The organism is Gilliamella sp. Nev3-1, assembly GCF_001690435.1.
GTDB lineage: Bacteria > Pseudomonadota > Gammaproteobacteria > Enterobacterales > Orbaceae > Gilliamella > Gilliamella apicola_C.
Genome location: NZ_LZHN01000004.1, coordinates 1 through 115,343 on the forward strand (window position 1 = coordinate 1; position 115,343 = coordinate 115,343).

Genomic DNA, 115,343 nt, shown 5'->3' on the forward strand with positions numbered 1-115,343 from the left:
AAATTCTGGCCCATTATCGACCCGTATTTTTAATGGATACCCATGATATTCGGCCAGTTTATCTAAGTAACGGGTAATCCTTCCTGCTGGTAAGCTTACTGCAATATCAATACCTAACGCCTCACGATTAAAGTCATCGATGACATTGAATGTTCTAAAGCGACGTTGATTACGGCTACTGTCACTCATAAAATCCATTGACCAACAGTCACTTTGTTTATTGGGGACTAATAATCTTTCTGGGCATCGTGGAGGAATGCGTTTTTTACGCTTTACCCTGAGATTAAGCTTTAATTCACAATACACCCGATATACCCGTTTATGATTCCATTGATAGCCGAGCTTTCTGATACGATTAAAACATTTAGGAAAGCCCCAACGTAAATGCCGGTCTGTGATAGCATTCAACACCGAAACAATCGCCGAATCATCCTGTAACTTAGCTTGATAATAGTAAGCACAACGGCTTAAACCAACAATGGCACAACTCATTGCAATAGTAACCGAATGATTTTGTTGTAGTTGCTGTGCCCACATTTTACGTGCCTTGGTGGGCACTAAAGCTTTTTTATGATTTCTTCCTGAAGCTGGGATCTTAAGCTCAGTTCGGCAAACATCTGTTTAAGCTTGCGGTTTTCAGCCTCCAGCTCCTTTAAGCGTTTGATATCCGACGTTTCCATTCCGCTGTATTTTTCTCGCCATTTATAGAAAGTTGAATTACCCATGCCATATTTACGGCACAGTTCTTTAACGGGAATACCCGCTTCAGCTTCTTTTAAAATAGCGATGATTTGATGTTCAGTCATTTTTTTCATAATTAAATCCCCTTTACTTGTATCATAGAGAATTTTCTACTTTTTTGCTGTACTATTTTAGGGGATAGTTACATTAATGTTCTAATAATACTTTTCATAGAATTATATAAAACGTCTTAAATCAACTTAATGCTAATCATTTATTTATTACCATCATTGATAAAAATAATGTGTAGGCTCAATACGTTTGCCAATGGTTAAATTAATTGCCCCCTTGCAAATGTTTTATGGCTTCTTCTAGATTGCTACATTGGGGAAATAATACTGCAATTTTGGTAAAGTGTGTGCAATCCGTATCGTGGATATTTTTAGTTTGAGTTTTGTATGATAGTGATGAGTCTTATTTTATGGTATAGAGCTTTTTTGGCGATATCTCCGTTATGCTATCTTGCTAAAAACTTACTCCAAAACAGAAATAATAAAAAACTCGTTTAATTTAGATAACATGGTGAAAATAGCTTAATGACTTATAAATAATTATAATTGTTTTTATTTAAGATATTAGCATGATTTTTTGAAATCTTAGAATACTTTTATCTTTTTATTAATAGGTAATTGTTAGAAGGATAGATAATATGAAAAGGAAAATATTGAGTGTTACTCTAGCTATTATGGCTTGGTTTGGTGCAGTTTTTTTGTTAATGCCTATCAAATTGATTGCCCACAAAACATCAAGGCTAAAGAAGAAGTTGAAAACAGGCCTAATGGGTGGGAGGTTTCTGATGATATAAATAGTTTAACTATATCGTTTAGTAGCATGATTGTTTATCACGGTAAGCCTTCTAGAAAGGTCAGTTTAAAACCAGCAAAAGGATGGGTTGAAGGTAAGAAACATGAGTTAATATGGGAAGTCGATTTTAAAGCTGATGTTGAACCTTATTATGTTAGTTGCTCTTATAATGGCAGTAGAATTGAGCTAATAAAAAAAATTGATTTATCAATGAAAAGTTGTTGGGCTGATTATTTTGAAGATGAACAAGGAAAAAAAGGAACACTTACCTGTAGCACAAGTGAAGCAAAAGATTTGCATTAGTTGAAATATGGGATTTGTTGTTATATGTAATAGCTGACAACTTAAATCCCTTTTAGACTATTTATTGTGCTGTCACCACCAACGGTAAAAATGGTGTGTTGGGCCAATTCCGTTACCAATATTTAAATTATCAGCATGGCTAATGGCTCCTTGCAAATAATTTTTAGCCTGCATTACAGCTTCTACTAAATTATATTTGGGTAATAATGCGGCAATTGCTGCAGATAGTGTGCAACCTGTTCCGTGAGTATTTTTAGTTTGAATTCGTGGAGAAGTTATTCTTATTACATTATCTTGGGTTATCAAATAATCAGGGCTTTGACTACCTGACAAATGCCCGCCTTTCATTAAAACCGCTTTGCAACCCAATTTGAGTAATTCATCCCCTTGCTTTTGCATATCATCTTCGTTTTTGGCCTCACCACAATCAAGTAGTGCTGCTGCTTCAGGAATATTAGGAGTAACAATGGTTGCTAAGGGTAATAATAACTCACGAATAGCAGTTATGGCATCAGATTTGAGCAGGGGATGTCCTCCTTTAGCTATCATTACAGTATCTAAGACGATAGCAGGAATAGCATTTGTGATAAGAAGATGGTGAACTGCTATGACTATCTCTTTATTCATTAGCATTCCCATTTTTACACTATTAATTTGAATATCTTGATATAGCGTATTGAATTGAGCTGCAACAAATTCAGGGGTAATGGCTAATACCGCATCAACCCCTCGTGTGCTTTGTGCCGTTAATGCAGTGATAACTGACATGCCATAAGCCCCGAGTGCCGAAAAAGTTTTTAAATCGGCTTGAATTCCTGCGCCACCGCTGGGATCTGACCCAGCAATGGTTAATGCAATTGTTGTCATAATGTATGCCCTATTTAGCCTTCCTGATTTGAGTAATGAGCGATAACGTCGCTTGCTCAATATCTTGTTTACCACAAATAGCTGAAACCACAGCAACGCCGTCGATACCTGTTTGAATAACGTTAGTCACATTATTTTCATCAATACCGCCAATAGCTACAGCAGGACATTGCTTTAGTTCTATTAGTTCAATTAATTGTTCGGTTCCCAGTGCTACTGCTGCATCTTTTTTCGTTGCGGTTGGAAAGATAGGACCAATACCAATATAATCGACCTTATGCCATGGAACGCTATCAAGTTGACGTCGATTAGCGATCGAAAACCCTAACCATTTATCTCTACCAATTAATTGACGAGTAACATCAACAGGAAGATCACTTTGTCCAATATGTACACCATCGGCGTCAACCGCTAAAGCAATATCGACATGATCATTAATAAACAGTGGTACGGGTGTTTCATTCAGCGCTTCTTTCAATGCTAATGCGGCATAATACCAATCTTTACCGCTAAACTTATGTTCAGATCTTAACTGTACTGCAGTTGCCCCATTAGAAACAGCAATTTTTGTGGTATTTACCATGCCACTAATACCACCACATAATAATGGATCAAGGACTAAATAAAGAGTTAAATCTAATTGCTTTTTCATCTTGTTCCTTATTGATGCAATGAATTAAACAGAGATAGTTGATCTAGTAGTGATACCGCAAAGGTACCTAATCCTTGCTGTTTATTGGCAAGTTGACCTGCTTTTTTCATCATAAAACAAGCTGAGGCGGTAGCTGATAAAGGATCTGATGAATTGGCAATAAAAGCAGCTACCATAGCAGATAGTGCACAGCCTGTTCCTGTTACTTTTGTTAAAGCAATATCGCCACCAGTGATGCTATATAAGATGTTGCCATTAGTGATATAATCAATATCCCCCGTCATTGCAACAATCGTTTGATATTTTTGTGCAAGTGCTTTGGCTGCATGTACAGCAGATGTCGTTGAGTTTTGACCATCAGGTCCTTTCGATGATCCATTTTCACCATTTAGTACTAATATTTCTGATGCATTACCGCGTATGACTGTTGGCTTTAATGATAGTAATTGACATACAATTTCAGTTCGATAATTAAGCGCCCCCCCCACAGCGACAGGATCAAGCACCCATGGAGTTTGTGTTTGCAAAGCTTGGATTGTTGCTAACAACATACTTTTGGCTGTGCTACTGTGAATGGTGCCAATATTAATCAATAAACTATCCGCAATGGTGATAAATGACTCCACCTCTTGCTTGGCAATAACCATTGCTGGTGATGCACCAATAGCGAGTAACACATTTGCGGTAAAATTTTGCACCACATCATTTGTAATACAATGCACTAATGGGTTTTGTTGTTTTACATGATAGATAAAAGGAGTTGCTTGTACTAATTGAAATGGTTTGTTTTCTAACATATTTATTCCCTGTTATTTTAGAACTAAAATATTGGGAAGAATTTGCCAAATTAAAGCTAAGATGGCTTAGACTTCCCTACGCTGGCATAACCCAGATCAGGTTCAACGGGTAAAATCTCAGTTTTTTGTCAAAACAAAAAACACCCCGAGTCAAAATTTGTTCATCCATTATGAACTGACTATCAGTTTTTAACAAACTATTGTAATAACTTTTCAATATCTGTTATTGCCTTTCTGTCTGGCAAAAAGATGATTAGATGATCATTATCTTCTATCATCAAATCAGTATTAATAATAATCACATCTTCACCACGAACAACAGCTCCAATTGTTGCACCTGAAGGCAGTTTTAAGCCATTAATATTTTTGCCCACCAGTTTTGATGTATCATTATTGCCTTTGGCAACCACTTCGATAATTTCAGATTCGCCTTGCCTTAGCGAAACGACTTTAACCATACCAGTTTGTCTTACATGACTTAATAGTTCTGAAATGGTGGCATGTTGTGGCGATATTGCGATATCAATCACACTATCATTAATCAATTCAAGGTAGGCTTGGCGTTGAATTAGTACGATCACTTTTTTTGCGCCCATTCTTTTGGCAAGCATAGATGACATGATATTGGATTCATCGTCACCTGTGACTGCAATAAAAAGATCGGTAAGCTCAACTTGCTCTTGTGAAAGTAATTCTTGATCAGATGACTCACCATGCAACACTGTGGTATTAACCAGTTGCTCGGCAATGAGTTCGGCTCGCTCAGCATTGCGTTCAATTAACTTGACTTGGTAATCATTTTCCAAACGCTTTGCTAAAGCGACAGCAACACTACCACCACCACTAATAATGATTCGCTTATAAGGTTTTTCTAATCGTTGTAGTTCGCTGGTTACAGCTTTGATATTAACTGGTGGCGTAATAAAATACACCATATCTCCCGCTTCAACCAAGGTTGAGCCAAGCGGACGAATAAAGCGGTTTTTACGATAAATAGCAACCACTCGCGCTTCAACATGAGGTAAATGTTCTTTGAGCTCGGATAATTCACTGCCAACTAAAGCACCGCCATAATAAGCCGTTACCGCCACTAGACACACTCGGTTATCATAAAAAGAAGCAAATTGCAATGAGCCAGGGTATTGAACTAATTGACTTATATGATTGGTGATAAGATTTTCTGGGGCAATGATATGATCGATATTAATACAGTCTTTATTGAAAAAAGGATAATTTTCATCATTATATTCAGGCGCTCTAATGCGAGCCACTTTTTGTGGAATACTAAATAAGACATGACCAATTTGGCAGGCCATCATATTGACTTCATCAGAGTTAGTTACAGCAACAAGCATATCGGCCGATTCAGCGCCAGCACTTTCTAATACCTGAGGATAGGATGATTTTCCACAAATTACCTGTAAATCAAAACGCTCTTGTAGCGATTGCAATCTATCATGATCTTCATCCACCACAGTAATATCGTTTTGTTTTTCGGTAACAAGATATTCCGCAAGTGCACTACCTGTTTGTCCTGCACCAAGAATAATAATCTTCATAACTAGCCTATATATTTAGATGGCTTTAACCATTATCCATTTACTTAGTATATTAAAGCCATTGCATATCATTCATTTTTTAGTCGCAATCTGTTATTGATTTTGCAATTATACAAACCCGATTGCATCATAGACTTTTTTCAACGTTGGCTCGGCTTTTGAACGTGCTTTTTCAGCTCCATCTTGCATGATTGAAAATAGATAATGTTCATCGTCACGATACTCATGATATTTAGCTTGCAAGGTAGTTAACATATCAATGACTTGCGTTGCAACTTCTGTTTTGAGGTGACCATACATTTTACCTTCAAACTCTTTTTCAAGCTCGGCAATAGGCTTACCTGTCACACCAGTTAAAATATCAAGTAGATTTGAAACACCAACTTTATTTTTAACATCATAGCGTACTACTGGTGGCTCATCAGAATCAGTCATTGCACGTTTGATTTTCTTCTCAATATCTTTTGGATTTTCGAGTAAACCAATCACATTATTACGGTTTTCATCTGATTTGGACATTTTCTTAGTCGGCTCTTGCAATGACATAACGCGCGCACCAACCCTGGCAATGAACGGCTCGGGAACAGTAAAAATATCACCATAAAGCGCATTAAAACGCATAGCAATATCACGCGATAATTCAAGATGCTGTTTTTGATCATCACCAACAGGAACTAAGTTTGCTTGATAGAGTAAAATATCAGCAGCCATAAGTACAGGATAATCAAATAGCCCTGCATTGATATTCTCTGAATGGCGTGATGACTTATCTTTAAATTGCGTCATACGGCTAAGCTCACCAAAATAGGTGTAGCAATTTAAAGCCCAGCCTAACTCTGCATGTGCAGGCACATGCGATTGTACAAAAATAGTGCTTTTTTGCGGATCAATACCACAAGCTAAATAAAGGGCTAGTGTATCTAATGTGGCTTTACGTAATTTGTTTGGATCTTGACGTACGGTAATTGCATGCTGATTAACAATACAATAAACGCAATCATATTCGTTTTGCAAAGACACCCAATTTTTTAAAGCACCTAAGTAGTTGCCAAGTGTTAGTTCCCCTGATGGCTGAGCGCCACTAAATACAATCGGTTTACTCATAATTTCTTCCTAATTTATACTCATTATTTTTTTGCATCAGCTTTTGGCTGAGGTAGAATTGTTAATATATCTTTAAAATCGTCAAATAAAAAATCGGGATTACTAGTAGCAATTGAAACGCCATAGTTATAGCCATAGCTTAAGGCAACAGTTGGGCAGTTAGCATTTTGCGCAGCAGTGATATCGTTTTTCGAATCACCAACAAAAAGTAACTGATCGCTAAACAATCCAAATTTCGCCATTACTTGATACAAAGGAGCTGGGTGTGGTTTTAATTTGATCACATCGCCACCGCCAAGTACTAGCGAAAAGAACTCTTTTATGCCTAGTGACGCTAGTAATGCAGGTAAAAATTGGGCTGGCTTATTGGTCACTAATGCAAGTGGATAATGATTATCATAAAGCACTTTTAAAGTTTCTTTAACATTCGGAAACAGCCTAGTTTCGACATCAATAACTTTATCATAATGTTGGTTAAATAATATCTTGGCTTTGGCAAATTGTTCTTTTGATGGCTCAATAGTAATGGCTTTAAAAACGCGTTCTAGCATGATATCAATGCCATTACCAACGAAATTTTTGATCTGCTCATTGCTGATCGTTGGTAAATTCAACTCTGCCAACATATTTTGTGTAGCCAGTGCCAGTCCCGGCACACTATCAACCAATGTACCATCTAAATCAAATGCGATTGCTTGAATATCTTTTAGTTTATTCATGTATCACTCCTGCTAACTCTTTACGCATGGCATCAATGACGGTTTTATAATCAGGCTGGCTAAATATGGCGGAGCCAGCAACAAACATATCTGCACCTGCTTTAGCTATTTCAGCAATATTTTCTACTTTTACCCCACCGTCAATTTCTAAACGAATATTTAATCCTGATGCAATTATACGTTGTTTAACTTGGTGTAATTTTTTCAAGGTTGCGGGAATAAAAGATTGCCCCCCAAAGCCAGGATTAACGCTCATCAACAAAATAATATCAATTTTGTCCATGACATAATCTAAATAATCCAGCGGAGTGGCTGGATTTAATACAATACCTGCCGTGCAACCATGATCTTTAATTAATTGTAATGAGCGATCTAAATGAATCGTCGCTTCTGGATGAATAGAGATATTAGTAGCACCAGCTTTAGCAAATGAGGCTATTAGCTCTTCAACAGGGGATACCATCAAATGCACATCAATAGGTACGCTAATGCCATAATCTCGCAGTGCTTTACAAAACATCGCCCCCATTGTTAGATTAGGTACAAAATGGTTATCCATAACATCAAAATGGATAACATCGGCTCCGGCGTCAATGACCTTTTGCGCATCTTCACCAAGGCGCGCAAAATCAGCTGACAATATTGATGGAGCAATAATAAATTTTTTCATAACCTACCTCATGATAACCCATTTTATATTCAAGCCTGATTATGACTTTTTATAGAGAGCTAAAATCTCATCAATTTTTTTACGACCCTCACCTGCACAGCTAATTGAACGACGCATTTCTGCGCGATAAAGCTCGCTTGCTTTGCTATAAAGAGTCATTGTGTAATCAGTATAATGATTAGATACTAGCACGGGTATATTCTTTTTATATGCTATAGTTTCAGCCAATTTCGACAAGTTTTTATGTTCTTCAAATCCAAAAATATTTGAATAATAAGCTGTAAACCCTACTGATTGATTTGGGGGTATGTAGGGCGGATCACAATAAATAACCGAATTTCTTTCTGCCTTCTTCATGACCTCATGATAAGGTGCGCAAATAAATTTCGCTTTTTGTGCTTTTTCTGCAAAAAAATAAAGTTCTTTTTCAGGAAAATAAATGGTTTTATAACGCCCAAATGGCACATTAAATAATCCACTATTGTTATAACGACATAGGCCGTTATAACAATGTCGGTTTAAATAAACAAATAATAATGATCTAAAATATCGATCTTTACTATGATTAAATACATCTCTAAGCTGATAAAACGCATCAGGTTGATTATTTTGAGTAGTAAAAAGCAATCTGAGATCACGAATAAATTGATCTGGAGTTGATTGTAACAAGGTATATAGTGAAATTAAGTCTTGATTGATATCCGCTAAAATATAGTTTTCGTAGTTTGTATTTAAAAACACAGAACCAGCTCCGACAAAAGGCTCAATCAATAGATCGCCTTCTGGAAGATACCGTTTGATTGTGTCCACAAGCTCATACTTTCCTCCAGCCCATTTTAAAAAGGCTCGTTGCTTCTTCAACGGATACTCCTATTTGTCGTTGATTGGATAAATAAACGATATTACTTATTATTTTTCTATTTTTTCTTTATTAACAACCGCACCCGATTTAACCCATGGTTTATCTTTTAAGAGTGCTGATGGTAAAGATTTAATAGCTTTACGTGCTTCATTAGCTGATGAATAATCACCTTTTACTAAAATAAACCACGTTCCTGAACTATATTCAGTTTTATATATATGGTAATTAGTTATATTGTTTTGTTTAATAAATTTTTTCAACCCCTCAACTGATTTGGATGCACTTAGCTGAATAACATAATGATCATTACTTATTTTAATTTTTTTTCCTAAATCAGCTTTTTCTTCTTTACGATTAACTGTTTTCTTATCATGATCATTATTATTTTTCTTAGTATTAGTTGATTGTGAAATATTTATATTATTAGAAATACTAGCGTTAGTTCTTCTATTTTGTGTTGTAATAGTATTAGAGTGTCCCTTAACCTCAGAATTTAGATTATCTATTGAGCTTAAACTATCATCTGTATTATCAGAACTTTCAGTTTGAGATCCATTAACAACTGCGCCACTTTGCCCATTTGAAATCAAACTGTTAGTTTCTTCTGTTGTCGTAACATCATTAACGGTAGGTGATGTTAATGCTGTTACTTCATTTTTGCGAGAAGAGTAAAAAATAATCAAGCCAAGCAATAATAGAAAAATAATGGCTACCGAACCGAAGATAACTAATTTTTTCTTTGGAAAATTTTGAAGAAGGTTTAGCAACTTTAATGAAGGCGTAGAGTCCTTACTCGGTTGCTCTAAAATATAACGGTCATCTTTATCTACACGCATACTTACTCCTTAACCTATAAAAAGGTTTATTACTTCATTAATAGCTATTACATCCAAAATAAGTTGCTTAAATCTGTTCTATTTTATCAATAATATAACTGGCAACACCTTTGGCACTTTGTTCATCAGTTTTAATGGTAATATCGGCAATTTCTTTGTAAAGAGGTTCACGTTCACCTGCAAGTTCTTCATAAAGCTCACGAGGTGTGTTACCACCTTGCAGTAATGGACGGCGTTTATCTTTTTGTGTTCTTGCCATTTGCTTTTCAATGGTTGTTTCAAGATAAACAACAATTCCACGTGCTGACAATCGGTTGCGTGTCTCTTTTGATAAGACAGAACCACCACCAGTTGCCAGAACTACGCCTTGTTTTTCAGTCAATTCGTTAATGACTTTTTCTTCTCTGGCACGGAATCCCTCTTCTCCTTCTAGGTCAAAAATCCATGCAATATCGGCTCCAGTACGTTTCTCAATCTCTTGATCTGAGTCAAAAAAATCCATGCCTAACTGTTGCGCAATTTGTCGGCCTATTGTGCTTTTTCCTGCCCCCATAGGGCCAATTAGAAAGATATTTCGCTTTTCTGCCATTGTAGTTTCATCATCTATTAATTTTGGTTAAAATATACAACACAACATCAATTTTAGTTGATTAAAAATCATACAAAATTCAATTGTGTAACTTTTCCTTTGATCTCCGTCTAACGACAAAAATTTAGGTCGGTAATTATCTCAATAGATAGCACCTTTTGGCAATAGGTATTTATTAATAGTTTTAGCTAATACCAGCTTGATGCAAATCATGAATATTTAAAGCACCGACTAATTCACCCTCATTGTTAACGACTGGTGCAGCGGTAATATTGTGATCATTAAAGGATTTTAATGCTTCAACCGCTTTCCAATTATCAGGGATAAGGTATCCTGGGCTGGTCATAACATCCAAAATACTATCTTGTAATGTACCATTTTTCAATAATAACCGACGTAAATCGCCATCGGTAAATACTCCAATTATTTTATTATTATTCTGACAGATTGCAACTAAACCTACACCTGTTCGACTTAATTCTAGCATAGCATCAAGAACCGTTGCTGTTTGTGGAACTTTAGGTATTCGATCGCCTGTTCGCATCACATCTCTGACATGATTAAGTAATTTAGCACCTAAACTACCTGCTGGGTGGGAGCGAGCAAAATCTTCTTCTCTAAAGCCTCGAGCTCGCATTACAGCAATCGCTAGCGCATCACCCATCAATAATGTGTTGGTTGAACTTGATGTTGGCGCTAATCCCATTGGGCATGCTTCTTTTTCTATCGAGATATTTAAAATAGCTTGAGCTGATTTAGCCAATGGCGAATCAACTCCGCCCGTAATTGCAATTACGGGTACATTCATTGTAGCGAGGATCGGCAGAATAATATTAAATTCTTTTGCCCGTCCGGAATAAGAAATTAAAATAGCCACATCATTGGCTGTTACCATGCCTAAATCGCCATGCAATGCTTCCGAAGGATGCATAAAAAAAGCGGGGCTGCCCGTGCTTGCTAACGATGCAGCAATTTTTTTCCCAATATGTCCTGATTTCCCAATACCTGAAACAACAACCTTACCTTTGGTGGTTAAGATAAGTTGGCATGCATTAATAAAATCTTTGCCAAGCCGATTAGGTAACTTTTCCGCTTCTTGTAACTCTAGTTCAAGAACTTCTCGACCATATTGTAATAATTTATCCATTTTCAATTAGCCTGTCGAATAAAAAAATCAGTGTCCAGTGAATGTATAATCGGTAAATAAAAGTAATCGATTATAAAAGCTAAACTATTATCAGTTTAACAATTAACGATCGAATATTCAAAAAAAGAAAGTCTTTTTATCAAAACTTTTCAGGTAAACAGGTGCTTGAAAGTAAATATGAGTTCACAACATTAGAGTAACTTAAAGTCCGAAAGCAACTTTTACGCCTAATGTAGTTAAAATGGTACCTAATAATTTATCGAAAATAGTTTGAATTTTAAAATAACGCCGTTGTATTGTTTGATTTTGAAAAACAAACACCACAAAAGGCCACCAAAAAAAGGCTTCAATCCAAATGATAAATGCAATGATAAGTTTACCAATCGTTGATGATTCAGCATCAAGCATTTGCGTAAAAATTGCTAGAAAAAATAACGTTGCTTTAGGGTTAAGTAAATTACATAAAAAACCTTGCGTAAAAGCCAATTTTGTTGAAATTAGCTGCTTAATTGGTTGTTTGCCAACTAAGCAAGTGGTCGCATTAGAGGCAAATAATGCTTTAAAGCCAAGCCATATAAGGAAAGCGGCACTGGCATAGCATAGCGTGTTATAGAGCAATGGAATGGTGCCAATCAACACCGCAAGACCAGCAACGCAATAGCTCATATGAATCAAAATAGCAGTGATCACATCTAAACAAGTAAATAATGCTGTTTTTCGGCGATAATTTAAACTGTTTTTAACACTAAAAAGAAATCAGGTCCAGACGGAATCATCCCCAAAAAACAGGTCGAGCCAACTAAAAGCAATGTATCCAACTCCATTTTCGGTACCTATTTAAATACCTGTGCTGAATTATTGATCGTTGCGATATTGGCTTTATTTTTTTCAATAAACTGTTTTTTATCAAAATTAGGGGCAGATAAATAGTCAGTTAGAAATTTGCCATTACTTGCAACTTGTGCCCCATTTAAAATTAAACGAGGCAAATCAATTTGGTAAATGGTTTGATCGGGTGTTTTTTGTAGATCTTGTATACTTGCGTTAGTTAATAGATAAAGCTTGCGCTCTTTTTGTGAAAGGCGATTAATGGTTGGCGTGCCAGATCCCATCATTAAATGATCTGGGAAAATATAAAATACAGTGTTTTCTAATACCCCTTCATCTTTTAATTGTTGAATAAATAACCCTAAATTATGATCTAATGAAGCAGCAACAAAAGACATATTATCTGGTTTGGGTGAAATAATTGATTTCATTCTTTCGTCATCAAAACCATTTGGAGCATGAGTTGAAACGGTTGATACAAATAAGGCAAATGGTTGGTTATTTTGACGCATTTGCGTAATCTGTTTTTGCGCAACATCAAAAATATCTTTGTCATATAATCCAAATGGTGCTGTTGGGTATTGCCCAACGTAATTTTTTTCCGAAATGACTTGCATACCCAAAAGCTCAGCAGTATGCCCAATACCAGCAAAATCAGGACTAGGCATCACATAACGGGTTTGATACCCAGCTTGTTTTAGCACATCACCCAAACTAACTAAGTTTGTTTGGTTTGCACGCATTAATGGGGATGTTGTGTAACCGCCAATTAAAAATGGCATGCCGGTCATATAAGTATACATGGAAGCAGTCGTCCAAGTGCTTCCAGTGCTCATTGGCATATTGGCAAAAAAAGTATAATCTTGGCAAAGATGTCGTAAATTAGGTGTAATATCTTCAAAGTCGAGAAAACCTTGTTCAAACGATTCTAATGATAACACAATAATATTTTTACCTTGTTGGCTAACAAGCTGGTTTTTATTGATGTAATTAGTCATATTGAGTGATTGCAATGCTTGCTCAAATGGTTCGCGCGGAGCACTAGTAACCTGATATATTTCATATAACCGGCTTAATGGTCCATTGTGGTAACTAATTGAAAATATAGCGATAACAGCGAGTAATATGCGAGGCAATAATCGGTATTTTCCTTTACACCAATTAGCGAGTTTTAATAGTAAAAAAATGAAAGAAAAAAAGACTACAATGACCAGAACGGCTTGCAATTTAAAAATAAATAGCCCTTCTATAATATCATTTATATTTAAATTCACATAAAACTGATAATCAATAAATCCACCACTAAAGTAGATAGAAGTTAGCTCCATTACAATAAAAATCGTTAATAAAGTTACGTTTAAAAATTGCCATTTTTTCTTTTTAAAGAGCGAGGCAAAAACAATTGTGATAATAAAAAGAGGTAAAACAATGAATGTCGATAATGGCATAAGATTTGTTACTCAATTTCTCAAAAATCAATTTTGCTAAAGTATATACTCAATACATAAAAAAATAAAAATATCGCTTAATGCTGTTTAATTTATCACATTATCTTCATAGCCTAACTTGAAAAGTGCTAATGGCAAAAGCAGACTTTTCATATATCAAATGATAATTATTAGCATTTGATGTTGATAATTGAAACCGTTAGCAATAAGATATCGCCAATAATGTCAAATAATTAGGTATTACTATGTCGTGTTATGTACGAAAATTAGCTTTAATTCTATTATCATCGTTGATTCCTTTCGCGTTATGTTATGCCGATATTTCATTACCTAAGCCACAAATAAAAGATGGAATGAGCTTATTTGAAAGCTTAAAAAAACGTGCTTCAACATCTGGTGGCGGGTTTCCTACTGGTAAGATTTCTGATGAGGAACTTTCACAAGTGCTTTGGGCAGCAAGTGGGTTGAACCGAGGTAAAACAGGATGGACAGTACCAATGGTTAAAGGTAAGCCACCTTATGTACGAATTTATATTGCTGGTGAAAAAGGCACTTTTTTATATGAGTGGGAAGGTCATTATTTAAGAGAAATTAATAATAAAGATATTCGCGCCGACATTGGTTTGCAAAATTTTACTAAGCGAGCCGCCTATTCATTAATTTTTGTGTCAGATGCTAATGTATTGGCTGATATAAATCCCGAAGAAAGTACTCACTTTAATTATACTGCTGTTGGCGCAATGAGTCAGAATGCTTATTTAGCTGCGGCAGCATTGAAATTAAATGCTCGTTATATTCATTCCATCAAGTCAGATGCCATAATTCAAGTGTAAATACCCCAAACTTAGTACACAACTCACGTAGAAAATTAAGCTGCTTGTTTTAGTGTTTTGTATTCAATCGGTGTCATGTTATTTAATGCCTCATGCGGTCTTTCGGTATTATAAATCGTTAACCATTCTTCGGTTATTCTCCTTGCTTGAGCTAAGTTGTTAAAAAGATATAAATCGAGTACCTCAGTGCGATAGGTACGATTAAACCGTTCAATATAGCCATTTTGATAAGGGCTACCGGGCTGGATATAATCAATGGCTATATCATGTGATTTAGCCCAGTTTATAAAGGTTTTTCCTGTAAATTCTGGCCCATTATCGACCCGTATTTTTAATGGATACCCATGATATTCGGCCAGTTTATCTAAGTAACGGGTAACTCTCCCTGCCGGTAAGCTTACTGCAATATCAATACCTAATGCCTCACGATTAAAGTCATCGATGACATTGAATGTCCTAAAGCGACGTTGATTACAGCGACTACCACTCATAAAATCCATTGACCAACAGTCACTTTGTTTATTGGGGACTAATAATCTTTCTGAGCATCGTGGAGGAATGCGTTTTTTACGCTTTACCCTGAGATTAAGCTTTAATTCACAATACACCCGATATACCCGTTTATGATTCCATTGATAGCCGAGCTTTCTGATACGATTAAAACATTTAGGAAAACCCCAGCGTAAATGCCTATCTGTGATAGCATTCAATACCGAAACAATCGCCGAATCATCCTGTAACTTAGCTTGATAATAGTAAGCACAACGGCTTAAACCAACAATGGCACAACTCATTGCAATAGTAACCGAATGATTTTGTTGTAGTTGCTGTGCCCACATTTTACGTGCCTTGGTGGGCACTAAAGCTTTTTTATGATTTCTTCCTGAAGCTGGGATCTTAAGCTCAGTTCGGCAAACATCTGTTTAAGCTTGCGGTTTTCAGCCTCCAGCTCCTTTAAGCGTTTGATATCCGACGTTTCCATTCCGCTGTATTTTTCTCGCCATTTATAGAAAGTTGAATTACCCATGCCATATTTACGGCACACCCGCTTCAGCTTCTTTTAAAATAGCTACGATTTGATGTTCAGTCATTTTTTTCATCATTGAATCCTCTTTTACTTTTATCATAGAGAATTTTCTACTTTTTTGCTGTACTATTTTAGGGGATAGTTACATTATGACTAATTAAAAATAACGGGAAAAGCCTTAAACTGATCAGTTTCTCACTCACTTCCCGTTTAACTATCTTGTTATTTATCTAGACGACATTGATGGGATTACCTGCAATAAAAGCATTTAAATTGTTATTTAGCCCTTCAGTTAGCCTCTGAAAGGCTTCTGAACTCCTACAAGCCAGATGTGGCGTTAAAATAAAATTACCAAGTTCTTTTTGTAACAGAGGGTTTCCATTTATAGGTGGTTCTATTGTTAGTACGTCGAATCCTGCACCTGCTATGTCCCCACGCCGTAGAGAATCAGCCAAACTTTGTTCATTCACTAATCCACCTCGACCTATATTAATCAAAAATGCTGTTTTCTTCATCTGTATTAACTCATCATGATCAATTAGATTTAAAGTCGAATCATTTAATGGGCAATGCAAAGTTAATATGTCAGCTTGACATAGAGCATCTTCAAATTTGGTATAACCAGGACGACAATTAGTTGCATCTTTGCGCTCGCTAAACAATACATTCATACCAAATGCACAAGCTAGTTTTGCAACAGCTTGCCCTGTATCTCCTTTGCCAATAATAACGAGTGTTTTACCTAAAAGTTCGTTATAGGCTGGCCCAGGGAGTGAATAAAAAGGAGACTGCTGCCATTTGCCTACATCAACACTTTGATGGTATGCGATTAATTGGTGTGATAGAGTCAACATCATCATTACTGTATGTTCGGCAACGGACTGAGTACTGTAAGCTCTGACGTTAGTGACCGTAATACCAAGTTCTTTTGCTGCATCAATATCAATATGATTAAAACCTGTTGCTGCAACTGCGATCATCTTCAATTGAGGATTACTTTGCATATGCTCCCGTGTAACTTTTACTTTATTAGTAATAACAATATCACTCCCAGCTATGGCCTCGCTTACGTCACGATCTGCACACAACTCTTGATAGATGACTTCATTTGGAAAATCTAATGTTAAAAACAGCCCGGGTACTGTGATTCCATCTAAAATTATTATTTTATGCATTTTCGTGTCCTCCACACTGAACGGCTGAGTTAGGGAGTGGAGATGTTGTTTTTACACTTTGACGAGTGTATAACTGCTTTCGTCGGTTAAACAAATTACGATAGTCCTCCTCGATGAGAGGTACGAAATTGCGCAATAGTAAATAATCAATGCAGCATAATGCTGATACATCTGACATAGAAAACGTATCTTTTTCCACGCTGTAAACCCCATTCATATACCGCAAGCAAGACTCTATTCTTCTTTTATATTTGTTCATAACATTTGAATCGACTTTATCGTTAGGTCGTTTCAGCTCCCATGAGCACAATACAGCAGTATCGAGTGCAGCATTTGCGACCGTCATTAATAACTTGTCATTAAGTGTTTCAGATTTGCTCGATAGTTCAGTATTCGGCACCATTTTTAATAAAAACTCAACTATAAGTGATGAATCAAATAAGGTGGTTTCTCCACCAATAATAAGAACAGGGATCTTTCCGATTGGATTGATACCGACTACCTTACTAGCTGATTCCCATGGAGAGTCTAATTGAAAATCATATAGTAACTCCTGTTCCTGTAAAACTATTTCAACTTTTCGAACAAAAGGACTAGTTTTATTACCTATCAATTTGATATTCATAAACTACCTCCCTCACCATAAGCATTATATCTTTCTGCATTCGCTATTTTAATCGAATGAGCACACTTTTCACTCTGAGAAATAATGATATCCAGAGCGCTAGTAAACAAAAACTTCCCACTCACAATTTCGCCAATAGCAAAGAATTTCTTATTAGCTTCATTCTCTTGGTTAAGCACAAAGTGATTTTTGTCTACATTAATCCCCCCAAATTGATGTTCCGCAGCAATGCCTTTTTTTATCAATTTAGTTAGAAGAGGCGCATCAGCTTCTGCTATATTCCTAGGACTGCCTGTTGCATAAATAATAGTATCCGCTTGTTGGATCTGGTTGGGTGAGGTTATATTAAATCCACCATCAATATTCTCAGTAACATGAGCATTACCCGTTACAAAGTCAATTTTTCCTTCATTAAAATAATGAAGCAACTTTTGTGCATTTTCTTTGGGAATAGACACCCTCATTGAGATTGCTGCGGCAAGGAGGCTTGAGAAGAAAATATTTCGTTCCTCATCCTGTATAGCATCCCAAATCAATCCTAATAAGTGGTTAGTGTTATAGAGAATAGCCTGCCAACCACGAGGTCCCTCGGCTAGGGAAATCTCCCTTGACAGGAAATCACCTAGGTCATCGATGGGAGTTGGTGGAAAGACAATTTGTTCATCCTGATCATCATTTTCTTCTTTATATGCAGTTAGCTCTTTTTTAAACAAATCCAGCAAATCTAATAATGTTATTTTTCCTTTTAGACTAATCAATTCCTTCAAAGTTGATCTATTCAAAAATTTACACTCATAGCGCCCTTGCGTGCCCCTAACGCAAGGAAAGAAACCACTACGGGAATAGATAGTTATTTTTCCACAGTGTCCATTTTCTATGAGACCAATTACTGAATCAATTGCACTTAATCTCGAACCAATGATAGCAACACTGTCTGTTTTACAAACTTTAGTCACTAAATTACTAATTGGGTAAGGATCAGGAAATAGATTAGTCCCAAGTTTTTCATTATTAGAAACTTTTCTTTTCATTGTACCGCAGGCCAACACGACGTGCTGAACTGCAAATTGTTCACCACTTTCTGTTTCCAATATATACGCTTGACCCTCCACTTGCTCGTTAATGTCAATAACATGAGCATTTATTGGTATAACTTTTATTCCATTTTGCGAAGCCTGCTTTATACTCGACCACATGGATGATTTTAGGTATAAGCCAAATAGAGAACGAGGAACATAATCATTCTCAGTATATTTTTTTGGAAATTGATGTTCGAAACGAGAATAATTTTCTAAATACCAACGGAAAAAATCACCAGGCTTATCTCTAAAAACCGTAATATACCCAGCCTTAGTATTGAGTAGATTTGAATCTAGGTCTAACGTAGAATAAGCGTTGCCTGGGCCAAATGACATGTTTTTTTCAAATAAATAGATTGTGATTTTGTTGTTCAATGTCATTTTCGATAAATTATGAAGCAATGCAATCGCAGCGGCTCCGCCGCCTATAACGCCTATAGCAGTATCCATTAATAATTTTCCTTATTAAAAAATTTTATAAATTCTTTTATAAATTCATAGTTGTGATGTTTTCTGAAATCCGTATTGGAAACGCAATTAATTGCTGTACAGAATCAGGAGAAATGTTGGGTGCAATTTCAAATAAAGTCAGCCCACTATCATCTAAACGAAACACTGCTCGTTCAGTAATTATGATGATATCCTTACAGGTAGAGCTACAATGAACTGTAATTTGTTGCACAGACTGAACAAATTTTCTGAGGCCGCCTTCACTAACAATATTTAGTCCAACATCATCTATAATCTCTACTTCCAAACCTTTGGTTGTTAACGCCCCGCACAAAACAAGTTTTTTTGCTGACTGAGCAATATTAATAAATCCTCCAGCCCCCATCAGTGTTTCACCGAATTTACTGGCGTTCACTGCGCCACTGCCATCTATTTCAGCAAAACCTAGAAATGCCACATCAATTCCTCCTCCGTCATAAAAATTGAATAAAGAGGATTGTTCTATTACGGCTTGTGGGTTGCATGATGCTCCAAATGATAAGTTATAGAGGGGATTCCCCCCAATTACACCCGATTCAATAGTCAGCGTTGCATTGCTTTTTCGTTGTTCCAACATCGCTCCTATGAGCGCAGGTATTCCGATCCCTAAATTGATAACAGCTTTCTCCGAGGGAATTTCACGCAGAGCTCTTCTTGCAATAATTGATTTGTAGAGTGCCTTTTCAGTATTATCATCCTGTAATAGTGCATGACCATATGTCTGTGGATGGATTTCATCGGAATCACTGACAACAACATAATCGACTAAAAACCCTGGTATTTTGACTGACTGAGCATCGACTTTATCGACAATTATTTTTACTTGAACAATTACTGTTCCGCCACATTTTTTGACTGCTTGTGCTTGTGCTAAGGCATCATGATAAGCTGCCTCATCTATCATGGTTATATTTCCGTTTTGGTCACATTCGGTCCCCCTAAGCAAAGCATAATCAACGCTAATCGCTGGATAAAACAAGTAATCTTCACCCTCAAAATGTTTAATTTTGACCATAGATTTACCTGATGGCGAAATAAGTCCGCCTTCATATCTCGGATCAACAAAAGTATTCATGCCTACTTTGGATAAAATTCCTGGTGAACCAGATGCAACTTCCTTATAGAGGTTACTTATGATACCTTGAGGCCAATTATGTCCCTCAAGTAATCCTTTTTTCGCCATATTGACAAGCTTCGGACACAAGCCCCAATAGCCTCCAATGGCGGAAACGACCAATCCTTTATGCGCCCATTTATTAAGTCCTGCATCAGATCTATCCCCAGCCCCTGAAGCAAACAGTAGGCTAATATTTTTTGGTGACCCAGTATTCAAATAACGCCTTTCTATCGCTTCGGTTAGTGCATCAGGGTGCCCACAGCTACCAAATCCGCCAGGAATGATCGTTGCCCGATCCGAAAGCAGTTGGGCAGCCTCATCCGCTGTTATAAGTTTCATGCATGAGCCTCATAATCTGAATTTATGTTTTTCCCCTCGTCAACCCACCCCTCAGTTAACTGTTTCACTGGGATATATCTAGATGCAAGAATTGTGCATCCCCCCTTTGATGCCATGCTGTGGCAGGTGCCTGGTGCCCGAACGATAAAGTTTCCGGCAGTAAATACTTGTCCGTTTTCGATGTAATCCCCATTCAGAACTAGAACGGTTTCAAATCCCATATGAACATGGCCAGGTACATAAGCTCCTGGTTCATATCTTAAAAATGCTAAATCGGGACCATTAGGATTGGCAATCGTTTCATCGAAAATAACAGCAATATCTACTCCTTCTCTTAATCCTTTCTGATAGGGAACAAATTGGACGTCATCAGGTAACTTGATATCCTGTGGAAAACCAAAATTAATCACAAAATCTCTTTTTTCTGGGGGTGTTTTAAATTCCATATATAGACTCCTAATATTGTTAAAGTTTGCTTCTTGTTGATTGACTAATACCATTGAACCCCCAATTGATGCCATCATTATTGACCACAGATGTATAACAAATGGCATTATCTGGAATTGAAAATTCTGTTTTAAGGTATTCCCATGTCCCACTGAGCCATGAAGAGACCTCATTTTCAGTGTTGGTTCCCGCTGTAATGAATATGGTTAGCTGATAGACAGCTCCATCTACCAAACCATTCACACCAAACCATGAGCCATGATGAGGAAGAATATTAACCACCGTCACATCTTTATTTTTACGTAAGAACTGTGAAGTCAATTCAGTCAAATTCTTTGCAATTTGTTTTAGCTTTGATTGTTCAACATCAACAGATGTTGTTAGGGATAAGATAGGCATCTTTACATTTCCTTTGTGTTTATGGTTTTGTTTTTAAATAGAGGATATCCAAACCAATAGCAAGGCCAACTCGCTCCACTACCGATATTATTGACAACTAATGCAACGAGCACTAAAACCGTAGCGCCACTGAGTACTGGTGTGAATAGAAATGTATAATCATGGGTTCCAGACATGATTATCAAGATCGGATTTGCCCCGGCCGGCGCATGAACAACTCGAAGTATTTGCATCAATGCAATAGATATTCCGACAGCCAATGCGATGAATATCATCCCATCACCGAATAAATTGACGACCAAAAGTCCCACTAGAGCTGAGATAAAATGTCCACCAATAACACTTCTCGGTTGTGCTAGAGGAGCTTTGGGGAGGGCAAACAATAAAACACATGTTGCACCAAATGGAGCCATAATTGATAGCGTCCCCCCCCAATAGGTCACCATAAACAACATTAAAATACCCAAAGTGCCACCAATAAAACCACGCAGCACCGCGATAACACCAGGCCTAGGTTGTATTACGTCTCCACCTTTCATCTTTTTTAACATTTTCGCTCCTTATTTAATGAAGATTTGCACGAAATAGTTTACATTAACTATTTAAGTAAACGATATCGTTTATGTAAATTACATTAAAAAACAATGTCGGTCAAATTATATTTATAATTATCCATTATTGGGTTGTTATGATAGAATAAGAGACCTAAGTGGAAATGATTAAAAAGAATAAGAGCAATGAGAATGAATATATGAAACTAAAGCCTGAAATTATAGACATCATACTGGATTCCGCAGAATTATTATTCAATGAGCAAGGGTACTGCCCAGTTAGTTTGGAGTTAGTTGCTGAAAAAGCAGGTGTTTCGAAAAGAACGTTGTATAAATACTTCGGCGATAAAAATGGGCTAGTCAGTAAAGTATTACTAAGAAGAGATACTTTTTTTCAAGAATCGCTCACAGATGTGATTGCTGTATTCACTGAGAAAAAAGATAAAATAAATGCCATTATTTCATGGCATATTCGCTGGTTTCACGATGATAATTATCGGGGTTGCATGTTTGTTCGTGCTCAGGTTGAATATGGTAATAAAAGTGAGGAAATTTGCGCTATCGTAAGAATGCACAAACAGTGGATTCAGAATTCGATTCATCAGTGTTTGGGTGGGACTCAATCATGTGAAGCGGCGGCTTGTTTAATTATGTTGATATTGGAGGGTATGATTACATACACTACAATTTTTGGAGTTGAAGGAAGAGATTTTACGAATGAAAAAATGTATATATATGATATTATAGATAAAATTGATATTGAAAATGCTTAAATTCTTCGAAGGGTTAAAAGCAAACCATTTAGTTCAAAATTATCCATTTTAATAACAAGGTAGCTGTTAATACGATTAGTTAATGACTACTTTGTTGGTCTTGTCATTGAAATGTAAGGATACGTAAAAATGCATTTTATGGTACTGTTCGAACCATGTTATCTATAATTCTATAATGTATTTTTCATTATTCGTTTAGACTAAATCAACTTCAAAAATTGCATTTTTCCCTGCTCTAAATTTGTACTCAAACAATAGTCATGATGATTATTAGTATTTTCAGTACAAATTAGTACGAATATCTCTTTTTTTAATTGATTTATAACAATATATATATGAATTAGGATAAACAACTAGAAACCATGTGCATCATATCGTAATAAATATGGACTGTTATTCAAATCTTATTATGTTTCAAACAATATATATTGTTTGAAAATTGGATTATCATCAGAAGTGCGTTCACTTTCGTTTAATTTAAACGTCAGGCTTTCCTTAAACTCACCGATTTCAGCCTCTACACTTAATTCATTTGAGGACTCCTCAGGAACTAATTGTTTACCGATCTGGCTCCAATTTTTTCCTGTCTGTTTGCGTAATTCATCCGCTTCTTCGGTTGTATATTCATAACGCCGTTTTCTATCTTCAACCTTAGCTGTGCTGACTTCCTTGCCAAACACAAATTTTATTTTTAACTTATAATCGGGATAAACAAATAAACTTGTTATATGAACAGCATAACTATCCCCTAAAATAGTACAGCAAAAAAGTAGAAAATTCTCTATGATAAAAGTAAAAGAGGATTCAATTATGAAAAAAATGACTGAACATCAAATCGTAGCTATTTTAAAAGAAGCTGAAGCGGGTATTCCCGTTAAAGAACTGTGCCGTAAATATGGCATGGGTAATTCAACTTTCTATAAATGACGGGAAAAATAGGGCGGTATGGAAACTTCAGACATCAAACGTCTAAAAGAACTCAAGGCGGAAAACAGTAAGCTTAAACAGATGTTTGCCGAACTGAGCTTAAAATCCCAGCTTCAGGAAGAAATCATAAAAAAGCTTTAGTGCCCACCAAGGCACGTAAAACGTGGGCACAGCAACTACAACAAAATCATTCGGTTACTATTGTTATGAGTTGTGCCATTGTTGGTTTAAGCCGTTGTGCTTACTATTACCAACCTAAGTTGCAGGATGACTCCGTAATTATTTCGGTGTTGAATGCTATCACAGACCAGCATTTACGCTGGGGTTTTCCTAAGTGTTTTAGTTGAATATAAATGGAAAGGGAAAAATAAGCTAGAGATTATACAATATTTTGATGGTGGAGAGACTTATTACACATTTGTTAATCAAGAAAAGAGAACAAAATTAATAACCAAATTTTCGCCAGATTAAGAAATGATACAAAATGGTAGCTTGTATATTAATTCTACCGTGGTGATTTATAATAAACAGACTACTGTTTATCTAAAATATCAACAGAAAATCTATCAATATTGCACTTTATAAAGTCGCCACTTAGATAAGAAAAATCATAAAATAGATCATCTTGAAAAACTAAATTTGGTAATATTAATTTATTTTCAAATAAGTATCCGTTGATATGATGGGTAAACGTGTCTTGTTGTTGTTTAATGATAAAGCATTTATCTTTAGATAATTCTGGTTTTATTTTATTAATAAAACACAAGCCAAGCTCTAATAAGTAAATATTACCCGTGTTAAGCGCCCAAGGAGAAGAGTTAATAAAACAACAGAGTTGATACTGTCCAAAAGCGAAAGTAGCCTGCTCCTCAATATAGGGATCAAAGGCAATTAACTTTGCGTAATATTTCATTATTCCTCCCCTAATTGTTATACACGAACTAAGATAACTACGTTTACCAATGAGACTAGAACATAAAGCCATTTATCCTACCAATTTTAGCATCTCTTGTGAATATTATCATTTTGGCTGTGCTGCCTAACATTCAATATCATCGATGACTTCATCGTGAGATGTTAAACATTGGTATTGCTCTTAATTTACCAGAAGGAAGAGATTTAAAAATCCACATTAAAAAACTTCAATAAAATCAATATGTTTTCTGAACCATTTTTATTGTTTTACTTTAGCCTTAATCAACAATTGCTTGTGTTTAAAATCAATGCTTATGCCATTTTTACTAATAAAATCAAAATATAGCAATTTATCAGGCTTAAATTCAGTGGAAAAGAAATCTAACATAACAACTTCAATATTATCATGAACAACATTATTTACTTTAGAGGTAGCACTATTGAAAATCATTTTATAATTTTTGATAACATCAGACAGATCTATAACCAAACCCTTATCATTCAAAATGACCTTAGCACCCACTTGTTATCTAATTTAGCAACAACGTTTCCCCTTCAATGTTTACTGGTACTTTAACGCATCAAAAAGGGGAAAGATATTATTACGGCAATCCTTTCTGTCGCAATATCACACCCTAAACGGCATCTCATATCAAACCCCTATTTAACTATATCTACCTAGCTATCAACAGCTTGAATTTCAACTTGAATTAATGGGTAACGTGGCAAAAAACTGCGGTTCCCAGTATTGGGCGCTTAATCCTATTATCAATTAAATGCAACTTGCTTAAAGCCTGATATGGCCGTTGGCTGGCTATTTTTTGCAATTTTTTCAATACGACTAATGATTTGGATAAGTTTGTCGCTATAGTTAGGATCGGTTGCATAATGTGCTGCTTGCAACTCTTTAGCTGCTGTTCTGGCATCAGGAGCTTTAACTACTGCGCGGTAGCGAGGGTTTTTGGTTAATAAATTAAGGTAATCGGTGATTGCATGTTGTTTGCTATTATAGACTCTAAATTCATCTTGAATTTTTATCATATGGTTATCAATGAATTCTTGCGTTGTTAAACGCGTTGAACGCCCTTGCCATGATGGAGTTGCCTTTATACCAAAATAATTATAGCTTGATTGATTAGGTTCTGTCTTGATTTGTTTTTGCCCCCAGCCTGTTTCTAATGCAGCTTGTGCAATAATGATTTCATAAGGAATTCCCGACTGTTTAGCAGCCTGCTTGGCTGGCTCAAGCCATTCTTTCACAAATTGGGTAACATGATTTTCATTTGTATTATCACGCGTTGTTTTTGATACTTTTTCGTTATGCTGACTTTCAAGCATGTTGTTAGCACTACGATATAGCATTTGCCCTAATGCTTGAGGTGATATGTTAGATGGAGCCTGACTAAATAAAGATTGGGCTAATTGAAGATTTTGCGCAGTATTGTTTGTATTAGATTGTAAGTGATTATTAGATTGTAAGTTAGTATTAGAGTGCAAATTAGCATTAATTGATGATCTATTAGTTAACTGCTTAGTAAGCATATCAGATAAACCCAACCCTTTACCCGCAGCTTGTTGCGCAATTTGCTGATCAAACATTGCAGTAAATAGTTGTGAAGCAGATTGACTAAATAAACCGCTTTCAGGCACCGCTTTGCGCATACTTTGCATCATCATATTAATAAATAAGGACTCAAATTGCTCAGCAACTTGCTTAATACCTTGAGCAGAACCATTAGCAACATTGCGCTTTAGCTGGTTTAGCCCTGAAAAGTCATAAGCAAAGCGATTAAAAGGTTGTCCAATTTTATTATTCATAATGTCATTTCTTTTATAAATCGTTTTTTAGATAGTTTCCAATGAAGCATGCAAACAGCCCGCCGTCTTTAAGGCTTCAAGTATCGACATTAACTCAGTAGGATTAGCGCCTAATAAATTTAGCGAATTAATCACTCGGTTTAAATCAGTGCCCGATGCGATGTTATGTAATGCACCACCTTCTTGCTCAACACTGACTTGGTTATCAGGCGTAACCACTGTTGCACCGCCCGCTAAAGGTGTATTGGGTTGGCTGACTTTTAATTTACTATTTACAACAACAGATAAATTGCCATGTGCTACGGCGCAATTATCCAATTTAACCTTTTGATTCATGACCACAACACCTGTTCTTGTGTTGATGACCACTTTTGCTGAAATAGGGGTTGTGCCAATTTCAAGATCTTGTATTCGAGAAAGTAACTGCACTCGAGTTGTATTTTCTTTTGGCATCTGTAGTGCTATTGTTGTACCATCTAGTGCAACCGCAGTGTTTTTTTGTAACTTGTTAATGACATCAGCAATTTTTAAGGCACGGGTAAAATCAAATTGATTAAGATGTAAGTGGATAACATTTCGTTCATCTAAACGGGTTGCTAGTTCTCGTTCAATGGTTGCCCCATTAGGTATAGTTGCACCGGCCGTTTGATTAACACTGACACTACTTCCTTTACTACTTGCGCCCATTCCCCCCACAAAAAGATTGCCTTGCGCAATAGCATAGACTTGATTATCAGCCCCCTTTAATGGCGTCATGATCAATGTGCCACCACGTAAGCTTTTTGCATTACCAAGCGAAGATACCACCACATCGATTTGTTGCCCAACGCGTGAATAAGAAGGCAATTTTGCAGTCACCATAACTGCAGCAACATTTTTTAATTGCATATTGCTGCCTGTTGGCACAGTAATCCCTAATTGGGATAGCATATTAGTGATACTTTGGATAGTAAAAGGTGTTTGTGATGTTTGATCGCCTGTGCCATCAAGCCCAACAACAATCCCATAGCCAACTAAGGCGTTTTCTCTTACCCCTTCAATGGTGACCAAATCACGTATACGCTCAGCATGACCATTTGGTATAACCAATATCATCATCAAGGTAAAGCAGAAAAAAGGACGCAATTTTTTTATCATAATGAGACTCATTAAAATGGTGAAAGATTTAAGAATAATCGCTGTAACCAGCCCATTGTTTGCGCTTCATCAATGTAACCATTACCCACATATTCAATGCGTGCATCAGCAACTTGCGTTGAAATTACCGTATTATTGCCGCTGATGGTTCTTGGATTAACAACACCAGAAAAGCGTATGAATTCAGTGCCTTGATTAATTGCAATCTGTTTTTCACCAATCACTTTCAAGTTACCATTGATCATGACATCTTGAACGGTGACCGTGATTGTGCCACTAAAGGTATTTTTAGCATTAGCGCCACCAGATCCCTTAAAGTCATTGTCACCAGACATTTCGGTATTGGCTTTACCACGACCCACTAGCCCATCAAGAAATGTCGGTATGGTTTTTACCCCTAAATTCACCGAGCCATTTCGTCCAGCATTAACAGATGAGCTTTTGCTAGCGCTCACGTTTTCTTGTAAAACAATAGTTAACACATCGCCAATATTGCGCGGGCGACGATCTTCAAATATCGGCTGATAACCAAAGCTACTGGGCTGGCTAGCTTGATAAATTGAACCATTATTGTTCACAGTTTCTGGCATTTGTGGAACAATGCTCGTTTTACCCTCAACTAAGGCTTGTTTAGGTAATTGAGCACAGCTAAACAAAAAAAATGCAATTAAAATATAAAAATATCTCATTACGCTTATTATATTGTTAAATTTATAACTGATTTAAACGTTGCAACATTTGGTCTGATGTTGAAATCGCTTTACTGTTAATTTCGTAAGCGCGTTGAACTTGGATCATATTCACCAATTCTTCAGCAACATTGACATTAGATGTTTCGATATAACCTTGATATAGCAACCCTGCGCCGTTTAATCCTGGCGTATTTTCAGTGGGAGCACCTGAACTTTCCGTTTCTAAATAAAGGTTTTCGCCCATGCTTTCAAGCCCAGCATCATTAATAAAAGTATGTAATGTTAATTGACCAACTTGCACTTGTGTTGACTGATTAGCTAACGTCACATTAACCACACCATCACGTGCAACCGTCATTTTGATTGCATTGGATGGAATACTAATAGTTGGCTGAATTTCATATCCCGCAGCGGTTACCAATTGACCATTTTGGTTGACTTGAAATGCGCCGTTGCGTGTATAAGCTTGCGTTCCATCAGGTAATAGCACCTGAAAAAAACCTTGTCCATTAATTGCAATATCACTGCTGTTATCCGTTGCTTCTAAATTACCTTGGCTATGAACCCGCTCTGTTGCAACAGGACGAACACCTGTACCTATTTGCAAACCTGATGGTAGTGTTGTTTGTTCTGAAGACTGCGCACCGGGTTGACGAACAGTTTGGTATAATAAATCTTCAAATACAGCACGTTGCCGTTTAAAACCACTGGTACTCACATTGGCAAGATTATTGGAAATAATATCCATATTCATTTGTTGTGCGGTTAAGCCTGTTTTGGCAATCCACAATGATTTAATCATAGTTTTTCCTACTTAAATTATTAATAAAGCTAAGTTAACGATAAAATTTGGTTCGCTTTTTGTGCATTTTCATCCGCAGTAGTGATTTCTTTCATCTGCATTTCAAATTGGCGAGCGTGGCTAATTAAATCAACCATAGCAGTAACAGGATTAACATTACTTCCTTCTAATACGCCAGACATCAGCTTAGCTTGTGGGTTATCTGGCATCACCATACCGTTTTCATTACGCGCCTGTTCGGTTAATTGAAAAAAGCCATTATCACCACGCACTATTTGATAAGGTTCAATATGGACTTTTTTTATTTTACCGACTTGAGCTATGGTCGTTGGTTTATCTCCTGCCCCTAATGCTGAAAGTGTGCCATCACTGCTAATACTCACTTGAGATTTTTGTGGCACAGTCAATACACCACTATCACCAAGTAATGGGTAGCCTTGTATGTTAAGTGTACCATTTTCGTCAATTTCAATGGCACCATTGCGAGTGTACGCTTCGCTACCATCGGCTAATTGCACTGCCAACCAGTTATCTTCTGCCAAAGCAACATCGAGATTTCTACCTGTATAGTTAAATGCCCCCATTGTCGAGTCAAACGTTGGGGTTGTTGCAACCACCATGGTTCGGGTGGGCGTATCATTGCCGACAATAGGAACAGCTTTCATCGTCGTCAATTGTGCACGAAACCCTGTCGTAGAAACATTAGCTAGATTATTGGTAGTAATTGACTGCCGATTTAATGTCTGGCTTGCTGCCGACATGGCTGTATAAATAACACGATCCATAAATAGCCTTTATACTAACGCAAATTCACTAGCGTATTGAGAATTTGATCTTGCGTTTTAATTGTTTGCGAATTAGATTGGTAATTTCGCTGAGCTACAATCATATTCACTAATTCCTGACTCATATCAACATTTGACGATTCAAGCGCGCCACTGGCTAATGATCCAAAAGTGCCTGAATTTGCCACGCCTAATACTTCACCACCAGAATTAATGGTTGATCGCCAGTTATTGTTTCCTGCTGATTCAAGCCCGTTAACATTGGCAAAATCAGCCATCGCAATTTGACCTAATAACATTGTCTGTTGGTTAGAATACACACCATAAATAGAGCCATCATCATTAATGCTATAACCGACTAAATCACCCGGCGCATAACCATCAACCACAGGCGTTTTAATACTACCGAGTTCTTTACCCATATTTTGCTGAGAACTATTCGCTAATGATAAAGTAAAGGTGTTGTCAGCCGAGCCATTTAATCCATTAATATTAATGGTCATTTCAGGATCGCTAATTAATTTGCCTGAAGAATCAAACTCCATTTTACCTACTTTTTGTAAAGTGGCTTTAGGATCACTACTATCAAGACAGTGAACATCCCATTGGTTATCCGCAGTTTTAACATAAAAGAGCTGAACATTACGTTGATTACCAAGCGAATCATAAGTCGTAATGGTTGTGGAATAATTGAAAGTATCAGCATCAAGTGCATTGATTGGTTGTTTGGCTGGAACTTTACTATTAGAGTTTAAGTTGGTTTGTAAAGTAGCTTTTGTTGTCGCTGTAGCATTTAACATTTCCTGTGAAATTTTTAATGGAACAGGCGCTGCACCTTGTTGCACTTTGGGCGGTGTTCCTGTTGCAAGATATCCCGTTAACTGAAGACCATCAGCAGAAACAATATTTCGCTCAGCATCTAACTGAAATTGCCCATTACGGGTATAGAAAACTTGACCACTACTATCCACTAAACGAAAAAAACCATTACCCGAGATAGCAACATCTAAACTGTTGTTGGTTGTTGTTGTTGCTCCATCATTAAAATTTTGCATAACCGCAGCCACTTTTACCCCCATACCAACTTTTGAGCCAGCATAGATATCAGCAAAGGAAATACTGGCACTTTTAAAGCCTACCGTTGCAGAGTTAGCGATATTATTACCAATGACATCTAATTGTTTTGATGCGGCATTCATGCCACTTACCGCTTGAGAAAATCCCATTTGAAGTTTATCTCCTTTAAAGAATTTGACGTACTTCGTCAATACTAATTGAACCAAGTATTCCTAAATCAAGTAATACTTTATTATTAACTTTGCTATTAATAACACCGTATACCACTGAATAGGATAATGAAGTAGATGACACTTTTTGCCCGTCACAACTTGCGTTAACTGAAAAAGTATAACTACCATCTGGCGCTACCGTTCCATCTGAAAGCATACCATCCCAAGTAAAAGAACTTACACCTGCGGGAATTGCGCCTAAATCAACTTCTCGCACCACATTACCCTTGTCATCTTGAATCGTAATAACAACTGAGTCTGCATCACGAACTAACTCAAAACCAAAAGGTGTTGTAATGGTTTCTTTTCCTGCCTCTGAAGCTTCTTGCTCAGACGTTGCAACTAAAATTTTATTGCCAGGCACCATTACACCTTTACCAATCATGTTGCTAGCGTTAACCGATAAGCTATCATCGATCTGACCTGAAACCATCCCTAATGTTGTGTTAAGCCGTTCTATACCGGCTAAAGTATTAATCTGAGCAAGTTGTGATGTTAACTGGCTATTATCCATTGGATTGGTCGGATCTTGGTTTTTCATTTGTGCAATTAATAACGTTAAAAAATTATCTTGCAATTCTTTACTTGAATTACCATCAGATGTACTTTTTTGCGTCGTTTGTGGGCTTTTTACCCCTGGTGACTGTGAAACGAGTACATTAGATACGCCCATCGGTTACTCCTTATTATTGCCCTAATGTAAGGGTTTTTAGCATTAAACTTTTTGCCGTATTAATCACTTCTATATTGGCCTGATAACTACGTGAAGCCGAAATGGTATTAACCATTTCGGCAACAACATCAACATTCGGTTTTTGAATATAACCTTTTGCATCGGCCAAGGGGTGATGTGGTTCATACACTAGATTCATCGGTGAGGGATCTTCAATGACTTGCGACACTTTCACACCTGCAATTGGGTTGGTCTGACCTTTATCATCCACTTGAAAAATCACTTGTTTAGCTCGATAAGCTTCACCAGACGTGCTTGTAATACTGTCAGCATTGGCTAAATTACTGGCACTGACATTCATTCGTTGGGTTTGCGCCATTAATGCCGACCCTGAAATAGCAAAAATAGAAAAACTCATTACACTTATCCTTGTTGTAATACCGACATCACATTTTTAAATTGTTCACCTAAAAACGTTAAATTACTCTGATAGTGAATACTATTGTCAATAAACGCGGTACGCTCTTGATCCATTTCGACCGTATTACCATCAGCCGATGCTTGATAAGGAATACGATAAAGTACATTTTGATTAAGTGTGATTGGTGCTTTTACCTGAATATGGTGATTTGAGGTAATATTGAGCCCAACGGGATTAATATTACTCTGATTATTAATCGCTTTGCTTAACTCAGCATTAAAATCAATATCTTGAGCCTGATAGTTAGGTGTATCGCTATTAGCAATATTTGCCGCTAAAATATTTTGTCGCATTTCGCGTATATTCAATGCTTGTTGGTGAAAATTAACCCAGTTATCCAATTTATCAAACATAAAATCATCTCACTTTTTTTGATAATGAGGATTTTAAGCGAATAAAAAAAAAGTCATCGCGCAAATAACGGTAAAAATTGCCCTTATTTCAAGATTCACTTCACGCAATCATAAAGTACAATCAACTTATCACTAATTGAATGCCGATCAATATGATTAAGATTGCAAAACTAATACTAACTGTTGTTATGCTATGTAACTGGAATAGTGTTTTAGCTAGTTGTCTTGATAAACAAATTAACAATTTAATATCTCAGCAGTTTAACCATAAAGTAGAGGATATTTTAATTACTTACCTTACCCCTAAACCGCAATTGAGTTGCGATACCCCAATACTTTCATTATTGAATAAAAAAAAGCCATGGGGAAACATGACCATTTATGCTCAATGTGATAATAAGAAAAAATTTATGCGGATTAATGTGGCTGTCATAAGTAATTATGTTGTGGCTAAGCAAGCAATAAGTGCAGGAACTGTAATTAACGAAGATCATATACATATACAATCAGGCAGGCTAGATAAACTACCTGCTACAATCATTTTAAATAAAGCCGATATTCTTAATCATATTGCATTAAGAAATATTGATCACAATGAACCAATAAAAACAACCATGCTTCAAAAAAATTGGCTCGTAAAAGCTGGGCAACAAGTTAAAGTGATAATAAATGGCGATGGGTATGAAATAGCCACTAAGGGGAAAGCGCTAAGCAATGCAGTATTAAATGATAAAGTTAAAGTTAAAGTTAATTCTGACAATATTGTTGAAGGCACGTTAACTTATCAAGGAGTAATCATTTTCAATAAATAATATTAATGATTTTTTTATTATTGCCGATAATAACATTAAACCAGTCACTTAAATCGTAAATTTGATTAAAGGTATTTTATGAGTATAGATGTAACAAAATCCATCACAACCATATCAGGCATAGTTAGCCGTGATATAGTTAATGAGCAACAGAAAAATCATACTGCATCTGTACCATCAAAAATGAGTGCTAATGCAAGTACCACCGTGAGTATAACTCAAGACGCAATGCACCTTTTACACGCAACTGACAAAGACGTTGATGAAGAAAAAATCGAAAGAATAAAACAGGCAATTACTAACGGTACATTGGCTATTGATACGCATAAAATTGCCGATAAATTGATAAAACAATTACTAGAAGATATTTGAAAATAAGTCAGATTTACAAGGGATACCAAAATGTTAGCACTCAATGACATCCTAAATAAAATAACAGAAATGTTACAAACACTTTCAACAATTCTACAAACAGAGCAGCAACTATTAATTGAAAATAGTACAACCAATCAGTTAAATGATATTATCAATAAAAAAAATGAGTTACTCATTCAATTAAAGTTACTTGATGAAAAACGGATAAAATTAAATAAACAATTTAATATTCAACCGCCTTATATAGAGAACTCAGCAATCGCAACACATTGGCAATTAATTACTGATAAAACAAAATTGTTAGCCAATATAAATCGCGATAATGGATTAATTATCCAAAATCGTATGAATATAACCCAACAAACGATTAATTATCTTAAAGGCCTAAATAGCCCTGCTATTTATACTAATAATGGTTATCAACAAACCGATGTTATCTTATCTAAGCGAGCCAAAGTTTGAGAAAATTGATCTTTGTCGATGGTAAACGAGATAAATACCCCCAAAAATGCCCTCTTATTAAGCCAATAACCTATTAGCGATTAGTTCATACTGTTAGCATGGTAAACGTTAATTAAACTATGAAGTTTCATTTAATTCATCATGGCTGACGATAATGATCTAGATAAAAGCGAACATCCCACCGATAGCAAAATAAAAAAGGCTAGGGAAAAAGGACAGATCCCTCGATCTCGTGAATTAACTTCGTTATTAATCTTGTTAATCGGTACGATATTATTTTGGTTGATGGGCTCATATTTAGTTAACCAGTTAATCGCAATCATAAAAACGGCAATGAAGTTTTCGTACAAAGTCAAAGATGAGAAGTTAATCATCTCCAATTTAGTTAACTCATTCACCCATGGTTTTTTGTCAATTGCGCCAATTTTTTTGGGTTTAGTGATTATTGCTCTCTTTGCACCACTTTGTGTGGGGGGATTGCTTTTTAGCCTACAATCAATTAAACCAAATTTTAAAAAACTCAATCCAATATCTGGGTTGAGTAGGTTATTTAGTACTAAAATTTTTTCTGAGTTACTAAAAAGTATACTTAAAGTTATTTTAATTGCTATCACTTCAACATTGTTTTTAATGCACCATTTTCCTGACATGCTTTCGTTGCCCCATATGTATTTAAATGATGCACTAGCTAAAGCAATACAGTTAGTGATCCTTTGCGCAATACTAAGCGTTATATCGTTAATACCCATGGTGGGTTTTGACATCTTTCATCAAATATGGAGCAATTTAAAAAAACTGAAAATGTCAAAACAAGAAATTAAAGATGAGTTTAAAGAGCAAGAGGGAAATCCGCAAATTAAAGGACGTATTCGCCAAATGCAACAAGCAATTGCTAGGCGACGAATGATGAAAGATGTGCCAAAAGCCAATGTCATTGTTACCAACCCAACCCATTACGCCGTTGCTCTGCAATATGATGAAAAAACAATGATTGCACCAAAGTTATTGGCAAAAGGTACTGACAAACTTGCACTGCGCATTAAAGAAATTGCTAATAAACATGACATTCCCCAATTAGAAGCCCCTCCTCTTGCGCGGGCTTTATATCGCCATGGCGAAATAGGGGAAACGATTCCAACTGAATTATATACTGCTGTCGCACAAATATTAGCTTGGGTATATCAATTAAAACATTGGCATAAATACGGCGGTGATAAACCACCTGTGCCGAATAATTTACCTGTACCTGAATCATTATCCGAAAATAAATAAAGGTAATTACTAATCTTATGATTAAATCTAAACTACTAACTTTATTATCAATAAATACATTAAAGAGTGGACATTATCAGATCTTAGCTGGCCCAATGCTAATCTTATTGATTCTTTCAATGATGGTATTACCACTTCCGGCATTTATTTTAGATCTATTTTTTACGTTTAATATTGCGTTATCAATTATTATATTAATTGTGGCATTATTTACTAAACGCGTGCTTGATTTTGCAGCATTTCCAACTGTTTTATTGTTTGCAACTTTACTAAGGCTATCGTTAAACGTTGCATCGACACGAGTGGTATTACTAAAAGGGCATACGGGTAGCGCTGCAGCTGGGCGAGTTATTGAAGCCTTTGGGCACTTTTTGGTTGGTGGTAATTTTGCTATCGGTATCGTCGTATTTATCATTTTAGTTATCATTAACTTTATGGTCATCACCAAGGGGGCAGGTAGAATAGCTGAAGTTGGTGCACGCTTTGCTTTAGATGGTATGCCAGGTAAACAAATGGCTATTGATGCCGATCTTAACGCTGGCTTAATAGGAGAAGACGAGGCCAAAGCACGCCGAGCTGAAGTAAGTCAAGAGGCAGATTTTTATGGCTCAATGGATGGTGCCAGTAAATTTGTCCGTGGCGATGCTATCGCTGGGTTATTGATAATGGCAATTACCATTATTGGAGGGTTACTCGTTGGAGTTATCCAACATGATATGACACTATCTGATGCGAGTAAAACCTATGTATTACTCACTATTGGTGATGGGTTAGTTGCGCAAATTCCTTCATTAATCATTTCAACAGCAGCTGGTGTAATTGTTACGCGTGTATCATCACAAGACAATATCAGCGAACAAATGCTCAGCCAGCTATTTAACAATCCACAAGTATTAATTTTAACCGCGGTTGTCATTGGTTTACTTGGGCTAATTCCTGGTATGCCCAATTTAGTATTTTTACTCTTTACCGCTATTTTATCATCACTTTCTTGGTGGCTAACTAAACAGAGAAAAACACAACAAACAACGCAACCCAAACAAGTTAATGCACAAGCAACTACACCAACCAATATCGAAGCGACGTGGTCAGATGTTAATATTGAAGATATATTAGCAATGGAAGTAGGATATGGGCTTATCCCTATGGTAGATCAAACCCAAAACGGTGAATTGCTCAGTCGGATCCGCAGTTTACGCAAAAAATTTGCGCAAACACTGGGATTTTTACCGCCCCAAGTTCATATAAGAGACAATCTTTCATTAGCACCTTATCAATATAAGATATTTATCAAAGGTGGCGAAATCGGCAAAGGTGAAATTGTTAATAATAAATGGTTAGCTATTAATCCGGGTAATGTCACCGAAACTATCGAAGGTATTCCAACAACTGAACCCGCCTTTGGATTACCTGCAATATGGATTGATGAAAGCAATAAGGAAAATGCACAAATATTAGGTTACACTGTTGTGGATACAAGTACCATGATTGCCACTCATTTTAATCATTTATTACAACAATTTGCCAGCGATCTATTAGGGCGCTTAGAAACCCAAGAGTTGCTCGAAAGAATCAAACAAGATATTCCAAAACTAGTGGAAGATTTTATCCCTGGGGTTATTACACTAACCACTTTTCATAAAATATTACAAAACTTGATCGCCGAAAAAGTATCAATTCGTGACATGCGTACCATTATTGAAACAATCTGTGAACATGCGCCTACCCAAAATGATGCTTATCAATTACTTAGTATGGTCAGAATGGCTTTAGGCAGAGTTATCACCCAACAATGGTTTCCAGGTTCAGATCCAATCAGTGTAATAGGATTAAATATCAATTTAGAACGCTTATTATTACAAGCTCTACAAAATACAAGCAATTTTGAGCCAGGACTAGCTGAGCATATCATAGAGCAAGTTAAGCAAGCCATTAATCAACAAGAAGCAATCGGTGCTCCACCAGTATTATTAGTGAACCATACACTAAGACCGATGCTGTCACAATTTTTAAGGCCTAACTTTCCTCAATTAGTGGTACTATCGAATTTAGAAATTACCGATAATCGAGAGATAAAAATGAGTACACAAATTGGCGCAGAATAGTTACTTGATGATACTAATAATAAAGTGTTTCAGTTAATAAAAACTAGAAACACTTTTTTCTAAACTGCCTATACGGCAGTAAACACTGATAACGCAGGTAATCCGTATTGATGAATTTTCTAAACTGCCTATACGGCAGTAAACTAGAGTTTTTTTGCAAAATTGCCTTATTGTAAAAGAGCTTTTGATATTTTACCTTATTTTTACCCTTTTTTTGATCTCATATTAATATCTATAATAATCAATTAGTTAAAATTATCTTCAAAAAAAGGGTTGCCAATTTAAAAATCGGGAACGGTAGCTGTTTGGCTTAACCCATAGCTATTAAATGTACCTGATACAGGTTTTAAGCATTTTTCTTGTTTTAGCCATAGAATAAACTTTTGCCCTGTACTTTTACTGGCAAGGTGAATATGAGGATATTGCAAATTAACGCTTCCCCATTTTTCTATCATTTTTTGTTTAACCTCTGCCGACCATTTACCTTGTGCTGTTAATCGTTTTTCAGCACGCCTCAATGCGCTTTGCCCTTTTGGATGAATACGAATTAAACGTAAATAACCTTTTATCGTATCGGGAATAGCTTCAATAGACATCGGTAAAGCATAATCACTAATTGATGATTTTTGCTGTATATCTGCTTTAAGGTTTTGTAGCTCCTGCTCGGTACCAAATAGGCGAATTACTCCGCCTAATGTTCGGTGCACATTATAGCAAGGAAAGCTTATTGCAATATTTCCTTGGTGATTGACCAAAATTTGATGTAATGATTGCATCACTTGATTCATCACATCCACTTCGGTTATTTCAATTTGCGAAATCGCTCGCAGTTCTAAATAGTGTGAGTGCATCTTATTTACTCCTTACCGCTGGCACCAAATACACCACCACGAATTAATACCGCAATCACATAATGTTGCTGATCAAGCAATGGTTTTTCACCTTTTAATACCCAATTATCAAATAAGGTATAAAAGTCTAATTTCTGTTTTGGTTGACGGAAAGCATGCCCCATTGAAGTCACTGAGCCATACGGTTCTATTGCGATTGGGAATTGTGCATTATCTTGATACCACGTATCAATGGTTCGAATGGCATTACTGACTTTTTGGGAATGCATGGCCGCTTGTTTATTTTTTTCGTAGAGTACTTTGCTTTTTGTTTTACCTGTATCTAAAATTAATTCTTGTGATGGGTAAACTTCTTGCCCTAAGCCCATTTTCAGTTTGGCTTCAACGTTAAAAATCACAAACTCTTTACCGGATAATCCTGCTTCAATCAGTTTAGCAAGATCATTTACCGATTTATCATCATAATCAAATGAGTTAAGTTGATATTGTTTAACATCATTGACGTCAATCATTGACTTTTTATCATCTTTTCGAGTAATCGATAAGCTAATTTGCTCCGCTGCCATACGGTTACGCCATAACCAACGACCATTTAAGATATTAATGGCATAACGCTTAGCCAACGCAGTTAACCCTTGTGTTTGGATATAATCTTGCGTTGTTTTTTCTAACGCTTCTTGATATTCAATTTCATTACATACCGACGGTTTACCCAAAAAAGGTAACACTTTACAGCTCCATTTAACCACTAAAGTCTCTTTATCGGCATCTAATGCTGCAACATCAACTGTTTGTAAATTTGGTTTTTGTATTTCAGCATCTAATTTGGTTGGATCGTTGGCTACTGCATTTTTTAGACGATTTGAAATAGTGCCTCGGACTGATTTTTCAGTGACCACGACAGGGAATAATTTATTGCTATCTTTAGGATCCTGCTGTGCAAAAATGGCATCTGAAATATCAAAACTACGTTCAAAAGCAAGTACGCTGGCGGTGGTAATTTTATCTTTACTCATAATGTATTCCTTATTCTATAATTTTCTAAATTTACTTAATTGGTTTCTTGATTGATAATATAAATTTCTGCATCATTTGATTGCAATTCACTACATTGATAACGCCAAAAAGCTTGCGATAAATTCTCTTGCAAACGCAAAGGAAAGACCCACTTACCCAGCCCATAAATACACTCCACAAATTGCGTGGCATGTTCATTACTGCGTGCATGTTCAACCTTACCTGCGGCAAACAGTGGCGAAATTGCTTGATAGCCCAAATGCAAAGGGACAAGCCAACCACGACCTTGCTTAACCGATGTGGTTTGCCAGTGATCTTTTTCTTGTGGATGATGATGCAACATCGCTGTTTCAATCAGGGCATCAAGTGCTGTAGCATTAGGATCTTGTTGCTGTAATTCAGCAGTAATATCTTGTAAATCTTGCGGTGCTTCAACTAAAACAAATGCGGGTAATAGTGCATTGATTAAGTTTTTATTTGATCCTGATGCAGAATATAGCTCGACTGATTCAATATCAACAACGTGCCCACCAGCAACGCGTTGCTGGTAAAGTTTTTGTTTCATCTGTTGGATGAATGCTTGCTGCTCATCTGCATCATCTAATGTTTCACGCTCTTCAATTTTTACCTCGACAAGCAATGAAACATCTAGATGAACTCGCCCTTCTTCAATAATGGAACGAGTACTACCATTTTTAGAGAGTGGATTGCGCGTTAATCGAAAAGTATAATCCGCATAGTTATTTGGTCGATAAACTTGTACATCACATTCATGACATGCAATTAACACACCATCTAAGTAAATGGGATTTTCTGATTCAATTTTTCGACTTAAAGCATGAATAGCGCCTAAAAACCCCGAAATAGCTGGAAATCCATACGTTAATGGGCTAGAAATTGCATTGGCATTATGGATTTTGACATGATCAAAGAATAAATAATAACGTAATGATGCCATTAAAAGATCCCCTCCCTTTTACGTTGACTTGCTTTTACTGCAGATCTAAATTCACGGCGCCATTCACTAAACTCCGGATCGGCAAATTGCTGTTTAATATTTTTGAATTTTTCTTTTAAAGCATTTTGAACCCACTTGGCAAAAGTCTTTTCTAAACTTTGTTGCCAATCGCCTTGTTCATACTGCTTTTTAAAATCATCTTCATTTTCTAATTGAGTTCGCTGTGGATCAAGCCAAAGTTTTTCATGAAAATTAAGTGAATAATCACGACTCCAACCCGCTGGTTGAGTAGTTTGAATATGACGAGCAAACTTAAGCAATAACGATAAAATCACCGCAAACGCATCTTTACGATCATCTCGTTCTTCTACAATATTTTTTGGCGATTCAACCATATCAAACAGTAATTTAAAACCAAATCGGCAGAAATATTGCAATGTATGATTGAAAATAGTTTCTTGTTGTTTAGAAATCGATGGGAATTGAGATTTTTCAAATATAGGAGGCATAGAGGGTAATAAAAAATTGCGCCCTCCTTGATTACTGGTTAATTGACTTACTCCTTGTGGATTGCTACCGCCCAATTTAACTACCGCTAAATGATGAAATGAAAAATAAGACTGATGCTCAATATCTTTAATTCGTCGTTGTTCGCGTGCTTTTTTATTTTCATCTGAAAATCGTGATTGTACTTTTTGATAAACCAAATGGCACAATGAACTCGGATGCAAAGGAATTAATAATCGATAATTATTTTCTTGATCAGATAAATAAGTCTCTTCACTATTCGGCCAATATAATTGCTTATTCAATTCCGAGGTTTTAGGTTTGCTAAAATCATTAAAGATTGCTTTTTTAAAATTAGCTAAATAAAGCGATGCTTTTTGTCGATCATCTGAAAGAGCGGGTAAAACAGCTGGATGATTTTTTATAATTAACTGCAGAATCTTATTTTCACCAACATATTGATTAAAAAGAGAAAATATATCTAATGAAGCGGCGTTACCAGAGCTATCAGGTTCTAACAAAGATGGTGTTGCAGAAGATATAACTGTTTGATTGCTCAGTTTGGGTTGGGTTGCAATGTTAACGTTATCTCCAGAGCTAGATGAATGAATACCTTTGCTTAAATGAGTTCCTATTGTTATCCATGAAATTCTTCTTGTTGCTGCATCTTCCATCCAAGTTTCAAAATCAAATCGCTTGGCTAACTCATCTAACTTTTGCTGAGCTTCATTAACTGCAACTAAATCACCCGCTTCTTTTGCTTTTTCTAGCTTAGCGGTTTCACTTTTATAATTACTATTATTGGCAAGCCGTTGTTGTAAAAAGTCTAAAATTACCTTTCTTATATCTTGCCAAGAGACATTATCCATTCTCCCTCCTTATTATTTATCTTAAATTTCAATATAATTATAATAAAATAACATTTGCTAAAAATTAAGCAAATAACACAAAAAATAATCTAAAAACAAAATATAAAAAAGAAAGAATCAAAGAAATATTTAATACTTAACAGGAATAAAATTAGAAGCAATTCAAAAAAATCAATACGATAAATAAAACTAGCTAATTTACACCATCCGAGATTAACACTTTTATAGACCGCTTATTCAGCGGTAAAATTCACTTCAAAGAAAAGTAAATACTTAACATTTCTCAGCAACCTACTCGGCTGTCAGAACTCAGTATAAAAGAATTCCCTACCTTTTACTAGCAACTACTACCTACCTGATGATATTTTGTAAAAAAGTTTCAGGTGATATATATGTTTTAGTATAAAACTAACAATTATTTCTTTTCATAAAAACCAAAATAAGGATGAAAATACCAATTACTATCCCGATATAAGCTGACACTACAAAACTCATTGGCTAATCGGTATAAGTTTTTATTGGGGAAATGTTCCGCTATTTTCGTTATGGCTTGTTCTACACTATTTTCTAACCACGGTTTCACTTGCGGATTTTCAAATAACCAGTGTTTGTATTTAATTTGGTTATTTTGAGTACTTGGGCAGCGTTCATCTGGTGTTTGCCATGCTATATCTGCATAGCTAAATTGATAATCCCCATCATCATCAAGTTGGCAGATATATTCATCTTGTGTCTTATTATTCCCTCTAAATGGTGAAATTGCCTGTAAATGCACACAATGGTGATGTGCTAAGTCTGGTTGCCAATAGCTGGTGACATAATTACTTTTACGGGCATGAATCGCAAACAGATCTGCCATGACCTTATGCTCTAATTCGGCGAGAGTCAGACCATCTTCTGGGCAAGACTTAATACGAGGAACTGCATCTATATTCACTAACTGATGAGCAGGAATTAGTTCATTTGTTTTATGGGTTTTCAGCAAGAGTAATGACTCTTCTTCAAATCCAGGTTTAGTAAAACAGGCTTTATCCGTACGATAATCAGATTCAATGGCCTGTAAATTCGATCCTAATATCGCTACATTGGCCTTTTGTGCCATTTTTTGTGGTCGATGTCGCCATACTCGCCCCACTAGCTGAATAATAGAGCGCATGGATGATGGTTCTACAATTGCCCAATCATAATCGTGATCGCGCCCGACTTCGGTTACTGGTGTACCAATAACAATAAAAATATGGTTTTGTTTATTGCTGTCTTTGATGGCATTGATAATTTCAGGCTGATTAAATAATGTCTGTTCATCACTGCGATTTAAAATTCTATCAAGTTTTTCTTCTAGCTGGCTACGCAATAATAGCAGTTGCCGAGCATGATAAACCACGATGTGAAAAGCAGTATCAGTAGGTAACTTGGTTTGTGCATAAATTTGTTGTGTAAGTGAAATAACATCTTCGGTATGGGCAAAACGCATTAAACCAATACTTATCTTTTTTTGTGATTTTTTATCTATTTGATGATGATCTTGGTGAAATTGATAAGCTTGATCTAATAATTGTTTAGCCAGCACACCATAATTGATTTTTTGGTTTTCTGTTTTATTTTCTTGGTAATTTAGTAGATCCAAAATATGCCCTTTACGACGGATTGCACTTTGTGCTAATTGATGAATGCGCATTGCTACAAATTGTTGATGGTAATCGCTAAACGTTTTAGTATCAGCAATTGGTGATATCGACTGTTCATATTCATCAAACCAACCACAGACAATGGTATTATTGGCATATTGGTTATTTTGATTCCAAATTTTTCGCCCTGCTTGGTAAGCGTCAAATAATCCGGCAATTAAATCTGGTGTTAAAGTCGCCGATGACAGTAGCACTTTGCTACCAAATAACCCAGCTAAATGTACCAAGCGAGCCAGTGCAGGTAAGTCGTGTTGATCAAAATCATCGGGTTCATCTAAAATCAGATCTGAGGTTAATAATCTTAACGTAGGTGCAATATATTTACCGCCTCGCGTACATTCGCTAGCTTGAATAATATGGTCAATGGTGCATGTCACAATAGGCGCATAAAGTAATTGCCGTGCTTTACTGTCTTCGATAATCGTCCCTAACTCACAATCCGCCATACCACTTTCTGCTACATCAATATATTCATCAAGTAACGATTCAATGGATTCACTACCTTGGCTTTCTGAATTTGTTTGAGAATCGTTTTGTTGTATTTCTTCATTACTTAGCTCAAACAAGGTTTTTGTGGCTCGCCCACCCACTAAAATCGCCAGATGTTCATCACTTAAGTGTAATCTTTCTCTTAATGCTTTACCTGTTTGCAACGTTAAAACACGTAATCCCAATGCAATGGTAAAACGCACGCCCCGTTTTGGATTTGAAAGCGCATACATAATCCGCCCATTGGCTAAGGTTTTACCACAGCCAGTCGATGCCATGTTAACGCCAAAAAAGCCACATTCATCAGATACGTTTTGATAACTTTTTGCTAAATCAAAAGCATGATTTTGCCATTGGAATCGTTTTATAGTTGTTCGTTTGGTAAAGGGTTTATGTTGATTGATGGCAGGTAATTCCGTGATTATTTTAGGTAATAAACGAGCAAAGCGGGCTGAAAAATTCGCGACCCCAATTAAATGATCATCTAAACACTGTTTAGGCTTTTTTTGGTAATTTGTGTTGGCAATCAATATGGATTTATTTACGTCAGCTTCTTTATTTGCTAAAGATAAACTAGAATAGTTATGATCAGCCACCATTAAACCTAAGCGCGAAATATGCAATAAAAACGGGTCAATAGTAGATAAGTGCATTAAAGGAATATGGTTTAGGGCTTTGGTTGCATAACGGCTTAATTTTTTAAGCCAAGGTTGGCTTAAGGTGATATCACTTTTTAGTTGCCAAAAATCGTTGGGTGAAGTGTGTTGACTATGACTATTTTTAACCCATTTATCAATTGCCTTAAATGTTTTATAAAAACTTCGGATAGTTAAACCCGATATATCAAAATCTATTTTCTGTAAATTTTTAATATCGCCCGTTAATGAATCCGGTAAAAACGGCATTCTATGATGCGACACAATGAGCCACGCAATCCATTGTGCCAATAATGGTAACTGCGTCAGATCATTTTTATCGACTTGGGTGAGCTGCTTGTACCAATTAGGATTCTGTTGTCGATATTCAGTAAAATTCACTAATCGATCAAATAAGGCTTCGTTCGTGGTGCAGTCTTGAATCATTAATAAAAATAATTGTAACGAAATCCATTCATGTCGGTAAGGATCAGCAGCCACAGCCGTTTCTGCTCGTAATTTAGATTGAAAACCAATCGTTGCTTTACCTAAATCATGAAGTAATGCCGCTATGGTTGTGATTAATTGAATGGTGGTTGCATATTGCCAACAATTTTCGCTGTCACTGCGTAAAATATTACGTTTAGTACGATTAGTTGGGACTCGTCCCTCTTGATTAAACTGACTGCGATCGCCCACAATCCACAAAAGATCAGTTAAATTTTTACCATGTGTCCAATAGCAGGCAACAGCAGTATTTTTTCGTGCGGTTTTGCGTAATAATTTATAAAGCGTTTGTAGCCCTGCTTCGGTCATTGGGCTTTGCCATGTTCGTTCACCGCAGCGCTCAGCGAACTGATCGATAATCCGCCTTGTTTCGGTTAAGGCATTCTTTTTGCATTGGCTAACAAGTAAAATATTCATATTTGATCGGCTATCTGTTTTAAGGTATCAATAATTTTATCAAGTGCTTCTAATTGGGCAAATTGCGCAATACATGCCATACGAAATTCTTTTTCACTATCCCCTTGTTTAGCTGATAAAAAGGCTTGAGGTAATACAATACCATCTTTGATAATATCGGCCGCATCAAAAACTAAACCACCGCGGCGAGTTTTGCCGTGTAAAATAGCCAGCCCATGAGGGAGACCTAACACCCAACAAGCCGTTGCGCCAAGGCCATAGGCTAAATAGTTACCATGATCTAAAAATTGGTTAGCGGGATCATGACTTTTGCCTCGTGTGCCTTGTTCTCGTTTAAATTTGTCATCTTGTAAGGTTAATTGATTTGCCATGCCATAAAGACGTTTGCTAATTCGCCCTTCTGCGGCTAAAAGTGCTTGGCTATTATCCACATCGGTAAATTGTTGTATTGCATCAGTAAGAATATGCGTTAACTGCGTTTTATCAACATCCCAATCAAATTGCGGCCAACACTCACTAATAATATTAAGCCTTGTTTGTTGCAATAATTTAGCTGCTTGTAATCGACGCTTGTCATCAAACCAAAATTGACACCAACTTTGTAGGTATTCTGTCGGACGATATTCACTTTGTAGCGAAAAAAACTGACAAGCAAATTCAGATTCAGTTGATGAAAAAAGTGGGGTTCCGCCTCCCCCACAAAAACCAATCATGACACCTGCTCGTGAAAGCTCTCGCACGGCAGCTTGCGTTAATGACGTTCCAGTACCTAATAAAATACAGGTAGTATTAGCTATTGGGATATTCCAATATAAAGACTGTTGCCCTTGCTCCGTCACATACTCAACACGCCCACCATTAACCAAAACACGGCAATGTTCTAAATAATAAATATTGGCACGCTTGGAATGCATGATCGTTTTTAGATCAGAGGAATGAATCATATCCATGATGATAACTGATTAAATTAATTGAAATATAGCAAATAAATTAACATTATTTTATATTAAAAACGAGCATTTTTATTGTTTATTACAAGCTATTGGGTGATTGCAAAGTTATTATATTTTGATTGCGATTTTTAAAGACGAGCATTGCTCGTCTTCGTCTTTTTGTTTATCAATAAAGTTGCTGTAATGGCGTTACAGTTTGTGCTGGATCGTAATTGAGTGCCGCAGTTGTGGCATAGGCAGCATTCATGGTGGTATCGTAATGTACCTTATATTGAATGGCACTTCGACGCAATATTTTTGAGGCTTCAATGGCCGCTCGTCCAGAGGTGGTATTAAGAATATAGCTGTACTCGCCATTTTTTATGTGGTCATGGATATTCGGGCGCCCTTCGTTTTCTTTTTTTACGATTTGGCATGATATATTTGCTTGTTGTAATACCTTTGCCGTGCCAATAGTGGCATCAATACTAAATCCATGAGCAATTAATCGCTTAGCGACTTCTAACAGCCTTGTTTTATCCTGATCACGAACCGATAATAATGCTTTTCCTGATTTTTTCATATTGGATAAACTACCAAGCTGGGCTTTAGCAAAGGCTTCAGCAAAGGTTTTACCGATGCCCATTACTTCACCCGTTGAGCGCATTTCTGGACCTAAGATTGGATCAACGCCACTGAATTTATTAAACGGTAATACCACTTCTTTTACTGAGTAATAAGGAGGGATTACTTCTTTAGTTACGTTTTGTTGTGCCAAGGTTGTTCCTACCATGACTCGTGCGGCGATTTTAGCGAGTGGTAAGCCAGTTGCTTTTGAGACAAAAGGGACAGTGCGAGCTGCTCGCGGGTTGATTTCGATTAAATAAATCTGGTTATCTTTAACAGCAAACTGTCCATTCATTAAGCCTTTCACATCAAGCTCAAGTGCTAACTGTTTAGCCTGTTGCCTGAGTTGGGCTAAAATCTCTGAGGTTAGTGTGTGTGTAGGTAATGAACAAGCTGAATCGCCAGAGTGGATCCCTGCTTGTTCAATATGTTCCATAATACCACCAATGACAATTTGTTCACCATCAGCAATCACATCAATATCTACTTCAATGGCATCATCTAAAAAGTGATCAAGTAGGACAGGGGCATTATTCGATTCACTTACCGCTGTTTTAAAATAATGCCGTAAATCTTGCTCATTATAGACAATTTCCATTGCCCGACCACCTAATACATAAGATGGCCTAACCACTAATGGGTAACCGACTTTTTCCGCTTTGGTGATAGCTTCATCAATATCAGTCACTGTTGCGTTGACAGGTTGTTTTAATTTTAGTTTATCGACGATTGCTTGAAAACGCTGGCGATCTTCGGCTTTATCAATAGCGTCAGGTGAAGTACCAATAATAGGTAGACCTGCCGCTTCAAGTGCACGGGCGAGCTTTAGTGGTGTTTGCCCACCATATTGCACGATAACACCATTTGGCTTTTCAACATGCGCAATCTCAAGCACATCTTCAAGCGTAACTGGCTCAAAATAGAGGCGATCAGAAGTATCATAATCGGTTGACACGGTTTCTGGGTTACAGTTAACCATAATGGTTTCATAACCATCCTCACGCAGAGCTAATGCTGCATGCACACAGCAATAATCGAACTCGATACCTTGACCAATTCGATTAGGACCACCACCTAGGATCATAATTTTTTTACGGCGAAATTGAGGATTGGCTTCACACTCTTGCTCATAGGTTGAATAAAGGTAAGCGGTATCGGTTGCAAATTCAGCCGCACAGGTATCAACACGTTTATAAACAGGGTGAATTTGATATTGATGACGTAAATCGCGAACCGATTGCTCGGTGGTATTAAGTAGTTTAGCAATGCGTAAATCTGAAAAACCTTTACGTTTTAATTGCCATAATGTTTCTAAATCGAGCTGTGCAAGTGACTGCTTCTTTAGCTTGTTTTCAAGGTTAACCAACTCTTCAATTTGTATTAAAAACCAACGATCTATATTGGTTAATGTAAAGATCTCATCTAAACTCAATCCAGCCCTAAAGGCATCGGCAATATACCAAATACGATCGGCGCCCGCTTCTTGGAGTTCATAACGAATTTTGGTGATATTTTTTTCATCAGTATAATTATCAATTTTAGGATCAAATCCTGAAGCGCCAACCTCAAGCCCTCGCAATGCTTTTTGTATTGATTCTTGGAAGGTACGCCCAATGGCCATCACTTCACCAACCGATTTCATTTGCGTGGTTAAACGATCATTACAACCAGCAAACTTTTCAAAATTAAAGCGTGGGATTTTAGTGACCACATAATCAATTGATGGTTCAAATGAGGCGGGGGTTTTACCCCCTGTAATATCATTCGATAATTCATCGAGTGTATAACCAACTGCCAATTTAGCAGCGATTTTAGCAATTGGAAAACCGGTAGCTTTAGAAGCTAACGCTGATGAACGTGATACTCTCGGATTCATCTCAATGACAATTAATCGCCCAGTGTTTGGATCAACGGAAAATTGTACATTGGAGCCACCGGTTTCAACGCCAATTTCACGCAGTACCGCGATCGAAGCGTTACGCATGATTTGGTATTCTTTATCCGTCAAGGTTTGTGCCGGCGCAACAGTAATTGAATCACCGGTGTGAATACCCATTGGATCGAAGTTTTCAATTGAACAAACAATAATGCAGTTATCATTTTTGTCTCGCACCACTTCCATTTCGTACTCTTTCCAACCTATCAATGATTCATCGATGAGCAGTTCATTGGTTGGTGAAAGATCAAGTCCTCTGGTACAAATTTCATCAAATTCTTCTGTGTTATATGCAATTCCGCCCCCAGTTCCCCCCATGGTAAAGGACGGGCGAATAATGCAAGGAAAACCAACTTGCTCAAGAACGGCATAAGCTTCTTTAAGCGAATGCGCAATGCCTGAACGAGCGGTATCAAGGCCGATTTTTTTCATCGCCTCATCAAACCGTTTACGATCTTCGGCTTTATCAATAGCATCTGCTGTTGCACCTATCATTTCAACATTAAATTCTTTCAATACACCTTGTTTTTCAAGCTCTAATGCACAGTTTAACGCTGTTTGACCGCCCATGGTTGGTAAAATGGCGTCTGGCCTTTCTTGTTCAATAATCTTGCGAACGCATGTCCAATGAATTGGCTCGATATAAGTGGCATCGGCCATTTCAGGATCCGTCATGATAGTGGCTGGGTTGGAATTAACTAAAATAACGCGATAGCCTTCTTCACGTAGCGCCTTACAGGCTTGTGCTCCCGAATAATCAAATTCACATGCTTGACCAATAACAATTGGACCTGCGCCAATAATTAATATACTGTTGATATCTGTTCGCTTCGCCATAATTATTGCTCCTGCTTATAAATTTTAATTAACTCAATAAAATGATCAAAAAGAGGTGCGGCATCATGTGGTCCGGGACTGGCTTCTGGGTGACCTTGAAAACTAAAAGCTGGTTTGTAATTGTGATGAATACCTTGCAGTGAACCATCAAATAGTGATTTATGAGTGGCTCTTAAATGAGCAGGCAAACTTGCTTCATCTACTGCAAAACCATGATTTTGAGCGGTGATCATAACCTGATTATTTTCAAGATTTTTAACGGGGTGATTTCCGCCATGGTGACCAAACTTCATTTTAATCGTTTTAGCGCCACATGCTAGTGCTAAAAGTTGATGACCTAAGCAGATACCAAAGATGGGAATGTCAGCATTTAAAAACTGCTTAATAGCCTCAATTGCATAACGGCAAGGGGCTGGATCACCTGGGCCATTAGATAAAAATATTCCATCTGGCTTTAATGCAAGGACTTGTTCTGCTGTCGTTTTGGCTGGTACGACTGTTAATTTACAACCACGCTCAACTAACATGCGCAAAATATTGCGTTTTACGCCAAAGTCATAAGCAACAACATGGTATGGTAATTGTTTTTCTGGTATTGGATTAGGCTGTTGTTGTCTTGTCCATATGCCTTGAGTCCAAATATAACTTGTCAAACACGTCACTTCTTTAGCTAAATCAAGCCCACTTAATCCTTTAAAATTTATTGCCTGTTGTTTGGCTATTTCGGCTTTTTCAAGTAAGGTCTTTTTATCCGTTGCCGTTATAATAACACCATGCTGTGCTCCTTTTTCACGCAAAATACGCGTTAAGCGCCGTGTATCAATATCGGCGATGGCAATAACATTATGCTTTTTTAAATAGCTGGAAAGATCGAGTTCACTTCGGTAGTTGCTGGCTAATAATGGCAAATCACGAATAATCAATCCCTTTGCATAAATTTGGCTGGATTCAGCATCATTATCATTTGTTCCGACATTACCAATATGAGGATAGGTCAGTGTAACCAATTGTTCACAGTAAGAAGGATCGGTAAGGATTTCTTGGTAGCCAGTCATTGACGTATTAAAGACCACCTCACCAACAGTTTGTCCGTTAGCACCAATGGATTTACCAATAAATTGCGAACCGTCTTGCAACATAAGGAGGGCGTAAGTTTGCATGATTAAGCTACCTTTGATTAAACAACCAATAAATATGAATAAAAATTCAATTTAATTGTTTTTAATAATACAATATTTAATCATATTATTACACTTTTTTAAACAAAAAAAGCAATATTATAAAAAACAACCAAATGACAAAATCTAAAATTTTAGACAATTCAATGCTTAGAAATAATATCAAATAAATCTAGAAGGTTTAACTTGAAATTGCATAATTATTCAAATAAAATCTTAGCAAAGTTTACCGCTTTTTAGGAGCTCAATATGTACGGTTTTTATCAACGCCATTTTTTACGTTTACTCGACTTTACTCCAGCAGAAATTAATCGATTGATTGAACTTGCTATCGAACTAAAAAAAGCCAAAAAACAAGGTAACGAAAAAAAACATTTAGTTGGTAAAAATATAGCCCTTATTTTCGAAAAAGATTCAACTCGTACTCGCTGTGCATTTGAAGTAGGTGCGTTTGATCAAGGAGCTCAAGTAACCTATTTAGGCTCCAGTGGTAGCCAAATTGGGCATAAAGAATCAATTGCAGATACCGCGCGCGTGCTAGGTCGAATGTATGATGGAATTGAATATCGTGGTTATGGTCAAGAAATTGTTGAAACCTTAGCAAAATATGCAGGTGTGCCAGTCTGGAATGGTTTAACAACCGAAGCACATCCAACGCAAATATTAGCCGATTTTATGACAATGCAAGAGCATATAGGAGATCGACCATTAAGCAGTATTAAATTTGCCTATTTAGGTGATGCTCGGAATAATATGGGAAATTCATTAATGGAAGGTGCAGCGTTAATGGGGATGGAGATTCGATTAGTTGCACCAAAGGCTTGTCAGCCGGAAGCCGAACTTGTGCAAAAGTGCCAAGATATTGCCAAAATGACAAGAGCAAAAATTATCTTAACTGAAGATGTGACTTTAGGCGTTAAAGACGTCGACTTTTTATACACGGACGTATGGGTGTCAATGGGCGAACCTAAAAATGTTTGGGATGAGCGAGTTAAGCTATTAACACCATATCAAGTAAATCAAAACGTGATTAAACTCACTGGTAACCCAAATGTCAAATTTATGCACTGCCTGCCTGCTTTTCATGATATAAATACGACAGTGGGTAAACAAATGGCAGCACAATATGGCTTAACCAATGGGCTTGAAGTAACTCATGATGTATTTGAATCTGAGCATAGTATTGTATTTGACGAGGCCGAAAACAGGCTACATACCATTAAAGCGGTAATGGTTGCAACATTAACCAAAGACGAATAATATTGTCACAATTAATACAAAGGTGTTTTGTTAACATAAGCGCCTTTCTTTTTGCCGACTTAATGTCGGCATAATTTTATCTAAAAGAATATTGAATCATGACCAAACAAGAGCGAAACAAAAATTTTAAAAAATACCTAAAACTGACCAATCCCATTCATTTTTTAGCAGTAGGATTGGGTAGCGGCATGTCACCGATTATGCCGGGAACTATGGGTTCATTAATGGCTATCCCGTTATGGCTTTTGTTTTATGGCTTACAGCCAGCTTTATACTGGATATTTATTTTAGTGACTTTTATTTTTGGTTGTTTTATTTGCCAAAAAACATCGGATGATACCCATACGCACGATTCAGGGCATATCGTTTGGGATGAATTTGTCGGCATGTGGATCACCCTATTTTTTATTCCGCAACTTTCAGTTATGTGGATTGCCATAGCTTTCGTGGCATTTAGAGTGTTTGACATGGCAAAACCTTGGCCAATTCGCTGGTTTGATAAACGTATCCCCGGTGGATTTGGCATTATGGTAGATGATGTGATTGCAGCTATCTTTTCATCATTCACAGTTTATGTCATGACATTAATTATTTAAGAGATGAAGCGTGATCCTCGCCAAAATATAAGACAATACTCGCCACTATCAATACACTAAATTGACGACGAAATAAGGTATGTTTGCGCATGCTACAAACTCAATACCTATCAATATATGAGCTTATTTGCTGGCAGATCACTTTTCGACCGAATAAATCATTACACCGAAGTATAATCCACCTTCAAGAGGGGGGGGATATCAGTGATGTCGGTCATCCAAACTAGGTTGAGTTTAACCGGATTAAACGGTCTATTTAATGTATTGGGCCGTACTTCATGCGATAGACTTGTGGTAAAAAGATGAATATTATTGTTTATAATCGCTTAAATAAAAAACCCAAATAAAATCAATAGCTTTTCTGAATGGTTTTTATCGTGCTTAATTTACTATTCTTTCTGATATATCATAGCCCTAGTTTCTAATATCGTATACTAAGCTTGGGGCAATTAGATGGGTTTTATGTCGCCAATAAGGCAAGGATCAATGATCTGATATTCAAATGCATATTTCTCTGAAATTTTTTGATAACACTAGCTAAAACATCTTTTGTGACCAACCTAATTTGGTTGAAAGATTATTAAAATAATCATAATCCTTAGAGTGAATTAAATTAAACTCATACGAAGAACGGCGAATAATCACATCTTGTGTGGGTTTGACAGGCAAAATAATTTGGCTATCACAAGCAATATTAAGATCCAGTGCTGTCGTTGGGAATTTTAAGCGGATAGCATTATCACTTTTGATCACTAATGGTCTGACCGCTAATGAATGTGGAAACATTGGTGTAATAATTAATGCATCTAAATGAGGAGCTAAAATAGGACCTCCCGCCGATAGTGAATAAGCGGTAGAGCCTGTCGGTGTGGCAATAATTAACCCATCTGCTCGCTGTGAAAAGGCATTGCGTTCATTAATGTAGACATCATAGTCAATCATATGTGCAACGGTATTAGGAGTAACAACAATTTCGTTGACGGCAAAACTTGAGTTAATCAAGTTACCATTATCATAAATAGACACTTCTAACAAAAAGCGGGGATCATCCTCATATTTACCAGCAATAACAGGACTTAATTGTTCAATCACTTGTTCATGAGAAATATCAGTTAAAAAACCGAGGTTACCGCGATTGACACCAATAACTTTGATTTTATAGTGCGATAGTCGCCTAGCTGAATGCAACATATTTCCATCTCCCCCTACAACAATAGCGAGATCGGCTTGCTCACCAATTGTTTCCAACGAGGCGTAGTGGCTAACAGAAAATTGAATGTGATCCGCTAAGCGCTCTTCAACCAGCACGCGAATACCAAGTTTAACAAGCCAATCATAAAGCACTTGATGAGTTTCTATTGCTTCTAATTTACGCGGAAGCCCAATTAAGCCAATACATTTAAATGGTGTATCCATAAAATATCCTTGTTATTTTTTACACAACCATCTGTATTTTTTGATAATAATTCAAAAAATCACATATCAATATGATGATAGGCTTGTAATCATAAAAATTGCCCCCATAATAACCGTTATTCACTAAGTTTTCGACTACATTATTTGGAGTACCCTATGACAGAGCAAGATAAAAATATGTCAGAAAATGAAACTAACATTGACACACCAGTAGAAGCAACAGCCGAGCAAGAAGTAACTGCGCAACCAAATCTTGAAGAACAATTAAGTGCAAAAGATGCTCGTATTGCAGAGCTTGAACAAGCATTGCAATTAGCGAAAAAAAATGAAAGTGAAGCCATGATTCGTGCGCGAGCTGAAATTGATAATGTTCGTAAACGAGTCGAGCAAGATGTTGATAAAGCGCGTAAGTTTGCACTCGAAAAATTTTCTAACGAATTATTACCCGTTATTGATAATTTAGAACGCGCTTTAGAATCGACAGACAAAGCGAATCCAGAACATAAAGCGACAGTTGAAGGATTAGAACTGACATTAAAATCATTCTTAGACACTGTCAAAAAATTTGGTATTGAAGTGATTAATACCGAAGATTCTCAATTAAATCCTGATGTACACCAAGCGATAAGTATGGTTGAATCACCTGAACATCAGTCAGGACAAATTGTTAATACCATTCAGAAAGGCTATACCTTAAATGGCCGTTTAATTCGCCCTGCCATGGTTATTGTCGCTAAATAGCTAAGCGTAATGAGTTTAACCGCCAAGTACTGGCGGTTAATTTTATTTACTGCGTTGCTCTTCTCGGGCAAGTTTTTTCATTTTTTGTTCGATTCGTTGGCGTTTTAATGGTGAAAGATAATCGACAAAAAGCTTACCTTTTAAGTGATCCATTTCGTGTTGAATACAAATAGCCAATAGATCATCAGCGTCAATTTCGTAAGGATTGCCATTACGATCAAGTGCTTTAATTTTAATCTTTTCAGCTCTTGGCACAAAACCACGGCAATCAGGTACCGATAGACAGCCTTCCTCAATACCTGTTTCACCGTCTTGGCTAATGACTTCTGGGTTGATAATCACATAAACGTGGCTTTTGTCTTCTGATACATCAATTACGATAATTTGTTCATGCACATCGACTTGGGTAGAAGCCAGACCAATACCATTTTCGGCGTACATGGTTTCAATCATGTTGTCAATAATGGTTTGTAACTCTGGTGTAAATTTGGTAACAGGCTTAGCAACTTTGCGAAGTCGCTCATCAGGAAAACGTAATACTGGTAAAATAGCCATAAATTATTCGATCTACTCCTCAAATTTCGGGTTTATTCCATCTATTATTCATTGTAAACATTTATCATACTGATGAATAGCCCTTGTTGGCTATTGATAAAATATATCTTATCAATTCAAGATATGACGCCTGTTTAAGCTGTATATAAAAAAGGGTTATGATGAGTAAATATGAATTTTTATTACGAATTTCAATGCTTAGATATGGAAAACGAGCCATTTTTGAAAAAATTATGCAACTTTTTGTTAACGGTTTACCTAGTAGCATAAAAGATGTCTCTCTTCTATTAAATAAACTAGGATTATCAGACATTCAATTAGCACTTTTTTATGAAACATCATACCTACATTTTGAGCCAATACTTGAATGGTTAGATTCACCTTTTCCACCAAAATATCTTATTGCCTATTGCGATAATGATTATCCCTTACTACTTAAGCAAATTGATTCTCCGCCTTTATTATTATTTGTTTTAGGTAATCGGCAGTTACTAGATTCTCCTCAATTGGCTATGGTGGGCAGTCGCGAATTTAGTGAATATGGAGCACAATGGGGGCGATATTTTGCAAGCGAATTAGCTATTAATGGTTTAACCATAACCAGTGGTTTGGCGCTAGGGTTAGATGCAATTTGCCATCGTGGTGCGCTTGAAGTATCTGGCCCGACTATTGCAGTTCTAGGCAGTGGATTAGCCAAGATTGCCCCAAGATCAAATTTAAGCTTAGCCAATGATATTTTGTCACAAGGTGGCGCCATTGTTTCTGAATTTCTACCATTTGAAAAAGCCAGATCAGTCTATTTCCCTCGTCGAAACCGAATTATTAGCGGATTAAGTTTAGGTACTTTTGTGATTGAAGCATCAGAAAAAAGTGGTTCACTAATTACAGCACGCTATGCACTTGAACAAAATCGCGATGTCTTTGCTTTACCTGGCGATATTGATAATGAAAACTGTAGTGGAACTCATTATTTAATTAAACAAGGCGCTTATTTGGTTTCTAAGCCTGCTGATATTTTAGAGCATTATTATAACTATTTATCAGTAGTAAATAACTCGCTTAATTCAATTAAAGAAGCGCCAAGTCATTCTATTTTGTATCCGGAAATTTTTGCTGTGATTCACCACCAACCTATTCCTATTGATATTATTGCCCAGCAAGTCAATTTACCGATTTCCGAAGTGACAACTAAATTATTGGATATGGAACTAGAGGGACTGATTAAAACGGTAACTGGCGGTTATATTCGTAATCGAATAATTTAGCATTAACAAAATCCTTGTTAAAAAACTTCAGAAAAGCGCGCATTTAAATATAAAACCCGCCGATAGGCTTCGGCGGTATAGGTTATTTTTTATTTATCTTCAATTTCGAGCGCAATTTCAGATAAAATAATACCAGTGTTATCAGCATAAATAAAATCACCAGAAAAGAAAGTTACGCCACCAAAGTTAACTCGAATATCGATTTCACCTATTCCTTGATCCTCAGCACCAACTGGAATTGCTGCCAGCGCTTGAATACCAATATCAGCTTCAGCCAAGTGATCAACTTGACGAACAGCGCCATAAACAATAATCCCTTCCCACTGATTTTGCACGGCAATATCGATTAGCTCTGCATCAATTAATGCACGACGAACAGAACCACCACCATCAATAACAAGAATTTTACCTGAACCGTCCGATTGTAAAATTTCGTATAGTAGCCCGTTATCTTCAAAACATTTAACTGTTACAGCTTGACCTGAAAATGATGTCACACCGCCAAAATTACTAAATATCGGTTCAACAACGTTAACGTCTTCTGGGTAATAATCGCAAAGAACTGAAGTATCAAACTCCATTATCAAGTCTCCTTTTGCTGTGGTATATAAGTTTATTTAGTATAACGCGAATACAAGTAAAACGATATTAAATTTAAATAAACAAATGCTAATTCAAGATAATTCTCAAACAATAAAATAAATTAACCAATAAAACAAGCCGAACTGCTTGTACTAAGCTTGTACCACTCTTGTACTAATCAAAAGTTATTAACGATCAATTTAAATCATCATAGCAATATTTAATATCAATCGGTAAAGCTAATAACAATAAGCCACTGGATTTATATTTTATATCATTGATAATCTATTGATTATTATATTTTTCTAGATTTAGACGTTGAGTTTTTAAAAAATTTTCTTACTCGACCTTCTCGCAATGCTGCAATAAAAAAGCCTAGTGAACCGTATATAATCCCAAGCAACAAAATCATAAATACATTAAATAAATTATCTTTTAAGCTTAACCCCATTTGATTGACACCTGCTATCATATTGGTTGCCCAAGTTGATGGTAACATTTTAGAAACTATTTGTACCCCAAAAGGCATGGCATCAAGCGGCCAAATTGTACCCGATAAATAAAATACGGGGGTTGTCAAAAATGCGAGTGTCAAATAGATCATTTCGGTTTTACGTAAACATTCAGTCAGTAATTTACTGAGCCCTAAAACGCCAAGCAATAATGGAAATGTCATAATTAGAATTTCGGGTATATTAGCGAGTTGTCGATAGCCAAGTGCCCAAGGCCATAAACCAAACAGAACAATGGATAAAAATAACCAGATCGGTATAAGACCACATAAACTACCAAATATGACTATTTTCGGCGGTTTACCTTTCGGTAGTGAGTTTAAAGTAATGTTAGTACGCGTTGAAGCAATTAAAAATGAGTGTTGCAATAACATTACTAATAAACCCGGAAAGGTAATAGCGGCAAAACTGACGCCAGGATTATAAAGTGGTTCAGTTTGACCATTTATTGGCGATAAAATAATATTGATCTGTTTATCTGAGAATCCACTATTACGCATTATTCGAGTATTATATTGAGTTAATATCTGTTGATAGATCCCTTTTATATCGACTTGTATTAAACCATTGGCTAAACGACTTGAAGCATCACCATATGCAGGTATTGTCACTTCTTCGCCATTTAATAACCGCTTTTCAAAATCTCTTGGAATTGTAAATACTGCAAAGAGTCGATGATTATTAATATCATCATAAGCTTGCAGAGAGCTTTCATATATGATGGTCTCGATTTTAGAGCTAGTATTTAAAGAGCGAATTAAACCTCGACTTGTTGGTGTATGATCTTGATCGACGATGGCTACTGGCAAGCTGGTTATGGTTCCATTACTATAAACTAAACTCATCAATGAGACAGATAAGAGTAACAATAACCACCTTGGTCTCACTAACATAAGCAAAAATATTTTTACAAATGAAGACCAAAATATTTTAAGCATCTTGGTTTTTCCCCTTACTGTGAATGTAGTCGTCTTACTAGACGTTTTCTTACTAACACAGTAATAATTATTGGATAGATCATTAAAATACCACAGACTTTTAGCACTGAAAGATAGCTAGAATGGCGTAAAAACAGATCAAACAGTTTATTAAGTGCATAAGTTAATGGCTCTAAAGATGAAATGAATCTCGCAATCCATGGCATTGATAGTTCTGGCACAACAATGCCCGAATAAGTTAACGCCAGTCCAACTAAAAGACCGATATAGGAATAAGCATCAATTGGCGTTTTTGTAAAAGTGTACAGCAAAATACCGATACTTTGCGCAGCAATAACATAGAAAAACACCACTATCATCATTGCAAAGGGCGATCCTGATACACGCGCATCAGAAAATAAAACCAGCATAGCAATTTCAAAAATAAGTAACATAGTAAACCAAATGGTATAAGGCGCTAATTTCCCTAAAACAAAAGGATAATTAGGGCGAGTTCGCTTTGGTAATTGTGCTAATAGATGAATCGTTATTGTGACAACAAACAGTTGTAGTAGATGCACAACAGCAGAAAATTGCTGAAAGTACATTGAGTTACCACTGGCATTAAACAATCCATCATAATTGAAGTTTACTTTTGCAAGCTTAGGTACTGGTATCCCAATACTAGTTGCCATTGTGCTACGGTATTGAGTATTTAATGCGGCAATAAGGCCAGAATAGTCCATAATAGAATACAAGCCCGCACTATAGTATAACGCATTGTAATATAGCATTGGAGTGGGCTGACGGCCAGCTAATACATCTGCTTCAAAATTAGGGGGAATATAAAAAATGGCGTAAATTTTTGCTTTTCGCAAATCGCGCTCGGCCTCTGAAAGCTGGCTATCATAGTTAACAAGGCTTGCATGTGCACCGGCATTAAGATTGCGCACAATTTCACGTGATAAAACACTGTTATCATGATCTATATAGCCAACAGGTAGATCAAATAGCACACCGCGGTGGAATATGCTACTGATTAATACAAAAATAATTAGTGGCAAAATCCACATTAGCCAATGGAAAGTAAATCGTTTAAAAATGGTGGGTATTTCAGCATTAAACGCTTGTTTAAAGCGGTGCCAAAAATCCCAAATTAGTTGTCTAATTTCCATAGTGTGCTCATACCTGCACGTAAATTAGTAATAGGCTTTGTTGGATAAAGCCTAACTTCAAAGGTTTTTAAATCAAAATCACCAGTAGCTCGCGTTGCCCGTTTTGTTGCATAATCACCCATAGGCGCAATATAACGAACTTCAGCCTCAATTTCCTTATTACCAAGAGCAGGCACTTCAAGCTTAACATGATCGCCTTTATGAATATTAGGCATAATGTTTTCACGAAGATTAAATATAAAGTACGCTTTTGGTAGTTGAATTACAGTCAATAATGGGCTATTGGCATTAAATAACTCACCAACTTCGGCTGGTATTGAACCAACCTCACCTTCAACAGGAGATTTTACTTGTAAATCATCATATTGAATTTGTAATTGTTTAAGCTGCTCTTCTGCTTCTTTTAATTTAGCATTATAAATTTCACGTTGTTCAATACGATCACCATTTTTGGCTTGATCTAAATTAGCTTGTGCTGACTGAACTTGTTGAAAAGCTGCATCACGCGTTTTTAATGCATTATCTAAGATAGATTGAGAAACATAACCTTTGGCCGAAATCGCTTTGTTACGATCATATTCTTTGGATGCATTATCATAAGCAACTTTAGCTTGTTGAAGTAACGCTTGATAGTAGCGAATACTTTCTTCACGTGTTCCATGTTCAGAAAGCGCGACTTGGGCGCGTGCTTGATCGCAAGCCGCTTGCGCCGCTTTGACTTGTGCTAATAGCTCTGGGCTATCAAGCGTTATTAATATATCGTTTGGTTTTACATCATCGCCTCGATTAACATGGATAGCCTGCACCCGTCCTTTCGCTTTTGACGAAATACTAACATTAGGAGCATCAACCTCACCTTGTAAGATAAGCTGACTATTGTGTGAGCGAATTAAAATTGTCATTGAGATTAAAATAACAATTAACACAATCGTAATAAAAATTTTTTTATTCATAAATTTTGTATAGAGTGATAATGATTAGATAAGACCTAAACAATTAGGACTATGGTATGCATTACAGATTTTACATACTTAAATTGTAACGATTACTATATTATAGGTTATACCAAAAATGCTTTATTTCAACAGCTAAAGCAGAATTTTTATTTTAAAAAATAAGAATATATTAACATTATGAATAGTCAATATGGCTATATTCTATTTAGCTTTTAAATAAATTTTGATAATTATAAAACATCACTTTAATAGGTTTTATTTATAATTGATATTAGTTAAAAGAAATAGATAAAAACCTACTTATTTAGTATGATATTTTCAATTAATATACGATAAGGTTCGAAATTTATGAAAAAAATAATAATTATTGGTGGTGGAGCCGGTGGTTTAGAGCTAGCTACAGACCTTGGCGATAAACTAGGTAAAGACAACCAAGCCGAAATTAGACTAATTGATAAAAACAGCTATCACTTGTGGAAACCTTTATTACATGAATTTGCCACAGGTGTTTTGAACGAACAAGCTGATAAAATTGATTATGCTACACAAGGGCAACAACACAGCTTTCAATTTACACAAGGTACATTTAAAGATCTTAACCGTGAAGAAAAACAAGTTATTATTGAAGATTTAAACAACGAATCTATCTCTGTACCCTATGATATTTTAGTTGTAGCAATAGGAAGTACCTCAAACGATTTTGGCACACCTGGTGTTAAAGAGCATTGTATCTTTTTAGATGACCAAAGTGCTGCAATTCGTTTACGTGAAACACTGATTGCCAAATTTGCTGGTTTTTGTTCAATTATTGATGAAAAACAAGAAAAAACTGAAGATAAAATTCGTATTGCTATTGTTGGTGGCGGTGCAACAGGTGTTGAATTAGCCTCTGAATTACCTCACATGGTTGAAACATTCGGCGCTTGTGGTCACAATAAAATGTGTTCAGATTTACTAGATGTATCCATTATTGAAGCAACTGATCGTATTTTACCTGCCCTACCTGAAAAAACAGCATTAAGTATCACTGAAACTTTACAAAACCGTGGCATTCGCGTATTAACAAAAACCATGATCACTAAAGCGGAAAGTGATGGCTTTTATCCAAAAGAAGGCGATACCATTCACGCAGATATTATGATCTGGACTGCTGGGGTAAAAGCACCTGATTATTTAAAAGATATTTCTGGATTAGAATCAAGTCGTTCTAATCAGCTTGTAGTAAAACCAACATTACAAACAACACGTGATGATAATATTTTTGTTATTGGTGATTGTGCTTACGCAATGCAAGACAGCGGACGAGCCGCTCCCGCTACCGCACAAGCCGCACATCAAATGGCAAAAATTTGTTATGAAAACATTGTTAACATGTTAAATAATAAATCCATGAAATCATTCAGTTATACAGATAATGGAACAATTATTTCTTTGCATGATACCGCTCAAGGTGTGGTTAAAATTGCTGGAAAAGGAGAAATGAGCGTTAAAGGCTTTTTTGCTTTAACTATTCATCGCCTGCTCTATCGTATGCATCAAGCAAGTTTATTGGGTATATTCAACACAATTCGATTTGTTAAAGCGAGTAAAGAGATGTATAAAAATAAATTTGCGTCTATCTTTACTCATCAAGATTAGTTTCCCATTTAAATAGCTACTTACAAAACACTATTTTATAAGTGGCTATTTTATTTTATAATTTATAGCATTATTTACAGCTAAAGGTAAATTTAATGCGTTTTGTTATATTGTTTATGCTGTCTTTAGCTAGCTTTATTAGTATTGCTAGTTATAAACCTCAAGATGGGGATATTATTTTTCAATCCTCACAATCAAGACAAAGCCTGGCAGTTGAACAAGCTACAAACTCTCCATACAGTCATATGGGAATTATTTTTATTAAAAATAATGGTAAGCCATATGTTTTTGAAGCTGCTAATAAAGTCGTTTATACACCACTAAATAGTTGGATTGCACGTGGTAAAAATAAAAACTACATCATAAAACGTTTAAAAAATCACAATCTATCCCATAGCGAAATTACTAAATTAAAGCAAGTCGCAAGTAGTTTTGAAGGCAAACCTTATGATATCGGGTTTGGTTGGGACAATAATTATATCTATTGTTCTGAGTTAATCTGGAAAATTTATGATAAGGCTTTGAAATTGAAAATTGGTCAATTACAAACTATCAAAGATTTTAATCTTTCATCACCTGTCGTGAAGAAAAAATTAAAAGAGCGTTATGGAAACAAAATTCCTTATCAAGAAACTGTTATTTCACCAGTTTCTATTTTTAATTCCCCCTTACTGACAACAGTTGACAAACAATGGTAAATTAAAATAAGACTAAATGCTTAACTGGTGCAAAACTTTTACGATATAAATGATTAATACCATGTTCTTTTATTGCCGCTAAATGCGCTTTAGTTGGATAACCTTTATGCTTAGCAAGACCATATTGTGGATACAACTTATCAAGCTCAACCATTTCACGATCACGAGTAACTTTAGCCAAAATTGAAGCAGCACTAATCTCTGCTACCAATAAATCGCCCTTAATAACCGCTTGGCTTTGAATACCAAAATCAGGACAACGATTACCATCAACTAATACAAAATTGGGTTTAATAGGTAACCCAGATACAGCACGTTGCATTGCTAGCATAGTGGCATGTAATATATTTAATTTATCGATTTCATCCACTGAAGCGCGGGCAATATTCCACGCTAAAGCATCTTGTTTGATTATGTCAAACAGTTGTTCGCGCTTTTTTTCAGTCAATTTTTTAGAGTCTGTTAAGCCTTTAATTGGCTTGTTTGGATCTAAAATAACAGCAGCAGTAACAACATCGCCACAAAGTGGACCGCGTCCGACTTCATCAACACCAGCAATCAGTGTTGCATTTGGATAAGTAAAATCTAACAACTATGTGGATCCTCTAATTACATCAATTACCGCTTGTGCTGCTTGTTCATCGGCATTACAACGAATTTGATTATGTAAAGATAAAAAGGTTTCCTTCAATATACTATTGTCGCTTTCTAAAAAAGAAATAATATGATTAGTAATATTTTCAGGTGTGCAATCTTGCTGTAATAGCTCTGGCACAATCGCTTTACCCGCTAAAATATTAGGTAAAGAAACATAAGGTGTTTTAATTAATTTTTTAGCGAGCCAAAATGTGAAAGGCTTCATCTTATAGCCAACTACCATCGGACATTTAGCTAACATACATTCTAGTGCTACTGTGCCTGATGCTAAAATTGCAGCATTACTGGCAATCATTGCTTCACGGGCATGACCATCTAATAATTGTACATCAAGTGTTGGTGCTATTTCGGCTTTAATTTGTTCAAACTCTTGTCGTCTTTTCGCATTGACTAGTGGCACAACAATATGTAGATCAGGATAGCGCTTACGCAAGAGTATTGCCGCTTTTAAAAAAGGTGCTGATAATAATGCAACTTCAGCATGACGACTACCAGGTAATAAAGCTATACAACGACTATTAAGCGGAATACCTAATTGTTGGCGCATAGCGTGTTGATTTGGGTTAAGTGCAATGTCATCCGCCATTTTGTGACCGATAAAACGGCAAGGTACATCAAATTTATCATAAAACGCTTTTTCAAATGGCAAAAAAGCTAAAATAAGATTGGTATTGCGTTTAATTTTGAAAACACGTTTTTGTTTCCAAGCCCAAACCGAAGGGCTAACGTAATGAATGGTTTTTATACCTGCTTGCTTTAATTTACCTTCTAAAGAAAGGTTAAAATCAGGCGCGTCAATACCAATAAATATATCAGGTTTAAGCTGAATTAAGCGTTGAGTGATATCTCGACGGATTGATAAAATACGACGTAAACGCCCCAATACTTCAACAATTCCCATAACTGACAATTCATCCATTTCATACCAAGCTTGGCAACCTTCGGCTTGCATTTGAGGGCCAGCAATACCAACAAATTCAATATTTGGATGATGTTTTCTCAGCGCACGAATCAATCCTGCGCCAAGAATATCACCAGAGGTTTCTCCAGCAACTAGAGCAATAGTTAACGGTTTATTGACCATTAACGGATGATGCCTCGCGTTGAACGGGTAAAGAAGTCAATAAAAAGTTGGGCTTCAGGCTGTTGTTTTGCAACAGCTTCAATTTGAACTTTGGCTTCTTCTAACGTTAGGCCATTTCGATAAAGGGTTTTATAGCAGTTGCGAATCGCTTGTAAAGCTTCTTTGCTAAACCCTCTACGTTTTAGCCCTTCGTAATTTACGCCATGAGGTGTTGCATGATTACCTTGAGCAATAACATAAGGTGGAACGTCTTGCGCAACGCCTGAACAACCACCAACCATCACATGCGATCCAATAACACAAAATTGGTGTACTGCGGTCATACCGCCAATAATCACATGATCACCTAATTGAACATGCCCACCTAAAGTAGCGTTATTTGCTAAAATACAGTGATCACCAATATAACAATCGTGTGCAACGTGAGCATTAATCATCAATAAATTATCACTACCAACACGAGTTAACTCGCCACCTTGAACCGTACCACGGTGAATAGTGACGCTTTCGCGAATCATATTGCGATCGCCAATTTCGGTACGCGTTGGCTCTCCACGATATTTTAAATCTTGGTTTACTTCACCAATTGAGACAAATTGATAAATTTGGTTATCTTTACCAATTTTGGTGTGACCATTGATGACAACGTGCGATTTTAAAAAGGTTCCGTCACCAATTTCAACATTTTCACCAATAAAACAAAAAGGACCAATTTTGACGTTATCGCCGATTTTAGCACCTTTTTCAATGACTGAACTTGGGTGTATTTCTGTTGCCATAGTATTTCCTTAAAACAATTTGGAATATTTTAAATACCAAATGTTATTTACGAGCGCACATCATTTCGGCTTCGCAAACTAACTTGCCATCAACAGTTGCAACACCATGGAATAGCGCAATACCACGACGCTCTTTAATATACTCAACATCAAGTACAAGCTGATCACCAGGTACAACAGGACGTTTAAAACGCGCTTTGTCAATTGAAGCGAAATAATAAAGTTGCCCAGGAGACAGCTCTTCAATGCTTTTAAATGCCAAAATACCCGTTGCTTGTGCCATGGCTTCTAAAATTAATACGCCAGGGAAAATCGGTTTGTTTGGGAAGTGTCCTTGAAAGAATGGCTCATTCACCGTCACATTTTTTATCGCTTTTAATGTTTTACCTTTTTCATAACTAATCACGCGATCAACCATTAAAAATGGGTAACGATGGGGTAATAAACTGATGATCTCTTCAATATCAAGGGCATTAAGTTCGGTAGTCAAAATAGCTATCCTTATACATTATTTACTCTAAATTCTATACATTATAACTGAGGATACCGCTTTCACTCAAGGATGATTTAAATTGCGAAATATTGTCTGCCCTAATTTGTTATCAACATATTAATACAGATTTATAAAATAAATGATCCACAAGCACTATATTATCCTATACCAAATCATATATAATAATTAAAATAATCAACTAAAAAGTTTATAACTTGGAGAAGTATAATGAAATCATTGATTAAAATGACCTTAGTAAGTGGCGCCATTGTTTTAGCATTATCGGGATGTGATGATAAAAAAACAGCTGAATCGAATACTGAAACAACGGAAAGCAAAGTCACTCTTTCAACTGATGCACAAAAAGAAGCTTATGCTTTAGGTTCATCATTCGCAACCTATATGAAATCAAATTTGGAACAAAATGAAATTAAGCCTGATCAAGAATATTTAATCAGTGGTTTCAATGAAACATTCCGTGATGCATCGCAACTTTCAAAAGATGATGTTAAAACTATTTTAGATGCGTTTGGTAAACGTATTCAAGAAGAAAGTAAAGCCCGTTTTGAAAAAGAAAAAGCAGATAATACAGCTGCTGGCAATAAATTTCGTGAAGAATTTGCTAAACAAGATGGCGTTAAAAAAACCAAATCTGGATTGCTTTATCAAATCATTAAAGAGGGTTCAGAGAGCCATCCAACAGCTGAAGATACAGTTATTGTTCATTATACAGGGACATTAACTGATGGGCGTAAATTTGATAGTTCTTATGACCGTGGTGAGCCAGCAACATTCCCACTTAACGGCGTAATTAAAGGTTGGACAGAAGGCATTCAATTAATTGGCGTTGGCGGTAAAATTAAACTAGTGGTTCCACCTGAATTAGCTTATGGAGATCAGAGTTTCCCTGGTCAAAATGATAAAGCCTCTATTCAACCTGCTTCAACCTTGGTTTTTGAAGTTGAATTATTGGGCATTGATAATGGTAATGCCAAGGACCAAAATTCACAAGAAACTAACTCACAGAAAGCAAAATAATTTTGTGAATTCATTAAATTATACACTTGTTGTTTTGGGTCCTGCTTATGGGACCCAATCTGCTTATTGCGCTTACCAATTTGCGCATACATTGCTGACAAAAACTTCTCATTCAATTAAAAATATCTTTTTTTATGCTGATGGCATATATAATGCCAATCATTATACAGATCCAGCTAATGATGAGTTTAATTTAGTTGTAGCATGGCAACAGTTAGCAAAGAAATATTCATTAACATTAGCTGTGTGTGTCGCAGCAGCGCAAAGACGTGGTGTTACTGAGGGTAATCTTGCTGAACATTTTGAATTAACAGGGCTTGGTGAACTGAGTGAATCAATTGCTATGTCAGATCGTACGGTTCAATTTTGATTTAAGGTCGTTAGAATGAAAAAAGTGGCAATTATTATTAGCTCACCACCGCATGGAAATGCTAAAGGTCGAGAAGCGCTCGATGTAGCTTTAGCTGTATCAGCCATCAATCATGTTTCGGTTTTTTTCATAAATGATGGGGTATTGCATTTATTGCCTAAGCAACAACCTAATCAAATTTTAATGCGTGATTATATTGCTACACTTAATATGCTTGAACTTTATGATATCGAAGATGTTTATGTATGCGAATCTTCATTAGAAGCACGAAATTTAGCAAATGCCACATTAAATATTCCTAATAAAGTGCTTGATGCGCTATCTATAAGTCAACTACTTTCTATTCAAGATGTCATCTTACGGTTTTGATTTTATAGTGAAAAGTATATATTTCCTGAAACTTCTTTACAAATATAATATTCAACAATAAAACTAATCTGATTTTTATTAGCTATATTTTTATACGATATAAATTCATATAGTATAAATAATCCACCCTACCTTTCAGCAAAGCTGATTAATAAGATGGATTACCATGTTAAGTCGATTTAATCGAATAAGTTTTATTTTAACTTAATTAGACTAGCTTTTTCATCCCGTCGGCAATTTTTTCAGCTTGCGTTCCAACGACAATTTGTACGCCCGTTTTACCTAATTTAATAACTGCCATTGCTCCTAGTGCTTTGGCTGCTGGTTCATCAATTAGATCAGAATCATTTACACCTAAACGCAAACGTGTAATACAAGAATCAATATTAGTTAGGTTTTCTTTACCACCTACAATTGCTAAATATTGCTCGGCAAGTTTAGAAATATCACCAACAGCTTGCTTTTGCTGAACATTTTCGGTTGATGAAACAGTAGTATCATCGTCTTCACGACCTGGTGTTTTAAGGTTAAATTTAACAATAACAAAGCGGAATACCACATAATAAACAACAAAGAACACTAATCCTTGAAGAATTAACATATACCAGTGAACAGCAAGCGGATTACGACTTGAAAGTAGCATATCCACTAAACCAGCACTAAAACCAAATCCTGCAATCCATTGCATTGCGGCAGCAATATAAAGTGAGATACCAGCCAAAACAGCGTGTACAAAATAAAGCATAGGTGCAACAAACATAAAGGCAAATTCTAACGGCTCGGTAACGCCTGTAAAAAATGCAGCAATAGAGGCTGCAAACATAATTGATGCAGTTTTCTCTTTATTGCCTTTTTTAGCTGTATGATACATAGCTAACGCTGCGCCAGGTAAACCGAACATCATAACAGGGAAAAATCCTGCCTGATAACGGCCAGTAATGCCTACTGTTGCTAACCCACTTTCAATAGATTTTTGCCCACCTAGGAAGTTTGGAATATCATTGATTCCAGCCACGTCAAACCAAAATACTGAGTTTAAAGCATGGTGTAAACCAACCGGAATAAGTAAGCGGTTGAAGAACCCATAAATACCTGCACCAACAGCGCCTAATTCTTTAATATATTTACCAAAAGCGACCAAAGCATCATAGATAGTCGGCCAAACAAAAAATAAAATAGCTGAAATTAATAGCATAACAACTGAAACAATAATAGGTACAAGCCTTTTACCACTGAAGAAAGATAATGCTTTATGTAATTCAACTTGGCTAAAACGATTATAAAGTTCCGCAGCAATAATACCGACAAGTATACCAATAAATTGGTTATTTATTTTTTTATATGCCGCTGGAACTTGAGCATCCCACCCATCTAAACTGGTGTCAATGCCATTAAATAAGGCAATAGAATTTGGAGAAAGTAAGGTTGTAACAACTAAAAAACCAACCAAACCAGACAAGGCAGCCGCACCATCTTTATCTTTAGACATGCCGTAAGCAACACCAATAGCAAAAAGTATTGGCATATTTTCAATAATTGCACCACCAGATTTAATTAAAAAAGCGGCGAAAATATTGTTTTGCCCCCAACCATTGGGATCAATCCAATAGCCAATCCCGAGGAGTATTGCCGCAGCCGGCAGAACGGCAACAGGCACCATCAGTGAGCGCCCGATACGTTGCATATAAGCTAAAATTCCCATAAGTGTTACCTCATATTTGTTGAAATGGTACTTAAAGAAGTATATGTAATTATATATTTTTAAGTAAAAACAGCTTGGTTATTATATTTCATCTTATATTATTTTACTTCGCAAATTAATTATTGCTTTTTTGTGACTAAAATCACTATATTTTTTGATTTATTGTCTTAATATAGTAAAATATGTTCAACATTTTTTACTTGAAAAAAAAAGAGTTTATTTAATTATATCAAAAGAGGTGATATCTCATGAGACTTATTCCTTTAGAAAATGCACAAGAAGTCGGCGCTTGGGTTGCAGAGCGTATTGTTAATAAAATTAACCAATTTCAACCAACATCTGAGCGCCCTTTTTTGCTAGGTTTACCAACAGGAAGTTCACCATTAGTTATGTATCAACAACTCATTAAACAGTATAAAGCCGGAAATGTTAGCTTTAAACATGTTGTTACATTTAATATGGATGAATACGTAGGACTTCCAGAAGATCACCCGCAAAGTTATCATACTTTTATGTATGAAAATTTTTTCAACCATATTGATATTGACAAAAATAACATCCATATACTAAATGGTAATGCACCTGATATTGATGAAGAATGCCGTCAATACGAAGCGAAAATTAAAGCTTATGGCAAAATTAATATTTTTGTCGGTGGCGTTGGCCAAGATGGACACATTGCCTTTAATGAACCAGGATCTTCACTTTGTTCTCGTACGCGTATTAAAACATTAACCGAAGACACACGCATTGCTAACTCTCGCTTTTTTGACAATGATGTCAATCAAGTGCCAAAACATGCATTAACTATTGGTGTTGCAACTTTAATGGACGCGCAAGAAGTGATTTTGTTAGTTTGCGGTCATAACAAAAGCTTAGCGCTACAAGCAGGTGTTGAAGGTAGTGTTAACCATCTTTGGACCGTAACTGCACTACAAATGCACCCTGCATCAATTATTGTTTGTGATGAACCAAGTACTGATGATCTTAAAGTGAAAACCTTAAAATATTTTAAACAGATGGAAACTGATAATCTTAAAGTAACCATTTTATAAAGGATAAACTTATGTACGCATTAACAAATTGCCGTATTTATACAGGTTATGAAATCCTTGAAAATCACGCTGTTATTATCGACGGCAATAAGATTGCAAAAATCTGTAAACAAAACGAATTGCCGGTGGGCATCACCATTAAAAATTTACAAGGCGCAATAGTTGCGCCTGGGTTTATTGATATTCAAGTCAATGGTTGTGGCGGTGTACAATTTAATGAAACGCTTGATGCACTAAGTGTTGAAACATTAGAAGCAATGCAGGCAACAAATCTTATCTCTGGTTGTACTAGTTATTTACCCACTTTAATCACATCGACTGATGAATTCATGATAAAAGCGGTTAAAGTGATGCGTGAATATCTAACGACGCATAAAAACCAAGCACTTGGCTTGCACCTTGAAGGTCCTTATATTAGCCCTGAAAAGAAAGGTATTCATGATGAAAATATCATTCGACAACCATCGCAAGAAATGATTGATTTTTTATGTGAAAATGCTGATGTCATTAAAATTATTACTTTAGCGCCAGAAAAAGTAGAAAGTCACTTCATCAAACAATTGGTTAATGCAGGTATTCATGTGTCTGTTGGCCATTCTAATGGCCATTATGATGATTGCCGTCGTGGATTTAACGATGGTATTCGTTTGGGAACGCATCTGTTTAATGCCATGCCTTATATTTCTGGGCGTGAACCTGGTGTTGTTGGCGCTATTTATGATGAACCTGAAGTTTATGTTGGTGTTATTGCTGATGGTCAACATGTAAGTTGGGCAAATATTCGCAATAGCCACAAAATTAAACAAAATCATTTAATTTTAATTACCGATGCAATGTTACTTGCTGGATCAAACTTAGAATCTGGTGTATTTGCAGGTAAAACCATTTATTATAAAGATGGTCGATGTGTTGATGAAAATGGGACGTTAGGCGGCTCTTCCTTAACCATGATAGAAGCTGTAAAAAATGCAGTCGAATATGTGGGTATCGCCTTAGATGAAGCATTAAGAATGGCGACACTTTACCCAGCAAAAGCAATTGGTGTTGATAAACAACTTGGCTCAATTAGTGAAAATAAAATTGCGAACTTGGTTATTTTTGATCGTGACTTTTCAAACGTGAAAACGATTGTTAATGGAGAGATGAACAGCTAGAATGCTAGATAGTTAACGAAAATATTGAGATAAAATATGACCTTTAATTATCTAAATCTAGTTGGCAATGCTGAATTAATCAAACAATTAAATTATGCCATGATTTACCGTTTGATTGTTCAGCAAGCGCCTGTATCTCGAATTCAACTGGCGGAAATTAGCCAATTAGCACCAGCAAGTATAACTAAAATTACTCGTCAACTTCTTAAAAGCAATCTAATAAAAGAAGTTGATGCACAACAATCAACAGGCGGGCGACCAGCCGTTTCAATACAAGCAAAATTTGATTATTATCAAACAATTGCTGTTCAATTAAGTCGTTCCCGTGTTACCATTGAACTTTATGATCTTGGTGCTAAAAATCTAGTTACCGAAATTTACCCACTAACTACATTTACCCAGCAATTGGCTGAAGAGTATTTAATCGCGTTAATTGAAAAATTTATAGAACAGAATAGTAAAAAGATAAAACACCTTGTGGCAATATCTGTTGTACTACCTGGTTTGGTCGACTCTGTACGCGGAATTATTCGTTATACACCGCATATTCCAGTTAAAGCATGGCCTTTAGCCGAAGCATTACACCATAAGTTTAATATTTCGATTTTTATTGGTAATGATATTCAAAGTTTAGCTTTAGCGGAAAGTTATTTTGGCTCAACCCAAGATGTAGATGACTCAATTTTGATTCGTGTACACCGTGGTGTTGGATCAGGCATCATTATCAATCAACAACTGTTAACTAATCATAATCAAACAGTGGGTGAAGTTGGTCATATCCAAGTGGATGCATTAGGTGAGCGCTGTCATTGTGGTAACTTTGGTTGTTTAGAAAATCGAGTTATTAATAAAGCAATTGAGCATCGAGCCAAACAAATGATTGAGCAAGGTTACCCAACTAAATTAAGTTTGGGTAATTGTAATATTGCCAATATCTGTAAATATGCTAACCAAGGAGATGAATTGGCAATTAAGTTAGTCAAAGATGCCGGTGAAAATCTTGGTAGAGCAGTTGCTATGATGGTAAATATTTTTAATCCACAAAGTATTGTATTAGCGGGCGAGTTGACAAAATCTCCCGAAATACTATTGCATGCGGTAAATAGTGCATTAAATACACAAAGTTTAGAAGAATTAAGAAAAAATCTTACTCTTCATTGTTCATCGCTCAATGACCGTTCAGCAATTGGCGCGTTTGCATTAGTGCAACAATCTTTATTTAATGGTTCATTATTAATGACATTGCTGGAAGATAAAGAATAATAGCCTATAGTTATAAAAAGTAAAGCCCAACAAATCGGGCTTTACTTTTTATATCTAGTTTAAGCTAAAATGCGTAACATTCTACGCAATGGTTCAGCGGCCCCCCATAGTAATTGGTCACCGACAGTAAAAGCTGATAAATAATCTTTACCCATATTAAGCTTACGTAATCGGCCAACTGGTGTAGTTAAGGTACCTGTTACTGCGGCTGGTGTCAGCTCTCGTATGGAAATATCACGATCATTTGGCACGACTTTTACCCAATCATTATGGGAAGCAAGTAGTTTCTCAACTTCTGGCACGCTAATATCTTTTTTCAATTTAATCGTAAACGATTGACTATGACAACGTAATGCGCCAATACGGACACAAAGTCCATCAACTGGAATAATCTCGCCAGTCCCTAAAATTTTATTGGTCTCAGCCTGACCTTTCCATTCTTCTTTACTTTGCCCATTATCAAGCGCTTTATCAATCCAAGGGATCAGACTACCTGCTAATGGCACACCAAAATTATCAGTTGGTAAACTACCGTCGCGCATTTTTTGCGTCACTTTTCGCTCAATATCTAAAATAGAAGAATTAGGATCCTGTAGTTCTTTAGCAACCTCCGCATTTAACATCCCCATTTGGGTAAGCAACTCACGCATATGACGCGCACCGCCACCAGAAGCCGCTTGATAGGTTGAAACCGATACCCAATCAACTAAGTTTTCAGCAAATAATCCACCCAGTGACATCAACATTAAACTTACTGTACAATTACCGCCAACAAAGGTTTTAATACCTCTATCTAAAGCAGTATGGATGTTAGCTTTATTAACAGGATCAAGAACGATAATCGCATCATCTTCCATTCTAAGTGTTGATGCAGCATCAATCCAATAACCTTGCCAACCAGTTGCACGCAATTTTTTATAAATTTCAGAAGTATAATCACCACCTTGGCAGGTAACAATAATATCTAATGCTTTCAACGCATCAATATTATCTGCACTTTGTAATATACCAGTCTTACCGCCCAAAGTAGGCGCTGCTTGACCCGCTTGAGATGTAGAAAAGAATACAGGATTGATATAATCAAAATCGTGCTCTTCAACCATACGTTGCATAAGAACGGAACCAACCATTCCGCGCCAACCGACAAAACCGACATTTTTCATATGTTATTTCCAATAATTAGAGTTTATATAAAGAGATATTTATTATTAAAACAAAATATCATCATAAAACAAGCCAGATAAGAATTATTATTGTAAATAAGAAGATGATAACATGACGTTATATATTAATATGATATTTAACCAAAATAACAAAAAATTGAGAGAGGAAATGGTTTCAAAAGTTGCAATAAATTTAATTAAAATATTAGGCAATGACTGAAAATAGATGACTGGTAAATGAAATCAGTATGCGGATTGTTATATAATACTCAATAGCTAAATTCCAAATAAGTAGAATTTTATTTAAAAATGGTCGGCGAGAGAGGATTCGAACCTCCGACCCACTGGTCCCAAACCAGTTGCGCTACCAAGCTGCGCTACTCGCCGTTATAATTTTTTTCGCATTCTATAAATGGGGTGGCTAATGGGATTCGAACCCACGACAACTGGAATCACAATCCAGGGCTCTACCAACTGAGCTATAGCCACCATAGAATCAGGACAAAATATTACGCATAAAAAATAATATTGTCCAGCACATTTTTAAAAAAATACGCCAACTGATTATATAAAAAGCGCTAAAAGTATAAAATTTAATTACCTTCAATGCGAACTCACACCTTATTGCTTACTAGCTTACTAAATAGCTAGCATTCACTTTAGCAGCTACGCTAAATTACTAAATTTTTCTTGCCTGATTACTTGTTGTTTCAATTTTTATCTCCATATTTTATTCATAAAAATAGGTCATTAAAAATATTACTTCACTGTATCTTTACTTAGAATTAAATAATGCGCTGGCATAGCCAATACTCAATGCCACTTATTAACTTGAGTGGAAAATATATGTTGTAACATAGAGCTACTTTAAAAACTATTTATATTATTAATAATAGTAAATTACATTATCGTGCCTCGTTCAAAAATATGTAATATTTTAGTAAAGGAGCCTGACTTTTTTTTTATTATTGCAATAATGTAAAAACCTAAAATTAGATAACAATGGCGATTGCGATTATGATAAATATTTTATTAATTGATGATGATATTGAACTATCACAAATGCTTAGTGAATATTTGACTAATGAAGGTTTCAATATCAAAAGTGTTTATTTGGGTAAAGATGGTATTGATGAAGCATTGTCAGGAAAATACCGTGCTGCAATTTTAGACGTGATGTTACCTGACATTAATGGTATTGATGTCCTTAAAAGCATACGGCAACAGCGTAACATGCCTGTTATTATGTTAACGGCCAAAGGCGATAATATTGATCGCGTTTTAGGATTAGAATTAGGCGCTGATGATTATATCCCTAAACCTTGTTATCCGCGTGAGTTGTTAGCCCGATTACGTGCTGTTTTACGTCGTTTTGATGAACGTTCAGTAGAAACAGTTGATGATAAAAAATACCATTTTAATGGCTTAACCTTAGATCTTCCCCAACGTTTATGTACGTGGAATGGAAAAGCTATTGACTTAACATCAACCGAGTTTAATTTATTAGTTTTATTAGTAAAACATAGCGAGCGAGTAGTAACTAAAGAGGAGTTATCAGAGATCGGTCTTGGTCGAGCACGAGAACTTTATGATCGTAGTGTTGATGTTCATATCAGCAACATTAGACAAAAACTACATCAGATAGCACAAAATGATGTGACAATTGAAACAATTAGGGCTGTCGGTTACCGTATCCGCTAACAACCAATAGGCTTGCTATGAATCGTCGATTATTCTGGAAAATACTCATTATATTTTGGGTTATTTTCTACCTCACTTTCCAATTAACTTGGATTGCATTTTCTATTTATGTAGAAAATAAAAATCAGAAATTTCTTAATCATATGCCGACAAAAGTGGATATGATAGCCCAGTTATTACATGTAGCAGGCGAAGATGAGACGCTTAATTTTATAGCCCATTTACCTGAACGAGAAAGAGCTTTATTATCAATAAAATTAGTTTCTCCAATCAATGAGCAAGTCAATATTTTGACCGACGAACTAGAAACACCAACCTATGTTTATCAACGCATGGCTGTCGCGCCTGATGGCACGCTTTATTCTATTTCATTTAAAGAAGATAAGGATAAAGATGATAAAAAGACATTATTCAATATGCCAATGCCAATTGTGTTAATGGGAATATGTGTTGGGCTAGCTTTTAGCTTGTTTTTGGCATGGAATCTAACTAGACCCATGCGGTTATTAAGACAAGGTTTTTTTCGCGTATCTCAGGGTGATCTTTCTGTTCGATTATTCCAAAAATTAAAACCTAGGCGTGATGAGCTTAGCGAATTAGGTAAAGATTTTGATATGATGGTTGAGCAACTTAATATTCTTATCTCAGATCGTCAAGCTCTTCTTCATGATGTTTCACATGAACTAAGAACACCACTTGCTCGTTTGCAACTAGCGATTGGGCTTGCTCAACAAAACAAACAAAATATTGATACCGCATTAGCTAGAATCGAATTAGAATCAGAACGATTAGATCAGCTAATCGGTGAGATTCTAAATTATTCTCGTGCTGAAATGAATAATCGTACCGATGAATATTTTGATTTAAAAGACTTAATAAGTGTAGTAATTAATGATGCTAACTATGAGGCTAATCATCAGCTCATTGATGTACATTTCAACTTATCGTCCGTTACTCATTCTATTGTTAAAGGTAACTCAGAGCAAATTCGCCGAGCTATAGAAAACATTATTCGTAATGCGATTCGCTTCTCTAAAGCTGGACAAGCTGTCGAAGTTTCATTAAAAGAAGCAGGCAAGTATTTACAAATTGAAGTTAAAGATCGTGGGCCTGGTGTAGAAGCTAATAAACTATCGAGTATTTTTGAGCCATTTGTCCGTATCCAGTCTCCTCAATTAGGCAAAGGTTACGGGTTAGGTCTTGCGATTGCAAGAAAGACCGTTATTATGCATAACGGCACTATTCAAGCAACCAATCGTGATGGTGGTGGATTAGTTGTAACAATCGAATTGCCTTATTGGAGAAGCAGTAATTAACTATAACAGTCGCTATTAATGGTGAGCACGTACTGTTTAACTAGACTTTCTAGCTTAATTTTATCGTGACCTATAAAATCTAAAGTTTTTATAATAGCGTCTGGATCACTTTCTAGTATCGCTTTGTACTGCGCAATATATTGGCTGGCGATGGGCTTGTAGGACCAATGCCATTCTTCGGGTTGATATCCGCCTTTTCGTCCCTCATTAAATGCTTGGCAAAATCCATATTTGGGTAGGTTTTCTTGTAACCATTTGTAAAGAATGATGCCCTTTTTATCATTTTTAAAATATGCAGATGAAACGCTGGTAATATCTATATCTGTACCCCAGTGGTGCCTTGATGTACCTGGCATTGATGAGTATTTTAAAATCTCTCGGGCAATTTTCTCAGGGTCATTGAGCTTATGAGATAAAGCCTCCCATTTTCGTTGCCAAATTCCGTTTTGGTAAGCGTAATTGCGTGTTGCACTTACCACAATAAAAGGAATATTGGGGTGATCTTTTTTGAAGTCTTTAAACGCTTTTATTAGCTGATCAGCAACTTCTTTTTGTAGATACATTCCCTTTTTATTAACTGGTAATTGAGTTAAATCCAATGCAATAAAATCACTATCTTTTCTTTCATCAAACTGCCCTGTTAGTTTATTTAATGGAATTGTTTGCGCCATAGTAATACTCGAACATAAAATTAACATTAATGATGAGATTAAAATAAGAAGTGTTTTTAAATTTATTAATTTACTTTTCATTTTAAATATTACATATATTCTTTATAGTAAGATGAGATGAAAAACAGTATAATCTTTTTCCTAAAAATTGAAATAGCCATAATGTGTAAAAACGAGGCCTTATGTCAACACTATGTACGTCAAATATATCTGTAAATTTATCAGATACTTCAAACTCAATAAATCTAACCACAATGAACCCAAGTAAAGAAAAAGTAAACTTACTCAATTTTACACGCCAACAATTAAGAGCGTTTTTTATATCACTTGGCGAAAAGCCATTTCGAGCCGATCAAGTGATGAAATGGATCTATCATTTTGGGATAGATGATTTCGATCAAATGACCGATATCAATAAAAAGTTACGTGAGCAACTAAAAACTTTAGCTGAAATTAAAGCGCCAATGATTGCAATGGAGCAACGCTCATCAGACGGCACAATTAAATGGGCACTTGATGTGGGCAATAACCAAATGATTGAGTCGGTTTATATTCCAGAACGTGATCGTGCAACATTATGTGTTTCATCACAAGTTGGTTGTGCATTAGAATGTAAATTCTGTTCTACCGCACAACAAGGATTTAACCGAAACTTAACCGTTTCTGAAATTATTGGTCAAGTATGGCGCGCATCAAATGCTATTGGTGTAACAGGCAAACTGGCGGATAGACCAATTACCAACGTCGTTATGATGGGGATGGGAGAGCCGTTACTTAATTTATCTAATGTAGTGCCCGCGATGGAAATTATGCTAGATGATTTTGGCTATGGTTTGTCAAAAAGGCGTGTAACACTATCCACCTCAGGGGTTGTTCCTGCTTTAGATAAGCTCGCTGGTATGATTGATGTGGCACTGGCGATATCACTTCATGCGCCTAACGATACTATTCGCAGTGAAATCATGCCAATTAATGAAAAATACAATATGACTATGTTGCGTGATTCAATTTTACGTTACCTTTCTTGTTCAAATGCGAATCATGGAAAAGTTACTATCGAATATGTATTACTTAATCAAGTTAATGACGGTGTTGAACACGCACACGAACTTGCTAAATTCCTAAAAAATGTACCAAGTAAAATTAACTTAATTCCTTGGAACCCGTTTCCTGGTGCGCCTTATTCTCGTTGCTCTAGTTCGCGTATCGATCGATTTATGAAAACATTGATGGGATATGGTTTTACTGTAATTGTTCGAAAAACGCGCGGTGACGACATTGATGCCGCATGTGGTCAATTAGCTGGTGAAGTTGTTGATCGTACCAAAAGAACGCTGTATAAAAAACAAAGCTTGGTGCAACAAACATTATAAAGGAAAAAAACAGCAAAAAGGGGAAGTTGATGAAAAGAAGCTTGATATTAAACTGTTTTGCTCTGATCATTTTATCTGGTTGTCAAATCAAAAACAGCGATGAATTTGATCCAGAAAAGGCCGCTTTAGCAAGAATGCGCCTTGGGTTAGGCTATCTTGCCAAAGCAAATGGATCGGAAGCTAATGTCAAAGCAGCGCATTATAACCTCAAATTAGCGGCACAATATTCACCAAATAACCCACAAATTATGCTAGCAATGGCAATGTTTGATCAACATGTTGGTGAATACGAGGAAGCCGAGATGATCTATAAGCGCATTATTTTTATGCAACCTGGTAATGGATTATATCATGTGCATTACGGCTCTTTTTTATGCGGGCGAGATCGTTACCAAGAAGCACAGCAACAATTTAAGCAAAGTCTTGATTTAGATCGCCACCGTTGGAAAGCTGATACCTATGAACAATATGGATATTGTGCTATCCAAAATAATGATAAAAAAACTGCTGAGTTAATGTTTAAGCAACTTTTTCAATACGACGCAAATCGGCGTGATAATGTGAAAAAAATAGCTGAGATTTATCAGAAAAAGGGCGATATGAAAGTTGCCAATTATTTGTTTTCAGTCACAAAATAGTAAGCTGTAAAATATTATTATTTAAACCGTACTAACATCATCATTATAATTTTAAGTATAAAGAAGATATCATGAGTTTTTGGGCTATTTTATTATTAGCACTGGCTATGTCGACCGATGCCTTTGCTGTCGCTGTATGCCGCGGGGTTTCGCTTAAATCAACCCCATTTTTAGGTGCACTCAAAGTCGGTATTTTATTTGGTGTTGTTGAAGCTATTACACCACTCCTCGGCTGGTTAGTTGGCTATATTGCACTGAAATATATCGAACAATGGGATCACTGGGTTGTTTTTACTGTCATGTTATTTTTAGGTATTAACATGATTTACAATAGCTTTAAAAAAACTGATGAAGATTGCCTAGAGGATAAAGAAACATCATCAAAAAAATCCTTTCTAATACTAATTTTTACAGCTATTTCAACCAGCATAGATGCATTTGCTGTTGGTATTGGATTAGCGTTAGCAAGCGTGAATATTTATTGGGCTGCAACAATGATTGGCATAGCAACCTGTTTAATGGTAACGATTGGATTATTATTAGGTAATAAATTAGGATGTTTAATTGGTAAACGAGCAGAATTTTTAGGTGGTTTAGCGCTTATTATGATTGGCACAATTACGCTTTATCAACATTTATCTAATTAGACTTTCACTTTTCTTCATCTAGTAACATCGCTTAGCTTTTCAAACAGGACTATCATAATAGCATTTATCACGTTAAAGTATCTAATAGATAAGATTGAAACCAATTTAGTTAACTTTAAACTAAACTGTTACCTATTAGAGGTAACAGTTTATGGAAAATACTTCTATTTAAATCTTTTTAAATTTTACAAAATGTCATATCAAAGCTACGATCCTGTTGATTATAGACCGCTTTAAAGGCACCTTTGTCATGAGGATTTTGCAAAATATGATTGACGATAACTGGTCTAATATTTGCTTTAATATAACCAGGTAATCCTCTCGCACCACGAATTAAATCGTAGTGATCATGACAAAATGAGCTTATGCAAGAATCAGATATTTCTACAGAAAAACCTCGAGGTTGATATGCTTGATTCAACTTGTCAATTTCACGGCGAATAATCCGCTCGATAACGACCATTGGCAAACGTTTGAAATGGAGAATATTTTCTCGTCCGTTAAAACGATTAAGTAGTTCTGAACGATAAGTGTTATTCAGGTCATTTGTTGCCAATTCACATGCAGCTTCATCAGAAAGGTTTGGATCTAAATAATAAGGTTGCCCGATATTTGAAGTCATAATAATCATAATATCAGAAAAATCGACTGTTCGACCGACATTATCAGTTAATCGTCCATCCGATAAAATCTGTAAAAAGATATTAAATACATCAGGATGTGCTTTTTCAATCTCATCAAATAGATAGATTCCAACTGGTTTTGCTCTAACAGAGTTTGTCAAAATGCCTCCAGCTTCAAATCCTTCATATCCTGGTGGCGCACCAATCAATTTAGCAACAGCATGTTTTTCCATGTATTCAGACATATCAAAACGTACCAATGATTTTTCATCACCATAGACATATTGCGCTAAGGCTTTAGCCATCTCAGTTTTACCTACACCAGATGGGCCTAAAAATAGGTAAGACATTGCTGGGCCTGATTCTTCTAGCGCATCGACTTTAGCGACTTTCACCGAATTAGCGACATGTTTAACAATATTATCTTGACCAAAAATTCTCGATAACAAATTTGCCTCTAAATTAATCAAGTTTTCAACTTCATTTTCATCTAGTTTGTTTGTAGGTATTCCCGAAACTTTGCTAAATTCAGTGATAACTTCTTGACGGTTAAGCCGTAAATCTTTGTTAGCTAGCATAACCAATTTTTGGTGTTGTTCGTTATTTTGTACTATTTCTGCATCAATCTGTCGAATCTTTTCCTTTAATTTGGTAACAGCCGGTGAGTCAAATCCACCAGCTGTTAGCTGTGCAAAGGTTTTTATTGTTGTTGATTCCAAATTTTTATTATTATCCTCTTCTTCTTGCAATTGGCTGATCTCATCTTGCAATTTAAAGCGTAATGTTTCGGCCTCACGTTGATATTGGTAAGTTTTATTGATTTCTGACTTTAATTCTTGCCAATCTTGTTGCCATTGTTCAAGTTGTTGTTGCAAATCTTGCTTTTCTGTTTCATTGGTACTTTTGGCTATCTTATTCATTAGCTCAATTATTTTAGGATGCTGTTTATGCGTAAGTTGACGATAACTTGCAAGCGCACGATCAAGTAAAGCAATCGCTCGTTGCGGTTGTGCTCCACCTAAACCTAAACTATCTCGATACTTACTGGTTAAATGTATCGCTTCTTCAACAGCATCTTCATCAACTTCAATTTTATGGTATGCAGATAGCTCTTTAGCAACACTAGAAACGATCGATCTTAAATCATCCCCAATCGGCTCTTTAACATCATAAAGAGTGTAAAGCTCTGGCATGTTTGTGCTGGCTTTTAATACATTACTCAATTTATCATCGCGGACTTCTAAAATAACTTGGAAATTATTTGCTTTGTCTGCGTTATTTAATGCATTGATAAAATGAGCATTGCCAGTATTATGTGCTGCTTCTAAAAAATTAGCCGTATCAGTAATAATCAATACGGATTCTGGAGTTTGCATTAGCTTTTTTAAAATACTTTGAAACTCATTGTTTATCTTAGCGCTATCACCACTAGAAAAAAGCGCATCACAATTTAACCAAAACAGTTTTTTTACAATCAAATCAAACGGTGTATCTGGACTGTTTTTAGCTGCTTGCAAACCAAGGGTAAGCATTGAAACACCGACACCAGCAGGACCTGTTAGCAAAAGTGAATTTGATGATTTTCGTATAAGAATAGATGATATTCTTTCTAAATCATGTTCCCGACCCACTAAAGTAAAATTAGGGTATTGCGCTAAATATTCACGCCCTCTAACTAAATACATTGTGCATTCCTTTATTATAGTTTAAAGGGAGAGGCAGTTTGCGAGCTCTCTTTTTTATTCTCAGATTTTTCTGATAAAACATCACCTGTCACAGCAATAAATTCTCGCGTATCACTTTGAACATCTTTAGACATTCTTTCAATTTCTTCTAAATTTGCTCGCATTGTTTCTAATGCTGAACGTGTAATTTCAGTAGCTTCTTTTTGGGTGTCACCAAATTCTGCTAAGTTCTGTAACATCGCTTCTAAATCATTATTAATTTCATCACGACCAGTTGCAATTCGGATGGCTTCATTTTTAGCTATGTCATTTGTTACTCGTGTCATTTCAGCTAAAGTATTACCTGCCATAGATTGCGCCTCATTAATTGCTGCTGAGTTAACAGCAGTAACCACAACACTAAGTTGTGAAGCAACCGATGCAATTCCTCGTGAATGCATTGCTCTGGCACTTTCAACTTGTTTTTTGGTTGCAGCTTGCATATTGCGAATTTTAATGGCTTCAGTTGTTAATTCACCATAGGTTTGCATGGTATCAACCGTTGCTGTTGATACAGTATCGATATGTTCATCTAAATTGCGTCTAGCTTCATCAAGCTTCATTGATTCTAATAGGTTGTCGCCAACATCTTTATGCTCAAGCTCTTCTCTACGTTCACGGTGAACTTTCTCAACTTTTTTAGTCGCTTCGTTCATAATGGCATAAATTTGTATCATATTGCCATTATTATCGCTAAGCCCTTCTATTTGTTTAACCATTTTTTCAAGGTGATTACGAATTGCACCAAAACGTTCTTTGCCTTGATTAACAAATTTTAATGCCGATTCAACCATATCAGCTTGGCGTAATGTATGCTGTTCTGAAGTTAGGTTCAGTAACTCCTTTAGTTTTTCAACATCGATTGAATCCTTGCGTTGTTCGTGGCGTTGTGCAATTTCTATCTGAATATCACTTAATTCTTTTTGTTTATTTTGTATTTGCTGTTGTAACTGTACAATAGTTTCCTCATTAACAGTGATTTTAGCTTGTGATGCAACTTTAATTTTTCCTAAACCAAAAAATTTCCTATCATTTTGTAACAAAACGATTTCTTTTTGCAAATTAGTTATTTTCTCTTCAATACTAGTAATTTCGCTTTGCACACTTGCTTGTTGCGCTATCTTTTCTTCATCCCATTGTTGATCCGCTTTTATTTGCGCTAAAGCATTTCGAGTCAAACCATTTTGGCGTAAGTTATACAGTGCGTCTGTAAGTTCAGTAAGTGGTTTAATTTTTTCAATAAAATCATTAAGGTCATTATTAAAGTCAGAATATACCCGCTGTAACTCAGCAAACACTTCGGTATCAGTCATTTCGATGCGCTGTTTAGACATCTCTTCTGAAATGGATTGTAGATATTCTTTAAATGTATCAAATTCTTGAATTTTGGCTCTATCAGCTTCTTTATTATCAGTAAATTCTAAAATATGAGTGACTTCTTCTACTTTCTGTTCAAGTGAAAGGTTATCTGAAAAAATAACTTTAAAAAAAGTATTTTGTTGAATATTTGAAAGCGGATTTTCTACTTTAGCGCTTTTTTGTCGTTGCCTAACTGAAGAATCATTTTGTTCGGTACCAGTTACTTTTCTCTTAGAAGATACACTCATTGTTTTTTTCCTTATTATTTAACTATTTTAAATCCTATTTCAAATGAAAAGGAGAAAGTTTGGAATAATTAATTTACACTTATAGAAAAGACAAACTCCATCTTTTCATCATGTTATTATCTATTTAACAGTTTATTTTGACAAGTAAAACTGCTATTGATAATAAAAAAGGAAAATGAGCAACATATATAATTTAAACCATTTACTGGCATATAAAAGTATTATCTAAGCTTCATATTTAACTTTAATCAATTTAACGGCGTATTTTTAATTTGTTTTATTTGGTAAAAATAAGGCAAGAAATTAATAAGAAAAAACCACTCGCATGAACGAGTGGTTTATATTGATAAATTTAAGGAGTAGCAACAGATGAGGTTACATCATTCCGCCCATACCACCCATGCCGCCCATACCACCAGCAGCACCTAAATCAGCTTTATCATCTTTAGGCAAATCTGTCACCATACATTCAGTAGTAATCATAAGACCAGCAACAGATGCAGCATATTGTAATGCACTACGAGTTACTTTAGTTGGATCTAAAATACCCATTGCAATCATATCGCCATACTCTTCAGTTGAAGCATTGTAACCATAGTTACCTTTGCCGCCTTTAACCGCATTAACCACAACTGATGCTTCTTCACCACAGTTAGTCACGATTTGACGTAATGGCGCTTCCATTGCACGAAGAGCCACTTTTATACCTACGTTTTGATCTTCGTTAGCACCTTTAAGTTCTAAAATCGCTGATGCAGCACGAACAAGAGCAACACCACCGCCAGCAACAACACCTTCTTCAACTGCTGCACGAGTAGCATGTAACGCATCTTCTACACGCGCTTTCTTCTCTTTCATTTCAACTTCAGTTGCTGCACCAACTTTAATTACTGCAACACCGCCAGCTAATTTAGCAACGCGTTCTTGAAGTTTTTCTTTATCATAATCAGAAGTAGATTCTTCGATTTGTTTACGAATTTGTTCAACACGCGCATTAATTAAAGACTCTTCACCAACGCCATCAATAATGGTTGTATTATCTTTATTGATAACAACACGTTTAGCTTGACCTAAATCTTCAAGTGTTGTTTTTTCAAGCTCTAAACCAATTTCTTCTGAAATTACAGTACCAGCAGTTAAAATTGCAATATCTTGTAACATAGCTTTACGACGATCACCAAAACCAGGTGCTTTAACAGCTGCAACTTTAACAATACCGCGCATAGTATTTACAACTAAAGTCGCTAATGCTTCGCCTTCAACATCTTCCGCAATAATTAATAATGATTTACCTGCTTTAGCGACCGCTTCAAGCACTGGTAATAATTCACGAATATTAGAGATTTTTTTATCAGCTAATAAAATATATGGGCTATCTAATTCAACTGTTGCTGTTTCAGCTTTGTTAATGAAGTATGGTGATAAGTAACCACGATCAAATTGCATACCTTCAACAACATCAAGCTCATCTTGTAAACCTGTGCCATCTTCAACAGTAATAACACCTTCTTTACCTACTTTCTCCATTGCTTGTGCAATTAATGTACCAACAGTTTCATCCGAGTTAGCGGAAATTGTACCTACTTGTGCAATTGCTTTAGAATCGGCACATGGCGCAGATAATTTTTTAAGTTCTTCAACAGCAGCAACAACCGCTTTATCAATACCACGTTTTAAATCCATTGGATTCATACCCGCAGCAACAGCTTTTAAACCTTCATTAACAATCGCTTGAGCAAGCACAGTTGCAGTAGTTGTACCATCACCTGCTGCATCATTTGCTTTAGAAGCGACTTCTTTCACCATTTGTGCGCCCATATTTTCGAATTTATCTTCTAATTCTATTTCGCGAGCAACAGAAACACCATCTTTAGTAATAGTTGGTGCACCAAATGATTTATCTAATACTACATTACGTCCTTTTGGACCTAAAGTTACTTTAACTGCATCGGCTAATACATTAACGCCTTGAAGCATTTTGATGCGAGCATCGTTACCAAATTTTACATCTTTAGCTGCCATCTTCGTATTTCTCCTAAATTCTGTCTATAGTTTAATTATTTGCCAGTTATGCTTGAACAATGGCTAAAATATCGCTTTCAGATAAGATAAGCACTTCTTCGTTATCGATTTTTTCTGTTTTAACGCCATATCCTTCGTTAAAAATTACGATATCACCCACTTTCACATCTAATGGCTGTACTTGACCATTTTCTAAAATGCGACCATTACCAACTGCTAAAACCTCACCTCGTGTTGATTTACCAGCAGCTGAACCAGTTAACACGATACCACCCGCTGATTTTGATTCTACTTCTTTGCGTTTAATGATCACGCGATCATGCAATGGACGAATTTTCATTAGTTATCTCCTAACACTAATTTTAATTAAAACAATTATTATCAATAAATCATACAATTATGATTTTCAAATGTAGTGCAAACTATATGGGGACAATTTTAAATTCTTCAAGGGAAGAAAACTAAAAAAAGTCTAATTGATTATTTATCAATCATCTTTACGTTTGAATTCACCTTCAATAATATCACTGTCTTGATAATGTGTTTGCGATGATGAAAATTGAAATCTCATCGGTATTTTTCGAACTATAAATTCTACAATATAATCTTGAACACAGGGAATTAATAAAATTGCGCCAACAACATCAGTTAAGAAACCAGGAATAAGTAAGAAAAAACCAGAAAAAAGCAAAGATACACTTTTTATAATTTCAGCTTTAGCACTTTGATTATTGGCGATTTTTTGTTGCATAATACTTAGATTTTTCAAACCTTGTGTTTTAACTAATGAAAAACCAAGAATTGACGTTGCAATAATACAGGTTAATGCAAGTAAAACACCAATTGAATTTGCAACAGCTATAAAAATACTGATTTCGAAATAAACATAAATAAAAAAGAGAATAAAACCAACAAATCGCATATAACAATTCCTATAAGCACAAAGGGATAGTATTAGAAATTAGCTATTAATATGAAGATGATTAGCTAATTTTCAACCAAACAATAAATATTTTTTAAAAAATTTTACAAAAGGGATTGACTGGCAATTACAAATCATGTTTAATATGCACCCATTGTTGCCCGGATAGCTCAGTCGGTAGAGCAGGGGATTGAAAATCCCCGTGTCCGTGGTTCGATTCCGCGTCCGGGCACCAATCACCAAATTCTAAGACCTGCTTCTAGCAGGTTTTTTATGCCTAAAGCCTTTTCAGATAAGCCTTTCACCTTGTTGTACTCCTCTACAGTGTTCAATTGAAATTAAGCTAAATCAAGTAATAAATTAATTTTATATTATTAATTTAATGATTATTTTATTTACAATAATTATAATACATTCTATAAAAATCAATTATTAAGCCACAAGCTCTATAATAAATTTAAAACTAAACATAAATTGAGAACAAATCAAAGAATATATTTATATGTTCTTTTTTAGTCATACCTTTAATATGAATTGAAATTGGCACTATTTTTGCATGCTATATCGGTTACACAGTATTTAGCTACCGTTATGCTTGTGTTAGAAATTATTTACAATAAAAAATGGAATGTTATTGTAAATTCTTAGGCAATATCGTAATTTTAATTATGGTGCATTTTGCACCATATTAGTGCAATAGATAGCGAAAATATGAATTTAAACAAAGTAAAAGTTAATTGATGTAACAATCAAAATTAGAGCGTTTTACTAAATCTGTATTTAAAAAATATTAGAAATACGAAGATTTTAACTTTGTTTAATTATGACAAAATAGGTTTACTGTTAAATAATTGGGGTGGTTTTATGAGTAATCTAAGGAAATATAAACATAAATTTTTGTTGGGCGCGGGGCTAATAACAATGCTTGCTAGCGCACAACTTCATGCTGCAGGAACGTTAGTTTATTGTGCAGAGGCTTCACCTGAAACATTTAGTCCACAGTTAGTGACAAGTGGTATTTCAATGGATGCTAGTGCAGTGCCTGTTTTTAACCGTTTGGTGGAGTTTAAATTAGGTACTACCGAAATCCAACCTGCTTTAGCAAAATCTTGGGATATCAGCCAAGATGGTTTGACTTATACTTTCCATCTACGCGATGATGTTAAGTGGCATAGTAATAAAGAATTCAAACCAACACGAAACTTAAATGCTGATGATGTTATTTTTACATTTATGCGACAGAAAGATAAAAATCATCCTTATCACAAAGTTTCTGGTGGACAATATGAATACTTTGAAAGCATGGGATTCCCAGATTTAATCAAAGAAATTAAAAAGATTGATGACCATACTGTTGTATTTGAATTAAACCATCCAGAATCCCCTTTCTTAGCTGATTTAGCAATGTCATTTGCTTCTATTTTATCAGCCGAATATGCCGATGCTATGCTTAAAAATGGCACACCCGAAAAAGTTGATTTAGTCCCCGTTGGTACTGGTCCGTTTACTTTTGTTCAATACCAAAAAGATTCAAGAATTCTTTATAAAGCCAATCCCGATTATTTTGGCCCTAAAGCCCAGCTTGATCGTTTAGTGTTTTCAATCACCCCAGATCCTGCAATTCGTTATGCCAAGTTACAAAAAGGAGAATGTCATGCGATGCCATATCCAAATGTAGCTGATGTTGAACGAATGAAATCAGACAATAATATTGTTGTTAAAGAAATGGCAGGGGTTAATATTGGTTATTTAGCCTACAATATGGATAAACCACCACTTGATAACTTGCAAGTTCGTCAAGCATTAAATATGGCCGTGAACAAAGATGCGATTATAAAAGCTGTTTTTCAAGGTGCGGCAGAACCAGCTAAAAACTTTATTCCACCATCAATGTGGGGTTATAACGATGAAGTAAAAGATTATCCTTATGATCCAAAACAAGCAAAAGAGTTATTAAAATCAGCAGGATTAGAGAAAGGGTTTACTATTAATTTATGGGCAATGCCTGTACAACGTCCATATAACCCAAATGCACGCCGTATGGCTGAAATGATTCAAGCTGATTGGGCTAAAATTGGTGTAACCGCTAAAATTGTGAGTTATGAATGGGGAGAATATTTATCTCGTATTCGTGATGGTGAACATGATGCAGTACTAATGGGATGGTCGGGAGATAATGGTGATCCTGATAACTTTTATTCTGTTTTAATGAGTTGTGATGCGGTTAAAGCAGGTTCAAACTATTCACACTGGTGTTATAAACCATTTGATGATTTATTACAGCAAGCTCGCGTTGAGCCTAATCATGAAAAAAGGGTTGAGCTTTACAAACAAGCACAAGTTGAGATGCATAACCAAGCGCCTGCATTAATGATTGCTCATTCAATGATTTATCTACCGATACGTAAAGAGGTTAAAGGTTATATTATGGCTCCTTTAGCATTACATAATTTTAACCAAGTCACGCTTGAAAAATAACATTCCTTGCGATTAACCACATAGGTGGTTAATCGCTACATTAGGTTTGATTGAGTACTATAAATATATTTATATAAAATTATCTATTTTATAAACGATAGTTTAGAAGCAATATTTAAGAGCCACTACATGTTTCAATTTATTTTAAAACGGTTAGGTGTACTTATCCCGACTTTTATCAGCATTACACTGCTGACTTTTATTTTCGTTCACCTTATTCCTGGTGATCCGATTACGATACTTGCAGGAGAGCGAGGTTTAACACCAGAACGCCATGCTGAACTAATAACACAATTTGGTTTAGACAAACCACTGTATGAGCAATATTTTCAATACATTATAGGCATGTTTCATGGCGATTTAGGCATCTCTTTTAAAAGCCAAATTCCAGTATGGGATGAATTTGTCCCCCGATTTAAAGCAACTTTTGAGCTTGGATTTTGCGCAATGTTGTTTGCAATTAGTTTTGGGATTCCAATTGGCGTGCTTGCAGCAGTAAAACGCGGTTCAATATTTGATCATACAGCGATCGGGTTGTCTTTAACGGGTTATTCCATGCCAATTTTTTGGTGGGGAATGATGCTCATTACGTTAGTTTCTGTGCATTTAAATTTAACTCCGGTATCAGGTCGTGTTAGTGATATGCTTTTCTTAGACGAAAGTAAACCTTTAACCGGATTTATGTTAGTTGATACTTTATTATGGGGTGAAAAAGAAGATTTTATAGACGCAGTTACTCACTTAATTTTACCTGCCATTGTATTAGGTACCATTCCATTAGCGGTCATTGTCCGCATGACTCGTTCTTCTATGTTAGAAGTATTAAGTGAAGATTATATTCGAACTGCACGAGCTAAAGGCGTTAGTCGAATGCGAATCATCCTTATTCATGCATTACGCAATGCGATGATCCCTGTGATGACTGTCATCGGTTTACAAGTTGGTACAATGCTTGCTGGTGCAATATTGACCGAAACCGTCTTTTCATGGCCAGGAATTGGTCGTTGGTTAATTGAAGCGCTACAACGTCGAGATTATCCCGTAGTGCAAAGTGGTGTTTTACTTGTTGCGGTCATGATTATTTTGGTGAATTTATTAGTTGATATGTTGTACAGCGTTATCAATCCGCGTATTAGACATAAATAAGAGTGTGTTTACAGATGAATAAACAGGTTATTACTGAATCGACCAATACGAAAGACATCAGTTTGGTTGAGCCTAAGCCATTAACGCCTATGCGTGAGTTCTGGTTTTATTTTTCAAAAAATAAAGGCGCTGTCGTTGGATTAGCCTTTATTATTATTGTTGTTTTACTCGCTATTTTTGCTAATTTAGTTGCACCACATTCTCCTTCTGAACAATTTAGAGATGCCTTATTAGCGCCACCTGTTTGGATGAAAGATGGTAGCTGGCAATTTATTTTAGGAACAGATGATGTGGGGAGAGATATCTTATCGAGGCTCATTTATGGTGCTCGTTTATCTTTATTAGTTGGTTGCTTGGTCGTCATCATCTCATTGATTTTAGGGATTACAGTAGGATTGATTGCCGGTTATGTAGGTGGTTTTTTAGACAACATCATTATGCGTGCTGTCGATATCATGCTTGCTTTACCCAGCTTATTACTTGCACTTGTTTTAGTTGCGATATTTGGCCCATCGATTGTTAATGCCTCAATCGCATTAGCTTTCGTTGCGTTACCTCATTATATCCGTTTAACCCGCGGAGCGGTGCTTGCTGAAATTAATAAAGACTATGTGATTGCTTCCCGAGTTGCTGGGGCTGGTGCTTTACGGCAAATGTTTATAAATATTCTGCCAAACTGTTTAGCGCCATTAATTGTGCAAGCTTCATTAGGATTTTCAAATGCGATTTTAGACATGGCAGCATTAGGTTTTTTAGGTATGGGCGCACAGCCACCGACCCCTGAATGGGGAACAATGCTTGCTGACGTATTGCAATTTGCACAATCTGCATGGTGGGTAGTCACCTTTCCGGGCTTAGTAATTTTAATGACAGTGTTAGCTTTCAACTTAATGGGAGATGGTTTGCGAGACGCACTGGATCCTAAATTGAAGCAGTAATGGAGATACAGTCATGGCACTATTAGAAGTAAAAGAATTATCTGTTCAATTTGGTGGATTTAAAGCGGTAGACCACATTAGTTATGACGTTGAACAAGGGCAAGTTGTTGGCATTGTGGGTGAATCAGGCTCAGGCAAGTCAGTGAGTTCACTCGCCATAATGGGATTAATTGATTTTCCAGGTAAAGTCAATGCCAATGCATTACATTTTGATGGCAAAGACCTTCAACAAATCTCAACCAAAATGCGTCGTAAAATTGTGGGTGCAGATGTGGCAATGATCTTTCAAGATCCGATGACGAGCTTAAACCCATGTTTTACGATAGGTTACCAAATCATTGAAACCTTGAAAATTCACCAAGGTGGCAGTAAAAAGGCACTCAAAGCAAGAGCGATTGAACTGCTTAAATTAGTGGGTATTGCTGATGCGGAAAATCGATTAAATGTTTATCCGCATCAGTTATCTGGTGGAATGAGCCAACGCGTCATGATCGCAATAGCCATTGCATGTAATCCAAAACTCTTAATTGCTGATGAACCAACAACCGCGCTTGATGTTACAATTCAAGGGCAAATTATCGAGTTATTGCTTGAGTTGCAACGCAAAAATAACATGGCATTAGTTCTTATTACACACGACTTAGCGCTAGTTTCTGAGGCTGCGCAAAAAATTATTGTGATGTATGCTGGACAAGTCGTTGAAATAGGTGATGCTGAAATTATCTTTAAAAAACCATTACACCCTTATACACAAGCATTATTACGCTCGCTGCCTGAATTTACGCAAGACAAAGAGCGATTAGCATCATTAGCGGGTGTCGTTCCAGGAAAATATGATCGGCCAACGGGCTGTTTACTCAATCCGCGTTGTCCTTATGCTACCGAACGCTGTTATACCGAAGAACCCGCATTAATGAGTTATTCTGCAACTAGAAAAGTAAAATGCCATTATCCATTATCAAGCGAAGGGATACCACAATATGAACAATAATATGGAAAATAAAGAATTACTGCTTGATGCCCGAAACCTGACAAAATATTATCATGTTAAAACGGGGCTCTTTTCTGAAGCTAAACAAGTTAAAGCTGTTGATGGGGTATCTTTTACATTAGGTAAAGCCAAAACACTGGCGATTGTTGGTGAATCGGGTTGTGGTAAATCCTCATTAGCAAGATTATTGACCATGATCGAAAAGCCCACATCAGGAGAACTTTATTTTAAAGATCAGAATCTGTTGGATGATGACCTGCAAGCTCAAAAATTGCGTCGCCAAAAGATCCAAATTGTTTTCCAAAATCCATACTCATCACTCAACCCACGCAAAAAAATCGGTTCCATATTAGAAGAACCGCTAATTATCAATACCGATTTAGCAGCCAATGATCGTAAAGCAAAAGTACTATCAATGATGAAAAAAGTTGGATTAAAAGAAGAGTTTTATAATCGTTATCCGCATATGTTTTCAGGGGGACAACGTCAACGCATTGCTATCGCAAGAGGTTTAATGCTTGATCCTGAAATAGTGGTTGCTGATGAGCCCGTTTCAGCACTAGATGTTTCTGTGCGTGCACAAGTGCTAAATCTGATGATGGATCTACAGCAAGATCTAGGTTTATCTTATGTTTTTATTTCTCATGACCTTTCGGTTGTTGAACATATTGCTGATGACGTAATGGTGATGTATTTAGGGCGTTGCGTTGAACAAGGGCGGAAAGATGAAATCTATCGTAACCCTGAACATCCATACACTCAAGCGCTATTATCAGCAACACCAAGATTAAATCCAGATCTTAGACGGGATAGAATCAAATTAGAAGGGGAATTACCAAGCCCTCTTAATCCTCCCTTGGGTTGTGCTTTTAACGCTCGGTGCCGTTTAGCATTTCCACGTTGCACAATTGAACAACCGCAACTTATTAATTATAACGAACATAAAATTGCTTGTTTCTGTATAGAGGAAAAAAATCATAATGGATAATAAAAGTGACAGTTAATTCTGTCACTAAATTCTATAATAAACCTACTTATTGTATTTTTCTTAATTACATAGAAATTGCCGATTGTTATATGTGAATGCCAAATCGATTAAAAAATATTGCCTCAAACTTATTAAGTAATAATGCTGAGAGCTGGATGAGTAAAACAAGCTCAATCTTTAAAACTTTTTACTACGCAATTTATTCCACACTCAATACCTAGTGATACGGCAACATAAACAGAATACAATAGTAAAAATTAAAAAATAGCAATTGATTATAAAAACAGCCCAAACTAACGAAGCTTGGGCTGTTTGCTTAATCACGCTTTAAACGTGATCCAAGGTTTAAGTTTTACCACAGACTGGATTAAATCAGCATTTTCTTGCGATTCGATTACAGGTGTGATCGGTTTATAAGCCGCAGGGGCTTCTTCACGTAGACGTTCCTCTTTTAAGGTAACACATTGCCATGGCAAATTAACTTTATCAGACACCACTTTTTTGCTACGCATTGATTGCCGTCTTTCAGCTCTACCCGCACCATGCGAGCAAGACCATAACCAATCTGAATTCCCTTTACCAACCGCCACATAAGAGTAATCGCCCATTGAGCCAGGAATTAATACTATTTCCCCTTGGTTAGCTGGCGTTGCTCCTTTGCGGTGAATATTCATGCCATGCTCAGGTAAAATAATATTATGCGAAATATCCACGATTAACTGACTATTATTGTGTTTAAAAATCGCCATGAATTCTTTACGTATCAATTCCGTGATAACAATTCGGTTGATCCAAGCATAACGAGCTGCAACGCCCATAGCTTGCAAGTAATTTTGAGCATTATCATCGGCCAAACCAAATAATCCTGATGTTGGATATTTTTCGTTTACTGGCCATAATTCTTTGGCTTTATCTTGCCAACGCTTGCCAATATAAAATCCCACATCTCGTGAACCAGTATGAATCATTATCACAACAGCATCTTTCTTTAGCCCCATTTGATAAGCTAAATGTCGATCAAGGATTTCATCAACAATTTGTAACTCAACAAAATGGTTACCTGAACCAACGGTACCTAAGCTTGCTGGGCGGATAATACTGCGTGACTCAAAAAAGGCCTCTGGCGCGTATTTGCTATCGGCGGTGATTAACGTCTGTCCTGATATTTGATTAATTTCGGCAAGTAATCGATTAACGTTAACCTCTTGCCACACCCCTTGTTGTGGTAGTGCTGCAATCCATTCTGCGATTCCTTGATCAAACAACGCTTGAAAGGATTGTGGCGTAACAGGAACATCTCGCTCATCTTGCAATAATACACGTTTTAGTTGCGCAATAATTGTTGATTTTTGGTCATGCACTTGATCATAACTTAAGCCCGTTGTTAAAAGGCGCATACCACAGTTAATATCAGTGCCAATAGCTGCTGGAATAATTAAATCTTCCGTTGTTGCCACAATACTGCCCACTGGCGCAATTGCACCTGGGTGAAAATCGGGAGTAGCTCGAGCGGCACACACGTGTCCTAAGCTATTAGGTACCTTGACCGATGCAAAATCCAGTAACTGCTTGACAGCTTTTTCTTCTAAAGGTAAAGCCTGCGGTAATAAAACTTGAGCGGTCGTATTTTGTTGATTAAAAGTATAAATATCATTATAAAAATGACTTTCAATCCCTAGTCGGGATAAACGTTTTTGTAAACGGGTAAATGTAGACATCATTGCCACCTAGAAAACAATAAAAAACGGTCTCCTCTGTTGAGAAGATAATTACTGTTTTCCTGCAGCAGCACGATTCAGGAAAGCGAACGCATTCTATACAAAAAATATTTAGCTGTAAAGGTAAAAATATTGATATTTAATAAACAATATATTAGCATCACGGGAGTTCATATCAGTATTAAATCAAAACATAAAATTTAAATGGGAAAATAATGAATTATTATGGGGATGGGGAAAAAGTTATGGTAACACCGTGCAAATCTGAAAAAGAATTGTTAGAACATTTTGGTTGTTATGGATTTGAAAAACAACTCAATTTTGATGAAAAAATTGGCGATAACAATTGGCAAATAGATATCAATCAAGGTGTTATTTATTTTGGTGATAATATAACCTTTTCTATTCAATTATTAGGTACTTTTTCTTTATCTTCTGAAACATGGCTTTGGTCTTGGAATAATGAAGCATCGCAGTTGCCCGCATCGGTTATTGAACAAGCGTTGAGTTTAAAAAGCTATGGTGAAAAAAATAATATTAATTTATTCACTACTGCTCAATTTGACACTACACAAGAAGAGTTATACAAAATAGGGGTAATTGCTACAGGAATGTTTAACACAAATGGATATTATCTTGCTAATTTTGGGCAAGGAATAGCATTGGTAACCATAAAAAAAGATCATATTAACTCAGAAAATAATAACCAGAATAAAACCTCTAAAATTTTGCCAAAATTTATAAAAAATCTGTTTGGTCGTTCTTCATCTGAAAGTGATAACCATGAGCAGAAAAATAATCAAAACCAAATTTTTGAAATATTTTCTCAATTTATTTCAAACTTTGATGTGGATCATTATCAGGCGCTTAAATACTATCTAATTGCTAAAGATTATCAAGTCAAACCAAGCAATTTGACAGCTCAAACAGAGCTTGTTGCAATAAAAGGTAAGCAAAGAATAATTGCTAAATTTGATGAACAATCTCGTTTAATTAGTTTAAATGTATAAATATAGTTGTCAGTAAAAATCTTTGCATTTATAGGATAGATGTTACCGATACATTGATTAAGGTTTATTAACCATATCCCAATTTAAACCAAACTTGGCCAAATATTTTTTTAATCGATCGGCATCATTGCTACGTTGTTTTTTTATGCGAGACACTGCGAACAATAGTCTGCCTGCTTCAGATAAACAGCTACTTTTTTGGCAGATTTCGATTACCTTTTCCAGTTGGTAGCGATCAAATTCATCTATTTCTAATGGAATTAAAGGATCATCTGACTTGAGTTTCCCCCAGTTTTGTTTTAAACGCAAAATTTCCTTTTCTACTTGTTCCAACGTAATATTGGCTTGTGGTGCTAACGTTGCCATTCGAATAATTGAGCTATTCAATTCACGGAAGTTGCCCAGCCATAAGGCTTCTGGAGAGGTAGCAAAGGCTAAATAAGCACGTCTTGATTGTTGATTAAAACGTGGCATGATGCCATATTCTTTAGCATAACGTGCCAATTCATAATCAATATTCGGTTCAATATCTTCTTTCCGTTCGGCTAAACTTGGCAGTTGATAACTCCACAAGTTAATTCTGGCGAACAGATCTTCTCGAAACTCACCTTGTTTTATTGCCTGTTTCAGATCTTTATTCGTGCCAGCGATTAACTGAAAATCACTCTGTATCGGTTTATCACTGCCAAATGGATAAAATTGCTTTTCTTCAATCGCTTTTAATAACATGGCTTGCTCATCAAGCCCAAGTTCACCAATTTCATCTAAAAATAATACTCCCCCGTCAGCATTTTTAAGTAATCCGCTACGAGCAAAATTTGCACCGGTAAATGCGCCTTTGACATGGCCAAATAAGGTTGACATTGCACTATCACCTCGTAAGGTGGCGCAGTTAATTTCGACAAATTGACCGTTAATTTGATGATTAGTGTGTTTTAGTAAATAAATTTGTTTAGCTAAAAATGATTTACCAGCACCTGTTGGCCCACACAATAAAATAGGAGCATGCGATCGGCTGGCAACCTGTTCTATTTCAGCAATTAATTGATTAAATTGTTGGTTACGAGTAGCGATACCAGATTTTAACAGATCCGTTGCTTGAATGGCATATTGTTGAAAACGGGTTAGGATTTTATCATAACGATGCAAATTCAAATCGATGATATTCATTTTACCATAAGGTACTTGCGCAATGAGATCGGCTTCCTCTAAGTTATATTTTTTTTCCATTATCTCCTTTTTGGATGGTGGAGACATTTGTAATAATTTAGCTGGGTAATAGCGCGATTCTGCTAGCAAAAACCAACAAATCTGTGCAACATGCGTACCAGTTGTGATATGCAGATAATACTCTTCTTGTTCTGAATTAAATGAGTAGTTTTTCGAAATATCAAAAAGGCAAGTATAAACTTGTTCAAAATCCCATGGATCATCTATATTTACTGCGATTGGCCTTACTTCAATTTGTGGCGATAAAATTTTAATATCTTTAATAACTTCACAAAGCAGATGATAATCGTTTTGATAATAGAGTAATTCAAATCGAGTTAGTGGTAGATCAGATCGATGACATAAATCAATAGTCGGTCGCCATTGTAACCATCGTCGTTTACCTTTACTACGTTGATCCAGTACATTTCCTAAAAAACCAAATACTATATTCTTTTTCATTTTTATAAATATTTATAACTTTTTAGAATAAATTATAAAAAATTAATCAACCAAAATCTATTAAATTTCTATTTTCATCTATTTTAAACTTATTTTTGTTTTTTTAATCAAAACAATACTAATTATTTTTACCATTTTTTAATTTTTGGCACGCTTTTAGCAGTATTTATATACGGAATCACAAAAAAAGATTTTATCGCCCAAAGGGGGAATAAAATCCAAAAATAAAACAGAGCTTATAAACTTAGCAACTTAGCATTGCATGAAATTAAGAAGGAGTGAAAAAATGAGACAATATGAAGTATTAAAAACCGAAAATACTAAGCCGATAAAAATGTGGACAAAAGGTGTACCAGTAGAGCTTGAAGCTAAAGAACAACTATTAAAATTGGCACAATTACCGTTTATTTTTAAACATATCGCTGTAATGCCTGATGTGCATGTAGGTAAAGGATCAACTATCGGTAGCGTGATTCCTACTATTGGTGCAATTATACCTGCTGCGGTTGGTGTAGATATTGGCTGTGGAATGATGGCAGTACAAACTTCATTAACCAATGCTGATCTACCTGACAAACTAGCACCCTTACGTTTAGCGATTGAAAAAGCCGTACCGCATGGTTTAACGCCAAAAAAAATAGGTCGCGATCAAGGTAGTTGGCAAAATCCACCATTAATTGTGGATCAATATTGGCAACAGCTATTACCAGAATTTGAAAAGCTGACTGAAAAATATCCACATTTTTTAAATACTAATAACTACCATCATTTAGGGACATTAGGAACAGGTAATCATTTTATCGAAATTTGTTTGGATGAAACTGATCGGGTTTGGATTATGTTACATAGCGGTTCACGTGGTGTGGGTAATGCTATTGGAGAGTATTTTATCAAAATAGCTAAACAAGACATGGCTACTTATTTTATTGATAACTTTTTACCAAGCCAAGATTTAGCCTACTTTGTTGAAGGCACTGAGCATTTTAATGATTATCTTATGGCGGTAAATTGGGCTCAAGAGTTTGCCCGTTTAAATCGTGAAGCGATAATGCATAACACAATTAAAGCCATCGGTAATACACTAAATATTGAGTTTATTAGTCATCTACAAGCAGTTAACTGCCACCATAACTATGTTCAAAGAGAGCATCATTTTGGTCATAATATTTTTGTGACACGCAAAGGAGCGGTATCAGCTCGTAAAGGTGAGCTAGGGATTATTCCGGGCTCAATGGGCGCTAAAAGCTATATTGTCCGTGGACTTGGTAATGAAGAAAGTTTCTGTTCATGCTCACATGGTGCAGGGCGAGTTATGAGCCGAACAGCGGCAAAAAAACAATTTACCATTGAAGACCAAATCAAAGCCACCGCACATGTTGAATGCCGTAAAGATGCTGATGTGATTGATGAAATACCAATGGCATATAAAGATATTGATGCGGTAATGACTGCCCAAAATGAACTGGTCGAAATTGTCCATCAATTACGGCAAGTCGTGTGTGTGAAAGGGTAAAAAATATCGAGGAGTAATCCTCGATATTGGTGGAAATAAAAAGATTAACAGTCTTAATTATATCAATGGTTATCTAAAAGAATGCATTACTATCGAGATTATTCCATTTGATTTAAATAACTAATTAATCAATCTAACAAAGGATTAACGATGAAAGAAAATACTCAAAATTCAACGATAGCCACCTCAAATAGGGCGACTATTCAACCATTTCCAATAGTATGGGATAACAATAAAATCAGTATTTATCAGTTTTTACTACCTTTGAAGCTCTACTGAATCCTTTGCATAATTAATGGAAATAGGAACATTTGTTAAACCTAACAATGACGTTTTTTGCGCTGAACTTAACTCTGTTGATAATAGATTTATTATCTCATCATGATCAATTAAAGAATCATCCTCCCTGAGTTTATTTATATATTCCTCAAAATTATGGGTAATAAGCTCTAAAATATTGTCTGGATAGCTTTCTCTTATAAACTCTAGATGTTGCTCTTCTATCTGTTCATAAAATGCACTATTATTTTAAATTAATAATCCCCTTAACCGCTCTCACGGTAATGCCCAAAATCTTCGCAATATTTTCAATCGATACGCCCTTTTCCAGTAATGCATTAATTAGTATTTTCTTTTCAGATTCAGCTTTTTCTCGACGAGCTTTTTCTGCTTTTGCTTTCTGCTGAGCTGTTTTGGTCTTATCCCTCTCAACCGCTAATTTTTCTTTTGCAATTTGTTTTTCTTGTTTACGGATGCGTTCAACTACTTGGTAAGTCGGAACATATTTCAGGCTTTGTTCAAGTTCTGCCATCAGTTTGATGCTGCGAAAGCTGATATAGGTTTTTGGGGTGATAATTAAGTGGTCGGTAAGTTCGATATTTAAAATATGGGCAACTTGAATTAAGCGGTCGGTGATGTCTTTATCGGCCGCTGAAGGGATCAGCGATCCTGACGGGTGATTATGCACCAAAATCACCCGTGAGGCGTTTTTCATCACCGCAACGCGAAACACGTTCATTGGCTCAATGTTGACCGATTTATACGATCCAAGCGCAATTAGTTCAATATACAGGATATAACCCGCTTGATTCATACCAATAATCCAAAGATGTTCCTTTTCTTGGTCGATCTTGTTTTCACGCAATAACACACGCTGCATAATACTGTACACGTCGTCCGTGCTTTCAATATAGCGTTTGTCATGTTTAGCTAGTTTAATATCCATCTTATCGCCTTGTAAAATCACACGAAAAATAATATAGCATATTCTGTTTATGCTGGGCAGTTGTTAATCAAATAATTCCACCTGTTCACTTTTTAGGTTATATTATTTGTAAAAAATATTCAGGATTCTATACCGTTTCAAAGGGGATCAACAATGTATCACTCTATTTTACCCGACGAGCAGCATTCTGCTGCTGAGCGATTTTTGCAACGAGTGCCAGCGTTAATCGCAACAAGTTCATTATGTCGACGCCTTAAGCCTGTCGCATTACTGATTGATATTGCGCCCATGACGTTAATTGCCCTGCCACATAGCTTGATTGCCAATAAATTTCATCTTTCACCACGAGCTGCTCAAAGGCGAGATAACGTTATTCGTCAGTGGCTAGCGCAGTATGAGCCAGATCTTTATCAAGCAATACTGAATCTTACACAAACGATGCCGGTAGAAGTGTCTAGACAAGCTCAGGCATTTAAGTTATGGCTGACCAAGCTGCTTGGTACGTCAGTTATGCCTTGCGATTATTGTGGATCGCTTAGTACAGTTCGCATTGGGCACCGCCTTAATTTTCGTTGCCGAACCTGTCGCCGAACGTTTAATCCTCTCAAAAAGTATTATCTTGATAAATTATCTCATTGTGAACTGTGGTTACCTTTTGTTGATTTATTACTACAAGGTGAGACATTTAAAACGATTAGCCAGCAATTGGGAATTAATACCGATACCGCCGCTAAGTGGCAACGTTATTTTTTGGAGATAATGGAATTACAAGGATTTTTGGCATTGGCTAACTATTATCAAATAAAGCGATGTCAACGTTACCGTCAAACATGGTTAGACATTCACACTGGTGACACGTTTTTACCCGCTAGCAAATCGCATTTTAGATCTAAATCATCATAATGTTTAATACATTTGTAAAAAATATTCAGGATTCTATACCGTTTCAATCATAAATTATTATGCTCAATGATTTATTAATGGTAATGGGCAAAAGGCTTTAACATCCTTAAAAGTGTTAAAATTTAGATATAAATTAGAATAAATAACCTAAAGGAGTAGAAAACAAAAATTAGCAGAATTAGCACAAGCTACATGATATCCATAGGCATTATACCTGTAACCAGGTGTGGGGATTTTCATCACCGAATAGTGATTATGATGTGTGTGGATAGGCGACACAATTTCTGAACTACATTTTAAGGCGGATAGTTTAGATCACTTTTCATACAAACATTGTTGAGCTTAAAATAAGATAAGGAATACAGGGTGGTAATCCAATCTGATGAGTGCCACAGTATAAAATAGGTGGGCGATGCTCTGGCTAATTAAGGTAATTAATTATTGCTTCAATGCAAGCTTACTTGATATTTTTTGTATTCCACCAATAGAATAATGACAGCATAATAAAATTGCTGGATATATTATAAAATTAAGGGTTACCAGTGATGTAATACCTAAAAACCCCATAATAAAATCTAGGTTAAAGACTGATTTATTAATATCTTCCAGAACTAAAATGAAGACAATAGGTGACATTAAGGTAATTAGAATACCAATTGGCACTCCGCAAATCACTAAACCCATCGGCCGATTTATTTTATATAAAAGGAAGATTGAAATCAGAATAAAACAGAAATAACACAAACCATAACACATCAAATAATATAATTCTGGTGTGCGATGTTTTGCGATAATCGTTCGATAACACCATTGGTAACTTAGATAGGCACCTATAAAATTAAACAATACGATAATTAATAAATTAATTATTTTCATTAGTTTGCCCTTTATTATCTTCAATTTCTTTTATATTCAATCGGCGACTAGCCATTTAATGTTGAATGAAGCCTGTTATAATTAAACCAATCACACATAGTGATTAAATTCCAATTTAAGTTGCACTAGTGAATCAAAAATAGTATGTGGCACAAATTCTCTTTTCACGGCTTTAAATGTGCTTTCTGCAATTGCATTATCATAAGTACAGCCTTTGCGACATAACGACTGTCTAATTCCAAATACTTTTAAGCATTTATCAACCAAATGCTTATCAAACTCTTTTCCTCTATCAGAATGAAAAAACTCAATCGTCTGTAAGTTCATGGATATTTGACTCATCGCTTGCATGACCCGTGCCGCTGTTTTATGCCTGCCAGCACTTCGTCCCACTATTTCACTCAGCAATATATCTTGTGGTTGCTACGTCAATTGTCGCTGATAATAGAAACGATTTCCCGTTACATTTAAACATCGACATAATGCACGTAAACGGTATCGATTGCCATTGTTTTTACCTTAGGTTACTTATATAAAAATTAACTTTTTCTACACTTAATCTTAGCTAATTTATATACTGGAATAGACTTAAAATCATTATTTAGTGAACAATAATTTGAAATGAAAAAAATAATATTAATATTATGTATATCAATAAGCGCTATCTGCAATGCTAAGGAGCATTGTTCAAACAAAATAGAAGCTAAAAACTATTCGTTCGAGATTAATTCAAAATCGTATAACTTTATATCTTATCGTTGTGATGATGAAAATAATGAATTTTCAAAACCCGCTATATTAGAAGTAAAAGGTGATAATGTGGATTATCAACTTGAAAATTTGATTGGATCTTATCATTCACTTGATGTTCAATTTGCCAATTGGAATAATCAACCCGCATTGTTTTACAAGCATGCAACAACAAATAATATTCAAGGCTACATTCCAATAACAATTCAAAACAACAGACTAACTATTGACTGCAGCTATGTTAAGAGACGGTTAATCAACTTGATGGAAACCCGATATTCTTATTGCACTGAAAGAAAGCAGATTAACAATATTAAAGATTTAAATGGTTCCTTGGCTCTTTTTGATCCTCGCCAATTAAATTCTTACTCCTATTTCCCTCACACTGATGAAAGTTTATTACATAAAAATTTTGATGTTTTTGTTGGTAAAGTGGGTGATATTAGTTTTTATCAACACTATCAATCAATTAAGGATTATGATTTAGATAAATATACAGTAATAATAGCAAATAAAGATAAGCAATATCATTTCAAAAATGTCGAAGTATTTAAAAGAATTAAAGAATTAGGTGAATTTGAATTGTAACTATCCCCTAAAATAGTACAGCAAAAAAGTAGAAAATTCTCTATGATAAAAGTAAAGGGGATTTAATTATGAAAAAAATGACTGAACATCAAATCGTCGCTATTTTAAAAGAAGCTGAAGCGGGTATTCCCGTTAAAGAACTGTGCCGTAAATATGGCATGGCAAATTCAACTTTCTATAAATGGCGTGATAAATACGGTGGTATGGAAACCTCTGATATTAAACGTTTAAAGGAGCTTGAGGCCGAAAACCGTAAGCTTAAACAGATGTTTGCCGAACTGAGCTTAAAATCCCAGCTTCAGGAAGAAATCATAAAAAAGCTTTAGTGCCCACAAAGGCACGTAAAACGTGGGCACAGCAACTACAACAAAATCATTCAGTTACTATTGCTATGAGTTGTGCCATTGTTGGCTTAAGCCGTTGTGCTTACTATCATCAACCTAAGTTACCGGATGATTCGGTGATTATTTCGGTGTTGAATGCTATCACAGACCGGCATTTACGCTGGGGCTTTCCTAAATGTTTTAATCGTATCAGAAAGCTCGGCTATAAATGGAATCATAAACGTGTTTATCGGGTGTATTGTGAGTTAAAACTGAATCTTAAAACAAAACGAAAACAACGAATGCCACCTCGGGAGCCAGAAAAGTTATTGGCTCCCAATAAACAAGGTGAATGTTGGTCAATGGATTTTATGAGTGACAGTAGTCGTAATCAACGTCGCTTTAGGACATTCAATGTCATCGATGACTTTAATCGTGAGGCGTTAGGCATTGATATTGCAGTAAGCTTACCCGCAGGAAGGATTACCCGTTACTTAGATAAACTGGCTGAATATCATGGCTATCCATTAAAAATACGGGTCGATAATGGGCCAGAATTTACAGGAAAAACCTTTACCAACTGGGCTAAATTACATGGTATAACCATTGATTATATCCAGCCCGCTAGCCCTTATCAAAATGGCTATATTGAACGATTTAATCGTACCTATCGTACTGAAGTACTCGATTTATATCTTTTTAACAACTTAGCGCAAGCAAGGAGAATAACCGAAGAATGGTTAACGATTTATAATACCGAAAGACCGCATGAGGCATTAAATAACATGACACCGATTGAGTATAAAACACTAAAACAAGCAGCATGATTTTCTACGTGAGCTGTGTACTAAGTTTGGGATATTTACAGAATACCAACATATGATTGGTTTAGATATTCTCAATTCTAACGGTAATTTTACTTTTTATGATATGGACAGCCTTTCAGATATACTGGATAACTCAACCGAAAAAAGCGATATTCATTCTTATATTCAACTAGAAAAAGTTCAACTTTATGAACAACCAGACTTTCAATATCCAACTTATAACTATTTAAAAAGAAACGATTTTGTCAAAATTTTAGATGTAGAATTAGACAATGAGAAACTCAAAAAAACTAACCTTTATGAAATTTATAAAATTAGAAAGCTTTTATGGTTTAAAGTGAGTTATCAAAGTGAAAAATATGGTGAAATAATTAATTGGGTACCATGGAATGCATTTTACGCCGACTAGTAATTGCACGCCTAAGCATAGACTATCAACTAAAATGCCATAAATTTCTATAAAATAATTCTTAAATGCTGTTAGTTTGAGAAGTGGATAATATGATTAAGTGAAAGAATATGAAAACAATAAAATACATTATAGTGGCTATCTTATGTTTATCCAACTTTGTATTTGCCAACTATTTTTATCGAATCGAAATCAGAACGAATGGCAAGTATAAAGAAGAGTATTATTACAATTATAATAATGATTTTGCTGGTAATGCAACTTTATATATCAATAATATCACCAATCATCCTAAGCTTTTAACCGAAAATGAGGATGACGCAGAGTCTGATGATAATCTTTCAGCTGATAAAAGATTAGCGTCATTACCTAAAACAGAATTAGAAAGTGAACTGCAATTTGGATGTTTTTCGGACTCAGAATTAGATATATTTGAAAAAAAATCTAAAGAAATAGAATTTTTACAACACAAGACAACTAAAGATTACTATTTCAAAATCGTTTTATCTATAAAAGGCTGCGCTTATAAAATGGTTGGCATTAATGTTTACCGAAAAAAAGACGGTAGTTTGTTACAAACAATTAATGATGCTGCTATTAGTGATTATGAATTTATGTCAATCGAAACAATAAAAAACGGTGATAGCACAGTAATTCATAGACCTGAAGGCACTGATGATTACAATTTTGATGGTATTGATAATGATTTTTTTATTTCTAAAACAACCGATGATGTAATGGGGGTACCTACTTTTCATCGTTTTTACTCCTTTGATAAGAACAAAGGAAAATTTGTTTATCTGAATTTAGAAGGGCTCGATATTTCTTTTGATGAAAAGAAACAACAAGCCATTCAGAAAAAAATTTGTCCAATTAAAGAAGATAACGACATTGTAATCACTAAAACTTTTCAATTTGACACTAAAAAACATAGCTATACCTTACTTAATTCGGTATGTAATTATAAAAGACGTAGCACGAATGATTCAGATAAAGTGTTTTCTCGTCAATGTACACAAAAAGAAGATAATTATTGCAAAAACGCAGATGAACTAGATGATGATTTTGGGTTTTAAATAATTCTAAAAAACAATGAATAACATCAAAATAAATTTGAAATATTTTTATATACGAGATAGCTTTAATTAAAGCAAGAAATAAATCAAGCTGAAATTGAATTAGAAAATAAGGTAATTGACGGAAAAACAAGATGATTAAACGATTCGCTTATTTAATATTCATCAACTTACTATGCCTATCTTTTACATCAAAAGCTGATGAGATAACACTTGAATCGATTCCTTCAACAGAAGGCGCAGGATTAATATGTCGCAAAAATAAGATTGAGATTAATATTTATGGTGAAACTTATCGTGGAAAAATTACCGTTATAAAAAACAGTAATAGATACCAAGTTATCTCAAATGCTGAATATTACAATGTCCCAATTTACTATCATGATGAAAATATAAAGTCAGAAGTAGTATTCACGGTTACTAAAAGATATTTTATACAGAATAAAAAAGTTGTTTCCGCAATATCATCAGATCCAATAGATAAGGAAAAAGCTGAAGAAGAATTATCATTAATATCTATAGCATTAAAAGAAGCCCATGAAAATAAAAAGTGTTTATCTTGGAATATTCAATAATAGTTAAAACAAGCTAATATATCTTGTTTTTATCCATACCCATGCTACTTGTGCTGAAAAGTTGAAAATATTATATACATAAAATAGCAACATTTTAGTAAATAAAAAACGCTCAGTTTTATAAAACCAAGCGTTTGCAAGGAAAAAAGATAAATTAGAATTCCATTAACTCTTTTTCTTTATCGGCCAGCACAGCATCTAATTTTTTGATTGCAGCATCGGTTGCTTTTTGGATTAAATCTTGTGCTTTACGCTCATCATCTTCAGATATTTCTTTATCTTTTAGCAATGCTTTAATTTGATCATTGGCATCACGGCGAATATTACGAATTGATACTCGACCTTGTTCTGCTTCATTACGAACAATTTTGGTTAAATCGCGACGGCGTTCTTCTGTAAGCGGTGGCAAAGGTACACGAATTACTGTGCCTGCTGACGCAGGATTAAGCCCTAAATCTGAAGTTAAAATCGCTTTTTCAATAGCTGGCGTTAATGATTTATCAAATACGGTTATAGCTAGTGTTCTTGCATCTTCAGCAACAACATTGGCTAGTTGACGAAGTGGCGTTGGGCTACCGTAATATTCAACCATAATGCCATCTAATAAACTTGGTGATGCGCGACCAGTTCTTACTTTAGAAATATGATTTTGAAATGCATCAATACTTTTTTCCATGCGCGTTTGCGCTTCTTTTTGAATCTCGTTTAACATAATAAAAGCCTTATTTAAGATAAAGATAATTAGCTGGTTACTGTTGCTTTGTTACTAATTAATGTTCCTTCTTGCTCACCTAATATGACGCGACGCAACGCACCTGGTTTATTCATATTAAACACACAAATAGGTAGATTATGATCTCTTGCTAATGTAAATGCCGCTAAATCCATGACTTTAAGTTCATCATCTAATACTTTTTCATAGTTAAGCGTCTTATAAAGTGTTGCATTCGGATCTTTTACAGGATCAGCTGAATAAACACCATCAACTTTGGTTGCTTTTAAAACAACATCTGCTTCGATTTCAATACCACGCAGGCAGGCTGCTGAATCCGTGGTAAAAAAAGGATTACCCGTTCCTGCTGATAAAATAACGACTCTACCATGGCGAAGCAAGCTGATTGCTTCAGTCCAACGATAATCATCACAGACGCCATTTAATGGTATCGCTGACATTAAACGCGCATTAACTTCAATTCGGTGCAACGCATCACGCATCGCAAGACCATTCATAACCGTTGCAAGCATCCCCATATGATCACCAACCACTCGGTTCATCCCAGCTTTAGCAAGTCCTGCACCACGAAATAGATTACCACCCCCAATAACAACAGCAACTTGAACATTCATTTCAATCAGTTCTTTTATTTCTTGCGCCATACGGTCAAGAACAGTTGCATCAATACCAAAGCCTTCATCACCTTGTAGCGCTTCGCCACTGAGTTTTAGAAGAATACGTTTATAGAAAGGGGTCACCATATTGAAGTCTCACTATTTCGTTGTTTAATTACTCAATAAGCTAACAAATTAGCTTGTCGTAATTTTAAAATATTTTGTAGATAAACAAAACCGCCTTAACGGCGGTTTTTTGAAAAAATTAAGATTGTTTCGATATTGCAGCAACTTCTGCAGCAAAGTCAACTTCGACTTTTTCAATACCTTCACCTACTTCAAAGCGAATGAATGAAGCAACTGTGGCTTTCTTTTCTTTTAGTAAATCACCAACAGTTTTAGAAGGATCCATAACAAAAGCTTGGCCAGTTAATGATACTTCGCCAGTGAATTTACGCATACGACCTTCAACCATTTTTTCAGCGATTTCACGTGGTTTACCTGATTGCATTGCAATATCGATTTGAATGTTACGTTCATGTTCAACAACATCAGCAGGCACATCACTTGGATCAACATATTCTGGCTTGCTTGCTGCAATATGCATTGCAATATGTTTAACTAATTCATCATCAGCACCATTAGCTGCCACTAATACGCCAATACGAGCACCATGTTGGTAACTGCCAACTACGTCACCAGAAATTTCAGCAACACGACGAATACCAATATTTTCGCCAATTTTAGCAACTAGTGCAGTGCGTTCTTCTTCAAATTTTGCTTGTAAAGCAGCAAGATCAATCATGCGATCATTTAAAGCTGCTGTTGCTACTTTTTCGCTAAATGCTAGGAAACCAGCATCTTTGGCAACAAAGTCTGTTTCACAGTTAACTTCTAAGATAACGCCATACTTTTTATCAGCAGAAATTTTAGAAATAATCACACCTTCAGCAGCAACACGACCTGCTTTTTTAGCTGCTTTGGCTTGACCTGATTTGCGCATGTTGTCAATTGCAAGTTCAATATCACCATTAGCTTCAACTAATGCTTTTTTACATTCCATCATACCTGCGCCAGTTCTTTCGCGCAGTTCTTTTACCATAGAAGCGGTAACTTCAGCCATTTTTTAATCCTCTATTTAACCATTGTGATGATTTTCATTAGAATGAGTGGACACTCAAGCATCCACCCGAAAATATTTGAGTTTTTACTCAGCTGCTGGTGCTTCTTCTACGAAGCTTTCTTCAGATACTGGAGATTGGTTTTGTTCACGACCAGAACGGACTGCCTCAGCAACCGCATTTACATATAATTGAATTGCGCGGATTGCATCATCATTACCAGGAACAATGTAATCAATACCATCAGGATCTGAGTTAGTATCAACAACAGCAATGACTGGAATACCTAAATTGTTAGCTTCTTTGATTGCGATATGTTCGTGGTCTGCACCAATAACAAAAATCACATCGGGTAAGCCACCCATATTTTTAATTCCACCCAAGCTATTTTCTAATTTAGCCATTTCACGAGCACGCATTAGTGCTTCTTTTTTGGTTAATTTGTCAAATGTACCATCACTAGCTTGTGTTTCTAAATCTTTTAGACGTTTGATTGATTGACGTACTGTTTTCCAGTTAGTCAACATACCACCTAACCAACGGTGATTAACATAGTATTGTCCACAGCTTTCAGCCGCTTGTTTAATGGCTTCGCTAGCTGCACGCTTTGTACCAACAAATAAAATTTTACCTTTACGCGCAGCAACTTTGTTTAATTCAGCTAATGCTTCATTGAACATTGGTACTGTTTTTTCAAGATTGATGATGTGAACTTTGTTACGTGCACCAAAAATAAATGGTTTCATTTTTGGGTTCCAATAACGAGTTTGGTGTCCAAAGTGTACACCCGCTTGTAACATATCGCGCATTGATACTGTAGTCATGATTTCCTCATTTTGACGTTGGGGTTATGCCTCCACATATCCGCTTTAACCGACCTAATAACAACAAGTAAAAGGCACCCCGGAAAAGTGTGATGATATGTGTGTGTTATAACGTTAATTAATTATTAAAATTTAATGCTTTATTCATTACTAATTGTCATTTACTATCTTATATAGAAAAACAATATGAAATGTAGCGCGCGTTTTATATCATAAATAGTATAAAATTACTAGTTTTATTTCTATTTTTTGTTCTGCTAGCTAAGCAAATGCTGGTTATTAGCATGTTTGTCTTTTCAAATAGCAAACAATAAAAATAAAATAATAAAAAATTCAATAAAATCAACGCTTTTTCTGACTATCTTTTGCATAGCTATATTATGTTAAAAATATGTTATTTTATAAAGGATTAGCTCATTCTGTAAGTAATTACTTACAGAATGCAGAGCGATGATAGCAAAACTTGAATAAAAACTAGTGGAATAATCTATAGCATTGTAGCGTTATCCAATCCCATACACTACCAAAAAAGCCTGTTTCTTCAACATGTTGTAAAGCAACAAGTGGCTGTTCGTTAATAACTTTACCGTCAAGTAAAAATTGCATTTTGCCCACTGTTGCACCCTTAGCTATTGGTGCATAAATATAATCATCAATTTTATATTCAACTTGTACATCTGCTGAACGACCTTTTGGCACTGTGATAAAGGCACCATTAATTGCACCTAATTGAATTTTATTTTCATCACCATACCAAATAGTTTCAGTTGCTAATGGCGCACCTGCTTTTATAGGATTTGCTGTTTCAAAAAAGCGGAATCCCCATACTAATAATTTTTTACTTTCTTCTTCACGACCTTTATAAGTACGGCCACCTAATACGGCTGAAATTAAGCGAGTATTACCATCCACAGCAGAAGCAACTAAGTTATACCCCGCGGCATTGGTATGGCCTGTTTTAATTCCGTCTACATTCAGTGTAGTATCCCAAAGTAGCCCATTTCGATTAAGTTGTGGTTTAGATAATGTATAAGTAAATTCTTTTTCTTTGTAAATGGAATATTCTTCAGGTAAATCACGAATTAAAGCTTGCCCTAAAAAAGCCATGTCTTTAGCTGTTGTGTATTGCCCTGGCGCATCAAGCCCATGCACTGTTTCAAAGTGAGTATGATCTAATCCAAGTCTTTTAGCATAATCATTCATTAGGTTAACAAAAGCGCCTTGGCTCCCCGCAACGTGTTCAGCCATAGCAATACAAGCGTCGTTACCCGATGGGATAATAATGCCTTTATTAAGATCAGAAACCGATACTGTTTTACCCACTTCTAAAAACATCAATGATGATCCTTTTAAAATAGGATTGCCTGTTGCCCATGCATCTTTACTGACCACAACCATGTCATCATTTTTAATACGCCCTGATTGTAGTGCTTGCCCCACCACGTAACTGGTCATCATTTTAGTTAAACTTGCTGGGTCACGTTGTTCCTCGGCATTATATTGTGCCAGTATCTCGCCTGATTTAGCATCGATTAAAATATAAGATTCTGCATCCAATTTTGGGATAGCTGGAATAGGAAAAGCCATTTCAGCATTTGCTGATGAGCAAACAGCAAGCGCGAATAACGCAAAAGATAATTTAAATTTCTTTTTCATTTATTTGGGTTCCGTTAAATATTTTTAGATAACATATATCGATGTGTGTGAATAGACATCATAATGCCAAAACTTGCCATTAATACGACTAAAGAAGAGCCACCATAACTTATTAGCGGTAATGGTACACCAACTACTGGTAAGATTCCACTGACCATACCAATATTAATAAACACATAAATAAAAAAGACTAAAATTAGCCCACCAGAAAGTATTCGACCAAAGGTGGTTTGTGCCTGAGCAGCAATAATAAGCCCTCGTACAATTAAACATAAAAAGAGAATAAGCAAAACAATAGAGCCGACAAAACCAAACTCTTCGGCAATAACGGAGAAGATGAAATCGGTATGTCGCTCAGGTAAAAATTCAAGTTGCGATTGTGTGCCTTGTAACCAACCTTTACCCCATAGGCCACCCGATCCAATTGCTATTTTAGATTGAATGATATGATAACCTGCTCCGCTAGGATCAAGTTCAGGATTAATCAACATTAACACGCGTTTTTGCTGGTAATCATGCATTAAAAAGAACCACATAATCGGTAAAAAGACAGCGATTAAAATTAATGCAACAAGAATGTAACGCCAATTCATGCCCGCTAAAAATATAATAAAAATGCCTGACATAACAATTAATATTGCTGTACCTAAGTCAGGTTGCATCGCAACAAGTAATGCTGGCACACCAATGATAGCTAGTGTTTGTAATGTGGTTTTTAATGGCGGCGGACACCCATCTCGGTGAATAAATTTTGCTACCATTAATGGCACGGCTATTTTGGCTATTTCTGAAGGTTGAAATCGTAAAATACCTAAATCCAACCAACGCTGTGCGCCTTTACTGGTGTAACCAAAAATATCAACTAGTAATAGTATGATAATACAAACAATATATAGATACAGCGCCCATTTTTCATAAGCCCTAGGTGAAAACTGAGCTAAAATAATCATTACAGCAAAACCTAGTAATATTTGAATGACTCGTTTTTGCATCATATCGATATTTTGACCCGATGCACTCCAAAGAATATAGAGGCTATAGCCAAGTAATAGCGTAATAAATAAAAAAAATAAGGGATCGATGTGTATCTTTTGCCAAAAAGATTTTTTGCTATTATTCATCATTAATCTTCAGTTCCGTCATTGGGTGATGGCTCATCTAGCTGTGTTGAATCATTACCTAGAAGGTAAAAATCTAAGATTTTACGAGCAACAGCGCCACCGTTTGAGCTACCACCGCCACCATTTTCTAATACAATCGCTAGCGCTATTTTGGGGTTATCATAAGGGGCATAAGCAATAAATAATGCATGATCACGTAAATGCTCTGGGATCTTATGAGCATTATAGACTTCATCTTGCTTCAAACCATAAACTTGCGCAGTACCTGATTTACCTGCAGCCTGATATTTTGCATCAGCATAAATCTTACGTGCCGTTCCTCTTGATCCAAACATCACTCGGTGCATACCTTCCTTAGCAAGTGCCCAATAAGCTGGGTTAATATCACCTAAACTATTTGTTTCAATATAATTATCTGAATTAATCTCTGGTTGCCGTTTATTAGCGTTTAAAATATCGCTCTTTTTATATAATAAAAAATGCGGTGTATAGGTTTTACCATTATTAATTAAAGTCGTTAGCGCTTTAACCATTTGCATTGGGGTTGCAGTCCAATAACCTTGACCAATACCGACAGGAATGGTATCACCTTGTAACCAAGATTTTTTATGACGCTTTATTTTCCATTCACGGCTCGGCATAACGGCACGGGTTTCTTCGTTTGGTGAAATATCAATACCGGTGCGTTTACCATAACCGAACTTAGCCATCCATAAGTTTAAGCGATCGATACCCATATCATAAGCAACTTTATAAAAGTAAGTATCAACCGATTCTTCAATGGCCTTTAATACATCAACCCGACCATGCCCCCATTTAAGCCAATCTCGATAACGTCGCTCAGTACCAGGTAATTGCCACCAACCAGGATCATCAACCACAGTTTTTGGCGTGATAACCCCTTCACTCAAAGCGGCAATAGAAATAAAAGGTTTAACGGTCGAAGCTGGTGGATAAGCGCCAAGTAACACGCGATTAAATAGAGGTTTACTAGGATCTTTGAGTAATTCGCTATATTTTACACTCGATATACCACCAACAAATAGATTGGAATCATAACTTGGACTAGAAACTAAAGCTAAAACCTCACCATTATTAGGATCCATAGCAACCACTGCCGCTTTACGCCCTGCTAATAATTGCTCTATATAAAGCTGTAATTTAAGGTTAATAGATAAATAGATGTCTTCACCAGCTTGTGGTGGATGTTTGTTTATTTGACGAACAATACGACCTCGGCTATTAACTTCAACCTTTTCATAACCTGGGGTTCCGTGTAATACGTCTTCATAATATCTTTCTATCCCCATTTTACCAATATTAAACGTAGCGACATAATCGCTGGACTTATTTTCATCATCTAAGCGCTGTTTATCTTGGCTATTAATTTTAGAAATATAGCCAAGAATATGAGTCAGTGATGCACCATAAGGGTAATAACGATGCTGTATCCCCACAATAGAAACAAATGGAAAACGA

The 115,343-nt window shown here is 35.9% G+C and carries 112 protein-coding genes, 3 tRNA genes, 2 pseudogenes and 1 riboswitch (1 of these 118 running past the window's edge); of the genes and pseudogenes, 42 read left to right on the forward strand and 75 right to left on the reverse strand.

What is annotated here, in order from left to right:
- Together A9G40_RS00690 and A9G40_RS00695 are read right to left on the reverse strand one after the other, a co-directional pair.
- Nucleotides 1-558, reverse strand: a 558-nt coding sequence (locus tag A9G40_RS00690) for a DDE-type integrase/transposase/recombinase (protein WP_141675148.1), incomplete at its 3' end; no start/stop codon positions are given.
- Entirely contained in the window at nucleotides 558-815 is a 258-nt protein-coding gene (locus A9G40_RS00695; protein ID WP_065581369.1) for a transposase, read from the reverse strand. The genes A9G40_RS00690 and A9G40_RS00695, both read right to left, overlap by 1 nt.
- A 616-nt stretch (nucleotides 816-1,431) precedes the next feature.
- Here A9G40_RS00695 and A9G40_RS00700 point away from each other — a divergent pair.
- Nucleotides 1,432-1,848 carry an STY0301 family protein gene (locus A9G40_RS00700; RefSeq protein ID WP_065581468.1) on the forward strand — a complete coding sequence of 139 codons (417 nt, stop codon included), beginning with the start codon at nucleotides 1,432-1,434 and terminating at the stop codon, nucleotides 1,846-1,848.
- Nucleotides 1,849-1,920: 72 nt separating this feature from the next.
- Here A9G40_RS00700 and thiD read toward each other — a convergent pair whose 3' ends face one another.
- The 13 genes and pseudogenes from thiD to A9G40_RS00765 form a co-directional block, all read right to left on the reverse strand.
- A complete protein-coding gene (gene thiD / locus A9G40_RS00705; RefSeq protein WP_065581469.1) occupies nucleotides 1,921-2,715 on the reverse strand; it encodes a bifunctional hydroxymethylpyrimidine kinase/phosphomethylpyrimidine kinase in 795 nt (264 codons plus the stop codon).
- Nucleotides 2,716-2,725: 10 nt separating this feature from the next.
- The gene (gene thiE, locus A9G40_RS00710; RefSeq protein ID WP_065581470.1) at nucleotides 2,726-3,367 is read right to left on the reverse strand and encodes a thiamine phosphate synthase; all 642 of its coding nucleotides are present in this window, start codon (nucleotides 3,365-3,367) and stop codon (nucleotides 2,726-2,728) included.
- A gap of 8 nt (nucleotides 3,368-3,375) precedes the next feature.
- Nucleotides 3,376-4,164: a hydroxyethylthiazole kinase gene (gene thiM / locus A9G40_RS00715; RefSeq protein ID WP_065581471.1), complete on the reverse strand. Its 789-nt coding sequence runs from the start codon at nucleotides 4,162-4,164 to the stop codon at nucleotides 3,376-3,378.
- A gap of 56 nt (nucleotides 4,165-4,220) precedes the next feature.
- Nucleotides 4,221-4,322, reverse strand: a riboswitch (TPP riboswitch).
- 39 nt (nucleotides 4,323-4,361) lie between these two features.
- The gene (gene trkA, locus A9G40_RS00720) at nucleotides 4,362-5,723 is read right to left on the reverse strand and encodes a Trk system potassium transporter TrkA (RefSeq protein WP_065581472.1); all 1,362 of its coding nucleotides are present in this window, start codon (nucleotides 5,721-5,723) and stop codon (nucleotides 4,362-4,364) included.
- Between the two features lie 108 nt (nucleotides 5,724-5,831).
- Nucleotides 5,832-6,827: a tryptophan--tRNA ligase gene (gene trpS / locus A9G40_RS00725; RefSeq protein ID WP_065581473.1), complete on the reverse strand. Its 996-nt coding sequence runs from the start codon at nucleotides 6,825-6,827 to the stop codon at nucleotides 5,832-5,834.
- A gap of 23 nt (nucleotides 6,828-6,850) precedes the next feature.
- Entirely contained in the window at nucleotides 6,851-7,546 is a 696-nt protein-coding gene (locus tag A9G40_RS00730) for a phosphoglycolate phosphatase (RefSeq protein WP_065581474.1), read from the reverse strand.
- A complete protein-coding gene (rpe, locus tag A9G40_RS00735; protein WP_065581475.1) occupies nucleotides 7,539-8,216 on the reverse strand; it encodes a ribulose-phosphate 3-epimerase in 678 nt (225 codons plus the stop codon). The genes A9G40_RS00730 and rpe overlap by 8 nt, the downstream gene beginning before the upstream one ends.
- Before the next feature lie 39 nt (nucleotides 8,217-8,255).
- The gene (locus A9G40_RS00740; RefSeq protein ID WP_065581476.1) at nucleotides 8,256-9,077 is read right to left on the reverse strand and encodes a Dam family site-specific DNA-(adenine-N6)-methyltransferase; all 822 of its coding nucleotides are present in this window, start codon (nucleotides 9,075-9,077) and stop codon (nucleotides 8,256-8,258) included.
- A gap of 48 nt (nucleotides 9,078-9,125) precedes the next feature.
- A complete protein-coding gene (locus A9G40_RS00745; protein ID WP_065581477.1) occupies nucleotides 9,126-9,914 on the reverse strand; it encodes an SPOR domain-containing protein in 789 nt (262 codons plus the stop codon).
- A 67-nt stretch (nucleotides 9,915-9,981) separates the two neighbouring features.
- Nucleotides 9,982-10,503, reverse strand: coding sequence for a shikimate kinase AroK (gene aroK / locus A9G40_RS00750; protein ID WP_065580715.1), 522 nt, complete (start codon nucleotides 10,501-10,503; stop codon nucleotides 9,982-9,984).
- Nucleotides 10,504-10,687: 184 nt separating this feature from the next.
- The gene (gutQ, locus tag A9G40_RS00755) at nucleotides 10,688-11,650 is read right to left on the reverse strand and encodes an arabinose-5-phosphate isomerase GutQ (protein WP_065581478.1); all 963 of its coding nucleotides are present in this window, start codon (nucleotides 11,648-11,650) and stop codon (nucleotides 10,688-10,690) included.
- Between the two features lie 201 nt (nucleotides 11,651-11,851).
- Nucleotides 11,852-12,474, reverse strand: a pseudogene (locus tag A9G40_RS00760) (LysE family transporter).
- 9 nt (nucleotides 12,475-12,483) lie between these two features.
- Entirely contained in the window at nucleotides 12,484-13,926 is a 1,443-nt protein-coding gene (locus A9G40_RS00765; RefSeq protein ID WP_065581479.1) for an LTA synthase family protein, read from the reverse strand.
- A 245-nt stretch (nucleotides 13,927-14,171) separates the two neighbouring features.
- On the opposite strand from A9G40_RS00765, the gene A9G40_RS00770 reads away from it, so the two are divergent.
- The gene (locus tag A9G40_RS00770) at nucleotides 14,172-14,759 is read left to right on the forward strand and encodes a nitroreductase family protein (RefSeq protein WP_065581480.1); all 588 of its coding nucleotides are present in this window, start codon (nucleotides 14,172-14,174) and stop codon (nucleotides 14,757-14,759) included.
- A gap of 35 nt (nucleotides 14,760-14,794) precedes the next feature.
- Here A9G40_RS00770 and A9G40_RS00775 read toward each other — a convergent pair.
- The 8 genes and pseudogenes from A9G40_RS00775 to A9G40_RS00815 all read right to left on the reverse strand — a co-directional run bounded on the left by A9G40_RS00775 (nucleotide 14,795) and on the right by A9G40_RS00815 (nucleotide 22,007).
- Nucleotides 14,795-15,862: pseudogene (locus A9G40_RS00775) on the reverse strand (IS3 family transposase).
- A gap of 154 nt (nucleotides 15,863-16,016) precedes the next feature.
- Nucleotides 16,017-16,961 (reverse strand): D-2-hydroxyacid dehydrogenase, encoded by a 945-nt coding sequence (locus A9G40_RS00785; protein WP_065581482.1) that lies wholly within the window; start codon nucleotides 16,959-16,961, stop codon nucleotides 16,017-16,019.
- Complete coding sequence (locus A9G40_RS00790) at nucleotides 16,954-17,586, reverse strand: glutathione S-transferase N-terminal domain-containing protein (RefSeq protein WP_065581483.1); 633 nt, start codon at nucleotides 17,584-17,586, stop codon at nucleotides 16,954-16,956. The genes A9G40_RS00785 and A9G40_RS00790 overlap by 8 nt, the downstream gene beginning before the upstream one ends.
- Entirely contained in the window at nucleotides 17,583-19,115 is a 1,533-nt protein-coding gene (locus tag A9G40_RS00795) for an FAD/NAD(P)-binding protein (protein ID WP_065581484.1), read from the reverse strand. The genes A9G40_RS00790 and A9G40_RS00795 overlap by 4 nt, the downstream gene beginning before the upstream one ends.
- Before the next feature lie 37 nt (nucleotides 19,116-19,152).
- A complete protein-coding gene (locus A9G40_RS00800; protein WP_065581485.1) occupies nucleotides 19,153-20,610 on the reverse strand; it encodes a CoA-transferase in 1,458 nt (485 codons plus the stop codon).
- Nucleotides 20,607-21,056, reverse strand: coding sequence for a cupin domain-containing protein (locus tag A9G40_RS00805; protein WP_176700412.1), 450 nt, complete (start codon nucleotides 21,054-21,056; stop codon nucleotides 20,607-20,609). The genes A9G40_RS00800 and A9G40_RS00805 overlap by 4 nt, the downstream gene beginning before the upstream one ends.
- A gap of 19 nt (nucleotides 21,057-21,075) precedes the next feature.
- Nucleotides 21,076-21,456, reverse strand: a complete 381-nt coding sequence (locus tag A9G40_RS14850) for a hypothetical protein (protein ID WP_065581486.1) — start codon at nucleotides 21,454-21,456, stop codon at nucleotides 21,076-21,078.
- A 2-nt stretch (nucleotides 21,457-21,458) separates the two neighbouring features.
- Nucleotides 21,459-22,007 carry an HPP family protein gene (locus A9G40_RS00815; RefSeq protein ID WP_065581487.1) on the reverse strand — a complete coding sequence of 183 codons (549 nt, stop codon included), beginning with the start codon at nucleotides 22,005-22,007 and terminating at the stop codon, nucleotides 21,459-21,461.
- A gap of 164 nt (nucleotides 22,008-22,171) precedes the next feature.
- Here A9G40_RS00815 and A9G40_RS00820 point away from each other — a divergent pair, with 164 nt between their 5' ends.
- Nucleotides 22,172-22,780, forward strand: a complete 609-nt coding sequence (locus A9G40_RS00820; protein ID WP_255307286.1) for a TetR/AcrR family transcriptional regulator — start codon at nucleotides 22,172-22,174, stop codon at nucleotides 22,778-22,780.
- Nucleotides 22,781-23,187: 407 nt separating this feature from the next.
- On the opposite strand, the gene A9G40_RS00825 is transcribed toward A9G40_RS00820, so the two are convergent.
- The gene (locus tag A9G40_RS00825; protein WP_065581489.1) at nucleotides 23,188-23,460 is read right to left on the reverse strand and encodes a hypothetical protein; all 273 of its coding nucleotides are present in this window, start codon (nucleotides 23,458-23,460) and stop codon (nucleotides 23,188-23,190) included.
- Nucleotides 23,461-23,590: 130 nt separating this feature from the next.
- On the opposite strand from A9G40_RS00825, the gene A9G40_RS15675 reads away from it, so the two are divergent.
- From A9G40_RS15675 to A9G40_RS00835, 3 genes are read left to right on the forward strand one after another with little or no spacing between them, the layout of a single operon-like run.
- A complete protein-coding gene (locus A9G40_RS15675; RefSeq protein ID WP_141675080.1) occupies nucleotides 23,591-23,707 on the forward strand; it encodes a transposase in 117 nt (38 codons plus the stop codon).
- An 18-nt stretch (nucleotides 23,708-23,725) separates the two neighbouring features.
- Nucleotides 23,726-23,848, forward strand: a complete 123-nt coding sequence (locus A9G40_RS15680) for a hypothetical protein (protein ID WP_442902695.1) — start codon at nucleotides 23,726-23,728, stop codon at nucleotides 23,846-23,848.
- On the forward strand, nucleotides 23,848-24,054 hold the full coding sequence (locus A9G40_RS00835) for a hypothetical protein (RefSeq protein WP_065581490.1): 207 nt from the start codon (nucleotides 23,848-23,850) through the stop codon (nucleotides 24,052-24,054). The genes A9G40_RS15680 and A9G40_RS00835 overlap by 1 nt, the downstream gene beginning before the upstream one ends.
- A 185-nt stretch (nucleotides 24,055-24,239) precedes the next feature.
- Here A9G40_RS00835 and A9G40_RS00840 read toward each other — a convergent pair whose 3' ends face one another.
- The 11 genes from A9G40_RS00840 to flgB all read right to left on the reverse strand — a co-directional run bounded on the left by A9G40_RS00840 (nucleotide 24,240) and on the right by flgB (nucleotide 32,652).
- Complete coding sequence (locus A9G40_RS00840) at nucleotides 24,240-24,620, reverse strand: hypothetical protein (RefSeq protein ID WP_065581491.1); 381 nt, start codon at nucleotides 24,618-24,620, stop codon at nucleotides 24,240-24,242.
- 261 nt (nucleotides 24,621-24,881) lie between these two features.
- Nucleotides 24,882-25,073, reverse strand: coding sequence for a hypothetical protein (locus A9G40_RS00845; RefSeq protein WP_141675150.1), 192 nt, complete (start codon nucleotides 25,071-25,073; stop codon nucleotides 24,882-24,884).
- A gap of 317 nt (nucleotides 25,074-25,390) precedes the next feature.
- Nucleotides 25,391-26,440, reverse strand: a complete 1,050-nt coding sequence (gene flgJ, locus A9G40_RS00850; protein WP_065581493.1) for a flagellar assembly peptidoglycan hydrolase FlgJ — start codon at nucleotides 26,438-26,440, stop codon at nucleotides 25,391-25,393.
- A gap of 27 nt (nucleotides 26,441-26,467) precedes the next feature.
- Nucleotides 26,468-27,577 carry a flagellar basal body P-ring protein FlgI gene (locus A9G40_RS00855; protein WP_065568284.1) on the reverse strand — a complete coding sequence of 370 codons (1,110 nt, stop codon included), beginning with the start codon at nucleotides 27,575-27,577 and terminating at the stop codon, nucleotides 26,468-26,470.
- A gap of 11 nt (nucleotides 27,578-27,588) precedes the next feature.
- Nucleotides 27,589-28,266: a flagellar basal body L-ring protein FlgH gene (locus tag A9G40_RS00860; protein ID WP_065568283.1), complete on the reverse strand. Its 678-nt coding sequence runs from the start codon at nucleotides 28,264-28,266 to the stop codon at nucleotides 27,589-27,591.
- Nucleotides 28,267-28,288: 22 nt separating this feature from the next.
- A complete protein-coding gene (flgG, locus tag A9G40_RS00865) occupies nucleotides 28,289-29,071 on the reverse strand; it encodes a flagellar basal-body rod protein FlgG (RefSeq protein WP_065581494.1) in 783 nt (260 codons plus the stop codon).
- 29 nt (nucleotides 29,072-29,100) lie between these two features.
- Nucleotides 29,101-29,856 carry a flagellar basal body rod protein FlgF gene (locus A9G40_RS00870; protein WP_065581495.1) on the reverse strand — a complete coding sequence of 252 codons (756 nt, stop codon included), beginning with the start codon at nucleotides 29,854-29,856 and terminating at the stop codon, nucleotides 29,101-29,103.
- A 14-nt stretch (nucleotides 29,857-29,870) separates the two neighbouring features.
- Nucleotides 29,871-31,082, reverse strand: a complete 1,212-nt coding sequence (flgE, locus tag A9G40_RS00875) for a flagellar hook protein FlgE (RefSeq protein ID WP_065581496.1) — start codon at nucleotides 31,080-31,082, stop codon at nucleotides 29,871-29,873.
- Nucleotides 31,083-31,098: 16 nt separating this feature from the next.
- Entirely contained in the window at nucleotides 31,099-31,818 is a 720-nt protein-coding gene (locus tag A9G40_RS00880; protein WP_065579859.1) for a flagellar hook assembly protein FlgD, read from the reverse strand.
- Between the two features lie 13 nt (nucleotides 31,819-31,831).
- Nucleotides 31,832-32,236: a flagellar basal body rod protein FlgC gene (flgC, locus tag A9G40_RS00885; RefSeq protein WP_065579858.1), complete on the reverse strand. Its 405-nt coding sequence runs from the start codon at nucleotides 32,234-32,236 to the stop codon at nucleotides 31,832-31,834.
- A gap of 5 nt (nucleotides 32,237-32,241) precedes the next feature.
- Nucleotides 32,242-32,652: a flagellar basal body rod protein FlgB gene (gene flgB, locus A9G40_RS00890; protein WP_065581497.1), complete on the reverse strand. Its 411-nt coding sequence runs from the start codon at nucleotides 32,650-32,652 to the stop codon at nucleotides 32,242-32,244.
- A gap of 152 nt (nucleotides 32,653-32,804) precedes the next feature.
- Between flgB and flgA the strand changes: the two genes are divergently transcribed.
- The 5 genes from flgA (at nucleotide 32,805) to flhA (ending at nucleotide 37,678) form a co-directional block, all read left to right on the forward strand.
- Nucleotides 32,805-33,464: a flagellar basal body P-ring formation chaperone FlgA gene (flgA, locus tag A9G40_RS00895; protein WP_065581498.1), complete on the forward strand. Its 660-nt coding sequence runs from the start codon at nucleotides 32,805-32,807 to the stop codon at nucleotides 33,462-33,464.
- A 78-nt stretch (nucleotides 33,465-33,542) separates the two neighbouring features.
- Nucleotides 33,543-33,836, forward strand: a complete 294-nt coding sequence (gene flgM, locus A9G40_RS00900) for a flagellar biosynthesis anti-sigma factor FlgM (protein ID WP_065581499.1) — start codon at nucleotides 33,543-33,545, stop codon at nucleotides 33,834-33,836.
- 30 nt (nucleotides 33,837-33,866) lie between these two features.
- Complete coding sequence (locus A9G40_RS00905; protein WP_065581500.1) at nucleotides 33,867-34,301, forward strand: flagella synthesis protein FlgN; 435 nt, start codon at nucleotides 33,867-33,869, stop codon at nucleotides 34,299-34,301.
- 141 nt (nucleotides 34,302-34,442) lie between these two features.
- Complete coding sequence (gene flhB, locus A9G40_RS00910) at nucleotides 34,443-35,573, forward strand: flagellar biosynthesis protein FlhB (protein ID WP_065581501.1); 1,131 nt, start codon at nucleotides 34,443-34,445, stop codon at nucleotides 35,571-35,573.
- Between the two features lie 17 nt (nucleotides 35,574-35,590).
- Complete coding sequence (flhA, locus tag A9G40_RS00915; RefSeq protein WP_065581502.1) at nucleotides 35,591-37,678, forward strand: flagellar biosynthesis protein FlhA; 2,088 nt, start codon at nucleotides 35,591-35,593, stop codon at nucleotides 37,676-37,678.
- A gap of 281 nt (nucleotides 37,679-37,959) precedes the next feature.
- Here the strand turns inward: flhA and cas6f are convergent, their stop codons facing one another.
- The 8 genes from cas6f to carA all read right to left on the reverse strand — a co-directional run bounded on the left by cas6f (nucleotide 37,960) and on the right by carA (nucleotide 51,108).
- Nucleotides 37,960-38,529: a type I-F CRISPR-associated endoribonuclease Cas6/Csy4 gene (cas6f, locus tag A9G40_RS00920; protein WP_065579853.1), complete on the reverse strand. Its 570-nt coding sequence runs from the start codon at nucleotides 38,527-38,529 to the stop codon at nucleotides 37,960-37,962.
- Nucleotides 38,530-38,534: 5 nt separating this feature from the next.
- On the reverse strand, nucleotides 38,535-39,545 hold the full coding sequence (gene csy3 / locus A9G40_RS00925; protein WP_065581503.1) for a type I-F CRISPR-associated protein Csy3: 1,011 nt from the start codon (nucleotides 39,543-39,545) through the stop codon (nucleotides 38,535-38,537).
- Nucleotides 39,546-39,580: 35 nt separating this feature from the next.
- Entirely contained in the window at nucleotides 39,581-40,504 is a 924-nt protein-coding gene (csy2, locus tag A9G40_RS00930) for a type I-F CRISPR-associated protein Csy2 (protein ID WP_065581504.1), read from the reverse strand.
- Nucleotides 40,504-41,880, reverse strand: coding sequence for a type I-F CRISPR-associated protein Csy1 (gene csy1 / locus A9G40_RS00935; RefSeq protein WP_065581505.1), 1,377 nt, complete (start codon nucleotides 41,878-41,880; stop codon nucleotides 40,504-40,506). The genes csy2 and csy1 overlap by 1 nt, the downstream gene beginning before the upstream one ends.
- A 415-nt stretch (nucleotides 41,881-42,295) precedes the next feature.
- Nucleotides 42,296-45,616, reverse strand: coding sequence for a type I-F CRISPR-associated helicase Cas3f (cas3f, locus tag A9G40_RS00940; protein ID WP_065581506.1), 3,321 nt, complete (start codon nucleotides 45,614-45,616; stop codon nucleotides 42,296-42,298).
- The gene (cas1f, locus tag A9G40_RS00945) at nucleotides 45,613-46,566 is read right to left on the reverse strand and encodes a type I-F CRISPR-associated endonuclease Cas1f (protein WP_065581507.1); all 954 of its coding nucleotides are present in this window, start codon (nucleotides 46,564-46,566) and stop codon (nucleotides 45,613-45,615) included. Before cas1f ends, cas3f begins: the two co-directional genes overlap by 4 nt.
- Nucleotides 46,567-46,735: 169 nt before the next feature.
- Nucleotides 46,736-49,948 (reverse strand): carbamoyl-phosphate synthase large subunit, encoded by a 3,213-nt coding sequence (gene carB / locus A9G40_RS00950; RefSeq protein ID WP_065581508.1) that lies wholly within the window; start codon nucleotides 49,946-49,948, stop codon nucleotides 46,736-46,738.
- A gap of 2 nt (nucleotides 49,949-49,950) precedes the next feature.
- Nucleotides 49,951-51,108 (reverse strand): glutamine-hydrolyzing carbamoyl-phosphate synthase small subunit, encoded by a 1,158-nt coding sequence (gene carA, locus A9G40_RS00955; protein ID WP_065581509.1) that lies wholly within the window; start codon nucleotides 51,106-51,108, stop codon nucleotides 49,951-49,953.
- 267 nt (nucleotides 51,109-51,375) lie between these two features.
- Between carA and argF the strand changes: the two genes are divergently transcribed.
- Together argF and A9G40_RS00965 are read left to right on the forward strand one after the other, a co-directional pair.
- On the forward strand, nucleotides 51,376-52,386 hold the full coding sequence (argF, locus tag A9G40_RS00960) for an ornithine carbamoyltransferase (protein ID WP_065581510.1): 1,011 nt from the start codon (nucleotides 51,376-51,378) through the stop codon (nucleotides 52,384-52,386).
- Between the two features lie 98 nt (nucleotides 52,387-52,484).
- Complete coding sequence (locus A9G40_RS00965) at nucleotides 52,485-52,982, forward strand: phosphatidylglycerophosphatase A family protein (protein ID WP_065581511.1); 498 nt, start codon at nucleotides 52,485-52,487, stop codon at nucleotides 52,980-52,982.
- Nucleotides 52,983-53,519: 537 nt separating this feature from the next.
- Here A9G40_RS00965 and nadK read toward each other — a convergent pair.
- The gene (gene nadK, locus A9G40_RS00970) at nucleotides 53,520-54,398 is read right to left on the reverse strand and encodes an NAD(+) kinase (RefSeq protein ID WP_065581512.1); all 879 of its coding nucleotides are present in this window, start codon (nucleotides 54,396-54,398) and stop codon (nucleotides 53,520-53,522) included.
- Between the two features lie 156 nt (nucleotides 54,399-54,554).
- Here nadK and grpE point away from each other — a divergent pair, with 156 nt between their 5' ends.
- Entirely contained in the window at nucleotides 54,555-55,139 is a 585-nt protein-coding gene (gene grpE / locus A9G40_RS00975; protein WP_065581513.1) for a nucleotide exchange factor GrpE, read from the forward strand.
- 42 nt (nucleotides 55,140-55,181) lie between these two features.
- Here grpE and def read toward each other — a convergent pair whose 3' ends face one another.
- Nucleotides 55,182-55,694 (reverse strand): peptide deformylase, encoded by a 513-nt coding sequence (def, locus tag A9G40_RS00980; RefSeq protein ID WP_065581514.1) that lies wholly within the window; start codon nucleotides 55,692-55,694, stop codon nucleotides 55,182-55,184.
- Between the two features lie 161 nt (nucleotides 55,695-55,855).
- On the opposite strand from def, the gene dprA reads away from it, so the two are divergent.
- Entirely contained in the window at nucleotides 55,856-56,959 is a 1,104-nt protein-coding gene (dprA, locus tag A9G40_RS00985; protein WP_218057909.1) for a DNA-processing protein DprA, read from the forward strand.
- Between the two features lie 89 nt (nucleotides 56,960-57,048).
- On the opposite strand, the gene rraA is transcribed toward dprA, so the two are convergent.
- The 4 genes from rraA to A9G40_RS01005 all read right to left on the reverse strand — a co-directional run bounded on the left by rraA (nucleotide 57,049) and on the right by A9G40_RS01005 (nucleotide 61,098).
- Nucleotides 57,049-57,540 carry a ribonuclease E activity regulator RraA gene (gene rraA, locus A9G40_RS00990; RefSeq protein ID WP_065568263.1) on the reverse strand — a complete coding sequence of 164 codons (492 nt, stop codon included), beginning with the start codon at nucleotides 57,538-57,540 and terminating at the stop codon, nucleotides 57,049-57,051.
- A gap of 296 nt (nucleotides 57,541-57,836) precedes the next feature.
- The gene (locus A9G40_RS00995; protein WP_065581515.1) at nucleotides 57,837-58,991 is read right to left on the reverse strand and encodes an ABC transporter permease; all 1,155 of its coding nucleotides are present in this window, start codon (nucleotides 58,989-58,991) and stop codon (nucleotides 57,837-57,839) included.
- 14 nt (nucleotides 58,992-59,005) lie between these two features.
- Nucleotides 59,006-60,145: an ABC transporter permease gene (locus A9G40_RS01000; RefSeq protein WP_065581516.1), complete on the reverse strand. Its 1,140-nt coding sequence runs from the start codon at nucleotides 60,143-60,145 to the stop codon at nucleotides 59,006-59,008.
- On the reverse strand, nucleotides 60,127-61,098 hold the full coding sequence (locus A9G40_RS01005; protein WP_065581517.1) for an HlyD family secretion protein: 972 nt from the start codon (nucleotides 61,096-61,098) through the stop codon (nucleotides 60,127-60,129). Before A9G40_RS01005 ends, A9G40_RS01000 begins: the two co-directional genes overlap by 19 nt.
- Before the next feature lie 351 nt (nucleotides 61,099-61,449).
- Between A9G40_RS01005 and A9G40_RS01010 the strand changes: the two genes are divergently transcribed.
- Together A9G40_RS01010 and A9G40_RS01015 are read left to right on the forward strand one after the other, a co-directional pair.
- Entirely contained in the window at nucleotides 61,450-62,739 is a 1,290-nt protein-coding gene (locus A9G40_RS01010) for an NAD(P)/FAD-dependent oxidoreductase (protein WP_081302101.1), read from the forward strand.
- Nucleotides 62,740-62,834: 95 nt separating this feature from the next.
- On the forward strand, nucleotides 62,835-63,437 hold the full coding sequence (locus A9G40_RS01015; RefSeq protein ID WP_065581518.1) for a YiiX family permuted papain-like enzyme: 603 nt from the start codon (nucleotides 62,835-62,837) through the stop codon (nucleotides 63,435-63,437).
- A gap of 1 nt (nucleotide 63,438) precedes the next feature.
- Here the strand turns inward: A9G40_RS01015 and rnhB are convergent, their stop codons facing one another.
- The 4 genes from rnhB to fabZ are packed head-to-tail and all read right to left on the reverse strand — an operon-like array spanning nucleotide 63,439 to nucleotide 66,447.
- The gene (gene rnhB / locus A9G40_RS01020; RefSeq protein ID WP_065581519.1) at nucleotides 63,439-64,029 is read right to left on the reverse strand and encodes a ribonuclease HII; all 591 of its coding nucleotides are present in this window, start codon (nucleotides 64,027-64,029) and stop codon (nucleotides 63,439-63,441) included.
- Nucleotides 64,030-65,178 carry a lipid-A-disaccharide synthase gene (gene lpxB / locus A9G40_RS01025; RefSeq protein ID WP_065581520.1) on the reverse strand — a complete coding sequence of 383 codons (1,149 nt, stop codon included), beginning with the start codon at nucleotides 65,176-65,178 and terminating at the stop codon, nucleotides 64,030-64,032.
- Entirely contained in the window at nucleotides 65,178-65,957 is a 780-nt protein-coding gene (lpxA, locus tag A9G40_RS01030; RefSeq protein ID WP_065581521.1) for an acyl-ACP--UDP-N-acetylglucosamine O-acyltransferase, read from the reverse strand. The genes lpxB and lpxA overlap by 1 nt, the downstream gene beginning before the upstream one ends.
- A gap of 43 nt (nucleotides 65,958-66,000) precedes the next feature.
- Complete coding sequence (gene fabZ / locus A9G40_RS01035) at nucleotides 66,001-66,447, reverse strand: 3-hydroxyacyl-ACP dehydratase FabZ (RefSeq protein WP_065568254.1); 447 nt, start codon at nucleotides 66,445-66,447, stop codon at nucleotides 66,001-66,003.
- 231 nt (nucleotides 66,448-66,678) lie between these two features.
- On the opposite strand from fabZ, the gene fkpA reads away from it, so the two are divergent.
- From fkpA to tusC, 3 genes are read left to right on the forward strand one after another with little or no spacing between them, the layout of a single operon-like run.
- Entirely contained in the window at nucleotides 66,679-67,488 is an 810-nt protein-coding gene (gene fkpA / locus A9G40_RS01040; RefSeq protein WP_065581522.1) for an FKBP-type peptidyl-prolyl cis-trans isomerase, read from the forward strand.
- 4 nt (nucleotides 67,489-67,492) lie between these two features.
- Nucleotides 67,493-67,858 carry a sulfurtransferase complex subunit TusD gene (gene tusD, locus A9G40_RS01045; protein WP_065581523.1) on the forward strand — a complete coding sequence of 122 codons (366 nt, stop codon included), beginning with the start codon at nucleotides 67,493-67,495 and terminating at the stop codon, nucleotides 67,856-67,858.
- Between the two features lie 15 nt (nucleotides 67,859-67,873).
- Nucleotides 67,874-68,227 carry a sulfurtransferase complex subunit TusC gene (gene tusC / locus A9G40_RS01050; protein WP_065581524.1) on the forward strand — a complete coding sequence of 118 codons (354 nt, stop codon included), beginning with the start codon at nucleotides 67,874-67,876 and terminating at the stop codon, nucleotides 68,225-68,227.
- Nucleotides 68,228-68,435: 208 nt separating this feature from the next.
- Here tusC and nagE read toward each other — a convergent pair whose 3' ends face one another.
- Entirely contained in the window at nucleotides 68,436-69,929 is a 1,494-nt protein-coding gene (gene nagE / locus A9G40_RS01055) for an N-acetylglucosamine-specific PTS transporter subunit IIBC (RefSeq protein WP_065581525.1), read from the reverse strand.
- A 248-nt stretch (nucleotides 69,930-70,177) separates the two neighbouring features.
- On the opposite strand from nagE, the gene nagB reads away from it, so the two are divergent.
- From nagB to A9G40_RS01070, 3 genes are read left to right on the forward strand one after another with little or no spacing between them, the layout of a single operon-like run.
- Complete coding sequence (gene nagB / locus A9G40_RS01060; RefSeq protein ID WP_065581526.1) at nucleotides 70,178-70,984, forward strand: glucosamine-6-phosphate deaminase; 807 nt, start codon at nucleotides 70,178-70,180, stop codon at nucleotides 70,982-70,984.
- 11 nt (nucleotides 70,985-70,995) lie between these two features.
- Nucleotides 70,996-72,138, forward strand: a complete 1,143-nt coding sequence (nagA, locus tag A9G40_RS01065; protein WP_065581527.1) for an N-acetylglucosamine-6-phosphate deacetylase — start codon at nucleotides 70,996-70,998, stop codon at nucleotides 72,136-72,138.
- A gap of 36 nt (nucleotides 72,139-72,174) precedes the next feature.
- Complete coding sequence (locus A9G40_RS01070) at nucleotides 72,175-73,401, forward strand: ROK family protein (RefSeq protein WP_065581528.1); 1,227 nt, start codon at nucleotides 72,175-72,177, stop codon at nucleotides 73,399-73,401.
- 59 nt (nucleotides 73,402-73,460) lie between these two features.
- Here A9G40_RS01070 and asd read toward each other — a convergent pair whose 3' ends face one another.
- The 3 genes from asd to A9G40_RS01085 form a co-directional block, all read right to left on the reverse strand.
- Nucleotides 73,461-74,564 (reverse strand): aspartate-semialdehyde dehydrogenase, encoded by a 1,104-nt coding sequence (gene asd, locus A9G40_RS01075; protein ID WP_065581529.1) that lies wholly within the window; start codon nucleotides 74,562-74,564, stop codon nucleotides 73,461-73,463.
- Between the two features lie 310 nt (nucleotides 74,565-74,874).
- Nucleotides 74,875-74,951: transfer RNA gene (locus A9G40_RS01080), tRNA-Pro, on the reverse strand.
- 26 nt (nucleotides 74,952-74,977) lie between these two features.
- A tRNA-His gene (locus A9G40_RS01085) sits at nucleotides 74,978-75,053 on the reverse strand.
- 531 nt (nucleotides 75,054-75,584) lie between these two features.
- Here A9G40_RS01085 and A9G40_RS01090 point away from each other — a divergent pair.
- Nucleotides 75,585-76,265, forward strand: a complete 681-nt coding sequence (locus tag A9G40_RS01090) for a response regulator transcription factor (protein ID WP_065568294.1) — start codon at nucleotides 75,585-75,587, stop codon at nucleotides 76,263-76,265.
- A 17-nt stretch (nucleotides 76,266-76,282) separates the two neighbouring features.
- Entirely contained in the window at nucleotides 76,283-77,581 is a 1,299-nt protein-coding gene (locus A9G40_RS01095) for an ATP-binding protein (protein WP_065581530.1), read from the forward strand.
- Here the strand turns inward: A9G40_RS01095 and A9G40_RS01100 are convergent.
- Entirely contained in the window at nucleotides 77,578-78,252 is a 675-nt protein-coding gene (locus tag A9G40_RS01100) for a M15 family metallopeptidase (protein WP_176700413.1), read from the reverse strand. The genes A9G40_RS01095 and A9G40_RS01100 overlap by 4 nt on opposite strands.
- A gap of 254 nt (nucleotides 78,253-78,506) precedes the next feature.
- Here A9G40_RS01100 and A9G40_RS01105 point away from each other — a divergent pair, with 254 nt between their 5' ends.
- From A9G40_RS01105 to A9G40_RS01115, 3 genes are all read left to right on the forward strand, one after another.
- Nucleotides 78,507-79,625, forward strand: coding sequence for a bifunctional tRNA (adenosine(37)-C2)-methyltransferase TrmG/ribosomal RNA large subunit methyltransferase RlmN (locus A9G40_RS01105; RefSeq protein ID WP_065581577.1), 1,119 nt, complete (start codon nucleotides 78,507-78,509; stop codon nucleotides 79,623-79,625).
- Nucleotides 79,626-79,654: 29 nt separating this feature from the next.
- On the forward strand, nucleotides 79,655-80,263 hold the full coding sequence (locus A9G40_RS01110) for a hypothetical protein (protein ID WP_065581532.1): 609 nt from the start codon (nucleotides 79,655-79,657) through the stop codon (nucleotides 80,261-80,263).
- 71 nt (nucleotides 80,264-80,334) lie between these two features.
- Nucleotides 80,335-80,910: a manganese efflux pump MntP gene (locus A9G40_RS01115; RefSeq protein WP_065581533.1), complete on the forward strand. Its 576-nt coding sequence runs from the start codon at nucleotides 80,335-80,337 to the stop codon at nucleotides 80,908-80,910.
- A gap of 178 nt (nucleotides 80,911-81,088) precedes the next feature.
- Here A9G40_RS01115 and A9G40_RS01120 read toward each other — a convergent pair whose 3' ends face one another.
- The 5 genes from A9G40_RS01120 to A9G40_RS01140 all read right to left on the reverse strand — a co-directional run bounded on the left by A9G40_RS01120 (nucleotide 81,089) and on the right by A9G40_RS01140 (nucleotide 87,808).
- Nucleotides 81,089-83,218 carry an AAA family ATPase gene (locus tag A9G40_RS01120; protein ID WP_065581534.1) on the reverse strand — a complete coding sequence of 710 codons (2,130 nt, stop codon included), beginning with the start codon at nucleotides 83,216-83,218 and terminating at the stop codon, nucleotides 81,089-81,091.
- 14 nt (nucleotides 83,219-83,232) lie between these two features.
- Nucleotides 83,233-84,864: a hypothetical protein gene (locus tag A9G40_RS01125; RefSeq protein ID WP_065581535.1), complete on the reverse strand. Its 1,632-nt coding sequence runs from the start codon at nucleotides 84,862-84,864 to the stop codon at nucleotides 83,233-83,235.
- A 375-nt stretch (nucleotides 84,865-85,239) separates the two neighbouring features.
- Nucleotides 85,240-86,886, reverse strand: a complete 1,647-nt coding sequence (gene groL, locus A9G40_RS01130; RefSeq protein ID WP_065581536.1) for a chaperonin GroEL — start codon at nucleotides 86,884-86,886, stop codon at nucleotides 85,240-85,242.
- A gap of 46 nt (nucleotides 86,887-86,932) precedes the next feature.
- Nucleotides 86,933-87,226 carry a co-chaperone GroES gene (locus A9G40_RS01135; RefSeq protein WP_034915350.1) on the reverse strand — a complete coding sequence of 98 codons (294 nt, stop codon included), beginning with the start codon at nucleotides 87,224-87,226 and terminating at the stop codon, nucleotides 86,933-86,935.
- A 147-nt stretch (nucleotides 87,227-87,373) separates the two neighbouring features.
- A complete protein-coding gene (locus tag A9G40_RS01140) occupies nucleotides 87,374-87,808 on the reverse strand; it encodes an FxsA family protein (protein WP_065581537.1) in 435 nt (144 codons plus the stop codon).
- 159 nt (nucleotides 87,809-87,967) lie between these two features.
- On the opposite strand from A9G40_RS01140, the gene A9G40_RS01145 reads away from it, so the two are divergent.
- The 6 genes from A9G40_RS01145 (at nucleotide 87,968) to A9G40_RS01170 (ending at nucleotide 94,349) form a co-directional block, all read left to right on the forward strand.
- Nucleotides 87,968-88,043: transfer RNA gene (locus tag A9G40_RS01145), tRNA-Phe, on the forward strand.
- Nucleotides 88,044-88,672: 629 nt separating this feature from the next.
- The gene (locus A9G40_RS01150; RefSeq protein ID WP_065581578.1) at nucleotides 88,673-90,286 is read left to right on the forward strand and encodes an ABC transporter substrate-binding protein; all 1,614 of its coding nucleotides are present in this window, start codon (nucleotides 88,673-88,675) and stop codon (nucleotides 90,284-90,286) included.
- Nucleotides 90,287-90,415: 129 nt separating this feature from the next.
- A complete protein-coding gene (dppB, locus tag A9G40_RS01155) occupies nucleotides 90,416-91,432 on the forward strand; it encodes a dipeptide ABC transporter permease DppB (protein ID WP_065581538.1) in 1,017 nt (338 codons plus the stop codon).
- Nucleotides 91,433-91,446: 14 nt separating this feature from the next.
- The gene (gene dppC / locus A9G40_RS01160) at nucleotides 91,447-92,370 is read left to right on the forward strand and encodes a dipeptide ABC transporter permease DppC (protein ID WP_081302104.1); all 924 of its coding nucleotides are present in this window, start codon (nucleotides 91,447-91,449) and stop codon (nucleotides 92,368-92,370) included.
- Nucleotides 92,371-92,383: 13 nt separating this feature from the next.
- Nucleotides 92,384-93,361, forward strand: coding sequence for a dipeptide ABC transporter ATP-binding protein (gene dppD / locus A9G40_RS01165; RefSeq protein ID WP_065581539.1), 978 nt, complete (start codon nucleotides 92,384-92,386; stop codon nucleotides 93,359-93,361).
- Nucleotides 93,351-94,349 carry a peptide ABC transporter ATP-binding protein gene (locus tag A9G40_RS01170; protein WP_065581540.1) on the forward strand — a complete coding sequence of 333 codons (999 nt, stop codon included), beginning with the start codon at nucleotides 93,351-93,353 and terminating at the stop codon, nucleotides 94,347-94,349. The genes dppD and A9G40_RS01170 overlap by 11 nt, the downstream gene beginning before the upstream one ends.
- Nucleotides 94,350-94,669: 320 nt before the next feature.
- Here A9G40_RS01170 and A9G40_RS01175 read toward each other — a convergent pair whose 3' ends face one another.
- Complete coding sequence (locus A9G40_RS01175) at nucleotides 94,670-96,067, reverse strand: RtcB family protein (RefSeq protein WP_065581541.1); 1,398 nt, start codon at nucleotides 96,065-96,067, stop codon at nucleotides 94,670-94,672.
- 245 nt (nucleotides 96,068-96,312) lie between these two features.
- On the opposite strand from A9G40_RS01175, the gene A9G40_RS01180 reads away from it, so the two are divergent.
- Nucleotides 96,313-97,077 carry a DUF6882 domain-containing protein gene (locus tag A9G40_RS01180; RefSeq protein ID WP_141675151.1) on the forward strand — a complete coding sequence of 255 codons (765 nt, stop codon included), beginning with the start codon at nucleotides 96,313-96,315 and terminating at the stop codon, nucleotides 97,075-97,077.
- Between the two features lie 57 nt (nucleotides 97,078-97,134).
- Here A9G40_RS01180 and rtcR read toward each other — a convergent pair whose 3' ends face one another.
- Nucleotides 97,135-98,748, reverse strand: a complete 1,614-nt coding sequence (gene rtcR / locus A9G40_RS01185) for an RNA repair transcriptional activator RtcR (protein ID WP_065581543.1) — start codon at nucleotides 98,746-98,748, stop codon at nucleotides 97,135-97,137.
- A 286-nt stretch (nucleotides 98,749-99,034) separates the two neighbouring features.
- Between rtcR and A9G40_RS01190 the strand changes: the two genes are divergently transcribed.
- The gene (locus A9G40_RS01190) at nucleotides 99,035-100,261 is read left to right on the forward strand and encodes an RtcB family protein (RefSeq protein ID WP_065581544.1); all 1,227 of its coding nucleotides are present in this window, start codon (nucleotides 99,035-99,037) and stop codon (nucleotides 100,259-100,261) included.
- A gap of 523 nt (nucleotides 100,262-100,784) precedes the next feature.
- On the opposite strand, the gene A9G40_RS01195 is transcribed toward A9G40_RS01190, so the two are convergent.
- Nucleotides 100,785-101,486: a JAB domain-containing protein gene (locus A9G40_RS01195; protein ID WP_081302105.1), complete on the reverse strand. Its 702-nt coding sequence runs from the start codon at nucleotides 101,484-101,486 to the stop codon at nucleotides 100,785-100,787.
- Nucleotides 101,487-101,639: 153 nt separating this feature from the next.
- On the opposite strand from A9G40_RS01195, the gene A9G40_RS01200 reads away from it, so the two are divergent.
- A complete protein-coding gene (locus A9G40_RS01200; protein ID WP_065581545.1) occupies nucleotides 101,640-102,389 on the forward strand; it encodes a hypothetical protein in 750 nt (249 codons plus the stop codon).
- A 438-nt stretch (nucleotides 102,390-102,827) separates the two neighbouring features.
- Here A9G40_RS01200 and A9G40_RS01205 read toward each other — a convergent pair whose 3' ends face one another.
- Both A9G40_RS01205 and A9G40_RS01210 read right to left on the reverse strand, forming a co-directional pair.
- Nucleotides 102,828-103,265, reverse strand: a complete 438-nt coding sequence (locus tag A9G40_RS01205; protein WP_065581546.1) for a hypothetical protein — start codon at nucleotides 103,263-103,265, stop codon at nucleotides 102,828-102,830.
- Between the two features lie 90 nt (nucleotides 103,266-103,355).
- Nucleotides 103,356-103,673, reverse strand: a complete 318-nt coding sequence (locus A9G40_RS01210) for a DDE-type integrase/transposase/recombinase (RefSeq protein WP_176700414.1) — start codon at nucleotides 103,671-103,673, stop codon at nucleotides 103,356-103,358.
- Nucleotides 103,674-103,886: 213 nt separating this feature from the next.
- On the opposite strand from A9G40_RS01210, the gene A9G40_RS01215 reads away from it, so the two are divergent.
- From A9G40_RS01215 to A9G40_RS01240, 5 genes are all read left to right on the forward strand, one after another.
- Nucleotides 103,887-104,603: a hypothetical protein gene (locus tag A9G40_RS01215; protein WP_065581548.1), complete on the forward strand. Its 717-nt coding sequence runs from the start codon at nucleotides 103,887-103,889 to the stop codon at nucleotides 104,601-104,603.
- Nucleotides 104,604-104,671: 68 nt separating this feature from the next.
- Nucleotides 104,672-105,753, forward strand: a protein-coding gene (locus tag A9G40_RS01225; protein ID WP_442902696.1) for an IS3 family transposase whose coding sequence is annotated in 2 segments (ribosomal slippage) — nucleotides 104,672-104,915 and nucleotides 104,915-105,753 — 1,083 coding nt in all. Because the reading frame shifts where the segments join, the coding sequence is not laid out codon by codon here.
- 52 nt (nucleotides 105,754-105,805) lie between these two features.
- Nucleotides 105,806-106,162, forward strand: a complete 357-nt coding sequence (locus A9G40_RS01230; protein WP_065581550.1) for a hypothetical protein — start codon at nucleotides 105,806-105,808, stop codon at nucleotides 106,160-106,162.
- 110 nt (nucleotides 106,163-106,272) lie between these two features.
- A complete protein-coding gene (locus A9G40_RS01235) occupies nucleotides 106,273-107,238 on the forward strand; it encodes a hypothetical protein (protein ID WP_065581551.1) in 966 nt (321 codons plus the stop codon).
- A gap of 134 nt (nucleotides 107,239-107,372) precedes the next feature.
- A complete protein-coding gene (locus A9G40_RS01240; protein ID WP_065581552.1) occupies nucleotides 107,373-107,813 on the forward strand; it encodes a hypothetical protein in 441 nt (146 codons plus the stop codon).
- A 154-nt stretch (nucleotides 107,814-107,967) separates the two neighbouring features.
- On the opposite strand, the gene frr is transcribed toward A9G40_RS01240, so the two are convergent.
- The 7 genes from frr to mrdA all read right to left on the reverse strand — a co-directional run.
- Nucleotides 107,968-108,525 carry a ribosome recycling factor gene (gene frr, locus A9G40_RS01245; RefSeq protein ID WP_065568208.1) on the reverse strand — a complete coding sequence of 186 codons (558 nt, stop codon included), beginning with the start codon at nucleotides 108,523-108,525 and terminating at the stop codon, nucleotides 107,968-107,970.
- 29 nt (nucleotides 108,526-108,554) lie between these two features.
- On the reverse strand, nucleotides 108,555-109,289 hold the full coding sequence (gene pyrH / locus A9G40_RS01250; RefSeq protein ID WP_065568207.1) for a UMP kinase: 735 nt from the start codon (nucleotides 109,287-109,289) through the stop codon (nucleotides 108,555-108,557).
- Nucleotides 109,290-109,407: 118 nt separating this feature from the next.
- Nucleotides 109,408-110,265 carry a translation elongation factor Ts gene (tsf, locus tag A9G40_RS01255; protein WP_065568206.1) on the reverse strand — a complete coding sequence of 286 codons (858 nt, stop codon included), beginning with the start codon at nucleotides 110,263-110,265 and terminating at the stop codon, nucleotides 109,408-109,410.
- A gap of 84 nt (nucleotides 110,266-110,349) precedes the next feature.
- Nucleotides 110,350-111,087, reverse strand: a complete 738-nt coding sequence (gene rpsB, locus A9G40_RS01260) for a 30S ribosomal protein S2 (protein ID WP_065581553.1) — start codon at nucleotides 111,085-111,087, stop codon at nucleotides 110,350-110,352.
- Nucleotides 111,088-111,561: 474 nt separating this feature from the next.
- On the reverse strand, nucleotides 111,562-112,743 hold the full coding sequence (locus tag A9G40_RS01265; protein ID WP_065581554.1) for a serine hydrolase: 1,182 nt from the start codon (nucleotides 112,741-112,743) through the stop codon (nucleotides 111,562-111,564).
- 14 nt (nucleotides 112,744-112,757) lie between these two features.
- On the reverse strand, nucleotides 112,758-113,864 hold the full coding sequence (gene mrdB, locus A9G40_RS01270; RefSeq protein ID WP_081302107.1) for a peptidoglycan glycosyltransferase MrdB: 1,107 nt from the start codon (nucleotides 113,862-113,864) through the stop codon (nucleotides 112,758-112,760).
- Between the two features lie 2 nt (nucleotides 113,865-113,866).
- Nucleotides 113,867-115,343, reverse strand: the 3' portion of a protein-coding gene (gene mrdA, locus A9G40_RS01275; RefSeq protein WP_065581556.1) for a penicillin-binding protein 2. 461 nt of this gene lie beyond the right edge of the window; the window shows 1,477 of its 1,938 coding nt (coding positions 462-1,938); its start codon lies off the right edge, out of view; the stop codon is at nucleotides 113,867-113,869.

Bases quoted from the DNA above. Each gene is read 5' to 3' on its own strand.
- A9G40_RS00815 (WP_065581487.1), bottom strand. From the start codon at position 22,007: ATGTTAAAAAAGATGAAAGGTGGAGACGTAATACAACCTAGGCCTGGT.
- flgG (WP_065581494.1), bottom strand. From the start codon at position 29,071: ATGATTAAATCATTGTGGATTGCCAAAACAGGCTTAACCGCACAACAA.
- A9G40_RS00860 (WP_065568283.1), bottom strand. From the start codon at position 28,266: ATGAGATATTTTTATATTTTAATTGCATTTTTTTTGTTTAGCTGTGCT.
- rraA (WP_065568263.1), bottom strand. From the start codon at position 57,540: ATGGAGTTTGATACTTCAGTTCTTTGCGATTATTACCCAGAAGACGTT.
- A9G40_RS01195 (WP_081302105.1), bottom strand. From the start codon at position 101,486: ATGGATATTAAACTAGCTAAACATGACAAACGCTATATTGAAAGCACG.
- def (WP_065581514.1), bottom strand. From the start codon at position 55,694: ATGGCTATTTTACCAGTATTACGTTTTCCTGATGAGCGACTTCGCAAA.
- A9G40_RS01070 (WP_065581528.1), top strand. From the start codon at position 72,175: ATGACCTTTAATTATCTAAATCTAGTTGGCAATGCTGAATTAATCAAA.
- flgM (WP_065581499.1), top strand. From the start codon at position 33,543: ATGAGTATAGATGTAACAAAATCCATCACAACCATATCAGGCATAGTT.
- A9G40_RS15680 (WP_442902695.1), top strand. From the start codon at position 23,726: ATGGAAACTTCAGACATCAAACGTCTAAAAGAACTCAAGGCGGAAAAC.
- A9G40_RS00790 (WP_065581483.1), bottom strand. From the start codon at position 17,586: ATGAATATCAAATTGATAGGTAATAAAACTAGTCCTTTTGTTCGAAAA.
- groL (WP_065581536.1), bottom strand. From the start codon at position 86,886: ATGGCAGCTAAAGATGTAAAATTTGGTAACGATGCTCGCATCAAAATG.
- A9G40_RS01240 (WP_065581552.1), top strand. From the start codon at position 107,373: ATGATTAAACGATTCGCTTATTTAATATTCATCAACTTACTATGCCTA.
- dppC (WP_081302104.1), top strand. From the start codon at position 91,447: ATGAATAAACAGGTTATTACTGAATCGACCAATACGAAAGACATCAGT.
- A9G40_RS00795 (WP_065581484.1), bottom strand. From the start codon at position 19,115: ATGGATACTGCTATAGGCGTTATAGGCGGCGGAGCCGCTGCGATTGCA.
- A9G40_RS01200 (WP_065581545.1), top strand. From the start codon at position 101,640: ATGTATCACTCTATTTTACCCGACGAGCAGCATTCTGCTGCTGAGCGA.
- rpsB (WP_065581553.1), bottom strand. From the start codon at position 111,087: ATGACTACAGTATCAATGCGCGATATGTTACAAGCGGGTGTACACTTT.
- A9G40_RS01180 (WP_141675151.1), top strand. From the start codon at position 96,313: ATGGTAACACCGTGCAAATCTGAAAAAGAATTGTTAGAACATTTTGGT.
- A9G40_RS00845 (WP_141675150.1), bottom strand. From the start codon at position 25,073: ATGATTTTCAATAGTGCTACCTCTAAAGTAAATAATGTTGTTCATGAT.
- A9G40_RS01125 (WP_065581535.1), bottom strand. From the start codon at position 84,864: ATGAGTGTATCTTCTAAGAGAAAAGTAACTGGTACCGAACAAAATGAT.
- carA (WP_065581509.1), bottom strand. From the start codon at position 51,108: ATGCAAACTTACGCCCTCCTTATGTTGCAAGACGGTTCGCAATTTATT.
- lpxB (WP_065581520.1), bottom strand. From the start codon at position 65,178: ATGGTCAATAAACCGTTAACTATTGCTCTAGTTGCTGGAGAAACCTCT.
- A9G40_RS01010 (WP_081302101.1), top strand. From the start codon at position 61,450: ATGAAAAAAATAATAATTATTGGTGGTGGAGCCGGTGGTTTAGAGCTA.
- frr (WP_065568208.1), bottom strand. From the start codon at position 108,525: ATGTTAAACGAGATTCAAAAAGAAGCGCAAACGCGCATGGAAAAAAGT.
- A9G40_RS14850 (WP_065581486.1), bottom strand. From the start codon at position 21,456: ATGCCTATCTTATCCCTAACAACATCTGTTGATGTTGAACAATCAAAG.
- nagE (WP_065581525.1), bottom strand. From the start codon at position 69,929: ATGGGAATTTTAGCTTATATGCAACGTATCGGGCGCTCACTGATGGTG.
- A9G40_RS01100 (WP_176700413.1), bottom strand. From the start codon at position 78,252: ATGGCGCAAACAATTCCATTAAATAAACTAACAGGGCAGTTTGATGAA.
- csy3 (WP_065581503.1), bottom strand. From the start codon at position 39,545: ATGAGTAAAGATAAAATTACCACCGCCAGCGTACTTGCTTTTGAACGT.
- gutQ (WP_065581478.1), bottom strand. From the start codon at position 11,650: ATGGATAAATTATTACAATATGGTCGAGAAGTTCTTGAACTAGAGTTA.
- grpE (WP_065581513.1), top strand. From the start codon at position 54,555: ATGACAGAGCAAGATAAAAATATGTCAGAAAATGAAACTAACATTGAC.
- pyrH (WP_065568207.1), bottom strand. From the start codon at position 109,289: ATGGTGACCCCTTTCTATAAACGTATTCTTCTAAAACTCAGTGGCGAA.
- trkA (WP_065581472.1), bottom strand. From the start codon at position 5,723: ATGAAGATTATTATTCTTGGTGCAGGACAAACAGGTAGTGCACTTGCG.
- A9G40_RS01095 (WP_065581530.1), top strand. From the start codon at position 76,283: ATGAATCGTCGATTATTCTGGAAAATACTCATTATATTTTGGGTTATT.
- A9G40_RS00785 (WP_065581482.1), bottom strand. From the start codon at position 16,961: ATGCATAAAATAATAATTTTAGATGGAATCACAGTACCCGGGCTGTTT.
- A9G40_RS01190 (WP_065581544.1), top strand. From the start codon at position 99,035: ATGAGACAATATGAAGTATTAAAAACCGAAAATACTAAGCCGATAAAA.
- A9G40_RS01120 (WP_065581534.1), bottom strand. From the start codon at position 83,218: ATGTATTTAGTTAGAGGGCGTGAATATTTAGCGCAATACCCTAATTTT.
- thiM (WP_065581471.1), bottom strand. From the start codon at position 4,164: ATGTTAGAAAACAAACCATTTCAATTAGTACAAGCAACTCCTTTTATC.
- carB (WP_065581508.1), bottom strand. From the start codon at position 49,948: ATGGCGAAGCGAACAGATATCAACAGTATATTAATTATTGGCGCAGGT.
- A9G40_RS00765 (WP_065581479.1), bottom strand. From the start codon at position 13,926: ATGCCATTATCGACATTCATTGTTTTACCTCTTTTTATTATCACAATT.
- tusC (WP_065581524.1), top strand. From the start codon at position 67,874: ATGAAAAAAGTGGCAATTATTATTAGCTCACCACCGCATGGAAATGCT.
- cas1f (WP_065581507.1), bottom strand. From the start codon at position 46,566: ATGGATATGATTCATTCCTCTGATCTAAAAACGATCATGCATTCCAAG.
- flgB (WP_065581497.1), bottom strand. From the start codon at position 32,652: ATGTTTGATAAATTGGATAACTGGGTTAATTTTCACCAACAAGCATTG.
- thiE (WP_065581470.1), bottom strand. From the start codon at position 3,367: ATGAAAAAGCAATTAGATTTAACTCTTTATTTAGTCCTTGATCCATTA.
- flhB (WP_065581501.1), top strand. From the start codon at position 34,443: ATGGCTGACGATAATGATCTAGATAAAAGCGAACATCCCACCGATAGC.
- A9G40_RS01105 (WP_065581577.1), top strand. From the start codon at position 78,507: ATGAACCCAAGTAAAGAAAAAGTAAACTTACTCAATTTTACACGCCAA.
- A9G40_RS00965 (WP_065581511.1), top strand. From the start codon at position 52,485: ATGACCAAACAAGAGCGAAACAAAAATTTTAAAAAATACCTAAAACTG.
- A9G40_RS01175 (WP_065581541.1), bottom strand. From the start codon at position 96,067: ATGTCTACATTTACCCGTTTACAAAAACGTTTATCCCGACTAGGGATT.
- A9G40_RS00745 (WP_065581477.1), bottom strand. From the start codon at position 9,914: ATGCGTGTAGATAAAGATGACCGTTATATTTTAGAGCAACCGAGTAAG.
- A9G40_RS15675 (WP_141675080.1), top strand. From the start codon at position 23,591: ATGAAAAAAATGACTGAACATCAAATCGTAGCTATTTTAAAAGAAGCT.
- A9G40_RS01205 (WP_065581546.1), bottom strand. From the start codon at position 103,265: ATGAAAATAATTAATTTATTAATTATCGTATTGTTTAATTTTATAGGT.
- csy1 (WP_065581505.1), bottom strand. From the start codon at position 41,880: ATGGATAATGTCTCTTGGCAAGATATAAGAAAGGTAATTTTAGACTTT.
- rtcR (WP_065581543.1), bottom strand. From the start codon at position 98,748: ATGAAAAAGAATATAGTATTTGGTTTTTTAGGAAATGTACTGGATCAA.
- fkpA (WP_065581522.1), top strand. From the start codon at position 66,679: ATGAAATCATTGATTAAAATGACCTTAGTAAGTGGCGCCATTGTTTTA.
- dprA (WP_218057909.1), top strand. From the start codon at position 55,856: ATGAGTAAATATGAATTTTTATTACGAATTTCAATGCTTAGATATGGA.
- dppD (WP_065581539.1), top strand. From the start codon at position 92,384: ATGGCACTATTAGAAGTAAAAGAATTATCTGTTCAATTTGGTGGATTT.
- A9G40_RS00840 (WP_065581491.1), bottom strand. From the start codon at position 24,620: ATGAAATATTACGCAAAGTTAATTGCCTTTGATCCCTATATTGAGGAG.
- A9G40_RS01000 (WP_065581516.1), bottom strand. From the start codon at position 60,145: ATGGAAATTAGACAACTAATTTGGGATTTTTGGCACCGCTTTAAACAA.
- A9G40_RS00995 (WP_065581515.1), bottom strand. From the start codon at position 58,991: ATGCTTAAAATATTTTGGTCTTCATTTGTAAAAATATTTTTGCTTATG.
- A9G40_RS00820 (WP_255307286.1), top strand. From the start codon at position 22,172: ATGATTAAAAAGAATAAGAGCAATGAGAATGAATATATGAAACTAAAG.
- mrdB (WP_081302107.1), bottom strand. From the start codon at position 113,864: ATGAATAATAGCAAAAAATCTTTTTGGCAAAAGATACACATCGATCCC.
- lpxA (WP_065581521.1), bottom strand. From the start codon at position 65,957: ATGGCAACAGAAATACACCCAAGTTCAGTCATTGAAAAAGGTGCTAAA.
- cas6f (WP_065579853.1), bottom strand. From the start codon at position 38,529: ATGCACTCACACTATTTAGAACTGCGAGCGATTTCGCAAATTGAAATA.
- asd (WP_065581529.1), bottom strand. From the start codon at position 74,564: ATGAAAAATGTCGGTTTTGTCGGTTGGCGCGGAATGGTTGGTTCCGTT.
- tsf (WP_065568206.1), bottom strand. From the start codon at position 110,265: ATGGCTGAAGTTACCGCTTCTATGGTAAAAGAACTGCGCGAAAGAACT.
- A9G40_RS00730 (WP_065581474.1), bottom strand. From the start codon at position 7,546: ATGAATAAACTAAAAGATATTCAAGCAATCGCATTTGATTTAGATGGT.
- A9G40_RS00880 (WP_065579859.1), bottom strand. From the start codon at position 31,818: ATGGGCGTATCTAATGTACTCGTTTCACAGTCACCAGGGGTAAAAAGC.
- flgJ (WP_065581493.1), bottom strand. From the start codon at position 26,440: ATGAATAATAAAATTGGACAACCTTTTAATCGCTTTGCTTATGACTTT.
- A9G40_RS00770 (WP_065581480.1), top strand. From the start codon at position 14,172: ATGTCGTGTTATGTACGAAAATTAGCTTTAATTCTATTATCATCGTTG.
- A9G40_RS01150 (WP_065581578.1), top strand. From the start codon at position 88,673: ATGAGTAATCTAAGGAAATATAAACATAAATTTTTGTTGGGCGCGGGG.
- A9G40_RS00800 (WP_065581485.1), bottom strand. From the start codon at position 20,610: ATGAAACTTATAACAGCGGATGAGGCTGCCCAACTGCTTTCGGATCGG.
- nagB (WP_065581526.1), top strand. From the start codon at position 70,178: ATGAGACTTATTCCTTTAGAAAATGCACAAGAAGTCGGCGCTTGGGTT.
- trpS (WP_065581473.1), bottom strand. From the start codon at position 6,827: ATGAGTAAACCGATTGTATTTAGTGGCGCTCAGCCATCAGGGGAACTA.
- A9G40_RS01230 (WP_065581550.1), top strand. From the start codon at position 105,806: ATGATTGGTTTAGATATTCTCAATTCTAACGGTAATTTTACTTTTTAT.
- A9G40_RS01015 (WP_065581518.1), top strand. From the start codon at position 62,835: ATGCGTTTTGTTATATTGTTTATGCTGTCTTTAGCTAGCTTTATTAGT.
- A9G40_RS00870 (WP_065581495.1), bottom strand. From the start codon at position 29,856: ATGGATCGTGTTATTTATACAGCCATGTCGGCAGCAAGCCAGACATTA.
- A9G40_RS01215 (WP_065581548.1), top strand. From the start codon at position 103,887: ATGAAAAAAATAATATTAATATTATGTATATCAATAAGCGCTATCTGC.
- A9G40_RS01235 (WP_065581551.1), top strand. From the start codon at position 106,273: ATGAAAACAATAAAATACATTATAGTGGCTATCTTATGTTTATCCAAC.
- A9G40_RS01135 (WP_034915350.1), bottom strand. From the start codon at position 87,226: ATGAAAATTCGTCCATTGCATGATCGCGTGATCATTAAACGCAAAGAA.
- aroK (WP_065580715.1), bottom strand. From the start codon at position 10,503: ATGGCAGAAAAGCGAAATATCTTTCTAATTGGCCCTATGGGGGCAGGA.
- cas3f (WP_065581506.1), bottom strand. From the start codon at position 45,616: ATGAATATTTTACTTGTTAGCCAATGCAAAAAGAATGCCTTAACCGAA.
- nagA (WP_065581527.1), top strand. From the start codon at position 70,996: ATGTACGCATTAACAAATTGCCGTATTTATACAGGTTATGAAATCCTT.
- rpe (WP_065581475.1), bottom strand. From the start codon at position 8,216: ATGAAAAAATTTATTATTGCTCCATCAATATTGTCAGCTGATTTTGCG.
- flhA (WP_065581502.1), top strand. From the start codon at position 35,591: ATGATTAAATCTAAACTACTAACTTTATTATCAATAAATACATTAAAG.
- A9G40_RS01110 (WP_065581532.1), top strand. From the start codon at position 79,655: ATGAAAAGAAGCTTGATATTAAACTGTTTTGCTCTGATCATTTTATCT.
- A9G40_RS01005 (WP_065581517.1), bottom strand. From the start codon at position 61,098: ATGAATAAAAAAATTTTTATTACGATTGTGTTAATTGTTATTTTAATC.
- csy2 (WP_065581504.1), bottom strand. From the start codon at position 40,504: ATGGCATCATTACGTTATTATTTATTCTTTGATCATGTCAAAATCCAT.
- A9G40_RS00905 (WP_065581500.1), top strand. From the start codon at position 33,867: ATGTTAGCACTCAATGACATCCTAAATAAAATAACAGAAATGTTACAA.
- A9G40_RS01170 (WP_065581540.1), top strand. From the start codon at position 93,351: ATGAACAATAATATGGAAAATAAAGAATTACTGCTTGATGCCCGAAAC.
- thiD (WP_065581469.1), bottom strand. From the start codon at position 2,715: ATGACAACAATTGCATTAACCATTGCTGGGTCAGATCCCAGCGGTGGC.
- A9G40_RS01115 (WP_065581533.1), top strand. From the start codon at position 80,335: ATGAGTTTTTGGGCTATTTTATTATTAGCACTGGCTATGTCGACCGAT.
- A9G40_RS00805 (WP_176700412.1), bottom strand. From the start codon at position 21,056: ATGGAATTTAAAACACCCCCAGAAAAAAGAGATTTTGTGATTAATTTT.
- A9G40_RS00695 (WP_065581369.1), bottom strand. From the start codon at position 815: ATGAAAAAAATGACTGAACATCAAATCATCGCTATTTTAAAAGAAGCT.
- argF (WP_065581510.1), top strand. From the start codon at position 51,376: ATGTACGGTTTTTATCAACGCCATTTTTTACGTTTACTCGACTTTACT.
- flgC (WP_065579858.1), bottom strand. From the start codon at position 32,236: ATGAGTTTTTCTATTTTTGCTATTTCAGGGTCGGCATTAATGGCGCAA.
- nadK (WP_065581512.1), bottom strand. From the start codon at position 54,398: ATGGATACACCATTTAAATGTATTGGCTTAATTGGGCTTCCGCGTAAA.
- A9G40_RS00855 (WP_065568284.1), bottom strand. From the start codon at position 27,577: ATGATAAAAAAATTGCGTCCTTTTTTCTGCTTTACCTTGATGATGATA.
- dppB (WP_065581538.1), top strand. From the start codon at position 90,416: ATGTTTCAATTTATTTTAAAACGGTTAGGTGTACTTATCCCGACTTTT.
- A9G40_RS01265 (WP_065581554.1), bottom strand. From the start codon at position 112,743: ATGAAAAAGAAATTTAAATTATCTTTTGCGTTATTCGCGCTTGCTGTT.
- flgA (WP_065581498.1), top strand. From the start codon at position 32,805: ATGATTAAGATTGCAAAACTAATACTAACTGTTGTTATGCTATGTAAC.
- flgE (WP_065581496.1), bottom strand. From the start codon at position 31,082: ATGGGATTTTCTCAAGCGGTAAGTGGCATGAATGCCGCATCAAAACAA.
- A9G40_RS01140 (WP_065581537.1), bottom strand. From the start codon at position 87,808: ATGCGATTTGTTGGTTTTATTCTCTTTTTTATTTATGTTTATTTCGAA.